Origin of the sequence: Alishewanella sp. BS5-314 (assembly GCF_025377695.1) — a bacterium.
Classification (GTDB): Bacteria; Pseudomonadota; Gammaproteobacteria; order Enterobacterales; family Alteromonadaceae; genus Alishewanella; species Alishewanella aestuarii.
Genome location: NZ_JACEHJ010000001.1, coordinates 876,330 through 959,090, shown reverse-complemented (window position 1 = coordinate 959,090; position 82,761 = coordinate 876,330). Strand labels below are relative to the sequence as shown.

Below are 82,761 nucleotides of genomic sequence, written 5' to 3'. Positions count from 1 at the left end.
TGGCACCGCCAGTGCCACTGAGCAATATTGGCCACAACTGCGCGAGCATAGCTATTTAATGGGCTACTGTGCTTCAGCCGACGATGTCTATGCTGCCAGTCGTGGCTTGCGCACCTTAGGGGTGCGGTTAAAGCAGCATGAACAAAATGCGTTGCAGGTGGCGCAGTGGTTAGCACAGCGACCCGAGGTGGCGACGGTACGGCATCCGGCCTTTGCCGATCACCCAGGTCATCAGCAGTTTAAACGTGATTTTAGCGGTAGCAATGGCTTGTTTTCGTTCGTGTTGAGCCAAGGCTCACTAAAACAAGTGGAAGCCTTTATCGAAGGAATGCAGCATTTTAAAATGGGTTTTTCCTGGGGCGGCTATGAAAGCCTGATCACAGTAACCCTCAATGTGCAGGCTCTACGTCAGGCCAGCCACTGGCCCTACAGCGGGCCCTTGATCCGGCTGCATATCGGCCTGGAAGATCCGGAGGATTTAATCGACGATTTGCAGGCGGCTTTTCAGCGCTTTCATGCGGCCATATAGCATTGCATAACTATGCGATTCTGTGGCTGGCGCTGGCTAGGATTGCCTGCATTAGTGCAGCCTAAATCTGCTCTAAAAGCCAGCAGTTTGGTTTTTTCTTATTCAGGAACTGCATAAATACTCACCGATCGGTATTTTTCAGGCAGTTTTTGCTGGCGATTTCACCACAATTCCCTACAATGCGCGCCCTCTGCAGCAGTGCCGGCACAGGTACTGCTGAGTTGTATCAGCCACTGGCTGTTTTATTCAGGAGCAAGCATGTCTGTATCGTTATCCAAAGTGAATTCTTTGCGTTTAAGTGTGGTGGCCGCTGCCGTTGCTGCAGCCAGTCCACAGTGGGTTGTGGCAGAAGAAAGCCCGCAGGCGGCAACCGAGCGCATTCAGGTTACCGGTTCGCGCATTCTGCGTGAAGGCGCTATAGCCCCGTCACCGGTAACGGTGATTTCCGGTCGTGATCTGGTGGAAACCGGCGCCATGAATATTGGTGAAGTGTTAAAAGAATTACCGTCACTGGCTGCCACTTATTCACTGGCTAACGCAGGCCGTTTTATCGGTACTGCCGGCTTAAGCTTACTGGATTTACGCGGTATGGGCGCTTCCCGTACGCTGGTGCTGGTTGATGGCCGTCGCCATGTTGCCAGCAGTGCCGGCAGTGCTGCGGTCGATACCAACAGCATTCCTACTGCCTGGTTAGACTCGGTGGAAATTATTACCGGTGGTGCCTCAGCCGTATATGGTGCCGACGCGGTAACCGGCGTAGTAAACTTTAAACTGAAAAAAGACATTCAGGGTTTCGATCTGGTGCTAAGCCGTGGTTTTGCTCAGGATAACCCGTACGATAACCATAAAGCCTTATTATCCTTTGGTACCGACTTCGCTGCGGGCCGTGGTAACTTTGCAGTAGCTGCTGAGTTTTCTGGTCAGGAAGGGATGAACGCCACTGACCGCCGGCAAACCCGCACCTCTTATATGGCTGTCGCTAACCCGGCTGACCGTGATGGTCGTGATAGCAACGGCGTCTTTATTCACGATGGTATTCCGGATCGGATCACCGTTGCTAATGCCGGTTGGTATGACAGCTCAACGGCCGGTAATTTTAAGTTAAATGGTGACTGGTACATCTTTAACCAGGACGGCAGCGTACGCCTGCAGGAGCTGGGTACCACCTATGGCAATATTGAGCACTGCAGCAACTGTGAATTTTTAGATCTGCGGCAGTATCAGGATCTGCAGCCAAGCTTTAACCGCCAGAACCTGAATATGAAAGCTAACTTTGACCTGACCGACAGCATCAACCTGTTCGCCGAAGGTAAGTATGTGCGCAGCAAAGGCAGTAACGAAGGTCAGCCATCATTCTTTGAATATGGCTCAGCGATCCGCATTATGCGTGACAACGCCTACCTGGATGACAGCATGGCAGCGCTGATGGACGCCAATAACCTGGATTCAATCCGTATTCACCGCTTCCAGAAAGATGCTGGCCGTCGCTTTGAACAAAATACCCGCACTACATCACGCTTTGTTGCCGGTGCGCAGGGTGAGCTGTCGGCAGACTGGGGCTTTGAAGCCTATGTTACCCACGGCGAAACCAAGCTGGAGCAGGTTAACTATAACAACCTGATCCGCACTAACTTCGCCCAGTCAGTTGATGCCGTAGTTGATGCCAATGGCCGTATTGTGTGTCGTGACGCCACTGCCCGCGCCAACGGCTGTGCACCAACCAGCCTGTTTGGTAACAACGCCATTAATGATGCGGCCCGTAACTGGTTTAATACCACCTCTTACAGCCACAGCACCATCCGCCAGCAAGTGGCGAATGCCAGCGTTAACAACAGCGGTCTGTTCGAATTGCCTGCCGGTATGGTCGGCTTCTCAGCCGGTGCTGAATACCGTAAAGAAGAAAGTGAATCTGTACCGGATCGCTTTGCCGCTACCGGCGCTACTTTCCTGAATTCACTGCAATATATGCGCGGTGAGTTCGATGTGAAAGAAGCCTTTACCGAAGTGTCAGTACCATTGCTCTCTGATCTGCCACTGATCCAGGATCTGGTATTTGATGCTGCGGTGCGTTACGCCAATTACAGCACCATCGGTGATGCCACCAGCTGGAAAACCGGTCTGGACTGGAGCCTGAATAGCGAGTTCCGGATCCGTGCCACTTACTCTGAAGCGCTGCGGGCACCGAATATCAGCGAACTGTTTGGCCCGCAAAACCAAACCTTCTTCCGGGTAACAGATCCGTGCGCTACCACCGAGCGCCAGAGCCAGACGCGGGTAAACAACTGTGCCGCCATTGGTATTGCCCCGGACTTCCAGCTGAACAACCCTGCAGCGACAGTTGAAGGTTTAAACGGCGGCAACCCGGATCTGCGTGCTGAAAAATCAGATAGTTACACTGTTGGTTTTGTTTACCAGCCAGATTTTATCCGCGGCTTTAGCATGACCGTTGACTACTGGTCGATTGAAATCAATGACGCTATCGCCTCTATTTCTGCACAAAATATTCTGAACCGCTGTGTCGATTCAGCCAGTGGCCCGAATATGCAGTTCTGTAATCTGGTACAGCGTAACCCGCAAACCCAGACGCTGCGCTTAATTACCTCAGTAGTGCAGAACGTGGCGGCACAAACGGCCAGCGGTATCGATTTTGAATTTGGTTATGACTTTGACGCCCTGGGTGGTCGCTTTAATACCAAATTAATTGGTACCTGGCTGGAATCGCGTAAAACCTATTCGTTCCAGAACTTCCCGAACGAATATATTGAAAACGCCGGTGTTGCCGGTGACGCGACCTGGCAAGCCAACCTGAGCGTGAACTACCGTTACGATGCCTGGACAGCTGGCTTTAAAACCCGCTATATCGATGCGGTATCGCTGTTCACCAGCCAGTCACTGGCGCTGAACCCGGATCCAAGCGATATTATGAGCTACGGCAGCTACTTTGTAACCGATATTCGCCTGGGTTACGACTTCGCCAGCGGCGTTAAACTGGCATTCGGTGTTGATAACCTGTTTAACCGCGATCTGCCGGGTGTGGCTTTAGGCACTACCGCAGAAACCGGTCTGTACAATAATATCGGCCGTTTCTTCTACACCAGCTTCTCTTACGCGTTCTAAGCGAAGCGCTTAACCTATCTAACCCGGCCTTAGTGCCGGGTTTTTTGTTGTCTAATTATTTAACGCTGTTTTTATATTCTAAGTACTCGGCATATCGCTCAGGGTAGTGCGTTTCGACATAGCTATCGATGGCCAACAGCGGTAGTTGTTTTGCGGCTATTGCAAAGTAGCGCAGAAACTTTGTGTCTTGAGCTAAGTCTTCGTTATTCCAATTAGCAATTACAATATGAAAGCGGGCCCGGGCCAGCGCTTCAAGCCCCAGCTCCTCGCCTTGTATCGCTGAGGCAAACACCAGGGCTGTCAGCGCATCCCTGACTTGTTGATCTTCAATTAATAAGGCTTGAGAGTAAGGATTCGCTGCGTTGAAACTAAAATCTGGCTGCTGGTAGCGTATAACCCGCTCTGCATCAGTCACGGCTTTAACAAAACTCAATACTCTGAGAGCTGGCGCATTTAATTCTGTTCCGGAGTGAGGCGCGATAATTTGCTGATTATGTTGATTAAACAGCCAGCTCGCAAAGTCTAAAGCATTGTAATTGGCGGCGAATCTGAGCTCCTCAACACCCGGGTAGCCTTGCTCACTGAGGATGGATGACTGCTGTAACTCAGCTGTGCTAAGTAACCCAAAAAGTAATTGATGCAGGTTATCCAGTAAATCACCTTCTACCGGACTCACTAGTGGTAGTTCATCGACACTATATTGTTCTGCGGACGCAACCGTTTGCATGCGGGACAAAGGCGCGTCACTACTGCTTGCTGCAACGAGCTGTTGCTCTGGCGGCAGCACACGCTGTGGCGCTGGCTTGGGTGTGAGCACGAGATATCCGGCAAAACCAAGTAGCACAAAGACAATCAAAAGCAGAGCCTTGCTATAAGTCATATGAAATTCCTTTTCTCAGTGCTAGCAATTTAGCAGCAAAATACCGTTTGTACTATCCGATAGCACCTCACTCAATACTCACGCCAATAGCGATTGATCTCTTAGCGCGTTCTTCTACAATAGCGCCCAACAAAGCCGGGAGGAATTATGACAGAGATGACGGGCACGGTGAGTTTGACTTTACAGCAACAGGTAGCAAGCTGGCTGGAAAAAAACTGGGTGCAGCGCACCTTATTAAGTTTAATTCTGCTTAACGCCGTTATTCTGGGGTTAGAGACAGTACCGACTGTGATGGCGCAGGCCGGCGGGCCTTTGATGCTGTTGGATAAATGGATCCTGGCGGTATTTGTGCTGGAAATTGCACTGCGTATCTTTGCCTATCGCGGCGCCTTTTTTAAAGATGCCTGGAGTCTGTTCGACTTTACCGTGGTTGCCATAGCGCTGGTACCGGCCAGCGGGCCTTTTGCGGTACTGCGTGCGCTACGGGTACTGCGGGTATTGCGGGTCCTGACCTTTGTACCTTCGATGAAAAAAATCGTTGGCGCACTGGTGCAGTCGTTAAACGGTATGCTGTCCATTGCCATGGTACTGGGCCTGGTGTATTACGTGGCCGCGGTAATGGCAACCAAGCTGTTTGGCGAAGCCTTCCCGGAGTGGTTTGGTAATATTGGCCGCACCCTGTATACGCTGTTCCAGATCATGACGCTGGAGAGCTGGTCGATGGGCATTTCACGGCCGGTAATGGAGCAATTCCCCTATGCCTGGGCGTTCTTTGTGCCCTTTATCCTAATCGCCACCTTTACCATGTTAAACCTGTTTATTGCGGTGATCGTGAATGCGGTGCAAAGCATGCATGACGAAGAGCATAAAGAAGAAATTGATGCCAAACAGCAGCTGCAGCATGACTTAGTCAGCCAGATGCAACAGCTGCAGGCTGAGCTGGCAGCGCTGCGGGCGCAGCTGCCGCCAAAGAACAAGGTTGATTAAGGCTGGTTTAAAAAGCTATCAAGCTCGCGGCCGGTTAGCTTGCTGATACTGCTGAAAATAAACCAGATAGCAAAAAACAGTACCAACATACTGGGCAGGACAATCACCGGGTAACTTAGCCAGGTCATTCTGCCCAGCTCTTCATTAAAGGCGGTGGTGCCCGGCGGACTGACCAGGATCACCTTGGCCAGAATATAATTCAGCGCCGATGACAGGAAAAACGAAGCGGCGACCAGATAGCCGGCCTGCACCAGTTTGCGCTCAAATAATACCGTGTTTTGCCGCTCTGCCAGTGCCTGATACAGCTTGTCGGTGTCGAGGATCTCGCCGTTCAGGATAAACTTTTGCACCAGCGGGTAGGGCGTATACTGGCTGATTAACACCGCCAGACCAATGGCGCCGGGAATGGCCGCCTCTTTAATCGCAATATAGCTGGCGTCCAGTTGCAACAGCGCGATACCGCCGGTCAGCAGCACACTGATCACCCCCAGCACCGAGAAAAAATTCACCTTGCCGGCCTGTTTCAGATCCCAGAGGCCATACAGCACCGGAAACGCCAACGCGACCACTAAACCCCATACCGGCCCCAGATGCTGCTCGCCGGAGAATTTACTTAAGATAATCGCCGGAATGGCCACGTTAATCAGCAGATTGGGTAGCAGGCCGCCGCCTTTTTTCGCGGGCTTGGCCGCAGAGGAATTTTGCATCACAACAACTCCGAAACTGGTTATTGCCGCCAGTATAACCTCAAAAGCTGCGCCGATGCAGCAAGGTCAGGGCCAGACGGCAAGGCCGCTAACTAAAGATCGCGGCCAGTTGCTCCCGGTAACGGCGAGACAGCGGCAGGATGCTGCCACACTTTAGTACCAGGCTGGCGTCGCCTTTTTCACCGGGTCTGAGTTCGGTTATTTCCTGCTTGCGCACCAGATAACGGCGGTGTACCCGGGCAAATAACGCCGGATCCAGTTTTTGTTGTAGCGAAGCCATACTCTCGCGCAGTAAATACATTTTAGGCTGGGAGTACACGGCAATTTCAACATAGTTACCGGCACTTTGGATCCAGCGAATATCTTTAACCTCAACCAAACGTAGCCGGCCCGGATCACGGATAGTCAGGCGCTCAGCATAGCGTGGCGTTGCCTCGTTGCCGTTTTGTGAAAGACTACCAATTATTCTATGGCAGGCTTTGAGCAGCGCCTGCTGGAAGCGCCCGGCGTTAAAGGGTTTTAGCAAAAAATCAACAGCGCTCAGCTCAAAGGCTTGTACTGCGTAATCGGCAGAGGCGCTACACAGGATCACCGCCGACTGATGCCGCAATTGCTGCAATACCGTCAGGCCGTCCAGCAGTGGCAGCTCCACATCCAGAATAATGATATCCGGCTGATGTAACTGTGCCAGTTTCAGGGCATCGGCACCATTATCCGCTTCGGCGCTAATCACAAATTGCGCTTGTTGCTCCAGTAAATGACGGATCCCGGCCCGGGCCAGAGGTTCATCATCCACGATTAAACAGCTTAGTTTCATACTCGGTTCGCTTTAGGGTCGGCATGGCCGGCAGCTTGCCGGTGCTGACCGTATTAACAATGCGCTAAGTGTAATAAAGATACATTCTTGAATGTATCAGTTTTGTCCCGAAAATATGTTAGCTGGTAGCATTGTTACTTTTTTGTATAAGCCCGCGCTGATGTAGGCGTGGCGCAGCTTGCGCGGGATCTTGTCCCGCTTTTAGTCCCGCTTATCCCGACGCTCTCCATCCCGGTGTCTTTTCGCTGGACCCTCAACACTGTGGCCATTAGCTTCGCGCGGGCTACAAGCGGTGTAACACCATTAAAAATGTCTAATAACAACCTGGTCAACTAATTGGCCGGGGTCCAGAGGGAGCGTTATGCAAAAATCCATATTAAATACAGCAGTGCGTCTGGCGATGCTGGCTGCGCCAGTGGCCATTTCCGGCTTTAGCACTGTCGCCGTGGCACAGGAAGAAACCGCTCGGGTAGAGCGGATTGAAGTCACAGGTTCAAGAATTAAACGTATTGGTGAGCTGGCGCCGACACCAATTACCGTTATTACCGGAGACTCACTGGTTTCGGCTGGCGTGGTGAACGTGGGGGATTTACTGCACAAGATGCCGAATACCCTGGTTGGTTTATCGCCGGAAACCTCAAACAATACTATCTTTGCCAGCGGTCTAAACAATACTGATCTGCGCGGCCTGGGCTCCAGCCGTACCCTGGTGCTGGTAAATGGTCGTCGTTTTGTCTCGGGTGCACCGGGCAGCTCAGCAGTAGATTTAAACAATATTCCTACGGCCGTGGTCGAGCGGGTTGAAATCACCACCGGTGGTGCTTCTGCGGTCTATGGTTCTGATGCGATTGCCGGGGTAGTGAACATCATTACCAAAAAATCCTATGACGGTATTACGCTGGACGTATCGACCACCCAGCCAACGCAAAGCGGGGGTGAGGAAGAATACGCCTCTATTACCTTTGGTTCAGAGTCGGGCCGGGCATCCTTTATTACCAACCTGAGCTGGGCACGGCAAAAGCAAATCAGCTATATGGATCGGGATTATCTGCGTGATGCACCAATCGTGATCCGCAACCCGCGGGTAGGGGCGGTCGATTTTGATGCCCGCAACGAACCCAATGCGGTGTTCGAAGGCTTGTTAGGCCGTCAGGTACTGGCCGCTTATGATAAAACCGGTACCTTTGTGGTGGGCGGTAAGCGTTATAACTTTACCGATAGCGGCGAGTTAAAAGAAATGGCACTGGGCCAGCCATTGCCACCTAACCCGAATGGCCGGGTCGACTACCTCGGCGGTGAAGGTTATGTATTTGCTGAAAACCAGTTTTTACGTACGCCGCTGGATCGGATCAACCTGTTCAGCAGCATGAAGTACGATATTAACGACAATCATGCCTTTACTGCGGAATTTACCTACTCAAAAACCGATGCCTACGGCGAAAGCTCACCGGCGTTCCTGAGCTTTGGCGTACTGGGTGATAATGCGCTGTTACCGCAGGCGGCTCGTGATCTGATCCGTAGCACGGCCAATAGCGACTTCCCGGATGGTCGGGTATCGATGGGCTATCTGGCCTCTGATTTCGGCAACCGTCGCTACAGCCAGGACAGAACGCTGGCGCGGATCGCGCTGGGACTGGAAGGCTTTGTTGGCGACTATTCCTATGATGTTTATGCCACTTCAGGCCATGTGCAGGCTGATACCGAGTGGTATGGTGAGATGTTTGAGCAGCGTTTCTACGATGCGGTAGATGCCATCGAACTGGACGGCCAGATTGTATGTCGCAGTGCAGCGGCCCGTGCTAATGGCTGTCTGCCTTTAGATATCTTTGGTCGCGGCATTTATAACCAGGATGCCTACAACTGGGTGAGCACCGACGCGCTGCGCCGCTCGTCTATTCAGCAGCATGTGGTTGGTGCCTCTGTGAGTGGTGAGCTGTTTGAAGTGCCTGCCGGTGGTGTGGCCGGTGCCTTAACGGCCGAATACCGTAAAGAAAAGGCCGATACCCTGCCGGATCCGGCAATGCGTGATGGCTTATTATTTAACAACCAGTCGGCGCCGTTAGCCGGTGATTTTGATGTGAAAGAAATGGCCGCCGAGCTGTCAGTACCGCTGCTGGCTGATCTGCCGTTTGCTGATATGCTGACGTTAGAAACTGCCTTCCGCTGGATGGACTACTCCACTTCCGGTACCGATAATGCCTGGAAAATCGGCCTCAACTGGGCGGTAAACGATGAACTGCGGGTGCGGGTGAACCGTTCTAAGTCAGTTCGGGCGCCTAATATCGGTGAACTGTATAACCCGCCGGGTCAAACCTTCCGCTCGATCACCGACTGGTGTGCATCCAGCCGCGCTAATGCGCTGCCAGAGAAGTACGCGGATAATATCCGGGCGAACTGTGCGGCCCAGGGCATTCCGACTAGCTTTGAACCTTCAGCAGAATGGTTTAGCTCTACCCGTCCGGGCTTTATCGTTGGTAACACTGAGCTGAAAAACGAAGTAGCAAAAGATATTACCGTGGGCTTTGTGTATACCCCGGCCTTTATCGACAATTTCAGCCTGACCGTTGATTACTGGAAGTTTGATATCAGCGATATGATCAACAGCTTTACCGGTACCTCGCTGGTGACACTGTGTTACCAGGCCGACTCGCTGGACAACCCGTATTGCCCGCTGATTGAGCGTGATCCGCAAACCTTTGAGATCGTTAACTACTTCGAGAAGCCAGTTAACTCTGCAGTTAGCCGGACTTCAGGTTTTGATATCGAGGCGAACTACCGTCTGGCTACCGCCGTCGGTGATTTTGGTTTCCGTTTAATCAGTACCTATCTGCAGGAGCGGATGTACAACTCTACCGGCCGGCCGGATGATCAGGTAATTAATACCGGTGAGGTATTAAGACCGAAATGGAAACATCGCTGGACCACCGACTATACCTATGCTGACTTCTCGGCTGCGCTGACCATGACGCACCGTTCAGCCACAGTGCTGTCGAATACCTGGTCGCCAAACGTCAACAACTATAACGATGTACCTTCGTACACCACCTTTGATTTAACGGCCCGTTACAATGTCAGCCCTAAGCTGCAGCTGCGTACCGGTATGTTGAATATGTTTGACCGCAACCCACCGCGTCAACCAGGTGTTTATGACGATGGTGCTGCCTTTGAAGTCATTGGCCGCCGTATTACTGCGGGTCTGAAGTACGACTTCTAAGCGTTAACATAGCCCTTTTTTGGCCAAAGCCGGCGCCTTCCTCCCTGGGGGCGCTGGTTTTTTTATGCCTGAAAAACGCGGGCTAAATGTTGCTGCGCCTGAAACACATCATAGTTGAGTACCAAAGCAGAACGCGCTAGGGTGTGGTGTATTATTAAGCAGTGGAGCACGGTTATGGATCAATATGCGGCTCTCAGAGCCAATGTCGGGTTACTGGGTACCGAGCTGGGTGAAACACTGCGTCAGCATCTGGGTGATGCGGTGTTACAACGGGTGGAGCAAATTCGTCAGTTGTCTAAGGCAGCGCGGCAGGGTGATAATCAGCAGGCGGAACAGCTACGGCAGGTGCTGACGGCACTGTCGGATGATGAGTTACTGCCGGTGGCCCGCGCCTTTGCACAGTTTCTGAATCTGGCCAATCTGGCCGAACAGCAATTTAGTATCAGCGCCGCCGGGCGTAGCAGTATTGAAAAGCCGGAACCGCTCACCGAACTGTTTCAACGCTTACAACAGCAGGCCATCGCTAAAGCCGATATCCGCCAGGCGCTGCATGATTTGTCGATTGAGCTGGTGTTAACCGCACACCCGACCGAGGTCGCGCGCCGCACGCTGATCCACAAGCTTACCGAAATTGCCGGCTGTCTGGCCGCGCTGGAACAGCCGCAAACGCCGTGGCAGCGCCAACAAACCGAGCTCAGACTCACCGAGTTGATTAGCCAGGCCTGGCATACCAATGAGATCCGCGAACAGCGGCCAACGCCGGTAGATGAAGCAAAATCCGGTTTTGCTGTGATTGAAAGCTCACTCTGGCAGGCGGTGCCGGATTTTCTGCGCGAACTGGATACTGATTTACAACGCGCACTGGGCGAGGGGTTACCGCTGGACGCTGCCCCGGTGCGTTTTTCGTCCTGGATGGGCGGCGACCGCGACGGTAATCCCTTCGTTACTGCCAAGGTAACCCGCCAGGTGCTGTTACTAAGCCGCTGGAAAGCAGCAGATTTGTTTATTCAGGATTTAGATCTGCTGTCGACCGAACTGTCGATGAATCAGGCCTCGGCAGAGCTGCAAGCCGCCAGTGAACAGGCATCTGAGCCATATCGCGCAGTAGTAAATAAGTTACGCCAGCAACTGATTTATACCCGCGACTGGTTAACCGAAGCACTAAAACATGACCGGCTGCAGCGCCCGGCCGATCTGATTTGGCATAACCAGCAGCTGCTAGAGCCGTTGCTGCTGTGCTATCAGTCACTGCAGCAAAGCGGCATGACCCGCATTGCTCAGGGCCGGCTCACTGACACGCTGCGTCGCGGCTATGCTTTTGGTTTAACGCTGCTAAAACTGGATATCCGCCAGGATGCCGGCCGCCATGCTCAGGTCTTCTCAGAGTTAACCCGTTATCTGGGGCTGGGCGATTACGCTGCCTGGAGCGAAGCCGACCGTCAGGCCTTTTTACTGCGCGAACTGCCGAATAAAAGACCGCTGTTCCCGAAGCAATGGCAGCCATCGGCTGAAGTACAGGAAGTACTGGATACCTGCGATATCGTAGCCCGCCATGGCAGTGAAGCCTTAAGTACCTATGTGATTTCGATGGCTGGTAAGCCGTCAGATGTGCTGGCGGTGCAACTATTGTTAAAAGAAGCCGGTATCAGCTTCCCGATGCCGGTAGCGCCGTTGTTTGAAACCCTGAGTGATTTGCAAAACGCACCGGACTGTATGCGGCAGCTGCTTAGCATCGACTGGTACCGTGGCTATATTAATGGCCGCCAGGAAGTGATGATTGGTTACTCTGACTCAGCCAAAGATGCCGGCGTGCTGGCCGCAGCCTGGGCACAATATAGCGCACAGGAAGCCCTGGTACAGCTGAGCCGTGATTATGGTGTGAAATTAACGTTGTTCCATGGCCGCGGCGGTACCATTGGTCGTGGCGGTGGCCCGGCGCATGCGGCGATCTTATCGCAGCCGCCGGGTTCGTTAGTCGGCGGTTTGCGGGTGACCGAGCAGGGCGAGATGATCCGTTTTAAATTCGGCTTGCCACAATTAGCGGTACGCAGCCTGGCGCTGTATGCCAGTGCGGTACTGGAAGGGTTGTTATTGCCGCCGCCGGTACCCAAAGCCAGCTGGCGTCAGCTAATGACTACACTGGCCAGCGATTCCTGCGATGCCTATCGTGCGGTAGTGCGGCATAATCCGGAATTTGTGCCTTATTTCCGTGCCGCCACGCCGGAGCAAGAGCTGGGTAAATTGCCACTGGGTAGCCGGCCGGCGAAGCGTAACCCGACCGGTGGCGTCGAGAGTTTAAGGGCTATCCCCTGGATCTTCGCCTGGTCGCAAAATCGTTTAATGCTACCCGCCTGGCTCGGTGCCGGCAGTGCACTGGCCAAAGCGGTTGAGGCTGGTAATAGCGCACTGTTGGATGAAATGCAGCAGCAGTGGCCGTTTTTTGCGACCCGGCTGTCGATGCTGGAAATGGTATTCTTAAAAGCCGATGCTAAGATCGCGGCCTACTATGACAAGGTGCTGGTACCGGCAGCCCTGCAACCGCTGGGCGAACAACTGCGGCAGCAACTGGCAGCCGATCGCCAGTTATTACTGCAGTTAATTCACAGCGATACGCTGATGGCAAAAGAAGGCTGGATCCGTGAGTCGATTATGCTACGCAATACCTATGTCGATCCGCTGCATATCCTGCAGGTCGAGCTGTTAAAGCGCGCCCGCCAGGCGCCGGATGATTTAACCGCACAAAGCAACCGCGCGCTGATGGTCACCATTGCCGGTATCGCCGCCGGCATGCGGAACTCGGGGTAGCGTGCTAAGTAGAGCCAGCAAATAACGCCTGCACACCAGGCCCTAGCGCGCAACTTGTAAACCGCAGCTCGTAATAAATCGTGAAAACCGGCATACTTTTACCGAGTAGGCCGGTTTTGTTTTTGAGGTAAGCTATGGGGTTTTATATGCTGCTGGCGCTGGTGTCGGCAGTAGCGATGGCCAGTAGCGGGGTGATTGCCAGACTAAGTGGCCTGGCCGCCGCTGAGCTGACATTTTATCGTTTGGCGGTGGGCGCACTCTGCCTATTGCTGTTATTACTGGCCAGCGGCCGGCTGGCACTGCTAAAGACCAAACCCGACTGGCGCATTGCGCTAAACGGCGTGCTATTGGCCAGCTTTATGCTGTGCTTTCTTAGTGCCATTCAGTATATCAGCCTGGCTAATGCGATAATGCTGGTGTATCTGGCGCCGCCGCTATCGGCGGTAGTGGCGCACTGGCTGCTGCAGGAAAAGCTGGATTTACCTGATACCGGCCTGATTGCTTTATCTTTTTTAGGTTTTGCCATGCTGCAGCAGTTCCAGTTTCAACTGGTGCTGGATGCCGCACAATTGCCCGGCTTACTGTTTGGCTTGTTATCGCTGTTGGCCTACAGTGGCTTTTTACTGTTAAACCGTCGGCCGCAGCCCGGCCACTCGCAGTTACAACGCACCTTTTATCAGCTGCTGATCGGCGCCTGCTGCGTATTGCCATTTTTAGGCGGTATGGCACCGCCAACCAGCGACAACCTGCTCTGGATTGCGTTGGCCGGTATTTTCCCCGGCTTTCTGGCGATCTACTGCGCCATTGTTGCCTTGCAGCATTTACCAACCCGGGTGTACGCCACCCTCGCTTATCTGGAGCCGGTAACCGTTATTCTGGCCGGCTGGCTGCTATTTGCCGAGCAGTTAAGTCTGTTGCAGGGCGCCGGCGTGCTGCTGATTATGCTAACCGGACTGATGCTGGCACTGCGCCATAAACCGGCCAAAGTGGTGGCGCAGGCACTAACAAAAGTCGAGCAGCAATTCGCGCCGCTGGCAGCAAATACTGAGCCCACTCAAGCCGCCAAGCATCCCAATCCTGAGCAAACCTAAAGCACCTACCAAACAGCCTGAGACACCGCCCAACTCCTGTGGCCCGACTCCGGTATGCTCGCCGTACCGGAGTCGCCATCTGCGATAGTGGGCAAAACACCTTTGGTCAGATATTCAATTAATACTTCAGCGAAATAAACGCCCTGTACCAGAATCTAAACCGCTCCCCCTAATAGCACCCAAACCGACTCCGGTATGCTCGTCGTACCGGAGTCGCAACCTGCGATAGTGGGTTAAAGACCATTGGTGTGATACTGAAGTAATGGCTTGGCGAAGAAAGAGGGCATTAGCCTGCAGGGGAAAGAGCCAAATTTCAGTTTGTTGGGCGAATTAATCTGCCTATAAAGCAAAGGTAGGCTGTACCTATAAGCTGTTGTATGTTTTAAAAAAGCAATGTAGTGTTTCTACATTAAGTTTACAAATACGGAGCAGTCCGTATTTAAATACGGATCTTTCAGTCGAATAAGCGTTGTGTCAGTAAGGAACCATAGTGCGTAAATATTCAACTTGCCCGGAGTGCGGACACTCCAATTTATACGCTAGCAAAGATATTTCGTCTGGTGGGGGCTATGCACCTAATTATCTTCCGGACTTGGGCTCCTTTTTTTCGAGTGCCAAGTTCACCGTAGTTGTGTGCAGAGACTGCGGACTAACGCGGTTCTTTGCTAGCCACAAGGCGCTTGATGCTCTCCCGGGCTCGAAGGAATGGAGTAAGCTATGATGATTAGCTATCAAGACGCTACAAGTTGAGCTTACAATTCGCCGCGGTTGGCGGTTGTGGCGTAGGACATTTACATTGTTCGAGCCGCTGTGCTCGGGCGATACACACCAAGAAGGATCTAACCAATGAAAAAATTTCTAATTTTGAACACGCTGGTACTTTTTTTACTATCTTTTTCAGTATCTAGTTATGCAAGTGACGAACGAGTTATTTATAACAAGCATCAAAGCTATACCGCGGTGATTGAGGACGTAATTGATATCACAGATAACGGTTTTAGAAGTCTAAATTACATCCTGACATGGAATGATAATAAAATTATCGTTCCAGCGAATAACTTACTAGTGCAAAAGAAAAAAGGTGAGATGCTTAAATTTCTAGTGATGTGGCACGAGCTAAAAACAGAAGAGGGTTCTGTAAAAAATCTTGGTTTTACAGCCCTTGAATAAGCCGTCATGCACAAAAATTTTATCGCCTGTAAAAGCGCTGGTCGCGACGGCAAAAGCCGCGCGGCTGTCACCTATGTGCTGTGAGTTAGCGAGCTGAGTATTTAACGGCGGCTTGATATATAAGGGAGTTAGAAATGATCAGGATGTTATTGTGTCTAATAGTATGCATAAATGTTTGTGCGATTTACTACTTTCGAAACTATTCGAGTTCAAGAGAGAAAGCTGCATTCTACAGTGGTATTACAGGGTTGGTTTGCTTACCTTTAGCTGGAATGGGGTTATTACTTAGTGCTACAAACATTCAGGGCGTCCATGGTAATTTAGGTGGATATTCTTTTGTTATTATTATTTTGTTTTTTGCAACCTGCACCTCAGTTTACTCACTAGGGGAGCTATTTTTCAAAAGGATAGCGATAAAGCACGATCAATGAAAATGTCGTTTCCCGGTCTGCAAGGCGTTATATTTCAAGGAGGATTAGTGAAGTATTTAGTTTTGATTTTCTCTTTTCTGGTTATTGGGTGTGCTAATTTAAAAATCATAGGGGAAAGTGACCAAAATACTGAAGTTTATGTTGGCATCAAGAACGGAAACATCATTTATCAAGGTGAAATAACCGAGACTTCAAATAACGTAATTTTCTCATTGTTTAACGATGCTGAATTAAAACCAAGTCGTCTTGTAATAACCAGCAATGGTGGTGAAATAGGCGCTGGGATGGATTTAGGGCGCTGGGTCAAAGATAACAAGTTGGATGTTGAAGTGAAAGGCGCTTGTGCATCGTCTTGTGCAAACTATGTATTCCCAGCTGCTAATACAAAGTACTTAAGAAAAGACTCGATTCTGATATGGCATGGTGGTGCCTGGCAATCAAATTGGAGGATTACAGAAGACAACCGAGAAAGTTTTAACACTTACATAACGTTAATGCGAAAAATGGAAACTCATTTTTATGCAGATATCGGCGTTGATAATCTTCTTACCACTTATGGCCAGTCTAAAGTTAGTTTTTGGGACTACATTCAGAACTTTTTCGGCATAGGAACAGTGGGATATGACTACTCGCTGGCTGATTTGCAGAAATTTGGCGTCGCCAATATTGAACTTTTAGATGAGGAATGGGATTGGAGAAAGTATCGACCTGATAGAGCAAATTTGGTTAAGCGCATTAAGGTTGATGATGATTATAAGTTTGGGCTTAATAGGTTTGAAATCAATTAAATTTTATCGCCAGCACAGTGCACCGTCGGCGCTCGATTCGCAAAAGTTGCTCGTTTTAGTTGCGGGCGCTAGCATTTTAAAGAGATAGCAAAATCCATTATGAACAAGCGATCTATACCAATCATCGTGCTGCTACTCTCCATACCATTCTGGCTCCTTGCCGCCTGGAACTATCCCGGTGGCACCAGCTGGGATGCCACTACCGATGGTTTTAGTTTTACTGCCAATTATGTCTCAGCATTATTTCAGCCGCTGGCTTTAAATGGCATGACTAACACCGCCCGCAGCTTCGCCTTTGTTGCCATGTTGCTGTACGCGACCAGCCTTAGCGTAATGTTCTGGCTTATTTCCGCTTCGTATTCAAAATCCATCGCCAGCAAGACGGTACAGATATTTGGGGTGGGTGCTATGGTCTATGCCTTTATTGCGGTGACAACACCGATGCATAATTTGCTAACTATTATCTCGGCCAGCTTTTTAGCGATCGCCATCGTAGGTATGTTGGTTTTGTTGCAGCGGGCAGCTGAGTATAAACAGGTGTTACTGGGCAGCTTTAACCTGCTGTTGCTGGCCATGCTCTCGGCGACAACTAAAGGTAATGTTTTCGTCGAACTGAGCCCGGCAATAGAGTGGCTGCTTTTTCTAAGCGGCGCTGTGTGGGTGGCGCTGGTCTATATTGGGGTAAGCTCTGTTAAGATAAGCATACCGGAGTAATCTTAACGAGACGCGTGATAATAAAAGCTAAGATATTTTTGGCGCTTGCATTATAAACCTCGCTATAGTCCTGCCTGAAAACCAAACTTGCGCACAATGCCATTGTGCTAAATACTTACCTGGACCCGCACAAGTATTGAGGTATCGGCTATGCGTCAGACAAAACGTCGCCCGGTTAATGTTGGAGAAATGTTAAAAATAGAATTTCTTGAACCAATGGGCATTACATCGAAAACGCTCGCTGAAGCAATGGGCGTGCACAGAAACACGGTAAGCAATTTGCTTAATGGCGGTGTATTAACCGCCCCGATAGCCATAAAGTTAGCTGCGGCATTAGGTAACACACCAGAGTTTTGGCTCAATATTCAACATGCAGTTGACCTTTGGGATACCAGAAATCGTTATCAGGAAGAAGCGAAGTTTGTAAAACCACTGTTCCCGAATGTTGAACATGGTGCACATCTCTAAGCTGATGCTGTCTCCTCGATAAAGTTAACTAACGATTCATTACCTACCATTGCAGATTGCGACTCCGGTACGGCAAGCATACCGGAGTCGTAGCTCGGTTTATGTTGTGGTGGTTGCTTTCGTTCCCAAGGCTGTATTTCTCTCAAGCAGGCTGAGCGTTAACGTTAACCAAAGTTGTTTATCCCACTATCGCAGATGACGACTCCGGTACGCCAAGCATACCGGAGTCGGGGTTTGGTTTAGCGTCCGGGGTAGTTGCTTTATCTCTATGCTGTTAAATGACTAGACTTGATATAACTCCAGCGGCAAACCGTCGGGGTCCTGAAAAAACGTAAAGCGCTTGCCGGTATATTCGTCTACCCGAACTGGCTCGGTGGAAACACCTTGCTGCTGCAGATAATCCAGCCAGGCATCCAAGTCAGTTACCGCAAAAGCCAGATGACGCAGCCCCTGTGCTTCCGGGCGGCTGGGGCGGGGTGGCGCGCCGACAAAGCTAAATAACTCCAGCTGACTGCCATCTGGCAGCTGTAAATCCAGCTTCCACGATTGGCGCGCTGCGCGGTAATGCTCGGCCAGGATTTCCAAGCCGAGTGTTTCGCTATAAAAGCGCTTACTGCGCTGATAATCGCTGCAAATCAGCGCCACATGATGAATGCCTTGCATGGCCGGTGGCCGCATTACAGCACCTTTTTAATTTCAGTTTTCAGGTTATCGTCCTTGGTGCTGGCTTGCAGTGGCCGCAGCAGCGCTTCGGCGTCCGGGCGTTGTTCGTTGGCCAGATAAAGCTGAGCTAAGCGAAACTGTGCCCAATCCTGATATTCCGGTAACAGCTCGCTACTCTCGGCGATAAACTGGCGTAGGGCGCCGATGCCTTGCTCCGTTGCTGTTTTACTAATCACCGCAGCGCGGCCCAGTTGATATAACGCCAGCAGTTTGCTGCGCAGTGCATCCTTATCGGCCGCTTCCTGTTCGCTGGCGCGCTGGAACTGACCTATCGCCGCCGGATAATCGCGTTTGGCTGCCTGAGTTACACCCAGTAAGAAATAGGGTTCGGGTCTTTGCTGTAACTCGGGATTAGCCGCAAGTAAGGCCTCGGCCTGCGCCGGATCCTCACGCAGTAACAGTTCCAGCTGTAATAGCTGACCTTTTAGCGGGTTTACCTCAGTAAGTTGTTTGGCCAGCGCCATGGCTTTCGCTTTATCGCCGCCGGCAACACCCGGTGCCTGAGCATAATACTGCGCCAGTGCCTGCAAATACTTTGGTTCAGTTGGCGCCAGTGTATGGGCTGTTTCATAGGCTTTGACACAGCGTTTGGCATGACCGAGAGCGCTTAACATATTCACCTTTTGGGCGGTATTACAGCTGGCGTTAGCATAGTAGAACTGGTACTCCGGATTAGTGCCGTCAAGCTTAATGGCTCTTTCCAGCCAGTCGGTGGCCGCTTCGGCTTCACCCAAGGCCAGCTCAGTGCGGCCCAGCGCCGCCAGTAAAAAGGCATCTTTGGTTTTCTTCGTCACCTTAGGCGTCAGCAGGTTTTTTGCCTCGGCATAGGCACCTTGCTGCCATAAGGTTTCCAGTTGTTGTTGCAGTGGCAGTTCGGCCTGCAGACTAAAGCAGCTCAGGCTAAGCAATAAGGTAGCAGTAAGGCGCATCGGTTGGGTTCTCTCTGGCAGTGGCGATGGCAGCAGTGTAGCGCAATCGCCACGCCAGAGTTGTAAATTTTTGTAAGGCTCAGGATGAATAGTGTAACACCCAGTTAATAAACATCTCGGTGCCGGTTTTTAGTGCCTTTTCATCGGCATAAAAGTAGGGTGAGTGATTAGCTGGCGCCTTGGCCGGATCCTGGCCCTCCGGGGTGATACCCAAAAATACAAACAGGCCAGGCGTTTCCAGCGCATAGTAGGAGAAATCTTCGGCGCCGGTGACCAGCTGACCTTCCAGCACCTTATCCTGGCCGGCGACTTGCTGCAAAATGGGCAGTGAGCGAGCGGTTAGCTCAGGATCATTGAGTGTTACCGGATAACCTTCTTCAATTTTAACTTCGGCCGTGGCGCCGGTTGCGGCAGCACTGGCTTCGGCAGCTTGCTTTAACAAGCCAAAAATTTGCTGCCGGATACCCATATCAAAGTTGCGGATAGTGCCTTCCAGATAGACTTCATCCGGAATAATATTATTGCGCACCCCGCCTTCAACGATACCAAAACTCAGCACCGCCGGGGCGCGGGTAATATTAATCTGCCGGCTGACAATGGTTTGCACATTATTGATAATCTGCGCTGCCGCGACGATAGGATCAACACCACCCCAGGGCGCTGAGCCATGGGTTTGTTTTCCCTTAACGCGGATTTCAAAGCGATCCGACGAGGCCATTAGCGGCCCTTTGCGATACTGCACCACACCGGTATTGGCCGCTGACCAGACATGAATACCAAAGATCGCCTCAGGTTTATGTTTGGCAAACAGGCCCTGCTTTAACATCAGTGCCGCGCCACCTTCTTCACCGGCTGGCGCGCCTTCTTCTGCCGGCTGGAAAATAAACATCACCTTACCAGTAAGCTGGGCTTTATGCTGTACCAGATATTCGGCGGCGCCCATCAGCATGGCGACATGTAAATCATGGCCGCAGGCATGCATCACGCCCACTTCTTTACCGCGATATTCGCCTTTTGCGGTCGAGCGAAACGGCAGCTCGGTCAGTTCCGTGACCGGCAATGCATCCATATCGGCGCGCAGTGCCAGCAACGGACCCGGTTTACCGCTATCCAAAATGGCCACGACACCGGTATGGGCGATGCCGGTTTGTACCTCTAACCCCAGCTTGCGCAAGTGATCCTCGACCACCCTGGCAGTACGAAACTCGCGGTTACTCAGCTCCGGATGCTGGTGCAGATCGCGTCGCCAACTGATCACCTGTTGCTCCAGCTGCGGACTGATCCGCAGTACTTCGGCGGCATGGCTGTTATTAAGGCTTAACAGGCTACCGGCAAATAAGGCAGCAGCAATAAAGGTCAGTTTCATGGTCAGGCTCCGCGGCAAGGCTAATCGGTCAAGCTAAGCAGAATAGCTAAGCAAAATAGTTAAACTTCACTATGCGCAAACCTGGCTAATAAATCCAGTATCTGCTCAATATCGCCGCGGCTGATATCCAAATGACACACCCAGCGCATCCGTTTGAACTGACTACTGGCGCTAGCGTAGTTACTGGCGGTTAGCTGAACCTGATACTGTGCCAAAAAGTGTTGTAGTTCATCGGCTAGTGTCAGCGGCAGTTCGGTAAACAGGATATTGGTTTGTACCGGCAATACCTTGAGCTGGCCGGCAAAGCGGCCTTGCTGGCTTAATGCCTGTAAGCCTTCCGCCAGCAAGCGGGCATTGGCATGATCCTCGGCCAGCCGCTCGATATTATGCTGCAGCGCATACAGGCCGGCTGCGGTAATCACACCGGTCTGTCGCATGCCGCCGCCCAGCATTTTGCGAATGCGCCGTGCACGCTGAATAAAATCGGCCGAGCCTAACAGCAAAGAGCCAACCGGTGCACCCAGGCCTTTGGATAAACAAATCGAGACCGAGTCATAGCCCTGACAAAGTGCCCGGGCCATCGCCTGCGGGCTAAGCTGATGATTGGGCGCCAGTGCGACTGCCGCATTAAATAGCCGGGCACCATCAATATGGCATTGTAAGTTATTCGCTTTGGCTAAGGCGGCGACCTGTTGCATATAACCGAGTGGCAGCACTTTGCCACCAACGGTATTCTCAATCACAATCAGCCGGGTACGGGCAAAATGTGGGTCGTCAGGTTTAATTGCATCCTGAATATCCTGTAGCGCCAGGGTGCCATCTTGCTGCAGTGCCAGCGGTTGCGGTTGAATCGAGCCCAGCACCGCCATACCGCCACCTTCCCATTTATAGGTGTGCCACTGTTGGCCGACAATGGCTTCATCGCCGCGCTGGCAGTGGCTCATCAGCGCAATCAGATTGGTCTGGGTGCCACTCGGTGCAAATAGCGCTGCGTCAAAACCCAGCATCTTAGCGGCATAGTCTTGCAGGGCTAGCGTTGTGGGGTCATCATTAAAAACATCATCGCCCAGCGCGGCGTGAAACATCGCCTCTTTCATGGCATGGCTGGGGCGGGTTACGGTATCACTGCGAAAATCAGGCATTGGCACGGCTCTCAATCGAACAACACTGGCACTTAAGCTAATTTACTGGCAGGCTAAACACAAGCAGGCTGCGGCCATCAGTAGTAGGCTAACGGCAAAGGTGGAGAAGGAGTAAGATAAGCGTGCATTTTTATCAACCGGCACAGGGTCATGGCCTGGCCCATGATCCGCTAAACAGCATTATTGCCCCGCGGCCGATTGGCTGGATTTCCAGTATCAGCGCCGCGGGGCAGGTTAATCTGGCGCCGTACAGCTTTTTTAATTTGTTTAATTACAGCCCACCGATTATTGGCTTTGCCAGCACCGGCTGGAAAGATTCGGTACAGAATATCCAGCAAAGCGGCGAGTTTTGCTGGAATCTGGTTAGCCGGCCGCTGGCGGCGGCGATGAATCAAACCAGTGCGACAGTACCGGCTGAAGTCAACGAATTTGAACTGGCTGGCCTGACAATGGCCGCGTCGCGTTTAGTCCGGCCGCCGCAGGTCGCAGAAAGCCTGGTGCGCTTTGAATGTAAACTCAGCCAGTTGTTGCCACTCAAGGCCGCCGATGGTCGCGAGTTGCCCACCTGGCTGGTGTTAGGCGAAGTAATAGGGGTGCATATCGCACCGCAACTGCTGGTCAATGGCGTCTTTGATACGCTGGCGGCCGATCCGCTGTTGCGCGGTGGCGGCCCGGGCGAGTACTTTACGCTCAGTGCCAGCCAGAAAATGACCTTGCTCAGACCACAAGTTTAAAGGACAGCAGAATGACATTACGCTATTTGCTTTGTGTACTTGGTTTTGCCGGCAGTGTTGGCGTTTGGGCCAATACCAACCCGCCAGCCGCGCTGCCAGATCTGGCGCAGCTGGTGCCGGCGGCGTTGCAGCAGTTTGATACACCCGGTATGGCCATCGCAGTGGTAAAGGATGGCCAGGTGTTGCATCTGGCGGGCTTTGGTGAGCGCGATCTGGCAACGGGCGCTCTGGTCGATAGCGAGACCTATTTTCGGCTGGCGTCGGTCAGTAAAGCCTTTACTGCCGCTTCAGTGGCGATTCTGGTCGATGAGGGCAAGCTGAGCTGGGATGACAAGGTGGTGCAGTATTTACCGCAGTTTCGGCTGCAGGATCCCTGGGTAACAGCTGAATTTACCATTCGTGATCTGTTAAGTCAGCGCAGCGGCCTGGCCGGGGCTGCCGGCGACAGCATGATTTGGCCTGAGCCCAGTGGTTTTAGCCGCGACGAGGTGGTGCATAATCTGCGTTATCTGACGCCGGTCAGCAGCTTCCGGACACAGTATGCGTACAGCAATGTGCTCTATATTACGGCTGCCGAGCTGGTGGCGAAAGTGGCTGGCGAACCCTGGCAGGATTTTGTCGCCAAACGCATTTTTGCGCCGTTAAATATGCAGTGTTTTGCCGGAGAACAGCCAGCTAACCTCTTAGAAAACGTCGCTCAGCCATATCGCTTTAGCGCCGAAGAAGGCTTTGTCACGATCCCGCGTAATGCCATTGACGGCAAGATGCTGATGTCGGCCGCCGCCGGCGGTATTGTTTGCCGTGCCAGCGATCTGGTGCCCTGGTTGCAGTTCTTGCTGGCGCAGTATCAGGGTAAGACCGCTGCGGGCGCGCCCTTTAGTCAGACGCAGTTGCTGCAAATGTGGGCGCCGCAAACTCTGATGGCGGTGGGCAGTAATGACCGCGAGCTGGATCAGGTTAATTTTGCCGCCTATGGTCTGGGCTGGCGCATGGCTGATATGCATGGCGTTAAAGTGGTGCATCATACCGGCACCTTGTCTGGGTTTCAGGCGCATCTGGTTTTAGTGCCGGAGCAGCAGCTGGGTTTTGTGGTGCTGAACAATGGTTCGAATAGTGGTGCCCGTCAGGCGGTGGTGCAAAGTCTGTTAAAGCATTATCTGGCGCCTGACCAGCAACAGGACTGGGTGGCGTTTTATGCCGCGCAGCAACAGCGGGCGGCGGGTCGGCCGGCCGCGGCACAACCTGTTGGTACCGGCGAGGTACTGCTGGCGCTGCAGGAGTATGCTGGCAACTATATCGACAACTGGTTTGGTGGCATGCTGATTGCTCAGGACGCGCAGGGGTTAAGCCTGCAATCGGCGCGGATGATAAATCTGCAAGGCCGGCTGGAGCCTTTTGCCGATCATAGCTTTATCGTGCGCTGGACTGATCCTAATGTCGCCGGGCCGGCGTTAATCCACTTTCAGTTGAATAACCGCCGTCAGGTCACCGGCTTTACGCTGGAGCCCTATGCGGTCGAGCCGGGTGAGCGGCATAGCTATCGTGATATGCGTTTTCGACGGCAGTAAAACAGGCAATAAAAAGGGCAGCCATCGCTGCCCTCTTATCATTAACGCAATGGCTTAGAAGAAGTTAATTCTAAAATCAACGCCAAATACCCGCGGCTCATTCACAAAGCCGGTCAGGTTACTAAAGTCGATTGCGCCTTTCAGGTTGTCCTGATCGGTGATGTTGCGACCAAATACACCGACTTCGTAGTTGTGCTGATCGTTAACATAGGCGATGCGTAAACCGGCTTCGTAGTTATTATTGCTACGGAACTCAGCCGACTCATACAGGAATAAATTAGTTTTACCCTGCAGCTGGTAATCGGCATACAGATAAATTTCACCACTGGCAACCGGATAGGCATAACGGCTATTCAGCGTCAGGATAGTTTTCGGCGCTTGCGGGAACGGATTGCCATTAATCAGCGCTAAGCCATCAGCCGTTCTTGGGTCCAGCACGGTACACAGACCAGAGCCGCAGGGCGCCACCGTCAGGCTGGCGTCTTTCAGCTCGGTATTGTTATAGCTAAAACCACCGCCAAAGCTCAGGTTTGGCAGCACCCGATAGTCGAAATCGACTTCAAAGCCATAGCCGGTACCCTTGTCGGCATTGATCAACTGGTTACCCTGCGTCTGGCCACCAATCGCGGATAACTGAATATCATCAATGGTATAGTAGAACAGCGCAGCATTTAAGCGCAGCGTATTGTCCAGCAGATCAGACTTGGTACCCACTTCAAACGAAGTGATGGTTTCGGCACCGGCGACTGACGGTGGCGCTTCAAAGGCTACATCACGGCCCTGAATGGTCTGGGCGCGGAAACCTTCGGCCACCCGGCCAAATACGCTGGTGCTGTTGGTTAAGCGGTAGTTAGCACTCAGCTCCCAGCTGATCTGATCATCGCGCACTTTGATCGGGTCATACTGTTGGATTTGCGCCACACCAATCACTAAGGCAAAGCCATCAACGTTTTGCTGGCCAACGGCGAAAGTTTTTTCGTCATCGGTATAGCGTAAACCACCGGTCAGGGTCAGCTTATCGTTAACCTGATAAGACGTCTGGCCGAACAGTGCCCAGCTGGTATTGCCGTGGAACACTTCAGTGGCACCGAAGAAACCATCAATAGTATTGACGCCAAACGAAGAGTCAAAATAGAAGGCGCCGACCTGCCAGCTCAGGGCCCGGCTGGTGTCACTGGCTAAACGAATTTCCTGGGTAACCTGTTTCAGGTCACGCAGCTGATCTTCGGTTACTGCGTTTGGCACGGCAGCAAAACCGGCCTGATCCGGGTTGCCGCCATCGATATCACCGATGCCGCCACCCTTGGCTTTCTCAATCGCTGAGATGCTGGTCAGCGTCATGCCGTCGAGGTGGAAGTCAAACTTCAGTGAGCTACCCCAGGCGTCATAGCTTTGCACATTGTTGCCCGGCGCATCATACGCCACCACATCGCGGTCATAGTTCTGATTCAGCTTATTGCTGCCAGGGCTTAAGATATTTTTGCGGAACATGGTCGAGGTACCATCATAGCTGCGGCTATGTACCCGCAGTAAGGCATCGAACTGTTCATTTTCATATAAAAACTGCAGGCGGCCGGCGCGCTCGTCATAACCACCCATTACATCTTTCTGGCCGGTAAAGCTGTTATCGATCCAGTTGCTGCGATGTTGCGACAGGAACGAGGCCCGTGCCGACAGCGAATCGGTCAGACCGCCGCCGACAGCACCTTCAAAATGTGCAGTACCCAGGGTACCGGCGGTGCTTTTCAGATAAGCATCGAAATCCTGGCGTGGCTTCACGCTATCAAATTTAATAATACCGGCAGTGGTGTTACGGCCGAACAGTGTGCCCTGTGGACCCCGGATCACTTCTACCTGCTGCACGTCAAACAGTGGAAAACTTTTTAGGATCACGTTTTCCATCACCACTTCGTCCATCACGATCGATACTGGTTGTGAGGCGGCCAAATCGAAATCGGTGTTACCTAAACCCCGGATATAAAAACGTGGTGCCGCGCGGCCATTTGAGCTCTCGGCATACAGGCCTGGTACCTTAATCGCCAGTGCTGTAATGTCATCGCCGGCGGCAAAGATGCTGTCAAACTTCTCGCCTGACAGGGTTGCTACCGAAATGGGGACTTCCTGAATGCTTTGACTGCGGCGCTGTGCCGTGATGGTAATGGTTTCCAGTTTCTTCTCGGTCGCGGCCGGGTCTTTGTCACTTTCCTGTGCCTGTAGCACCGGAGAAAAACCCAGGGTTGCACCTAACAGTGCCGCCTGCACCGCTGCAAACACAGCAGATTTGGTAAATGGGGTCATTAATGTTACACCTTAATTGTTGGAAGAGGATGCTGCCTGCATGCCGGACTGGAGTGACCACAGCGGCTGCGGGCGGCGCAAAATTATAGCAGTTTGTCGTGAATTTTGCTGCTTTTAGCCGAAATTTCCCGCACTTTGGCTGGTCCTTTGATCGGCTTTGTTGTATTAACGTAAGCAATTAGAAAAAGGGGTATCGGGTGTTGGGTAAATTTTTTAGCGCTTTGTTGGTCAGCTGTTGTCTGTTGCTAAGTGGCGGAGTGGCCGCCTACAGCACGGGCTGGCAACAAGCAAAGCATTTAAAAGCCGAACTGGTCAGTGAATATCAGCAGGTGATGCCGGGGCAACAGCTGTGGTTAGCGCTGCATTTTATTCCGGACGAACACTGGCATACCTACTGGCAGAATCCCGGTGACTCAGGTCTGGCGACCAGCATTAGCTGGCAACTGCCTGATGGCGTGACGGTGGGGGACATTCAGTGGCCAACGCCGCAGGCGTTTTCGATCCCGCCGCTGATGAATTATGGCTTTGAAGGCCCGACCGTGTTGTTAAGTCAACTGACGGTGCCCGCCGACTTCCGTGGCGATCAGCTCAGCATAAGGGCGCGCGCCGATTGGCTGGTCTGTGAGGAAATCTGTATCCCGGCCGATGCCGAGTTTGCGCTGACCCTGCCGGTCGGCCAGGCCGCGGTGCTCTCGGACAGCGCGACTGCTGTAATAGCCAGCGGTAACAGTAAGCTACCTATCCCGCTGACTGTCAGTGGCAGCTTTGATCTTGCCGGTGGCAGTTTTTCAGCGGCGATCCGCGGCCTGCCTGACGTGGATTTTCAGCAGTTCTTTGTCGCGGCGACGGAACTGGTTGATCATGCCGCTGCGCAGCAGTTGTTGTTCAGCGAGGGTGAGTGGCTGCTGCGTCAGAATTTAAATACCTATTTTACGTCAGCGCCAGAGCACTTTGAGCTTGTTATGGTGAGTAGTAATGGTCAGGGCTACAGCCTAAGCCTGACGCTGGCCGATGGCACGGCAGAGATGCCCGCAACTACCAGCCAGGGACTGTGGTTTGTGCTGTTAATGGCGGCCGCCGGCGGCTTGATCCTAAATCTGATGCCCTGCGTGTTTCCGGTGTTATCGCTCAAGGCACTCAGTATTGCCGCTAACAGCGGTCAGCGTGCTGAGCAGCGCCGCGATGCGCTCTGGTACACGCTAGGGGTGGTGCTCAGTTTTGTCAGTCTGGCGCTGTTGCTACTGGCACTGCGCGCTGCAGGTTCGGCAGTAGGCTGGGGTTTTCAGTTACAAAGCCCGTGGTTGGTGGCCCTGCTGGCGTATTTGTTGTTTGCCCTGGGCTTAAGTTTATCCGGCGTGGTGCAGTTTGGCCTAGGCCTGATGAGTGCCGGTAGCGGTTTAACCCAGAGCAAAGGCGCCAAAGGCAGCTTCTTTACCGGTGTGCTGGCCGTGGTAGTTGCCAGCCCCTGTACTGCGCCCTTTATGGGCGGGGCTTTAGGTTATGCCGTAACCCAGCCGCCGTTACTGGCACTGCTGGTATTTGTTGCTTTAGGGCTGGGGATGGCGCTGCCATTCTTACTGCTGGCCTATTTGCCGGCATTAGCGCAGGCACTGCCCAAACCCGGTGCCTGGATGGATACGCTTAAGCAGCTGCTGGCGTTTCCGTTGTATTTAAGTGCAGTATGGCTGGTTTGGGTATTTGGTCGCCAGGCGGGTATCGATGCGGTTGCTGTGCTGCTTTGCGGTATGGTGGCAATCGCCGCTGCCTGCTGGTTATACGGTAGTTGGCAATTTAGCCGCGCCGGTTGGAGCAGACCGCTGTTGGCGGCGCTGCTACTGTTATTGTCAGTTGCTGTGTTACGTCTGGTGCCAGACAGCACCGCGCCGGTAACGACTGCAACGGACGCACATTGGCAAGCCTGGCGCCCGGATAAACTGGCGCAGCTGAGACAAAGCGGCAAACCAGTATTGGTGAATATGACCGCCGATTGGTGCATTACCTGTCTGGTCAATGAGCGGGTGGCGCTGAACACCGACAGCAGTAAGGCTGCGCTGGCGCTGTATGATGTGACCTATTTAAAAGGCGACTGGACCCGTCGCGACGCTGAGATCACCGCTTATCTACATCAGTACCAGCGTGATGGCGTGCCCTTATATGTGCTGTATTGGCCAGGGCAAACGCCGGAAGTGTTACCGCAGATTTTAACGCCGGATACGCTCCGGCAAACCTTAGAGCGACTCAGTAGTCAGTAAGGTCGCCCGTTTTTAACGCAACAGGAGTCTAAGATGAAGAAAATGAAATTGTTAGCGCTGGCCGCGGCCGCGGTCTTTGCCGGTAGTCTGGCGGCAGCACCACAGGTAGGACAACCCGCTCCGGCTTTTACCGTAAAAGATTCCGCTGGTCAGGTACATAGCCTGCAGGATTTCGCCGGTAAGAATGTGGTGCTGGAGTGGACCAATCACGATTGCCCGTTTGTGGTAAAACACTATCAGGGCAATATGCAGCAACTGCAACAAGATCTGACATCGCAAGACGTGGTATGGCTGAGTGTGATCTCCTCGGCACCGGGTAAGCAGGGCCATGTAAATCAGGCAAAATCTGACGAGCTGACCAGCAGCCGTGGCGCTGCGCCAACCGCGGTCATTTTCGATGAAGATGGCGTAATGGGTAAAGCCTATGACGCCCGCACCACACCGCATATGTATGTGATTGATAAGAATGGTGTGCTGCAGTATATGGGCGGTATTGATAGCATTCCGTCGGCCAAGGTCGAAGATATCGCCAAAGCCACCCCGTATTTTGCCAATGCCGCTAAGGCCGTGTTAGCAGGCCAGGCGCCGGATCCGGCAGTAACCCGCCCTTATGGATGCAGCATTAAATACTAAGGCTGTGCGCTGGCTGCGACCTGATACAGGCGCAGCCACGCTGTTTTAGTCTGGTTTGGGCAGCAAGGTTAAGCCGTTGTCGGCAAAGGCCTGCTGCATCGCCGGTTGTTGCATAATCTGGCATACCCACTGGTACAGCGCGTCCATTTTTAACGGATGCGCTGGATCCAGCAGCAGTTGTAGTTGGTAACTTTGGTCGACCCGGTCGGAGACAAGCAGGGCTTTCTGATACTGTGGGTAAGACTTTAAATACTGTTTGATAAAGGAGCGGGTTACAATAGCGGTGTCGGTGCGCTGTTTTAACACTAATTCGACACTGGCCAGGTGGTCTGTTACCGGGATCATCAGATACTGGTTCGCCAGGATGTCAGGATCGGTTTCATAGTTAGCGATACGGTAGTGATAACCCAGAATACCGGCTTTGCTCTTTTGGCTCAGATCGGCAAACCATTGCTGCGATTGCGCCTGACTCTGCAGGGCAATAAAAACCTCGTCATCCTGGGCAAAGGCCGGAGATGCCTGCATCATCAGCCCTTTCTTTTGCCAGCCCCAGTTTTCGTCTTCAAAAAAAATTGCATCAAACAGACCCTGTTGAAAGTCCTGATGCCGGCGTACCGGTGTGGTGAGTACTAATTCAAAGTGATATTGCTGCTGTAGTTGATTCAGTTCTGCAATCAATTGCACCGTTAAACCGCTGGCCTGCTGCTGTTGCAGTTGCAAATAAGGTGGGAATTCATAGGCGCCAACCCGCACCGGAATGCTAGCCAGGGCCTGTGGTAAGGCCAGGATTAACATTGTCAGTAATAGCAGTAACTTCATAGGACTGTCCTGTTAACCCGGTACATAACACTGTTGTCAATACGCCCTAGTACTATGGTTAAAAACAGTACAGTCGTCAACTGTAACGGGCGCAGGCGCCGCTAAATTAGCGCTGCCGTTGCGCAGCGGGTACTTAAAAATGCCATTTAAGCAGCAGGTTAAGGTTATTTTCGTGGCTGCGTCGCTCCGGGCTGTCCGCAATACCAAACTTGTTACGCCACAGCACGTACTCGACACCCAGCCAAAGAGGGTTCTCCAAACCTAAAGACGGGCTGACCAGCAATTTAAGCTGAGGTGTCAGGTTCAGATTAGCACGCTGGTCGGCATTACCACTGGCCCAATCCAGAAAGCCATCCAATAAAAACTGCTGCTGACCCAGCTTAAAGGGATAAGCCCAGACCAGTGTCAGCTGCCAGTTGTCAGCACGTAACTGATTATTGCGACGATACAGGTTCGCTTGCAGCATTCGAAAGCCGGGCACGGCCAGATCGACCCCGGCGCCATAAAGATAGTTAGTTGCCTGACTGCTCATCTCCAGATGGCCAGCCAGCAACACATCTTTGATCAGGCCAAACTGAAAGGTCTGGTTGCTGTTTTTGGTTAAGCTAAAACGCGGTTGCCATTCGGCATAATTGTTGCGGCTGCCATCCTGTGAACGCAGATGGTCCAGAAAGAAGAAACTGTCTCCCCAGCTGGTTTGGGCGGCATACTCAAAGGTTAACACCTGGCGGCGTGGGTCGCCCAACCGGTAGTGTTCACCATAGAGGTAACTTAACCGGAAATCCTGCCAGATAATTTTTGCCTGAACTACCGAGGGTAGCAAGCACAGCAATAACAGCCAGATCCGCATGCAGCCATACTCAGAGACAACACTGCTGGAAGTTAAGCTGCTTTTTGGATAACACGCAAGTCCGGCCAAAAATAACGCCGCCAGTCGCAGATCTGGTATATGCTTTTTAATAAAGAAGTTCTGTCGCTGCGATCCTGTGGTAGAGGTAAAGAGATGATTTCAGGCCTGATTATCAGCATTATGCTGTTACTTAGCACGCCAGTGCCTGCTGAGCCACAGCGGATGCAGGTGCTGGTCGGCTTGCATAAGCCACCCTATGTTGACCTGAACGCGGGCGCGGGATACGAGCTGGATCTGCTACGGGAAATCTTTGTCGCCGCCGGCTGGCAGGCCGAATTTACTCATGTACCGAATGGCCGGCTACTACCGATGTTTAAAAGCGGCACCTTTGACGCTGTGACCCTACAGCCAATGAGCGCGACCGAACCGGACTATTTTTATAGTTGCCCCTATATTCAATACCAGAACGTCGTGGCGAGGCTGGCTAACGGCAGGGGTGAACTACAGAGCTTAGCTGAGTTGGCACAGCAACGGGTCATTGCGTTTCAAACCGCGCAGCAGGTATTAGGCGAGGAGTTTCGCCGGGTGATACCGCAAATGGCCAGCTATAGCGAAACCGTTGATCAGAGTAGTCAGGTCGATATGCTGTTACGTCAGCGTGCCGACGCCATAGTGCTGGACCTTAATATCCTGGGTCATCATCTGGATGCGCTGGCGGTGGAGCCGGCATTACAGATCATGACCTTCCAAAGCTCTTACTATCGGGTCGCCTTTCGTGATGCGGCGCAAGCCACCGCCTTTGACCGTGCCCAGCGCGAACTTTGGCGTCAGGCGACCTTTATTGCCTTGCAACAGCGTTACTTCCGGCAGGCCAACCAGCAACTGGCGGCCTTTTGTCCTTAACTAACACCTAGTCGGTTTGTAACGCAGTGATCGGATCCAGCTCAGAGGCCTTGATCGCCGGATAGACGCCAAAGGCGATACCAATCAGCGCACAAATGCTAAAGCTCAGCACTATCGCCGGTAGCGACCAGGACACCGCCCAGCCGGAATAGAAGGCAATTAACTCCGACAGCACTATGCCAAACAAAATACCGGCGATACCACCGACAATGGCAATAGTAAAGCTCTCGGCCACGAACTGCAGTTTAATATCCCGCTTGGTCGCGCCAATTGCCCGCAACAAACCAATTTCTTTGGTCCGCTCCAGCACCGTCGCCAGCATAATGTTCATAATACCGATGCCACCGACCAGCAGCGAAATACCGGCCACACAGGACATGACGATATTAAAAATTTTCTGGGTTTGTTCTTGCTGCGCCAGCAATGCCGCTGGCACCACGATCCGAAAATCATCAATATCATTATGGCGTTGCAACAGCAGATGATTCAGGGCCCGGGCAATCATCGCGGTACTGGCCCCCTCGGCCAGTTGCAGCCGGAAGGAACTGAGTTCCGCATCCAGCGGAATACTGCGAAAACGGTTACGCGCGGTTTGCAGCGGCATAAACAACTGGTTCTGTTCACCACCGAGCTTAATACCCTGAAACTCATTCTGGCCGGTATAGGGCTCGGCCAGCACACCAATGACCTGCAGCCAGACATGGTTAACTTTCACATTTTTGCCAAGCGCATCACCGTCCGGAAACAGACTGGCCGCCATCTGCGAACCCAGGATAGCAACCTGGGCCGCATACAGATCTTCCAGCTCGGTAAAGTTGCGTCCGGCCGCCAGCGGCAGGCTGCTTAGTTCCAGATAGCTGGGTAAGACGCCAATCGCTACCCCTTCGCTTTTGCCGCTATGGCTGATAATGGCATAGGTTTCCAACTGCCGCTCGGCACTATGGCCGGTAATGCCGGGCAGGGTACTGACCGCCGCTTGCAGATCACTCTGGCTCAGGCCAAGGGAATGTTTGCGGTGTTCCAGCAGGGTTTTCTCATCAAAGCTTTTACTCTCGACGATAATATTGCGCAGGCCCATGGTTTCGATGGTTTTTAAGGCTTCGCGCTCTGCGCCTTCGCCAATATTCAGCATCGCGATCACAGCACCAACACCAAAGATCATGCCCAGTAAGGTAAGAAAGGTTCGTAACTTATGCTGCGCCAGTTCGGCCAGCGTATCTTTAAGCATCGCACTGTGCTGCATATTAATTCTCCGGTGCCAGCAGGCTGATCCGATCGCCTGCACTGAGGCCGGCAGTAATTTCGGTATGGGTCAGGCTCTTCGCGCCCAGGCTGACATGCTGGCGAACCAGTTTGCCGGCTTGTTGTTTCCAAACGTACTGCCCTTGTTCGTCGCTAAATACCGCCTGTAGTGGCACGGTCAGGACCTCGGATAAACGATTGGCCAGGATCTCGGCTCTGACCTTGGCACCGGGCAGGAAAAAGCTTTGCTGGCTGTCGGGGGCGACGATCACTTCAATATAGCGCCTTGGGTCGCGTCGCTCGCGGGACTGCGCTACCTGGCCAACACTGACAATTTTACCGGACAGCAGCTGCTCCGGCCGGGCCGTCAGCCGAAAGCTGACGCTTTGCGCCACCGCCAGACCGACGGCTTCCTGCTCAATTATTTGCAGCTTCAGGTGTTGCAGGCTCAGATCGGGGATACTGCCCAGCTTTTCGCCAGGGAACACCATGCGACCGACTTCCGGCTTTTCACCGCGCCAGTTGCTGTCGTAAAGCAGAATACCCCTGTGTGGCGCCCGGATCTCCAGCGCTGACAAGCCGGTTTCGGCCTGTTCTAACAAGCTTTGCTGCTGGCCTTTTTGCAGTTGCAGCAAGTCCAGTTCACCCTGCGAGCGGGCGGCAAAGCTGTGCTGTTGCCAGTTAAGATAGGCTTGCTTTTCGCCAAGAAATTCTTTGTTTTGCAGCGAATCGAGAATTTCCAACCGCGAACGGATCTGGATATCTTCAATACTAAAGCGATCAGCAAAGGCAAACTCTTGCTGCACCAGCCGTTGGTCCAGACCGATATTCGCCAGCTCAGCCGCTTGTTGGGTACCTTTAAATTGTTGATCAGAAAGCACTGCCGCCAGAGAATTACTGGCATCACGGCGGCTGCGCTCCAGTTGGGTGGCGTCAAAGCGGATCACCAGATCGCCGGGTTGAATACTGCTGTACTCCGGCGCCAACTCAGCGATAAAACGCGGGCCCCGGGTATTTTGGGGCGCATTAATACTGATGGAATTTACCGCAAACAGCTCACCTTCGGCACTGATGCGATGTTCCAGCTCACCGCTACTGACTTTAAGCAAGGGCTGGGTTTGTGCCGGATCAGAGCAGCCCACAAGTAGTAGGGCACTCATCGCAACGCTAACAATAAAACCTGAGAGTAACCGCATTAGTTCGCTCCCTGCGACAGACGAATAACCAGGCGGGCACTCATACCCGGCCGCATAATACTTAAGTCCGGCTCATCCAGTTTAATACTGGCATCAACCACCCGGCTCAGGTTTTCGGCGGATCTATTCCGCACCGCCTTACCCAGATCAGTCAGCACCCCGCTAAAGTTCCGCTCGGGATAGGCGTCCAGTGTAATTTGTACTGTCAGACCAGGCTGCAGATATTTCAGGTCAACTTCATCAATTTCTGTTTTGATATAAAGGCTGTCGAGTTGACTGACCTCGGCAATAGGTTGTCCGAATTGTACGGTATCGCCCACTGAGGATTTCTCGCCATTATAGTCAGGCAAATACACCATAATGCCGGCATAGGGGGCTTTGATTTGTAACGAGGCAAACTCCGCCTGCAGTTGCTGTACTTCGGCAGTCAGGCGGGCAATTTTTGATGAGATAATCTGCTTTTCTGCTTCGCGTTGCTGCTGATGAAAATCCAGCCGGCGCTGCGCCAGCTGGTATTGGCTTTGCGCCAGGGTAAAGTCAATCTGTGCTTTACGGCGGTCGTTCTCAGAGCGGGAATGATCGACGATTTCGGCTTTGCGCTGTTCCCGGTCATGATCGTTTTTGCGTTCTGCTAGTTGCAGCTTCAGCTCTTCATAGCGCTGTTCATCCGTGGTCAGGCGGTTTGCCAGCTCCTGCTGGGCGCTTTTCAGTTCAATGCTTTTATTGCGCAGATCATCCTGAATACTCTGGCCGTCAAAGCCCACCACCGGCATCCCGGCTTCTAACATGGCGCCCTCGGGTGCCATTTCGCGGATATTGTATTGCCACATCCGCGCAACACTGGGTGGCGACACTGTAAAGTAGGTCGCTGCCGCCAGCTGACCGGTTGCACGCACCTGTTGACGCTGTTGCTGTTGCGTCACCTCATCGCCGGGCTTGCTGCAGGCGGTCAGGCCGCACAAGCTCAGACTGAATAAACTGATAGTAAAGATAGCGGGCAGCTTCATTAGCGGGCTTCCAGTAATAACCCCATGCCCAGCATAGGTTGATTGATCGGAAAGCGCTCAGCAGTAAATTTGGCGCGGTAATAGAGGGCATTGCCCCAGGCCTGGCGCTTTTCACCCTGGCCGGCCAGTTGCTGTAACGACAGGGTAAAGGGCTGCTCCGGTGCAATATCAAAGCGTGCTTCAATCTGTTTGGCTTGCTGTAGCCGCGCAACGTCGACTTCGTGCACCCAGGCCTCAACATAGAGCCCTTGTTTTTCCGTGACCTCGGCAATTTGCCAACCCGGCTGAGCGGTGACGCCGGCGAATAATTTAGTGCGGTACCAGGGATGCAGGCTGTAACTGATGGCGCCATCCCGTTCGGCATAAACGCTCATATTCTGTAAGTTTTTCTCGGCCTCAGCCAGGTCTGCTGTCGCTTTATCAATCACCAGCTGTTGCTTGTAGAGCGCGTTTTGCTGCTCCTTGCGCGCGGTAACCAGGGTTTCGCCGGCTTTTTTCAGTTCGGTGCGCGCCCGTTGCTGGGTAAGCTGGTTATTTTCATAATCGTACAAACTTAAATTGGCCTTAGGCACAGCGGCATCGATATCGGCCTTTTCCAGCAGTAACTGCCGCCGCTCCAGTTCATACTCGGCTTCCAGCACCTTTAAGGCGTGCTGGCTTTCCAATTGTTTATACTGTTCCTGCGCACTTATCAGGGATGTTTTCAGGCGTTCGATATTGGCTTGAATAGTACCGGCATCGAATACCGCGACCAGGTCGCCGGCCTGTACGGCTTCATTTTCCGGTTTTAGCCACTGCACCTGAATACGCCAGGTGTCGCTCATCGGCGCCACGATATTTTGCCGGTATTCCGACACCAGGCTGCCGGTTAACAGCAGTGGTAACGGCTGCTCGGCTTGCTGGCTGAGTGCCAGCGCAAAGACAAAACTCAGATTGAACATCCGCTATCCTCCAGGATCTGACCATCGCGCATTCGGATCACCCGTTGCGCATAGGCAGCGATATCATCCTCATGCGTCACCATCACCACGGTATTGCCCTGGCGATGTAACTCGGTTAACAGCTGCATAATTTCGACTGAGGTTTTACTGTCGAGGTTACCGGTCGGCTCGTCGGCAAAGATCACCTTGGGGTTATTGATTAGGGCGCGGGCGATAGCAACGCGCTGGCGCTGGCCGCCGGACATCTCAGCTGGTTTATGGTGCATACGGTGGCCCAGACCAACCTGCTGTAACAAGGTTTCGGCCCGTTGTAATGCCTGCTCAGCCGGCGTAGCGGTATAGCGCAGCGGTAGCGCCACGTTCTCGGCAGCGCTAAGGCGTGGTAACAGGTGAAAAGACTGGAAAATAAAACCGATATGCTGATTACGCATGGCGGAGAGGGCGGCGTCATCCAGTTGGCTGACATCGGCGCCGGCTAACTGATAGCTGCCACTGCTTGGCGTATCCAGGCAGCCAAGAATGTTCATTAGTGTCGATTTGCCGGAGCCGGAGCTGCCCATAATGGCAACAAATTCGTTTTCAGCAATTTGCAGACTGACATCCCGTAACGCCTGCACCTGGGTATCGCCACTGCCAAATACTTTGCTAAGTGCTGAGGCCTGGATCATCGCTTTCCCTGTTGTAATAGTTTATTAACAACAGTCTGCCATAGCCGGGCCTGCTGCGACCAGCCAGGCCGACACGAAAAATGTAAGCAGTTATTTCAGGAACAGACATCCTGTTTAGGGAGAAGCAGTGACCAGTGTGTCGGCAGAAGGCGGTTTTCAGACGGCGGCAATCAGAGTAGTATCACTTAATCATGATAACAGGTATTAGCTGATGCTCCGTAGTATTATCACCCTCTGGTTGTGTTGCCTGCTGCTGGTGCCTGCGGTAAAGGCGGTAGCGGCGGAAAGTCAGCTGGCACAATTACCGGTATTGCAGCTGTTAACCGAGCACAGCCCGCCGGGGGAGTATCTGGATGCGCAGGGCGAGCTAAGCGGCGTGACCTATCAGTTACTGCGTGATCTGGCGGATGAACTGCAGGAGCCGGTCCAGTTTCAGTTATTGCCCTGGGCCAGGGCCTTTAGCCTGGCGACCAGTCAGCCCTCCACCGGATTATTTGAAACTACCCGTACTGTGCAACGCGAGGCATTATTTCAGTGGGTTGGCCCATTAAAAATTCATCGTCTTTACTTGTTTGCCCGCAAAGATCGTTTTGATCCGGCACTGCCGCAGCAATTATGGCCGCAGCATTATACGGCTTGTGAATACAACAAATCCGCTTATCTGGAAAAGTTAGCGCAGTTAGGTTTTGTGCAGGAGCCACAGCTGTACCGGCCAATGAAGCAGGGTGATTGCTTTGAGATGTTAATGCGTCAGCGGGTCGATCTGATTTTACTAAGTGATACGTCTTATGCGATGCGCCAACCGGAGCTGGCAGCAAATCAGGTGGAGCTGGTCAAAGTGGCTGAGTTTGCCAGTACGACCCAATATCTGGCTTTTAGTCTGGATGTGCCGGCACGGCGGGTGGCCCGCTGGCAGCAGGCCCTGATGCAAAGCTATCGTGATGGCCGGATGCGTCAACGCTATCAGGGCATTTATCCGGAGGCAATGCTGGAAGCGCTGGAGCAGTTTGCGCAGCAGCAGCTGCCAGAAACTAATTAGTGCTCTTTTCAGTTAATTCCGTCTGAATCATTCATAATTAACTTTAAAGAGCACTAGCGGTCTGCTGCACTGTTGCCAGCAACTCTGGCATGCAGTGCAAATTCCGGCGCTGCATAATCAAGACCCGCCCCAACTCAATAGCCCGCAGCTCCGCCTCTGCCCGCTTACTGGCATCAGTAATTTTCTCCAGATCAGCGACATGCGCCAAGCCAACGGTACGGCGGATCAGCTCACAACCGGCGTAACCCAGACTATCGGCCAATACCTGTTGTAAAAAGTGTTGCTGGTAGCGGCTGTTTTGCAAGGCGCTGTCTTGCGTTTCGCTGGCCATTAACTGGCTAAACTGCGCAGCAAATTGCTGCCAGAGCTCACGGATTTGCGCTAATAAATAGGCTTGTTGCTGCTCTGCTTGTTCTGGCGCAAACAGACCGGGGCAGGCGACGTAGTTTAGCAATAAGTTACCGAGCAGGGACCCGACATCAAAGCCGATCGGGCCATAAAAGCCAAACTCGGCGTCGATGACTTTGCAGTTATCCGCATTAATAAAGATACTGCCGCTATGCACATCACCATGCAGCAAGGCCTGGGGTTTGGACAAAAAGTCGGCCTTTAACGCCGCCACTTCGGCCTGCAGTTCTTCGTCCTGCCACAGCTGGCGTGCCCGCGGCAGGATCAGGGCATGGATAGTATTGCGCTCATGATTACAGTAAGGGTCGGTAAAGAATAAATCCTCGGTGATCAGGCACAGCTCGGGGTTGATAAAGCGTGCCACGGCGGCTTTTTTAACCGGGCCGCTCAGCACAAAATCACTGCTATAAAACAAGGTTTGCGCCAGATAGGTTGCCATCTGGCTGGCCAGATGCGCAAAGGTTTTACCCTTGACCAGTTCGCTGCGCAAAATCTGATACTGCTTCAGATCTTCCATTAAAATAGCCGACAACGCCGGCTCAAAATGCAATACTTCCACCGTATGTTGCGGGCAAAAGCGGCCATGCTGCTGCAACACTTCGGCCTCGATCCGGGCGCGGTCGGTGCTAAGCGGCCAGCTTTCCCCCACGCAACGGGCATAGGGTAATGCCTGCTTGACGATCAGCGAGGTGCCTTTATCATTGCTGACCCGGAATACCAGATTCAGATTACCGTCGCCAAATTCGACGGCAGATAATTTACTGTGATCGCCAAAGAGTTCACTATGCCGGTCCGCAAAACGTAATGCATCGTCTGGGGTAAAGATATGATAAGCCGTCATCGGGTTGCCTCAATCACTTGCTCGGGGGTAAACAGGGCTGCATAATCGCAAAACATCCAGACGTCTGCAACGCCAAATGAGATAAAACAGATGAAAAACCTGACCGCCTTAAGCCTGAAACTAGTCGAGCATCAGCTCTATGTGCTGGACCAAACCTTACTGCCACAGCAACAGCAATGGTTGCATTGCACCACCGTGCCACAGATGGTGAGCCTGATCAAGAACTTACAGTTGCGTGGTGCGCCGGCTATTGGCATTGGCGCTGTGCTGTTACTGGCCTACCGCGCCTTACAGGGGGATAGCCGCGAGCAGCTGCTGCAAGACGCCGCTGTGCTGCGCGCGGCAAGGCCCACCGCAGTCAATTTAATGAATAACCTGGACAGCATGCTGGCGGCGCTGACGCAGCCGGATTTTGTCGCGGCGGCAGTGGCCTGTGCAGAAGCCTTGTTTGCCGAAGATGTGGCGTTATGTGAGCAACTTGCCATAAATGGTGCTGCGCTGGTGCAACCCGGCGAGCGGTTACTGACGCATTGCAATACCGGCGGCCTCGCCACTGCTGGAGTCGGCACTGCATTGGGGGTGATCCGGTTGGCGCAGCAACAGGGCAAAGCTATCCGGCTCTGGGTAGATGAAACCCGGCCGTTATTACAAGGCGGCCGGCTGACAGCCTGGGAGTGCGAACAGCTGGGCATTCCCTATCAGCTGATTTGCGACAATATGGCGGCGATGTTAATGGCTCGCGGTGAGGTGGATCGGATCTTTGTTGGCGCCGACCGTATTGCCGCCAATGGTGACTTTGCCAATAAAGTGGGTACCTATAGCCTGGCGGTGCTGGCGCATTATCATCAGGTGCCGTTTTATGTGGTGGCACCGCGTACGACTATCGATCTGGCCTGTCCGGATGGGGGTGCTATTCCGATCGAGCAGCGCGCTGCGGATGAAGTACGTGGGGTGTCGGGGGCCTTTGGCCAAACGCTGTGGGCGCCGGCGCAGGCCGCGGTATTTAACCCGGCCTTTGATGTGACACCGGCGAAGCTGGTCACCGGCTGGGTGCTGGATAGCGGGGTATATAACCAGCAGCAAATTGCTGATGGTGTGCTACAGCAACTAAACTATTAAGTCGGCGTTAATCACTCAAGTCGCACAGTATGCCGGTGTTGCAGTAGGGTACTGGCAATAAGGAGAATGAAGATGCAAAGCAAGGCAGCAACAATACTGGGTTTTAGCCTGATGCTCGGGCTGGCAGCACTGGGATTTCTGGTGCAGCAAATGGCGGTAAAATTTAAAGAGTATGAGCGGGTGGTGAATGTAAAAGGCCTGGCCGAGCAGGAAGTGGCAGCCGATACCGTAATTTGGCCGATCCAGTTTACGGTGGCCGATAATCAGCTGGGCAGCTTATTTGAAACCCTGGAGCAGCAAAGCGGCCTAATTACGGCGTTTTTGCAACAGGGCGGTGTCGAAGCCAGTGCCATCAGCCGTGCCGCGCCTAATGTGATTGATAAAAAGGCGCAGCAGTATGGTGAAGGCGATCGGGCGGAGTTTCGCTATATCGCCAGCCAGACGCTAACGGTTTACAGTAAGGATGTGGCAAAGATCCGCGGCCTGATCAGTGCTATCGGGCAACTGGGGCGCCAGGGTATTGTCTTTAATCAGGATCCCTACCAGAACCGGGTGGAATATAGCTTTACGGCACTGAATGAGCTAAAGCCACAGATGATTGAGGAAGCGACCAAGCAAGCGCGCGAAGTGGCGTTAAAATTTGCGCAGGATTCAGAGAGCCAGCTGGGTAAAATTAAAACTGCGTCGCAGGGGCAGTTTTCGATTAGCGACCGGGATGCTAATACACCCCATATTAAAAAGGTACGCGTAGTGACCACAGTTGAGTATTATCTGTCTGACTAGGGGTTGAATAAACTAAGGACGCTTGCGTGTTTAAAGCCGCTGCATTATTTGTTGTAAATAAGATTGTTGTCTATAAGGTTGCTATCAGTAAGGCTATCAGGAGTAAGCTGGCTTTCAGTCAGGCCATACTAAGCCTGCTGTTACTTTTTGCGATCAGCCCGCTGGCGGCGACCAGTGATCGCGGTGATCTTTATCAGGAGTTACAGCCGGGACAAACAGCCCAACTGACGGTGTTATATGTGCCTGCAGAAGGCTTTGCTTACCCCAATTTGCAAGGTGAGCTAACCGGGGTGAGTGTCGAAATTATCCGGGACTTTGCGAACTGGCTGCAGCAACAGCATAATCTGAGGCTGCAGCTTAATTTTGTTGCCGAAACGGATTGGCAGCGCTTTTACCGGCGTATTGTGCAGGCGCAAGGCGGCGTCTTTGGCCTAGGCAATGTCACCATTACTGAGCCACGCAAACAAGAGTTAGCCTTTTCACCGCCTTATCTGCACAATATCGCAGCCCTGATCAGCCATCAGGATATCCCTGCTTTGCCAGCATGGCCGGCTTTTCCTGAGCATTTTGCGGCTCTGCAACCGTTGGCATTTAGCGGCACCCTGCATGAACAACGAATAAACCGCTTGCGCGATCAATATCAGCCCAATGCGCTTGTGCATCAGGTTAGCAGTAACCCTGAGCTATTAACCAAGGTTGCCAGTGGTCAATATTATGCCTATGTGGATGCCTATAATTACTGGCGCGCCCGTGAAGCCGGTATGCCGCTGCGCGACCATCCGATAGCGGCAGAAACCGGGGAGACTTTCGGTTTTATTATGCCGCACAATAATGATTGGGCCAGCTTACTGGAGGCATTCTTTAGTGCAGACGGCGGTTACTTAAATAGTGCCCGCTACCGGCAGTTACTGACGGAGCAGCTGGGCCCGGAGTTAGCGCAGTTATTGCTTACAACACGGCAAAACTAAGCCAAAATCCGCATGCTGAGTTTAGCAGGAATGGAGGATTGCAATGGAATTGTTCACACTCTTTGCATTAATTGTCGTTATCAGTTTCAGCTTGGCCTGGCTGATCAAACGACGCCTTGGCGTGAAATTATTCGCCCCGCTGCCTGAATATGACAAGGGTTGGAAAAATATGTTAGCAGCGGCTTTACCAGCCATTTCAGCCGCGATTTCTGTGTCGCTAAGTTACTATATAAACTCGCTGATTTGGCCGTGAGCTTGAGTTTCTAGAGTTGCGGAGACTGTTTTGTATAGCGGTACAGGTTGTTGGCGCAAGCCAGAATAATGATTTCGGTATTAAACAGGCAAAAAAAGGCCCGATTTATTCAATCGGGCTAAGACAAGGTAGACAGGTAAGGGTAGGTTACACCCTTCAACAACTTTAACCGCTGTATTCGAATCTCGAACACGGGTTAACTATAAGCCGTACCAAACAGCTGTACAAACGATAAAAAAACACCTGACAGGTTAAAAAAATTCACCTATGGAGGCGGAACTTTGCTTCAGTTAAAAGTGGCGGAAAATGCCGTTAGCTGGCGGGTTGCAGCGCTACTTCCGGGGTATTAAAGCTTTGCAGTACCCAGTCTATTAATAGCTTAATTTCCGGCCGCTCCGGATCCTCATTATGCTGCACCAGATAGTAACGGTCGCGGCTTAGTAAATCCTGTTCAAACAGCTTGACCAGGGCGCCGCTGCTAAACCAGGCATGGCTGATCGGCATCGGGATCAGCGCCACGCCCAGACCTTGCTGCGCTGCCCGGGCCACACTAAACATACTGTCCAGTTGAATAATTTGTTTTGGTTGAAACTGATGATAACCCACCCGCTCTGCCCATTGGTGCCAGGCTGTGGGCCGCGCCTGATGCAGGATCAGCGGTGTTTTCTCCAGCACCCGGTAGCCTTTGCCATGCAGCTTTTGAAACAAGCTCGGGTTACAGGCCGGGATATAGCTAATGGGGAACAGATCGTAAGACAGCACATCCTGCGGCTTTTTGCCGGATAGCACCACCGACACATCGGTATATTTCGGGCTGTCGCGCCGCGATTTCACCGTTTCCAGTGTCAGGTTAATATTCGGATATTGTTCCGACCAGCCGCGTAAGCGCGGGACAAAGAGCTCACTGGCAAAGAACTCCGGCATCGAGATACTGACTTCTTTGGTACGCTCTACCTGGCTAAACTGGTTAATGGTTTGGCTAAGTTGCTCCAGCAGCGGCTTAATGGCGTGATAAAACTGTTTACCGCTTTCGGTTAATTCAATGGCGCGGGTTTTGCGCTCAAATAAACTCAGGTTCAGGTTATCTTCCAGCTGTTTGATCTGATGGCTTACCGCAGATGGCGTCAGGTACAGCTGTTTCGCCGTTTCTTTAAAGCTAAGGCATTCTGCAGCAACACAGAAACAACGCAAGCCTCGCAGCGGTGTTTGCAAAGACATATCAACTTACCCGGGTATCAGCATCAACGCGAAGTATAGGAAACTAGTATGACAAAATTACTGCAAGAGCTAAACCATAATTAAAAGTGATTTACTTTCAGTTGGTTAAGCTAACTTATCTAGCCCTTTTATCAGTGTTGCACCATTTTGCAGCATCTTACTGCGGCAAAATGGTGTCTGGTAGCGGCTTGTCGCCTAATCTAACAGCGGAAATTGTCGGGCCAGAGTGGTGCCGGTAAAGTGCGCCACCCAACCCGCCGGGTTATTAAACAACCGGATAGCGGTAAAATCCGGGGCGCTGCCCATATCAAACCAATGCGGGGTATTGGCCGGCACACTGATCAGATCATTCTGCTGGCACAACACCTGATAGACCTGCTCACCTAGATGCAGGCAGAACAAGCCCTGACCACGGACAAAAAACCGCACTTCATCTTCGCTATGGATATGCTCATCCAGGAACTTCTGCCGCAGCGCGTCCTTATCCGGATGCGCCGGGTGCAGCGAAATCACGTCCACGGTCTGATAGCCTTGCTCTGCTTTTAGTCGGCTGATATCGGCGGCATAGGCTGAGAGCACCTGTTCGCTACTGCTGCTGGCGCTGATTGGGGCTGCGGCTTGCCATTGTTCAAAGCGAATGCCCTGTTGCTGCAATTTCGCGGCGATCTCAGCGGCGTCGCTACTGCTAAATCGCGCTTGCTGGGGCTGGCTCAGGTCGAAGATTTGTAAACGGCTCATCTAACTTTCCACCTCTTATTGCACCTCAATCTGATAAAAATTTTCGGCCCGCTGGTGCTGGCTGGGCGCTTGCTGCTCCCGGATCAGTTGCACTGTGGCAATGCCAAGCTTAGCGGCGGCGTCGAGCTCGGCCGGGACATCGGATAAAAACAGCACCTGATTGGGCGGTAGCTGTAAATGCTGCAGGATAGCTGCATAGCTGGCGATCTCCTGCTTAGCGCCGATGCGGGTATCAAAGTAGCCGCTGAACAGCGGCCGCAGATCACCTGCCTCGCTGTACTGGAACAGCAGCTGTTGCGCCTGCACTGAGCCGGAGCTGTATACATAAAGTTGGATGCCCTGCTGTTGCCAGTGGCGCAGTTGCGCGGCGGCATCCGGATAAATATGGCCCTGAAAATGGCCTTGCTGATAACCATGCTGCCAAACCATGCCTTGCAGGGTTTTTAGCGGTGTCAGTTTTTTATCGGCAGCGATCCAGTCCAGCAAGGCGGCAATACAGTCGTCGGTGCTGGCGGCCGGCTGGCCCAGCAGGCGCCGGATGGCATCCAGTTCTGCTGCCACCGCCGGCTGCTGTTGCTCACGCTGAATAAAGGCCGGTAAATGCGCTTTGGCGTACGGAAACAAGATGTCGGTGACAAAGCTGATGCGGCTGGTGGTGCCTTCAATATCGGTAATAATGGCGCGGTAGTTCACGGTAAGCCTGTTAATTTAATACGTTCCAGTTCGCAGTGTATAAGAAATTCCCAACCCTCCAAATGCCTTTTTGCCTGCTCCAGGCTGTGGCCCCAGGCATAAAGACCATGGCCGCGTACCAGCAGTGCAAACGGCAAGGGTTTTTGCTGCCAGCGTTGGCGTAGCTGTTTCGCCAGGGCCGGGATATCCTGTGTATTATCAAATACCGCCAGTGGCAATAACTGCTGGTGACTTTTAATGCCGGTGATGGCTTTTTGCATCTCGTAGCCGCTAAACAGATAGCTGTCGGCCTGCACCAGACGCGAAAATACGGTGGCATGTACTGAGTGGGTATGCAGTACTGCTTTAATGGCCGGATCCAGCCGGTATAATTCGGCGTGTAAGGCCGTCTCTGCTGACGGCGTTCCGTGTGGACTGGACAGCTGTTCATCCTGCCAGCTTACCGGTAGCAGATCTTGTGGGCTGAGTTCGCCTTTATCTTTGCCGGAAGCGGTGACCAGGGCGCTGTTTTCGCTCTGACGAATGGAGAAATTACCGCCGGTGGCGGGCACCCAATGCCGGCTGGCGATCCAGCGGCCAAGGCTGCAGAGCGCAATGGCGTTAGGGTTAAGCTGATGCACATGGGCTGTATTATTCATGCTACTGACCTGGTTATTCGCTGCGATTCGTCGCTATTTATTGCCTGACGCGGTTAAATATTATAACCATTAAGGCGTTTATACGCTTGAGCGTTTAGATGTCTATACTTGAAACCTGCCAAATGATAGCATTGATGCCGGTTTTCGCAACTTTTTCAGCCCTTATGTCGATAGTTTCCAAGTTACCCGCGGTGGGCACCACCATCTTCAGTCAGATGTCGCAGTTAGCGGCAGAGCAGCAAGCCATTAATTTATCGCAGGGTTTTCCCGATTTTGCTGCCGATAGCCAGCTTTTGGCCGCGCTGGCCAGGCACAGTAGCGCTGGCTTAAACCAATATGCGCCGATGCCGGGTGTTCCCTTGTTACTGCAGCAAATTGCCGCCCTGACCGCACGCTGTTATGGCCGAGTTCTGGATGAGAGCCGTGAGATCACCGTCACCAGCGGCGCCACTGAGGCCTTATTTGTCGCGATCCAGATGCTGGTGCAGCCGGGTGACGAGGTACTCCTGTTTGACCCGGCATACGACAGCTATAGCCCGGCTATTCAGTTGGCCGGTGGTGTACCGGTGCATTTGCGTTTAGAGGCGCCGGATTATCGGGTTGACTGGCAGCAGGTGGCGACACGGCTCACGCCGCGTACCAAGTTGATTATCGTCAATAGCCCGCATAATCCAACCGGAATGGTATTTAGCCATGCAGACTGGCTGGCCTTGCAGCACTTGGTTACCCAGCATGGCCTGTATTGTCTTAGTGACGAAGTTTACGAGCATATGGTGTACGATGCGGCACCGCGGCTGAGCGCGAATTGTTTTGCGGAACTGGCGGCACGTTCGGTTATTGTGTCATCCTTTGGTAAAACCTTTCATGTTACCGGCTGGAAACTCGGTTATGCGGTGGCGCCAGCTGGGCTGATGACAGAGTTTCGGAAAATTCATCAGTATGTCACCTTCTCCAGTTTTACGCCGGCGCAATATGCGATCGCCGAGATGCTGCGCGAACAGCCGCAGCAGGTGACCGAGCTGGCGGCGTTTTACCAGCACAAGCGCGATCAGTTCCGCCAGGCGTTAAGCGGTAGTCGGTTCAGCTTGTTACCTTGTCAGGGTACTTATTTTCAGCTGCTGGACTATAGCGCCATTGCGCCAGAGCTGGATGACCTCAGTTTTTGCCGTTATCTGACCATCGAGCATAAAGTGGCGGCGATCCCGCTGTCGGTATTTTATCAGCATGGGTCCAATGCACGGATAATCCGGCTGTGTTTTGCCAAGCAGGATACGACACTGGCTCAGGCCGCGGAGGTGTTATGCCGGCTGTGATGGCACCCAAGCTAAGGGTAGCGATGCTGCAAACAGAACTGGTATGGCAGGATACTGCGGCTAACCTGCAGGCGCTGTCGCGGCAACTGGCCGCCGCCCCGGCCGCAGACTTGCTGGTATTGCCAGAAATGTTTGCCAGTGGTTTTAGTATGGACAGTGCCCGTATCGCCGAGCATGAGCCCGGGCCGGCACTAAGCTGGCTTAAACAGCAGGCGGCGCACTATCAAAGTGCCATTGCCGGTTCGCTGGCGGTTCGCGCAGCTGACGGGCACTATGTGAACCGGCTGTATTTTGTCACCCCGGATGGTGCGGTACAGTCCTATGATAAACGCCATTTATTCCGCATGGCCGGTGAGCATCAGGCTTATGCCGCCGGACAGCAGCGGGTTATTGTTAACTGGCAAGGCTGGCGCATCTTGCTGCAGGTCTGTTATGACCTGCGCTTTCCGGTTTTTAGCCGCAACCTGGGCGATTATGATGCCATAATTTATGTCGCAAACTGGCCGGCGCCGCGTAGCCGCGCCTGGTGGTTATTATTGCAGGCCAGAGCGATTGAAAATCAGGCCTATGTGTTTGGCTGCAACCGGGTGGGGCAGGATGCTAATGGTCTTAATTACCGCGGCGATAGCCTGATTGTCGATTATCTGGGCCAGCCACTGGCTGAGCTGGCGCCTGAGCAGAGCGGCATCCTTTATGCCGAGGTCGATCTGGCGGCGTTACAGCAGTTCCGGCAGCAGTTTCCGGCGCAGCTGGATGCCGATGCTTTCGAATTACGTTAGTGCCAAACCGCAGCTGCGGTAAGCTGGCGCAGGGAGTTTAGCGATGTCGCGTGCTGCACCGACTGCCGTGATCTTTAGCGGTTTCTTTATCCTCGGTAACCTGATTATTCTGTGGGGCTTGCTGCTGCCTGATTTGGCGGCAGAGCTGGCGCTATCGAAAAGCCTTAGCGGTCTGTTCTTTAGTCTGATGTCGGTTGGCACCATACTCGGTGCCGTGCTGGGCGGTAAGTATGCGCAGAAGTTTCAGTTTTTAAAGCTGTTCGCGGCACTGGCGCTGTTATCCGCCTGTTGGTTACTACTGATCTCGCTGGTTAACGACTGGCGCTATTTACTGCTGCTGATCACTCTGATCGGCATGACCTATTCCATTATGTTTACCATTGGCCATACGCTGATCGCCCGCTTATTTGCTAACCGCAGGGCGGCGATGATGGGACTGATGGACTTTATGTTTAGTCTTGGCACCCTTACCGCGCCCCTGTGGGTGGTACTGCTGTTCCGCTACCTGGATGACTGGCGCTGGCCGCTACGGATCCTTGCTTTTGGCCTGCTTGTTATTGCCTGTTACAGCTACTGGGCGGCTTCAAGGTTACCGGCTTTGGCGCAGCCGGCGCGTAGCGGCGCCAGAAGTTTGTCTTACACGGCATTATTACGCCAGCCACTGTTTTTACTGCTACTACTGGTGATGATTGGTTATGGCGCGGCGGAGTGGGGCCAGGGTAACTGGTTTGTCAGCTATGCGGTAACCGGCCTCGGTTTACAGGCAGAGCAAAGCCGGTTACTGCTGGCCTGGTTTACCGGCGGTATGGTGCTGAGCCGGCTGGGCTTTGCGCTCTTGCTGCGTTGGTTAACGGCAAGCCAGTTGTTACTGTTGTTAGGTATCCTGACCGTCAGTGGTGCTTTGTTGGTAAAGCTGGGAGCGACAGTTGCGCTGCTCGGGGTAGGAAATTTATTGCTGGGTCTGGGGATTGGCGCCATTTTCCCGTTGATGCTGGCTACGGTGATGGATCTGGATAGTGACAATGGCCCGGTACTGTCCGGTATTGCCAGCATTGGCAGTGCGGTTGGTTTCCAGTTTGCCGGACTACTAACCGGGCTTTGGGCCGAGCAAGCCGGCATCGTTAATGCGTTCTGGCTGGTGCCACTGGCCAGTTTCTGGTTATTGCTGACCCTGCTCGTGTTTTGTCGACTGCTGGCGGCACGCGTAAGCAGGGCTTGACCGGCGACGGATTCGCGGCAACACTATATGCCCATTGGTTAACCGGGTTTCAAATAGTGAAACAACTCGATTGGGCAGCCCTGCAACAGGCTGCCAAAGATGCCGCCGCGCAGGCTTATGCGCCCTATAGTCAGTTTCCGGTTGGTGTGGCAGTACTGGCTGAAAATGGTCAGATCTTCACCGGCTGTAATGTTGAGAACGCTTCCTACGGCGGTACGGTTTGCGCCGAGCGTAATGCCATCGCCGCCGCCGTGGTGGCCGGCCAACGTCGCTTTCAGGCGTTAATGGTATATACCCCGCAAACGAAACTTACACCGCCCTGCGGTATTTGCCGGCAGGTGATCGCCGAATTCTTTTTACCAGACAGTCCGATCGCCAGTTGTAATCATTTAGGCGAGCAACAGAGCTGGAGTTTGCAGCAATTATTGCCGGATGCGTTTACGCCAACCTATCTTGCAGCCAGCACAAAAATTGAAAAGGATGTATAAATGGCCATTCCACAGGAAATTATTAAACGTAAGCGCAATGGTGGCGTGTTAAACGAAGCCGAGATCCGGCAGTTTGTGCAGGGGCTGACCGACGACAGCTTTAGCGATAGCCAGGCTGCGGCGCTGGCGATGGCGATTTATTTAAATGGCATGACGGTACCGGAAACGGTAGCACTGACGCTGGCCATGCGCGACTCCGGTACTGTATTACAATGGCCGGGCCTGAATGGTCCGGTGGTGGATAAACACAGTACTGGCGGTGTCGGTGACAAGGTGACCCTGATGCTGGCGCCGATGGTTGCGGCCTGTGGCGCCTTTATGCCCAGTATTGCCGGGCGCGGCCTCGGGCACACCGGTGGTACCGTCGATAAACTGGAAGCTATACCGGGCTATAGCTGTACGCAACCCCTGACGAAAATTCGCCAGCTGTTACCTGAGCTGGGCTGTGTCATTGTCGGCCAGAGCAGTGAACTGGCGCCGGCCGATCGCCGGCTCTATGGGATTCGCGATGTGACGGCGACAGTGGAATCCATTCCGCTGATTACCGCTTCTATTCTATCGAAAAAGCTGTCCGAAGGGCTGGATGCCCTGGTGATGGATGTCAAAGTCGGTAACGGTGCCATTATGGCCACGGCAGAGGATGCCAGTGCCTTAGCCCACAGTATTGTTAACACCGCAACTGGCGCCGGTGTCGCCACCCGGGCCCTGATTACTGATATGAATCAGATCCTCGGCACCACCGCCGGTAATGCGCTGGAAGTGGTCGAAACGCTGGATTATCTGACCGGCAAATACCGCGAACCACGGTTACACCAGCTGACGCTGGAGTTGGGTGCCAATATGCTGCTGCTCGGTAAACGCTATCAGGATAAGGCCGCCGCCATCGCTGCGCTGGAACATAGTCTGAGCAGTGGTAAAGCCGCTGAAATCTTTGCCAAAATGGTCAGTGCCTTGGGAGGGCCGGCAGATTTACTGGAGCGGCCTGATAACTATCTGGCGCAGGCGCCGGTGGTTGTTCCGGTACTGGCTCCACAAACGGGCAAACTGGTCTATACTGACACCGTTGGCTTAGGGATGGCGGTGGTACGTTTGGGCGGCGGTCGCTCACACCCGGCACAACAAATTGATCCGGCAGTGGGTTTTAGCAACATTGTTGCCGCGGGCACTGAGGTTAGCGCCGGCGAGCCGATTGCGATGGTGCATGCAGCGACTAGCGAGGCTGCCGCTGTAGCACAAGCGGAATATCTGGCGGCCTGTCAGTTTGGTGCCGCTGTCAGTTACCCATTATTGCATCAGGTTATCGGCTAACCGAAAGGCTGCAGAATTTCTGCAGCATCCGCCCTGATAACACAAGAGGGAATTTTAGTGTTAAGTAGTGCGTTTTATCTGGTGGCGACCTCAATATTGCCCGCAGCTGCTGCGGCGGGCAATCCTACTGTGGTCTGGTTACAAACAGATTGGGCACCGCACCAGATCCTGGAAGGGCCACATCTGGGTAAGGGCACCTTTGATCTGTTACTTAAGCGCTTGGCGGCCTTACTGCCGCAGTATCAGCATCAAAGCCGCTTAATCAGTCTGGGGCGAATTGAGCCGCATTTTCAGCGCAGCGACGAAATTATCTGTATCGCGGGCTCGTTGTATACCGAGGAGCGGGCCAGTACCCGTTATTACTCTTTGCCGGTGGCGATCGGCCCGGGCTTCGCGGTAAATTATGTTAGTACTAGCATGGTCGCCGACTATGTTGAAGGCGATCTGACGTTGGATATTAATAAGCTGGTACAGCATCCGGAGCTGATTGGCGCCTATCAACCCAACAGGTATTATCCCGAGGTGATGCTACAGGCGATAGGCCAGCAAGGCAGCAATCTGCTGGCGACAGAGTTTACCAGTGAATTGAATGCGGCAGCGCTGCTGCATTCCCGACGTATCGATTATGTCATTGAATACCCTGAGCGGATGCAGTTTTATCAGCGTAACCTGGCTTATACCAGCGATATTGCCAGCGCCGCGCTGCTTGGTGCTTCGCCTTATTCGGTGTCCTATATCACTTGCAATAAGCATCCGTTGAGTCAGCAGCTGATCACGGAAATCAATCAGGTATTACCGGTATTGTGGCAGGCTGATGATTTTCAGGAGCTGCTGTTTTACTGGCTGGATCAGAACGCCAGACAAATTTTGCTGCCGAAATTTCTGCAGTTGAAGCAGCAAATGGCAGAAAAAAACCGGCCTTAAGCCGGTTTTTTCTAGCTGACAGAATTAAGATTTCTGCCGCTTCATCGCGTCGAAAAACTCATCGTTGGTTTTGGTCATCGAAAGCTTATCGATCAGGAACTCCATGCAATCTGTCTCATCCATTGGATTGAGGATCTTGCGTAAAATCCACATTTTTTGCAGCTCTTCCGGTGACGCCAATAACTCTTCGCGGCGGGTACCAGAGCGGTTAAAGTCGATAGCAGGGAATACCCGGCGCTCAGCAATTTTGCGCGACAGGTGTAATTCCATATTACCGGTACCTTTAAACTCTTCGTAGATAACCTCGTCCATTTTCGAGCCGGTATCAACCAACGCCGTCGCGATGATGGTCAGGCTGCCACCTTCTTCCACATTACGGGCGGCACCGAAGAAGCGTTTTGGTTTATGCAGCGCGTTGGCATCGACACCACCGGTTAATACTTTGCCGGAGCTTGGGATCACGGTGTTGTAAGCACGGGCTAAACGGGTAATTGAGTCGAGCAGGATAATCACATCTTTTTTGTGTTCGACCAAGCGCTTGGCTTTTTCAATCACCATCTCCGCAACCTGGACGTGACGGCTGGCTGGTTCATCGAAAGTCGAGGCCACCACTTCACCTTTTACCAGGCGTTGCATCTCGGTGACTTCTTCCGGACGCTCATCGATCAGTAATACCATCAGCACACACTCAGGGTGGTTGGCGGCAATCGACTGTGCAATATTCTGTAATAAGATGGTTTTACCGGCTTTCGGCGGGGCTACAATCAGACCACGTTGACCACGGCCAATCGGCGCTGCCAGATCTAATACCCGGGCAGTGATATCTTCACGGCTGCCATTACCCCGTTCCATCCGCAGGCGTGAATTGGCGTGCAGAGGCGTTAAGTTTTCAAACAGGATCTTATTGCGGGCCTGCTCTGGTTTACCGAAGTTGACTTCGCTGACTTTTAACAGCGCGAAATAACGCTCACCTTCTTTCGGTGGCCGGATCAAACCTGAAATACTGTCACCGGTACGCAGGTTAAAACGGCGGATCTGACTCGGCGAGACATAGATATCATCCGGGCCGGCCAGATAAGAGCTGTCAGAGGAGCGCAGAAAACCGAAGCCGTCCTGTAGAATTTCCAGTACGCCGTCACCGTAAATTTCTTCACCGTTCTTGGCATGGGCTTTCAGGATGGCGAAAATGATGTCTTGCTTGCGCAGACGGGCCATATTTTCCTGGCCCATAGACTCAGCCAGCTCAACCAGTTCGCTAATTGGCTTCAGTTTCAGTTCTGTTAAATGCATATTTGATGGGTTCTTGTTGGTAAAAACAGAGTAAAAGCTTATCGGTTCGATAAAAATAAGGGATTGAAGTTGGTTTTTTCGACAGACAAGCGTGGTTCAGGACTTTTGCTATTGCACACAATAGCAGCTGATGATGACTGCGTCCAGCAGACAATTTAAAAAGGCGTATAAAAATACGCCTTTTTCGTACCGTACTTAGATATTGCTATCCAGGAACTGCTTTAACTGGGTTTTTGACAGCGCACCAACCTTGGTTGCTGCAACCTGACCGTTTTTGAATAACAGTAAGGTTGGAATACCACGAATACCAAACTTAGGTGGTGTATTCGGGTTCTGGTCGATATTGACCTTAGCAACAGTGACCTTACCGGCGTATTCAGTGGCGACATCATCCAGGATTGGCGCGATCATTTTACAAGGCCCACACCACTCTGCCCAGAAGTCTACCAGTACCGGCGCTTCTGCTTTTAACACGTCAGTTTCGAAACTGTCGTCAGAAACCTGTAAAATATGTTCGCTCATCTATTTCTCCGTTCAGGCTGTGCAGTTACACTGCAAATATCTATTATCAATTTAATCGCGGCTGTTTCTTATTGCAAGCGTAACAGTTATGCTAGGCAGGTATGAATAAAACACACTTAACATCGCATAAATTCGCCGATTTCGCATTGGCGCCCCAGGTTCTTGACGCATTGAATGCGCAAGGTTTCGGTTATTGTACGCCAATTCAGGCCCAATGTTTACCCCTGGCGCTAGCTGGCAAAGATATCGCCGGTCAAGCGCAAACAGGTACGGGTAAAACACTGGCTTTCTTAACGGCGACCTTTCACCATCTGCTGACCCATGAGCCGAAAGGCTCAGGCCAACCGCGGGCTATTATTATGGCTCCTACGCGCGAACTGGCCGTTCAGATCCATAATGATGCCGTAATGCTGGCGCAAAAAGCCAACCTGCGGCTTGGTCTGATCTATGGGGGCGAGGGCTATGATTCTCAACGCCAGGCCCTGGAGCAGGGTGTAGATATTTTAATTGGTACCACCGGCCGGCTGATCGATTACCTGAAACAAGGTTTGTACGACCTGTCGCAAATTCAGGTCGTGGTGCTGGATGAAGCAGATCGGATGTTTGATCTTGGCTTTATCAAAGATATCCGCTTTATGTTTAACCGGATGCCGCCGGCGACTGAACGCTTAAGTCTATTATTCTCTGCCACCCTGTCATATAAAGTGCAGGAACTGGCGTTTGAGAAGATGAATCAGCCGGTACATATCCATATCGCGCCGGAAGAAATGACTGGTAGCCGGATCAGTGAAGAACTGTTCTATCCGGCCCATGAACATAAGATGCCGCTGTTGCTAACGCTGTTGGAAGAAGAGTGGCCGGATAAAGCCATAGTGTTTGCTAATACCAAGCATGCCTGTGAAGATGTCTATCATTGGTTAGACGCCGATGGTCACCGGGTTGGCTTATTAACCGGTGACGTGATCCAGAAAAAGCGGCTGAAAATCCTCGATGATTTTACTACCGGCAAACTGGATATCCTGGTGGCGACCGATGTTGCCGCCCGTGGTTTACATATCCCGAAAGTCAGCCATGTTTTTAACTACGATTTGCCGGATGACTGCGAAGACTACGTACATCGCATTGGCCGCACCGGTCGCGCTGGCGAGAGTGGTAAAGCGATCAGTTTTGCCTGCGAACGTTATGCGTTAAATCTGACGGCGATTGAAGACTATATCAAGCATCCGATCCCGGTTACCCAGTACGACGTGGATGCCTTGCTGACCGATCTTACCCCGCCAAAACCGCGGGTCAGACGCCGCCCGGGCCAGGCCCGCAGTGGTGGTCGCAGCCATAGTGGACGCAGTAGCCATGGCGCCAGAGCCCCGCGTAATCGCCCCTGATCTCACCGCAGCCAAAGTGGCTACGCCTTCACCGCATAGTGATATCTATGCGGTGATCGATCTTGGCTCCAACAGCTTTCATATGCTGATGGTCAAGGTGGTCGGAGGTTCGGTGCAGGTGATTGGCCGGGTCAAACGCAAGGTCAGGCTGGCGGCCGGTTTAAACGACAGCCTGGTGCTCAGTCATAAAGCAATGAAACGTGGCTGGGAGTGCCTGGCCCTTTTCGCCGAGCGCCTGCAGGACATCCCCAGTCAGAATATCCGTATCGTTGGCACCGCGACTTTGCGTCTGGCGCGCAATGTCAGCAGCTTTTTAACCGAGGCCGAAGCCATTTTAGGGCAAAAAGTCGAGGTGATTAGCGGCGAGGACGAAGCCCGCATCATTTATCTGGGCGTGGCCCATACCTCCAACAGTGATAGCAGTCGCCTGGTGATTGATATTGGTGGCGCCAGTACCGAGGTGGTGATTGGTCAGGGCTTTAGCCCGAAACAGCTGGCCAGTTTAAATATGGGTTGTGTCACCTACCTGGAACGCTATTTCAGCGATCAGCAACTGAGCGAAGAAAACTTTTTGGCGGCGATAGCTGCGGCTGAGCAACAAATTCAGCCTATTGTCAGCGAGTTCCGGCAGGCCGGCTGGCAGCTGGCGGTGGGCGCATCGGGCACAGTGCAGGCGGTACAGGAAATGCTGGTCGCTCAGGGTAAAGACGAAGTGATTACCCTGCAAAAACTGGATGATATCTTGCAGCAGGTGATGGCCTGTGGCCAGTTGCAGCAGCTAAATCTGGTTGGGCTGGCGCAGGAACGCAAGCAGGTATTTCCATCCGGCTTAGCCATTCTGATTGCCCTGTTCCGGCAGCTGGATATTCAGGGCATGACACTGTCCGGCGGTGCGCTGCGTGAAGGCGTATTGTACAGCATGCTGCCGCAACTGCAGGATGCCAATGTCCGGCACCGTACCGTAAACAGTCTGATGATCCGCTATTTTATTGATCAACAGCATGCGCAGCGGGTGGCTGAGATGGCACTGGAGCTGGCGGCGCAATTACAAAGTCGCTGGGATCTGCAGAAGTTTGAAGGCCTGAGCATGCTGCGGTGTAGTGCCTTGTTGCATGAACTTGGCCTGTTAATCGAATACAAAAATCACCATCATCATGGTGCCTATATTATCAGCCACTCCGATTTACCCGGCTTTACCCGCGCACAGCAGCAGTTGTTAATGGCTCTGGTACATAACCATCGCGCCGAAATCATGCCTGAAGTACTGGCCCGGCAGACGATGACGTCAGTGGTGTTGGCGGTGCGTCTGACCCGTATCCTGCGCCTGGCGGTGATATTGTCGATGCGACGCCGGCATGAGGCCCTGCCTCAGGTCACGATCAACGCTAAGGCAGAAAGCCTGGAGCTGGTTTTACCGAACGGTTGGCTGGAACAACACCCTTTGATGCGTGCCGAGCTGGAACAGGAAATCCAGTACCAGCAACAAGCTGGTTGGCAGCTGAGTATCAATTAAGCGGGCTTTGCCGGGCGCCTGCCGCGAAGCACAGGCGCCGCTGGTCTCAGGCGCCCTGTTTTAACCAGATCGCAACTTTCTTGGCGAAGTAGGTCAGGATGCCATCGGCGCCGGCGCGTTTAAATGCCAGTAACGACTCCATAATCACCGGTTGTTCAGCCAGCCAGCCATTCTGGATCGCCGCCATATGCATCGCATATTCACCACTGACCTGATAAGCAAAAGTAGGCACGCCAAACTCGTCTTTTACCCGCCGTACGATATCCAGATAAGGCATACCGGGCTTGACCATCACCATATCAGCGCCTTCTTCCAGATCCAACGCGACTTCATGCAAGGCTTCGTTGCTGTTAGCCGGATCCATCTGATAGGTTTTTTTATTACCACCTTTAAGGTTGCCAGCAGAGCCAACCGCATCACGGAAGGGGCCATAGTAACTGGAGGCGTATTTCGCCGAGTAAGCCAGAATACGGGTATTAACATAACCTGCGTCTTCCAGCGCCTCGCGGATAGCGCCAATCCGGCCATCCATCATATCCGAAGGCGCAACGATATCGGCACCGGCAGCAGCATGTGACAGTGCTTGCTTCACCAGCGCCTCAGTGGTGATATCATTTAGCACATAACCGTTATCATCAATGATGCCGTCCTGACCGTGGGTAGTAAAAGGATCCAAGGCCACATCAGTGATAATGCCCAGTTCCGGAACCTGCTGTTTCAGTAGTTTTACCGCCCGTTGCACCAGCGCATCCGGCTGCCAGGCCTCTTCAGCGTTTAATGACTTCTTCGCTGCCGGTACCACCGGGAACAGCGCGATGGCAGGAATACCGAGCGCCACCAGCTCTTTCGCTTCCTCAAGCAGCAGGTCGAGACTCAGTCGCTCAATACCTGGCATGGAGGCGATACTCTCCCGTTGTTGTTCACCTTCGACAATAAACAGCGGATAAATCAGATCATCGACTGTCAGCTTGTGTTCGGCCATCAGGCGGCGACTAAAGTCCTGTTCACGCATCCGGCGGGGCCGGCTGGCTGGGAAATAGCGATTTGTATTCACTTAGTGATCCTCAAGTTGAAATAGCCGGCAGCTATTAGCATAGGTTTGCGCTGCGATTACGGCCAGCTCACGGCCAGTCAGCCGCGCGACCTCCGCCGCTATCGCCGGCAGTAACGCCGGGGTATTACGTTTTGGTCTGGGTCTTACTGTTCTGGGGAGTAAGTAGGGGGCGTCGGTCTCCAGAATTAAGCGATCGGCCGGAATATAGTGGATGGCTTGCTGTAATGCCTGACCGCGACGTTCGTCGCAGAGCCAGCCGGTGATGCCAATATAGAGCCCCAGGTCCAGGTAAGCTTGGAGCTGACTGCGATCGCCGGTAAAGCAGTGCGCGATGCCATAGCTGATTTGTTGCTCGTTTAGCATCGCCAGTTGGGTAGCAAAGGCATCCCTTTCATGCAGGTACACCGCTTTATCAAGCTGTTTAGCCAGTTGCAGCTGCTCGGCGAAAACCTGTTGTTGTTGCTGACGCGGCGAAAAATCGCGGTTAAAGTCCAAGCCACATTCGCCAATCGCGACTACGCCAGGCTGAAGTGCCAGCTGTTGCAGGCTAGCCAGCCAGTCGCTACTAACCTGGGCTGCCTGATGCGGATGGACGCCTGCTGTGGTGTAGCAGTTCGCATATTGCTGGCGGAACCCCAGGTTGTGTTGGCTTTCTGCCAGCTCACTGCTAATTAACAGCAAACGCGCTATGCCAGCCGCCTGCGCTTCGTCCACAATAGCGGCTTCCTGACCGGCAAATTGCGGGCTAAATAAATTTACCCCGGCATCAAACCAGCGCATCTTAGTTGCTGCGTACCACTTTCAGGGTGCGGTTGCTGCCATCTTTACCCAGATAGAAAGCGCCCAGCATGCCACGCTTAATATAGATGCGCTCACCGCTTTGTAGGGGGAATTGGCCAGAGCCGCTCTGACGCCAGATTTGGCCATTATCCAGCTCAATAATCATTTCTTTACGTGGACTCAGGCTAAGCTTGGTGACAGTGGCATAGAGTTGGTCCACCGGATCTGCCGCGACCTGACGATGTTCTTTGCCGAAATTATCTGTGGCTGGCGTGGCAGTAGTGGCTTGCCGCGCGCGTTCAGCGGCCTGTGGTGCCGGGGTGGCTACGGTGCCTGCAGTGCGTAGATTAATTTCGTCATAGCAGACCAGCCGCTTTAACGCATTTTGCTCGGTACGGCACTGCTCTAATTGCGCTGCCAGCGAACTTTGCGCCTGTAGCATGGGGCTGGCTAACAGTAACAGGGCGAAAGTTGAAGTCGTAAACAGTAATTTCATGGTTCTTGTTCCTGCGAGGGTTCATCAGTCTTGGGCTGATAAAAACGGCTGAGCCAAAGGCCGGCTTCAAACAACAGCCACATCGGAATAGCCAGTAGGGTTTGTGATAAGACATCAGGCGGTGTTAATAACATGCCAAGTACAAAGGCGCCGACAATAATATAAGGGCGCTTTTCGGCCAGTGCCTGCCGGGTTACGCTGCCGCTCCAGATCAATAACAGAATCGCAATCGGGATCTCAAAAGATAAGCCAAAAGCAAAGAACAGCTTCAGCACGAAATCCAGATAGCTGCTGATATCGGTAGCAATGGTGACACCGGCCGGCGCGACACTGGTAAAAAAGGCGAAAATCAGTGGGAAGACGACAAAGTAGGCAAACGCTATGCCGGCATAAAACAGCAGGGTGCTGCTGAAAACCAGCGGTGCCATCAGCTTTTTCTCACGGCTGTATAGCGCCGGCGCAATAAATTGCCACACTTGCCATAGAATATACGGAATAGCCAGACAGATCGCGACAATAAAGGTCAGCTTAAAGGGTGCGAAAAAGGGTGCTGCAACGTCAGTGGCAATCATGCTGGTGCCTTCCGGCAACACCGCTAACAGTGGTTCTGCCAGCAGGGCGTAGATATCACGCGCAAAGTAAGCCAGCGCAGCAAAGACGATTAATACCGCAATAACGCAGCGGAGCAGACGGTTACGTAACTCGACGAGGTGACCTAACAGGCTGTCAGGATCCGGTTTTGTTTTCATTCTTTACAGCGGTCTCTTCGGCAGTTGGTGCTGGAGTTTCTGGGGTTGGCACTGGCAAAGGTGTCGCCTGAGCAGAACTGGCCGGGCGCACCGCATTTGCCGCTTCGGTGAGCTCCTTTAGCGCTGCGGTTTCCTCAGCAGTCAGATTAACCAGGCCTTTGGCCTCAGCGTCTTTTAGCTTTTGATGTAACTCATGTACACGCAGGTTGTCATTCAGCTCGGCCTGCATTTGCTGGCCAAACTGTTTGATACTGCGCACTGTCTTCACGGTACTGCGGATCGCCCCGGGCAGGCGTTCCGGTCCCAGCACCAGCAGGGCGACCACCGCGATAACCAGCAGTTCCCAAAAGCCCATAATCAGATTTTATCTTTTTCAGTGTTAACCGTGTTGCTGTTGGCAGCGGTGTTTTTCTGCTCTGGCAGCTGTTGTGGCTTTTGCTCGGCGGCTGGCTGTTCCGGCTGCTCTTCATCTTTAATTGAGCTGCGGAATCCTTTGATGGCTGAGCCTAAATCAGAGCCAATACCGCGCAGCTTCTTGGTGCCGAACAGCAAAACAATAATCGCCAATACAATCAACAGTTGCCAGATACTAATACCACCAAAACCCATGCTCTTATCCTCGGAATTGCCTGACTGCTGCTAGTGCAGCAGCGCCCTAACCGTTAGGGCGATGGCACCGGCCCCCAACAGGCTGGCCAGTACCGGTAAATTGATGCTAAGCGCTATACTAGCACTGATTAAGCTGGCTGCTGCAAGCACCGCACTAATAATTTGCGCTTTCCCATGTTGCTGTTGTTGTTGCAACGCTTGTAACTGCAACAGCAGCGCCTGTTGTTGCCGTGGGCCTTGCTCCAGATAGCGGTGCAGTAGCTCCGGCATCTGGGGCATTTTTTCTGCCCAGAACGGAAAATTCTCTTTCACCTGCCGCCAAATCGCTGGCAAGCCTACCTGTTGTTTGACCCAGTTTTCCAGAAAGGGTTTAGCTGTTTTCCATAAATCCAGTTGCGGATACAGTTGCCGCCCTAAACCCTCAATATAGAGCAGGGTTTTCTGCAACAGCACCAACTGCGGCTGGACCTGCATTTCAAAGCGGCGCGCTGTATTAAATAAATTCAGCAGCACATGCCCAAAGGAAATCTCAGCCAGCGGCTTTTGAAAAATTGGCTCGCAGACGGTGCGGATCGCACTTTCAAATTCTTCTACCTTGGTATGGGCGGGTACCCAGCCAGAGTCCAGATGCAGCTGTGCCACCTTGCGATAATCGCGATTAAAAAAGGCGACAAAATTTTCTGCCAGATAGCGCTTATCTTCGGCATTGAGGGTACCCACGATGCCACAATCAATACCGATATACTTTGGATTTTCCGGATGCTCACGCGCAACGAAGATATTCCCCGGATGCATGTCGGCATGAAAAAAGCTGTCACGGAATACCTGGGTAAAAAACACCTCGACCCCGCGTTTGGCCAGCAGCTCCATATTAGTGCCTTGCGCTTCCAGTGCCGCGATATCAGAAACCGGAATACCATAGATCCGTTCCATGACCATAATATTACTGCGGCTGTAATCGGCGTAAACAAAAGGAATATACAGCGAATCTGAGCCTTCAAAGTTGCGTCGTAGTTGAATAGCGTTCGCTGCTTCGCGTTGCAAATCCAGTTCATCGAGAATGGTTTTGCGATATTCCGATACCACTTCCCGTGGCCGCAGACGTTTGCCATCGGGTAACAGGCGGGCCGCGATTACGGCCAGGCTGTCCATCAGGGCGAGATCAGCCAGGATTTGCTTTTCGATCCCCGGGCGGATCACCTTAACCACGACAGCCGCCTGGGTGCCGTCAGCTAATTGCAAGCGGGCGCTGTGCACCTGGGCAATCGAGGCCGAAGCCAGAGGTGTAATGTCGAATTCGGCGAACAGCTGCTGGATATCATTTAGTCCCAGCGCCTGCTCGATTAATGCCTTGGCTTGCTCACCAGGAAAGGGGCTGACCTTATCCTGTAGGATCGCCAGCTCGTCTGCCAGCTCGGCCGGTAATAAATCGCGCCGGGTGGATAACATCTGGCCAAACTTAATCCAGACCGGTCCCAGACTTTGCAATGCCAGACGCAGTCTGGCGGCGACAGACTGTTCGGGATAGCGGTTTTTTAACCAGAACAGACAACGCCGCGCCGCCCGGGCATACCAGGGTTGCCACTGGGCAGGGATCAGCTCATCCAGCCCATATTGCAGCAAGGTTTTCTGGATCTGATAGAAACGGCTTAGGCGCACCTGGACTCCTGCAGTTGTTGGATTTTGCGTCGGACTTGCTCTACCTGCCCCTGCAGTTGGCTAAGCTGTTGGGTAAACAGCTCGTATTCTGCCCGCACCGGTACTAGTTGCAGTTCATCCTGTACCAGCTCGAGCTGTGTTTGCTGTAACAACTGCCATTTCTGACTACAGTAGCTGTTGAGTTGGCTTAACGTCTGCAACAATTTATGACTGGGGGCATCCCCCAGATAGCGGGCAAGCTCGGTTTGCCAGTCGGGGTCAAGCTGCTGGAAAAAACTGGCATATTGCTGCGCCAGCTGTAAGTCGCCGTCAATTTGCAGGGCATCGGCTTTGATCAGGCGGGTTAACTGGCTGGGGTCGCGCAGTTGGCGCAAACTGGCCAGATCGGTACTGATCCGGCAGTCGGCCGTTTCGTCCTGTTGATTAAATAGCAAACTATCGCTACCGGCGCTGACCACTATCGTCAGTTTCAGCTCGCGTAAGGCGAAAGCCAGCTGTTTGCCTTGTAGCTGACGCAGTTTGGGCAGGCAGGATGGATCCAGCGCTATCGCTTTGCGGCTGAGCCGCTCTGCCACCGCACACAGCAATTGTGGCAATAACGGCAACATCAGAATTTATAGCCCCGATGTAAGGCAACAATACCACCGGTCAGATTATGGTAACTGACTTCCTGGAAGCCGGCGTCCTGCATCATCTGCTTTAAGGTTTCCTGATCCGGGTGCATCCGGATTGACTCGGCCAGATACTGGTAGCTTTCTTTATCATTGGCGATCAACTGGCCCATAAAAGGCAGAATGCGGAACGAGTAGAGGTCGTAAGCTTTACTGAGTAATTCGCTTTCTGGCTTGGAGAACTCCAGTACCAGCAGGCGGCCACCGGGTTTAAGCACCCGGAACATTGAGCGCAGTGCCGCATCTTTATCGGTGACATTGCGTAAACCAAAGCCAATAGAGACAATATCGAAGCTGTTGTCGGCAAAGGGCAGGGCTTCAGCGTTGGCTTGCACAAACTCGATATTATTTACCAGCCCCAGGTCACGCAGTTTATCGCGGCCGACATTTAGCATTGACTCATTAATATCGGCCAGTACCACTTTGCCGCTTGGACCAACCCGTTTGGAGAATAAGGCAGTAATATCGCCGGTACCCCCGGCCAGATCCAGTACCTGTTGCCCGGCCCGCACGCCGCTGCAGTCGATAGTAAAACGTTTCCACAGCCGGTGAATGCCCATCGACATCACGTCATTCATAATGTCGTACTTGGCGGCGACCGAGTGAAAGACATCGGCGACCATCGCAACTTTCTGCTCTTTAGGTACAGATTTAAAGCCAAAATGCGTGGTGTTATTGGTAGGTTCGGACATAACAAAGCCTGCTTGGGAACATTAGGCCGCTAGTGTAAAAGATTACGCCGGCCGAGCCAACAACCAGAGGGGATCCCGTTAAAAAATATGCAACACGCCCGTCAGACAGCGGCCAGCATGGCCTCGTTGGCAACCTGATTGCGGCCACGTTGTTTTGCCAGCTGTAACACGTTATTGGTGCGCGATAAAAACTGATACCAGTTTTCCGATGCCTGATACAGTGCCACACCCAGTGAGATAGTGATTTTCGGTAAGCTTTTCTTATCCCGGGCGGAGACAAAACGCAGTTTCTCAACGCCTTTGCGGACTTGTTCGGCAATTTCGGCGGCGGTTCTCAGGTCTACATCGGGTAGCAGCAGTAAAAACTCTTCCCCGCCAGAGCGCACCGGCATACCACTTTCCTGTACATAGCTGCGCACTTTTTTCGCCACCTTGGACAAAATAATATCGCCAATGGTGGCGCCATAATCCTGATTAAAACGGGCAAAGTGATCCAAATCTACCGCAATAGCCGCGATGCGTCGGTCAGGTTGTTCGCTTAACCACAGCTCAACCTGATTTTGCATCGCCACCCTGTTATACAAGCCAGTCAGGGGATCTTGCAGTCGTTGCTGTTTTAGTTGTTCCAGCTCATCACGCAGCTGATGGCTTTGCTGGTTTGCCGCCACCAGTTGCTGATTCAATTGTTGCTGCTGTTTACGGTAGGCGAGGGTGACTTGTTTCAATTCGGCCAGCGCCGGAGGCATCGGCTGGGCATCTTGCTCCAGCTTAAAGGCGGTATGATCCAATTGGTCGATAAAGTTTTCGGTGGCTTCAGCGGCGAGGTCAGTGTAACCGGAAAGCCGGCTGACCATACCTGATACATCCTGCAACAGTTGCTCCTGTTGCTGATGTTCCGGCATTAAATAGCGGTTGTACAGCTCCGCCATAATAAAGTCGTCAAACTCGGCCTTAGCTGCCAGTTTCTGTTCTATCGCCTGACACAGTTCAGCGTTATTCCCACTGATGTATTCGTAGGCAACAGTGTAATTGGTCGGATGCGCGGCAAGCTGGTTATGGCGCAAAAAGGCACCTACCTGCGTTGCTTTGTCCAAAGCTTGCTGCATCGTGTCCTTGTACTTCATGGCAGGGATCAGGGCTCCATCAGCGCAATCTTATTATTCTTTCAAACCTATAGTACGTGATAAAAGATTACAGGCAATATCTTTTACAGATAATTTAGTGATTGTATTGAAATTCGCAGTGCGCCGGAGTTCAGATTGCCGAAAATAGCGATAAAGTGCCGGTTTAATCGGTTCCGTGCTCTGCTTTTTTGCGGTCAGACAGGTACAATCAAGGAAAGAAAATCAAAATAACAGGGAATCACTGATGCAAATACGAGCAAAACCCCTCAGTCTGATTGCTGCGATACTGCTGTTGGCAGGCTGTGCCAGTAAGACTCCGGACGCTGTGGCGCCGGGCTTTAGCCAACTGGCTGAGCAGATTTGGCAGGCTGAAACCGCCCTGCGTACGCCAGCACCGGGTACCTTAACCGATATGTCGCCGGCAGCACTGGCTGCACGGCAACAACAACGGCTGGCATTGCAGCAGCAGTTACAGGCGGTTGACCTGACGCGGCTGAGCGAACAGGATAAGATTAATCACGCCATTCTGAGTTATCGGCTGGCGGATGAGATCGATCAGTATCAATTTAATGCGCATTTGATGCCATTGACCTCTGAATCGGGCTTTCATACCTCGCTGGCGTTTAGTTTTCAGCGCTCTGCTTTACGGCAAGTCGATGATTACCAGCAATATTTACAACGGTTGGCCGCGATTCCCGGTTATATGGCGCAACAGATCGCGCTGATGCAGCAGGGCCTGGACCAAGGTATTACCCAGCCGGCGGTAGTGCTGGCGGGTTTTGAGCAAAGTATCAGTTCCTATATTGCCCTGCCTGAGCAAAGCGTGTTTTTTCAGCCGCTACAGCGCAAATCAGACCTGATCAGTGAGCAGGAATGGCAAAGCTTCCGGCAGCAGGCCCTCGGCATAATTGAGACGGCGGTGAATCCGGCGTTTCAGGGCTTCTACGATTTTATGGTGCAGCAATACTTACCGGGCGCACGCCAGGATATTGCTGCCAGCACCTTGCCAAATGGCGCGGCGTTCTACCAAAATCGCTTGGAGCACTACACCACGCTACAGATGACGCCGCAGCAGGTACACGACATTGGTCTGGCGGAAGTGGCGCGGATCCGTGCTGAGATGCAGCAGGTAATTGATAGTCTTGGCTTTACCGGCAGCTTTGCCGATTTTGTGCAGTTCTTGCGCGAAGATCCGCAATTCTACCCGCAATCAGCCGATGAGCTGCTGCGTTATGCCGCCTGGTTGTCGAAGCGGGCCGATGCCCAGTTACCGCGCTTCTTTAAACTATTACCACGCACGCCTTATGGCGTGGTAGAAGTGCCGGCAGAAATTGCTCCCAAATATACGACTGGCCGCTACTCCGGTGCTGCCCGTGACGATCAGGCGGGTTACTACTGGGTGAATACCTATGCCCTGAACCGGCGACCACTGTATGAAATGGAAGCTCTGACACTGCATGAGGCGGTACCCGGCCACCACTTACAGATCTCCCTGGCGCGGGAGCAAGGCGATTTACCGGACTATCGACGTACCTTCTACACCTCAGCCTTTGGCGAGGGCTGGGGTTTGTATGCCGAGTATCTGGGGCTGGAAATGGGCTTTTATCAGGACCCATACAGTAATTTTGGCCGTCTGACTTATGAGATGTGGCGTGCTGCGCGGCTGGTCGTAGATACCGGCATGCATAGTCTGGGTTGGAGCCGGCAGCAAGCGATCGACTTTTTGGCCGAAAATACCGCCTTATCAATGCACAATGTGCAAACGGAAATTGATCGCTATATCAGCTGGCCGGCACAGGCGCTGTCGTACAAGCTGGGTGAGTTGACCATTCGCCGGTTGCGGCAACAGGCGGAACAGCAACTGGGGGATAAATTTGATATCCGAGCTTTCCATCAGGTCGTGCTGGGTAATGGCAGTGTACCGCTGGCGGTGTTGGAACAGCAGGTACAAAATTATATCCAGCAGCAACTCAGCGGCTCCTAACAGGACATAAAAAGAGAACGCCGGCTAAGCCGGCGTTGTCATCTATCTCTATCTGGAAAACTGAATCAGTATCAGAAATTAATATCTAACCCCGAAGGACAATATCAGGGGCAGTATCAATCTGGCCTTCCTGGTCAATCGCCGCCAGCTTACCGTCAAAATCCAGTACCGCAAGCTTGCCATACGGTAAATGACGGACAAATTGTAGCTGGTAGCCATAACGCTGCAATTCAGCGACCGAGAATTTCTGCGCTAAACTTAACTGATCCCAAAAATAATTAAGGTCCTTTTCCGTCTGGCGCCTTTCCTGTACCTGTATAGCTAGCATAACGGGCTCCAAAACACAGGATTAAGTGAGGGACTATTGTAACGCTAATAGATCCCGCCATTGTTGTATCGTAACTGGCATCACTGACAATCTGCTGCCTTTTTGTGCAACAGGCAACTCAGCCATCTTAGCCGAGCTTTTAATTTTGTCCAGTGTTATTAGTCTGGGTAATTTGTTTACAAAACGCAAATCGACGGCGACCCAACGCGGTTGCTGCGGCGAGCTTTTCGCATCGTAATAAGGGCTACGGGGGTCAAATTGACTGGGATCAGCATAAGCTGCTCTGACCACTTCCGCAATTCCGGCCACACCAATGTCTTTGCAACTGGAATGGTAGATCAACACCTGATCGCCGACCACGACACCATCGCGCAGAAAGTTTCGCGCCTGATAATTGCGCACACCTTCCCAAACAATAGGGGTTGTCGGTGCGCGCGCAAAATCGTCAATACTGCATTCGCTGGGTTCAGTTTTAAATAACCAATAGTTCATTTTGCCAGGCTCCGGTAATTACGGCAGAATAACCCCTCTTGCTAGCGGAAAAGGTTACCGTATGAGTCAGGTACTTGCGAATTTATTATCACTGCTGAAACTTGAGACCATAGAGTTGGGCTTATACCGCGGCCAAAGTCAGGATCTGGGGTTTAAGGCGGTGTTCGGTGGTCAGGTGATGGGCCAGGCGCTATCGGCAGCCAAAGAAACGCTGCCCGAAGAGCGTAAATTACATTCGTTCCATTCGTATTTCTTACGCCCGGGTGATGCCAGCAAGCCGATTGTCTATGAAGTTGACAATATCCGTGATGGCAAAAGCTTTAGTACCCGCCGGGTCAGTGCCATTCAGTATGGTAAACCGATCTTCTATATGACGGCGTCATTCCAGGATGAGGAGCTGGGCTTTGAACATCAGCTCAACATGCCACAGGTACCGGGCCCGGATCAGCTGGTATCGGATCTCGATTTCTACCAACAGCATGCGGCGCAAATTCCGGAAAAGTTACGCAGTAAGTTTATCTGCGAAAAACCGATCGAAATGCGGCCGGTGGATTTTCAAAATCCGTTTTCGCCGGTGGTCAGTGCGCCAAAGCGTTATGTCTGGTTTAAAGCCAATGGCAGCATGCCAGATGATCTGCGGGTGCATAAATATCTGCTGGCCTATGCATCAGACTTTAACTTTCTGCCTACTGCTTTGCAGCCGCATGGTCGTTCTTTTATGGCGAAAAATATGCAGGTCGCCACTATCGACCATGCCATGTGGTTTCATCAGGATTTTCGTTTTGATGATTGGTTGCTCTACGCTGTGGATAGCCCGGCCGCATCCGGCGGCCGGGGTTTAGTGCAAGGCCAGTTTTTTACCCGCGATGGTAAACTGGTGGCGACCACTATCCAGCAAGGGGTGATCCGCGAGTATCAGGAGCCGGGTTGAGTGGTTGCGGCCTCCGGCATAATGCTGTGAATACTCTGTAACACTTCGCTACGCAACAGCAAGTTAACGGTAGCCGCCAGCCGCGACAAGGCTGGCGTTGCCTGTAACCGGTTGTCCTGATCTGACTGACAGTAACCCTCCAGTTTTAATGCCTGGCTTAAGCCGGCAAACAGATTCTTGTCGTAGTATTCCGGCGCATTGATGCCATGCAAGGTTAGTAAACGTTGCGCCAGCTGATGGCTTTGCTGCTCCAGCTCCGGGCGCGGCAGCGGGCCATGCGCCCGCAGCAGGTTAAAGACCATGGCATAGCGCTGCAGCGTATGTTCGGCATTGTGCGCCAGTAAATCTAACATCATATATTCGCGGCTGTGCTGCGGTGGTGCCAGATAATCTTCGCCGTCCTGTATTAATAACCCCTGCGCCTGCAGTTGTTGCACCAGTTGCCTGATATAGTGCTGCAGTGAGGGCACCTGCAAAAATAGCTCATGTTTTAACAGGCTATACAGTTGTTCGGCCAGGCTTTGCAATTCAGTCAAACTGAGTCGCTGTTGTCTGAGCACAGCTGAAGCCAGAATGGCCGGCAGGATAAACAGATGCAGAATATTATTCCGGTAATAACTCATCAGTACCGCTTGCTGCGGGCTTAGACTGACCAGTTCACCGAAACTGTCTGCCGTCAGCATGATTTTTTGCATCTTGGCCGCATGCTCCAGCATTTGCTCGGCACTTTGTTCTGGCAGGCTGACATTAGCATGATAGGGTGCTGCTTGCTGCAGCGTCAGATAGGCTTGCAGCTGTTGCACCAGCTCTTGCCGGGTCAGGCTATGCTTATCGCTGGCCAGCAAACAGAGGGCAATCAGGTTAATGCTGTTCAATGCCGCCGCCTGATTGATATGCCGCATAATCTGCTCGGACAACTTGCCGGTCACCGGATTTAACCACTGCGGTTTAGGTGCTTCCAGTGGGTTAATTTCACTTTTCCACGCTGGCACTTGCTGGCTCAGATACTGGTTCAGTGAAATCGGCTCGCCAAAGTTGACATAGCCATAGCCATAATCGCGCAGATTACGGATTGCCTTCAGTACGCCAAACACCGATTCTTTTTGCTTACCTGAGCCCTGCAGTTCGCTAAGGTAGGTATTGACCTCCATCACATGCTCGTAACCCAGATACACCGGTACCAGCGTGACCGGGCGATCGATACCGCGTAGCATCGACTGTACTGTCATCGCCAGCATGCCGGTTTTGGGCTGCAACAGCCGGCCGGTGCGGCTGCGACCGCCTTCAGTGTAATACTTGACGGCATAACCTTTGATAAACAACAAACTCAGGTATTCACGGAATACGGCTGAGTACAGCTTGTTGCCACTAAAGCTGCGTCGGATAAAGAAAGCGCCACCGCGGCGGAAAATGGTACCGGCTGGCCAGAAGTTCAGATTAATACCGGCCGCAATATGCGGCGGCACCAGGCCCTGATGATAGATGATGTAGCTAAGTAATAAGTAATCCATATGGCTGCGGTGACAGGGGACATAGACAATTTCGTGCCCTTTTTGTGCCAGCTCGCGCAGCTGATCGGCATTTTTTACCTTGATACCGTAGTAGAGTTTTTGCCATAACCAGCTAAGGATACGGTCGCCAAAGCGCAGTGTCGAGGTGCGGTAGTCTGCGGCAATTTCCTGCAATAACTTGCGGGCTTCCTGCTGGGCCGCCTGATAACTGATGCGTTTAGTCTCGGCCTCGTCGGCAATGGCCTTTTTCAGCGCCGGTGAAGCCAATAACGCATTAAATAACTGATTACGTTGCATCAGTTTGGGCCCGGTTGCCGCCAGCCGTTGCCGGTAAAAGTGGATCCGCGACATCCGTAACAGTTTACGCGCCGTTTCCGGTGCGGAACCAAACTGGGCCGCCATTTGTTGCAGATCCACGGGTTTACTCAGTCGCACCAGCGTATGGCGTCCGGAAATTAGCACAATAAGTAATTTTGCCAGCCAGTTTGGTGAGTGTGCTTCGCCAATCAGCCATTTAATGCTGTTCTCTTTACCCGGTGCCCGGCCCCATAAAATGGCAGCCGGCATTAACTGCGCTCTTAGCTCAGGCTGTGCCAGATGGGCGGCTAACAATTGCTGGCCTTGTTGCAGGGCCCGGGTTTTGCCACGCCCGCCGATCAGCCGGTGTGGTTGCTCCAGAAACAGGGTTCGTGGTAATAGCTGTGACCCTAATTGCACCTTCGATAGCGGATCAGGTAATTGTAACTGCTGACATACCCGGCGTAAGGTTGCCAAATCGCTGGCGGACTCAGTATGGCAGATATACAGCAAGGGCCGTCCGGGCTCGACTCCAAGCGCATGCAGAGGATTATCGGGCACAATTTTATATTTCACCAACAGCCGGATGGGCCATCGTAACAGTTTGGTAAACAGCTTAAAGCCTGACAACATAACCTTACTGACCTGAAAAAAATGGGCGCTAAGAATAGCATAGCTGATCATAGCAGCAAGTTTTGTTCGCGCTGAAAACTTGGCAAGGCCAGAAAGACTGTATATACTCACAGTAAATACTGTATGGGTAGCCAGCATGAACAGACCTCTTACTCCACGACAGGCAGAAATTCTGCAGCTGATTAAGGATTATCAACAGGAAACCGGTATGCCGCCGACGCGGGCAGAAATTGCCGTGCGGCTGGGCTTTAAGTCAGCTAACGCAGCGGAAGAACATTTAAAAGCTCTGGCCAAGAAAGGTGTGATCGCGATGTTACCCGGCACCTCTCGTGGGATCCGTTTACTGGAAGAGGACGCGCCCCCGGAGCAACTGGGTTTGCCATTAATTGGTAAAGTCGCCGCCGGTCAGCCGATCCTGGCAGCAGAGCATGTCCAGGATCATTACCAGATCGATGCCAACCTGTTTAAACCGCATGCTGATTTCTTATTGCGGGTGCAAGGTATGAGTATGCAGGATATCGGTATTCTGGATGGCGACTTACTGGCCGTGCACAAAACCCAGCAGGCGCAGCCAGGTCAGGTCATCGTCGCGCGGGTCGATGATGAAGTCACGGTAAAACGCTTTCAGCGCGATGGCCATCAGGTATTGCTGTTACCGGAAAATCCGGATTTTGAGGTGATAAAAGTTGACTTGCGACAGCAATTTTTCGCCATAGAAGGCTTGGCAGTTGGGGTGATCCGTAACGGTAGCTGGTTATAATTTATAAAATTTCTCAATAGCTTATTTTTAAAAGTGCTGGTATGACCTGTTGGTTTTATCGGCACTTTTGCATTTTAGGGGTTTACATAATCTTCATCCTGGATAATTCTTAGACGGTAGCCGGCGAAAAAATAACAACAGGTGTGCCGCTACTGATTTCAGCGCTAGCCTCGAAATCAACCCAAGAACAATAACAATAATAAATTGCGAAACTTATATCCCCGAATCTTTAAGGATGAAGGGTATAGCACATAGATTCGGTTGGGTGGGTAGTAAAAAAACCGTGTAGTTCTGTGTACTTGGTTTCTGCAATTTGCTTTGCAAATGACAGAGGAGAAGTACAGTGACAAACGCGCGTTGTCTGCTTTGGTCGCTGCCGACCCTGCTTTTTGCCGCATCGGCAAATGCATCAACATCCATGCCTTTAAATATGACCCGGGGCGTTACGGAAATTAGTCAGCAGGTTTATCAACTGCATATGACAATTTTCTGGATTTGTTGCGTTATCGGTGCAGTGGTGTTTGGGATCATGTTCTGGTCCATCATTCGCCACCGCAAAGCGCGGGGAGTGCAGCCGGCTCAGTTTCACGAAAGCACTAAGGTTGAAATTCTGTGGACCGCCATTCCGGTGGTGATTCTGATTGGTATGGCAATACCTGCCACCAAAACCTTAATCGCGATGGAAGATACCTCGGCTGCAGATGTCACCGTATTAGTGACGGGCTCGCAGTGGAAGTGGCATTACAAATATCTTGATCATGAGATCGAATATTTCTCCCTGTTGGCTACCCCACGTGAGCAAATTGCTAACAAGCTGGCCAAAGGCGAGAACTATCTGCTGGAAGTTGACCGGCCGCTGGTGATCCCCACCGGTAAAAAAGTTCGCTTTCTGATGACCTCTGACGACGTGATTCACTCCTGGTGGGTGCCCGCCTTCGCCGTTAAAAAAGATGCTAACCCCGGCTTTATTAATGAAGCCTGGACCCGGGTTGATGAGCCTGGCATTTATCGTGGTCAGTGTGCTGAGCTCTGCGGTAAAGATCATGGCTTTATGCCAGTAGTAGTGATTGCGAAAGAGCCTGCGGATTACCAGGCCTGGGTGGTACAGGAAGAAGCCCGTATTGCCGCAGCAAAGGCAGCAGAGCGTGAATTACTGGCGATGAATATGGACATGGCAGAACTGATGGCTACCGGTGAACGGGTGTATCAGGGCTGGTGTGTTGCCTGTCATCAGGCCAGCGGTAACGGTTTACCCGGCATCTTCCCGGCGATCCGCGGCAGTCAGCTGGTGCTGAATGACCGGCGCGCCCATATCGATATTATCGTCAATGGTAAACCTGGTACGGCGATGCAGGCCTTTGGCCGGCAGCTCAGCCTGAAAGAACTGGCCGCGGTCATTACCTATACCCGCAATGCCTTTGATAATAATACCGGTGATGCCGTGCAGGCTGCGGATGTTTACGCTGTGCAGCAGGGTAAGGGAGAGTAAGCGATGTCAGCTATTACACATGAACACGAGCATGACCATGATCATGACCATAAGCCAACCGGGATAAAACGCTGGCTGTTTACTACTAACCATAAAGATATCGGTACCATGTATCTGGTGTTTGCTTTAGTGATGTTCTTTATCGGTGGCAGCATGGCGATGGTGATCCGGTTGGAACTGTTCCAACCCGGCATGCAGTTTGTTGAGCCGCAATTTTTTAATCAGATGACCACAGTACATGGTCTGATTATGGTGTTTGGGGCGGTGATGCCAGCCTTTACCGGCTTGGCGAACTGGATGATCCCGATGATGATTGGCGCCCCGGATATGGCGTTGCCCCGAATGAATAACTGGAGCTTCTGGATCCTGCCGTTTGCGTTTCTGATCCTGTTGCTGAGTTTGTTTATGCCGGGTGGTGGTCCGGATTTCGGCTGGACCTTCTATGCCCCGCTATCCACTACCTACAGTAATGACAGCACGGCGCTCTTCGTGTTTTCGGTACACATTATGGGGATTTCCTCAATTATGGGTGCCATCAACGTGATCGTCACCATCTGGAATATGCGGGCGCCCGGGATGACCTGGATGAAGATGCCGCTGTTCGTCTGGACCTGGTTTATCACCGCTTTCCTGCTGATTATGGTGATGCCGGTACTGGCGGGCGCTGTTACTATGGTATTGACGGATAAGTATTTTGGCACCAGCTTCTTTGATGCGGCCGGTGGCGGCGATCCGGTATTGTTCCAGCATATTTTCTGGTTCTTCGGTCACCCGGAAGTTTACATTATGATCCTGCCGGCATTTGGTATTGTGTCGGCTATCATACCGACCTTTGCCCGCAAGCCGTTGTTTGGTTATGCCTCTATGGTTTATGCCACCGCCAGTATCGCAGTCTTATCGTTCCTGGTTTGGGCGCACCATATGTTTACCACCGGTATGCCGGTATTTGCCACGCTGTTCTTTATGTATTGCACCATGCTTATTGCCGTGCCGACCGGCGTGAAGGTGTTTAACTGGGTCGCAACCATGTGGCGTGGTGCCATGACCTTTGAAGTCCCGATGATGTTTGCACTGGCCTTTATCGTACTCTTCACCATCGGTGGTTTTTCCGGTTTGATGCTGGCTATTACGCCGGCGGACTTCCAGTATCACGATACCTACTTTGTAGTGGCGCATTTCCACTATGTACTGGTATCCGGCGCGGTGTTCTCCATTATTGCCGCTGCCTACTACTGGCTACCGAAATGGACCGGCTATATGTACGACGAAAGATTAGGTCAGCTGCATTTCTGGTGTTCGCTGATCTCGGTCAATCTGTTGTTTTTCCCAATGCACTTCGTTGGCCTGGCGGGTATGCCACGGCGGATCCCTGACTATGCGCTGCAATTTGCCGACTTCAATGCCTTTATCAGCGTGGGTGGCTTCCTGTTTGGCTTATCGCAGCTGATTTTTGTCTGGGTAATCGTCAAATGCGCCCGCGGCGGCGAAAAAGCGACCGCACAGGTATGGGAAGGCGCTGAAGGTCTGGAATGGCAGGTGCCGTCGCCGGCTCCTTACCATACCTTTGATACACCGCCGGAAGTGAAATAGGAGGCCCTATGCAGCTGCATCGGACTTTGGTAAGCAAACTGCTACTGGTAACGGTACTAATGTTTGGTTTTGGCTTTGCGCTGGTGCCACTTTACGACGTGTTCTGTGAAGTCACTGGCATCAATGGCAAAACCTCAAATGTACCGGCTACGGTACTGGCAGATGGTATTGATACCAGCCGTGAAGTGACCATTGAGTTTCTGGCCAGACCGAATAAAGACATGCCATGGATTTTTCAGCCGGAGATCCGCCGTTTGACGGTACATCCGGGTGAGGTGCATGTGATGAATTATCTGGCCGAAAATCCAACCGGCCGGATGATTGTCGGTCAGGCGGTGCCCTCAGTTTCGCCCGGACAGGCCGCTTTGTATCTGCATAAAATCGAATGTTTCTGCTTTACCCAACAACAACTGGCAGCTGGCAATAAGATGCTGATGCCAGTTCAGTTTTACGTTGATCCGGCTCTGCCTGCGCAGTTCAGCACTATTACGCTGAATTACACCCTGTACGATGTGACAGCTAACTGGCAGGGCAGTGCCGCTACTGAAAATCTTGGGGAATAAGATGAGTAAAACGTACGAAAAATATTATGTCCCGGCGCAAAGCCCCTGGCCGATCGTCGGTGCCGTGGCGTTATTTTGTATCGCCTTTGGCGCCGGTCACTATGTTATTGATATGAGTAAACAACAAACTGGCTTTGGTGGTTGGTTATTGTTACTGGGCTTAGCCATTCTGGTCTTTATGCTGGTTGGCTGGTTCCGCAATGTGATTGATGAGTCCATGTCTGGCTTGTATAGCAGCCAGATGGATCGTTCGTTCCGGCAGGGCATGAGCTGGTTTATTGTGTCGGAAGTGATGTTCTTTATGGCCTTTTTCGGTGCCTTGTTTTATGGCCGGGTCATTGCGATGGAATGGCTGGGAGGAGCAAGCAATAATGCCATGACCTTTGCCATCCTGTGGCCGGATTTTCAGCCGGTATGGCCACTGGTAAAAACACCGAGTGGTATAGAAACTCAGGCCATGCCAGCCTGGGGTTTGCCGGCGATTAATACGGCTATCCTGCTGATTTCCTCGGTCACACTGCACTTTGCCCATACCGGTCTGGAGCAGAATAAACGGGGTCAACTAAAGGGCATGCTGTTTGTTACCCTGTTGCTGGGGGTGATCTTCTTATGCCTGCAGGGCTACGAATATGTGCACGCCTATCGCGATCTGGGCTTGCGGCTTGATTCCGGCTTCTATGGCAATACCTTTTACCTGTTAACCGGTTTCCACGGCCTACATGTGACGCTGGGCGCCCTGATCCTGTTCTTTGTGTTTCTGCGGGTGCTGAAAGGACACTTTACGCCAGAAAAACACTTCGCGTTTCAGGCCGGAGCCTGGTACTGGCACTTTGTTGATGTGGTTTGGGTGTGCCTGTTCTTCTTTGTTTATGTGTTGTAACGCGGCCTAGTAAGGCCGCGGGTTGGGTGTGATCAGGCCGGTGGCAATCGCCAGCAGGATCAGGCCCAGGGCGATGGCAGAATACAGGACCCTGCGGCCGAGAAAGTGCGACATTGGCAGGGTACTCTCCTGTTGTCGCACCATTGCCACCCCGGCTCTGGCCAGATTAAACACGATAAAGATTAACAGTGCGCCGATAATGATTTTAATAAGCATAGCTACTCCGGAGTCTGACTGATGCAGTTTAAGTTGTTCGGTCAATTATTTACGGTTAACCGGGTCTGGTTATTAATTACTCTGACCGCTTTTGCCATTTTGATCAAGTTATCACATTGGCAATGGCAACGGGCAGCCGAAAAAACCGTGCAGTTACAGCAGATCGCCGCAGTGCAGCAGCAGGGACCAGTGAGCGGCCGGCAGCTGCTGGCGGGTTCTGCAACTGAACTGGATGGTGCTTTGCTTAGCGACACCGGCTATTGGGTTCCACCCTACATCTGGTTGCTGGATAATCAAATTCTGCACGGCAAGGTTGGCTACGATGTGATTATTCCGGTGCAATTTGCGGATAGCAGTACGCTGGTGCTGGTGAATCTGGGCTGGCTCGCTGCCGGCCACAACCGGCAATTGCTGCCCGAGCCGCAGATCCCGGCAGAAATCGCGATAGCGGCCCTGGTACGCAGCCGGCCGTCTAATGCACTATTGCTGGGGCAGAATCTGGAAGGCGACAGCTATCCGATGCGCATGCAGCAAATCGACTATGCCCTGCTGCAACAACAATTACCCTGGTCACTGTATCCGGCGGTGTTGTATCAGCAGCAGGAATCTGACTTTATCCCCCATTATCAGCCGGTGGTGATGCCGCCGGAAAAACACCGTGGTTATGCCTTGCAATGGTTTGGTCTGGCGATCGCGGTGCTGGCCGTCGGACTGGCGACCAGTTGGCAACGAGAGAAAAACTATGAACAAGAATAAATTTCTGCTGTTGTTTATCCTGTGCTGTGCCCTGCCACTGTTGCTGGCGAAGCTGGTGCTGGAATTAGGTTGGTTCAACCCGGGCAGCTCCAGTCGTGGTGACTGGTTAAGCCAGGAAGTTTACCTGTTGCCTGACGCCGGTAAGGTGCCCAAGCACTGGCGTATCGTGGTCGTCGCTGAGCAATGTGCTACTCCCTGCCAGCAGGCGCTGCATACCGTTAAGCAGTTATATATTGGTTTGGGCCGCAAGCAAAACCAGGTGCAGCCGGTGCTGCTGGGGCAGGCCAGTCTGACCGATTATCCGATGTTTACCCAGGCCGAGACCCCGGCCGCCCTGAGTGCCGACTTACAGCAACATATTGTGTTGGTTGATCAACGTGGTCTGGCGCTTCTGAAGTATCCGCTACCGGCCCAGGCCGAACAGATGGCCGCTACGGCGAAAGCGATTCGTGCCGATTTAATGAAGTTAATGAACTACGACAGGACCAGCGTATGAGCCTACAAAAAAAATTAATCACGCTGACGTTAGTCTGGACCATGCTGGTGATTATTCTGGGTGCCTACACCCGCTTAACCGATGCCGGCCTCGGTTGTCCGGACTGGCCCGGTTGTTATGGCTTTTTAAAGGTGCCGCACAAACCAGAAAAAATGCAACTGGCGGCAGAACGCTTTCCGGAGCGGCCGTTGGAACATGCCAAAGCCTGGAATGAAATGATCCACCGCTATCTGGCCGGTACGCTTGGCCTGTTGATCGCAGCACTGGCAGTAATGCACTGGCGGCGGCAACAAACGGAGCGCAGTTTACCGGCCGCCCTGCTGCTGATTGTGATCTTTCAGGCTACGCTCGGCGCCTGGACGGTGACGATGGGCCTGTTGCCGATAGTGGTGCTGGCGCATCTGATGTTTGGTTTTACGCTCTTTAGTTTGTTGGCCGTTTACTGGTTAAAGCAGCAGCCGGCCTGGCGTAGTCGGGATACCGGGCTCAGGCCATTATTACCGCTGGCGCTGTTAAGTTTAGTGGTGGTCTGTTTGCAGATCGCGCTGGGTGGCTGGACCGCAGCGAACTACGCCGCCTTGGCCTGCATCGAATTGCCGTTCTGTGAAGCCGGTTGGAGTAGCCGGCTGGCCTTTGCGGAAGCCTTCGATTTGCACCTGGGCCATGATGACTACGAATACGGCGTGATGTCGCAGGATGCGCGTGCCACTATTCATGTTTTACATCGCTTGGGTGCTGTAGTCACCACCCTTATTGTCGCGACCTTTGCCTGGCGCCTGTATCGTCAGGCCAGTGAAGTATTGATGCGCAGGTTTGCGCTGGCCCTGGCTGCGGTATTGGCCGTGCAGTTGACGCTGGGCTTACTGAATATTGTCTTGCACTTACCACTGCTAAATGCCGTGGCGCATAATTTTGTCGGAGCGAATTTACTGATGTTGTCAGTGCTGATTTGCTACCAGATCGCATACCCCAAACCGCAGGAGGCTTAAGATGGCAACGGCAATTATCAGTGGCTCAAGTAGCCGGCGCTGGCGCGACTATCTGGAGTTGACTAAACCCAAGGTGGTAGCGCTGCTGGTGTTGACCGCCTGGGTCGGAATGGTGCTGGCCAGCAATAGCCTGGCGCCCTGGTGGCTGTTGTTAAGTGCGACCCTGGGCATAGGTTTGTTATCGGCGGCGGCGGCGGCACTGAATCATGTTGTGGATCAACGTATTGACGCCAAAATGGCGCGCACTCACAGCCGGCCGGTTGCCCGCGGACGGATCAGCAGCAAGCAGGCGATCGTCTTTGCCTGTAGCCTGGCGGCCGCAGGTTTTGCCCTGCTTTATCTGGCGGTGAACCCGCTCACTGCCTGGCTGACGCTGTTAAGTTTGTTTGGTTATGCGGTGGTGTACACCATGTTTCTCAAGCGGGCAACACCGCAGAATATCGTGATCGGTGGCTTAGCCGGCGCTATGCCGCCGTTACTGGGCTGGACGGCGGTAACCGGTGAGGTGCATGGCTATGCGCTGCTATTGGTGATGATTATCTTTACCTGGACGCCGCCGCATTTTTGGGCCCTGGCGATTCACCGCCGCGATGACTATGCCCGGGTGAATATGCCGATGTTGCCGGTAACCCACGGTATCGACTTTACCAAGAGCGCTATCCTGCTTTATACCCTGTTGTTATGTCTGGTGTGCTTGCTGCCTTATATTGTCGGGATGACCGGTGCTATTTATCTGGTTGGCAGCACCTTGCTGAATCTGCGCTTTTTACAATATGCGTGGAAGTTGAAGTTTGCTGCCGGCTCTGACACCGCGATGGCGACTTTTAAGTTCTCGATCGTGCATTTAATGGTACTCTTCCTGTTATTGTTAGTAGACCATTACTTTAAGGTGTTAGCGCTTTATGTTTCGTAATCTGACTTACTTACTGCTGGCGATTGCTGCCGTGGTGGCCGGTGGCCTCAGTTATAAGCTATGGCAGCAGCCGGCTGAGCCAAAATCTGCGCTGGTATATCCGCAGGCGCGCAATCTGCAGGAGTTTCAGTTAGTCGATCAGCATGGTCAGCCTACCGGTCGTGAGCAGCTGTATCAGCAATGGACGCTGGCTTTTGTCGGCTATACCTATTGCCCGGATATCTGTCCTTTGACGTTGGCCAAGCTGGCCGGGGTGCAACCGGAATTGGCTGCTATGGTGAAGGAGCCGCTGAAAGTCTGGTTTATTTCGGTTGATCCGCAGCGCGACAGCGTGGAGCAGCTCAATAATTATGTAAACTACTTTCAGCAACCGGCAGTGCTGGGGCTGACCGCCGGCCATGATCAGCTGTTTCCCTTTGTGCGGCAGCTGGGCCTGATGTATGCACTGAACAGCAATGCAGAGGGAAATTATCTGGTCGACCACAGCGCTTCAGTGGTGCTGATTAATCCGCAGGGGCAGCTGGTAGCGATGTTTAAACCTGAAATGGCAATTGGCCAGGTGCCGGTCATTGATACCGAACAGCTACTGGCCGATTTTCCGTTGGTGCTGGCAAAGTTGGGTTATTAATTTAGCCACGGCTGCGAGTACCAGTAAAAATAGCCTTTTTTACTCAGCGACGGCGCGGTGCAGTTGTAGCGGCTGCGCCCGCGATTTACTGGCTTACTGGCCCTGACTTCAAAGGTATTGTCATCTAACCAGGTTGGCTCCAGGACCTCAGAGCCGGCAAAGCAGCGCAGCTGCTGTTTACGGAAATCTTCAATCTTCAGTTGCAGGCGTAAGGTTGGCGGATTGCTACTAATCACCTGGTCGGCAGACAGATAGCCGGTGATTGGAAAGGCCAAAGTTCGTAACTTTTGCCCCAGATCTTTCAAATCCGCATACTGACCGGCCGCAGGATAACGGGGGATGCGGGTGAGTTTGGTCAGCGGCCCGATGGCACCGGATTGTTGACCAATGCCGATAAAGCCCAGTTCCGTTACCAGTTGTTCCAGCGGGGCGCTAAATTCACCATAGGGGTAGGCCAGCCACTGATGACTCTGACCGGTTTCTTCCTTGATCCGCCGCTCGGCATCCAGAATAGTCTGGCGCATCCGTTTTAACCAGTCGGCTTCAGATTCGCCCTTTTCCGGTCTGGCCATATGCTCATGCCACATGGCGTGGTTGGCAACCAGAACGCCATCGTCTGACATTTGTTTAATTTGTTGCCAGCTCATTACCGGACCGGTGCGTTTATCAATATCTCCCGGGCTGATAAAGATGGTGTAGGGATAGCCGAATTCCTGCAGGATCGGGTGCGCAGTGGTGTAATTATTTTCATAGCTATCATCAAAGGTGATCACTACCGCGTTATCGGCAATGGGCTTGCCGCTTTTTAGCTGGTCTATCAGTACGTCGAGGCCGATGACCTGAAAATTATTATCACGCAGATACTGCAGATGGCCGCGAAATTCAGCGGGGGTGACAGAGCTGACTCTGGGGGTATCCTCGGCAACATGGTGATAGATCAGCATCACAGCCGCAGAGGCGGGCAAACTCAGGCTTAATAAACAGCAAAACAGCAAAGCGCGCATAACAGCACTCCAAACACCACTCCAAAAAAACCGAAGACGGCCAGAAAGGCGGCTGTCGGCTGCGCCCAAAGGCCGCCGACCAGTCCGAGAGCATGTTATAGCATAAAAAGCGCTGGCTTTTTAGTAGTAAGAGTGCTCGCCACGTTGATGCTCAGTGATATCTTTCACACCGGCCAACTCACCACTAAAGCGATTTAACAGCTCTTTTTCAATCCCTTCTTTTAGGGTCAGGTCAACCTGGGAGCAACCATTACAACCGCCGCCAAACTGCAGTACTGCAACACCTGACTCGGTAATTTCCATCACGCTGACCCGGCCACCATGGTTAGCCAGTTGCGGGTTGATCTCGCTGTCAATCACATATTGCACCCGCTCCATCAACGGGGCATTGTCACTCACCTTGCGTACTTTGGCATTCGGCGCTTTTAGGGTCAGCTGTGAACCCATCTGATCGGTGACAAAATCGATTTCAGCGTCCACTAAAAACGGCTTACTTTCTTCATCAACGATGGCATCAAAGCCGTTAAAAGGTAAGCGGATATCGGTGTCTTCTACCGCATCAGCCGGGCAGTAAGATACGCCACATTCCGCCTGGGCCGTGCCCGGATTGACCACGAACACCCGGATATGAGTGCCGGCCGCTTGCTTCTCCAGCAATTTGGCAAAGTGTGCCTGAGCCTGTTCTGAAATCGTAATCATCGTAGTACCTGACTAAATTACTAGGTTATGTAGCTATCATACTCTTCCTACCTGTCTGATGCCAGCCCTGCTTGAGTTTTGTGGCAGTTTCTGGCTAACTTAGCCGCGAGTCTGGGGAGACAATAATGAAAAAAATGTTAGGCATCATCCTGCTCTGCAGTATCTGGCAGGTGCAGGCAAGTTATTTTGACGAGCCGGTGGCGACTGAGGTACCGGCACCCGAGCAGGTGCTCGGATTTCCGGTGGGCGAATGGCATGCCAGGCATGACCAGATCCAGCGTTATTTCGAGGTGCTCGCTGCCCAGTCACCGCGGGCCGAGCTGGAAGTGATTGGCAGCAGTCATGAGCAAAGGCCATTACTGCAGCTGGTGGTGTCGGCGCCGGAAAATCTGGCGCGGTTAGAACAAATCCGCAGCCAGCATCTGGCACAGGTGCGGGGCAGCCGGGCGGTAAGTGATGACAGCCCGGTGATTATCTGGTTGGGTTACGGCGTGCACGGTAATGAACCCAGTGCCGCTAATGCAGCGCTGGTACTGGCACACTATCTGGCCGCCAGTAACAGCCCGGAAGTACAGCAGTGGCTGCGTCAGGCGGTGATCCTGATCCAGCCGAGTATGAATCCGGACGGACACGATCGCTTTGCGTTGTGGGCCAATATGCACCGCGGCAAAACACCGGTGGCCGATCCGCAACATCGTGAACATATTGAGCCCTGGCCGAATGGTCGGCCCAATCATTACTGGTTTGATTTAAACCGTGACTGGTTGCTGCTGCAACATCCGGAAAGTCAGGCGCGGATCGCGCAGTTTCATAAATGGCAGCCGAATGTGGTCGGCGACTTCCATGAAATGGGCACTAACTCCAGCTATTTCTTTCAGCCAGGGATCCCCAGCCGTAACTATCCGCTGACCCCGGAGCGCAATTTTGAATTGACCCGGATCCTGGCCGGCTTTCATGCTCAGGCCTTTGACCAGCGCGGCCAGCTATATTACACCGAAGAAAGTTTTGATGATTTCTATGTCGGCAAAGGCTCTACCTATCCGGATGTTACCGGCAGTGTTGGTATCTTGTTCGAGCAGGCCAGCAGCCGCGGTCATGCCCAGGAGTCGATCAATGGCCTGCTAACCTTTGCCGCAACGATCAAAAACCAGTTTGATGCGTCGCTGTCTACTATCCGTGGTAGTGTCGCTAACCGGCAGGCGTTACTCAGTTATCAACAAGAATTCTTTCAATCTGCGGCGCAACAGGCGCGCGCCGAGCGGACTAAGGGCTATATTCTGACTGAGAGCCAGGATCGCAGCCGGTTGGAGGCGCTGTTACAACTGCTGAGTCAGCATCAGATT

At 52.7% G+C, this 82,761-nt stretch carries 79 protein-coding genes (1 of these 79 cut by a window edge); 41 read left to right on the top strand and 38 right to left on the bottom strand.

Annotation, left to right across the window (positions count from 1 at the left end):
• Both H1D31_RS04480 and H1D31_RS04475 read left to right on the top strand, forming a co-directional pair.
• Window positions 1–529 (top strand): PLP-dependent transferase (locus H1D31_RS04480; RefSeq protein ID WP_261256412.1); only part of this gene is annotated, 529 nt, incomplete at its 5' end.
• Between the two features lie 258 nt (window positions 530–787).
• The gene (locus H1D31_RS04475; protein WP_261256410.1) at window positions 788–3,646 is read left to right on the top strand and encodes a TonB-dependent receptor; all 2,859 of its coding nucleotides are present in this window, start codon (window positions 788–790) and stop codon (window positions 3,644–3,646) included.
• Between the two features lie 55 nt (window positions 3,647–3,701).
• Here the strand turns inward: H1D31_RS04475 and H1D31_RS04470 are convergent, their stop codons facing one another.
• Entirely contained in the window at window positions 3,702–4,526 is an 825-nt protein-coding gene (locus tag H1D31_RS04470; protein WP_261256408.1) for a hypothetical protein, read from the bottom strand.
• 147 nt (window positions 4,527–4,673) lie between these two features.
• Between H1D31_RS04470 and H1D31_RS04465 the strand changes: the two genes are divergently transcribed.
• Window positions 4,674–5,513: an ion transporter gene (locus H1D31_RS04465; RefSeq protein ID WP_261256406.1), complete on the top strand. Its 840-nt coding sequence runs from the start codon at window positions 4,674–4,676 to the stop codon at window positions 5,511–5,513.
• On the opposite strand, the gene H1D31_RS04460 is transcribed toward H1D31_RS04465, so the two are convergent.
• Together H1D31_RS04460 and H1D31_RS04455 are read right to left on the bottom strand one after the other, a co-directional pair.
• Entirely contained in the window at window positions 5,510–6,220 is a 711-nt protein-coding gene (locus H1D31_RS04460) for a VC0807 family protein (RefSeq protein ID WP_261256405.1), read from the bottom strand. The two genes, H1D31_RS04465 and H1D31_RS04460, sit on opposite strands and share 4 nt — an antisense overlap.
• Before the next feature lie 88 nt (window positions 6,221–6,308).
• On the bottom strand, window positions 6,309–7,037 hold the full coding sequence (locus H1D31_RS04455; protein WP_261256402.1) for a LytR/AlgR family response regulator transcription factor: 729 nt from the start codon (window positions 7,035–7,037) through the stop codon (window positions 6,309–6,311).
• Window positions 7,038–7,398: 361 nt separating this feature from the next.
• On the opposite strand from H1D31_RS04455, the gene H1D31_RS04450 reads away from it, so the two are divergent.
• The 8 genes from H1D31_RS04450 to H1D31_RS04420 all read left to right on the top strand — a co-directional run bounded on the left by H1D31_RS04450 (window position 7,399) and on the right by H1D31_RS04420 (window position 17,718).
• Window positions 7,399–10,251 (top strand): TonB-dependent receptor plug domain-containing protein, encoded by a 2,853-nt coding sequence (locus tag H1D31_RS04450; RefSeq protein WP_261256400.1) that lies wholly within the window; start codon window positions 7,399–7,401, stop codon window positions 10,249–10,251.
• 174 nt (window positions 10,252–10,425) lie between these two features.
• Window positions 10,426–13,056: a phosphoenolpyruvate carboxylase gene (gene ppc, locus H1D31_RS04445; RefSeq protein WP_261256396.1), complete on the top strand. Its 2,631-nt coding sequence runs from the start codon at window positions 10,426–10,428 to the stop codon at window positions 13,054–13,056.
• Between the two features lie 134 nt (window positions 13,057–13,190).
• Complete coding sequence (locus H1D31_RS04440; RefSeq protein WP_261256394.1) at window positions 13,191–14,147, top strand: DMT family transporter; 957 nt, start codon at window positions 13,191–13,193, stop codon at window positions 14,145–14,147.
• Between the two features lie 490 nt (window positions 14,148–14,637).
• The gene (locus H1D31_RS17345) at window positions 14,638–14,868 is read left to right on the top strand and encodes a zinc ribbon domain-containing protein (protein WP_409976772.1); all 231 of its coding nucleotides are present in this window, start codon (window positions 14,638–14,640) and stop codon (window positions 14,866–14,868) included.
• A gap of 125 nt (window positions 14,869–14,993) precedes the next feature.
• On the top strand, window positions 14,994–15,317 hold the full coding sequence (locus H1D31_RS04435) for a hypothetical protein (protein ID WP_008609758.1): 324 nt from the start codon (window positions 14,994–14,996) through the stop codon (window positions 15,315–15,317).
• A 427-nt stretch (window positions 15,318–15,744) separates the two neighbouring features.
• Entirely contained in the window at window positions 15,745–16,536 is a 792-nt protein-coding gene (locus tag H1D31_RS04430) for a hypothetical protein (protein ID WP_261256389.1), read from the top strand.
• Between the two features lie 99 nt (window positions 16,537–16,635).
• Window positions 16,636–17,250, top strand: coding sequence for a hypothetical protein (locus H1D31_RS04425; RefSeq protein ID WP_261256387.1), 615 nt, complete (start codon window positions 16,636–16,638; stop codon window positions 17,248–17,250).
• Between the two features lie 150 nt (window positions 17,251–17,400).
• Window positions 17,401–17,718 (top strand): HigA family addiction module antitoxin, encoded by a 318-nt coding sequence (locus H1D31_RS04420; protein ID WP_261256385.1) that lies wholly within the window; start codon window positions 17,401–17,403, stop codon window positions 17,716–17,718.
• 282 nt (window positions 17,719–18,000) lie between these two features.
• Here H1D31_RS04420 and H1D31_RS04415 read toward each other — a convergent pair whose 3' ends face one another.
• From H1D31_RS04415 to ltaE, 4 genes are all read right to left on the bottom strand, one after another.
• Window positions 18,001–18,396, bottom strand: a complete 396-nt coding sequence (locus H1D31_RS04415) for a VOC family protein (RefSeq protein ID WP_261256383.1) — start codon at window positions 18,394–18,396, stop codon at window positions 18,001–18,003.
• Window positions 18,396–19,370 (bottom strand): tetratricopeptide repeat protein, encoded by a 975-nt coding sequence (locus H1D31_RS04410; protein ID WP_261256381.1) that lies wholly within the window; start codon window positions 19,368–19,370, stop codon window positions 18,396–18,398. The genes H1D31_RS04415 and H1D31_RS04410 overlap by 1 nt, the downstream gene beginning before the upstream one ends.
• A gap of 79 nt (window positions 19,371–19,449) precedes the next feature.
• A complete protein-coding gene (locus H1D31_RS04405) occupies window positions 19,450–20,736 on the bottom strand; it encodes an amidohydrolase (RefSeq protein WP_261256379.1) in 1,287 nt (428 codons plus the stop codon).
• Between the two features lie 59 nt (window positions 20,737–20,795).
• Window positions 20,796–21,878 (bottom strand): low-specificity L-threonine aldolase, encoded by a 1,083-nt coding sequence (ltaE, locus tag H1D31_RS04400; protein ID WP_261256376.1) that lies wholly within the window; start codon window positions 21,876–21,878, stop codon window positions 20,796–20,798.
• A gap of 122 nt (window positions 21,879–22,000) precedes the next feature.
• Here ltaE and H1D31_RS04395 point away from each other — a divergent pair, with 122 nt between their 5' ends.
• Both H1D31_RS04395 and H1D31_RS04390 read left to right on the top strand, forming a co-directional pair.
• Window positions 22,001–22,612 carry a flavin reductase family protein gene (locus H1D31_RS04395; protein ID WP_008950680.1) on the top strand — a complete coding sequence of 204 codons (612 nt, stop codon included), beginning with the start codon at window positions 22,001–22,003 and terminating at the stop codon, window positions 22,610–22,612.
• Between the two features lie 11 nt (window positions 22,613–22,623).
• Complete coding sequence (locus H1D31_RS04390) at window positions 22,624–24,180, top strand: serine hydrolase (RefSeq protein WP_261256373.1); 1,557 nt, start codon at window positions 22,624–22,626, stop codon at window positions 24,178–24,180.
• A gap of 54 nt (window positions 24,181–24,234) precedes the next feature.
• On the opposite strand, the gene H1D31_RS04385 is transcribed toward H1D31_RS04390, so the two are convergent.
• Window positions 24,235–26,478 (bottom strand): TonB-dependent receptor, encoded by a 2,244-nt coding sequence (locus tag H1D31_RS04385; RefSeq protein WP_261256371.1) that lies wholly within the window; start codon window positions 26,476–26,478, stop codon window positions 24,235–24,237.
• 197 nt (window positions 26,479–26,675) lie between these two features.
• Here H1D31_RS04385 and H1D31_RS04380 point away from each other — a divergent pair, with 197 nt between their 5' ends.
• On the top strand, window positions 26,676–28,730 hold the full coding sequence (locus tag H1D31_RS04380) for a protein-disulfide reductase DsbD family protein (protein ID WP_261256369.1): 2,055 nt from the start codon (window positions 26,676–26,678) through the stop codon (window positions 28,728–28,730).
• A 33-nt stretch (window positions 28,731–28,763) separates the two neighbouring features.
• Window positions 28,764–29,363 carry a redoxin domain-containing protein gene (locus tag H1D31_RS04375; RefSeq protein ID WP_065954897.1) on the top strand — a complete coding sequence of 200 codons (600 nt, stop codon included), beginning with the start codon at window positions 28,764–28,766 and terminating at the stop codon, window positions 29,361–29,363.
• Window positions 29,364–29,408: 45 nt separating this feature from the next.
• Here the strand turns inward: H1D31_RS04375 and H1D31_RS04370 are convergent, their stop codons facing one another.
• Window positions 29,409–30,182 carry an amino acid ABC transporter substrate-binding protein gene (locus H1D31_RS04370; protein WP_261256366.1) on the bottom strand — a complete coding sequence of 258 codons (774 nt, stop codon included), beginning with the start codon at window positions 30,180–30,182 and terminating at the stop codon, window positions 29,409–29,411.
• Between the two features lie 133 nt (window positions 30,183–30,315).
• Entirely contained in the window at window positions 30,316–31,032 is a 717-nt protein-coding gene (locus H1D31_RS04365) for an outer membrane protein OmpK (protein ID WP_261256364.1), read from the bottom strand.
• Window positions 31,033–31,185: 153 nt separating this feature from the next.
• On the opposite strand from H1D31_RS04365, the gene H1D31_RS04360 reads away from it, so the two are divergent.
• Window positions 31,186–31,935 (top strand): substrate-binding periplasmic protein, encoded by a 750-nt coding sequence (locus H1D31_RS04360; protein ID WP_261256362.1) that lies wholly within the window; start codon window positions 31,186–31,188, stop codon window positions 31,933–31,935.
• Window positions 31,936–31,942: 7 nt separating this feature from the next.
• On the opposite strand, the gene H1D31_RS04355 is transcribed toward H1D31_RS04360, so the two are convergent.
• Genes H1D31_RS04355 through H1D31_RS04335 form a run of 5 tightly spaced genes read right to left on the bottom strand, consistent with a single transcriptional unit; the run spans window position 31,943 to window position 36,989 of the window.
• The gene (locus H1D31_RS04355) at window positions 31,943–33,178 is read right to left on the bottom strand and encodes an ABC transporter permease (RefSeq protein ID WP_261256359.1); all 1,236 of its coding nucleotides are present in this window, start codon (window positions 33,176–33,178) and stop codon (window positions 31,943–31,945) included.
• Between the two features lies 1 nt (window position 33,179).
• Window positions 33,180–34,373 carry an efflux RND transporter periplasmic adaptor subunit gene (locus H1D31_RS04350; RefSeq protein WP_261256356.1) on the bottom strand — a complete coding sequence of 398 codons (1,194 nt, stop codon included), beginning with the start codon at window positions 34,371–34,373 and terminating at the stop codon, window positions 33,180–33,182.
• Entirely contained in the window at window positions 34,373–35,380 is a 1,008-nt protein-coding gene (locus H1D31_RS04345; RefSeq protein WP_261256355.1) for an HlyD family secretion protein, read from the bottom strand. Before H1D31_RS04345 ends, H1D31_RS04350 begins: the two co-directional genes overlap by 1 nt.
• Window positions 35,380–36,321 (bottom strand): multidrug transporter, encoded by a 942-nt coding sequence (locus H1D31_RS04340; protein WP_261256353.1) that lies wholly within the window; start codon window positions 36,319–36,321, stop codon window positions 35,380–35,382. The genes H1D31_RS04345 and H1D31_RS04340 overlap by 1 nt, the downstream gene beginning before the upstream one ends.
• A complete protein-coding gene (locus H1D31_RS04335; protein WP_261256351.1) occupies window positions 36,309–36,989 on the bottom strand; it encodes an ABC transporter ATP-binding protein in 681 nt (226 codons plus the stop codon). Before H1D31_RS04335 ends, H1D31_RS04340 begins: the two co-directional genes overlap by 13 nt.
• A 211-nt stretch (window positions 36,990–37,200) precedes the next feature.
• On the opposite strand from H1D31_RS04335, the gene H1D31_RS04330 reads away from it, so the two are divergent.
• Window positions 37,201–38,028, top strand: coding sequence for a substrate-binding periplasmic protein (locus tag H1D31_RS04330; protein ID WP_261256349.1), 828 nt, complete (start codon window positions 37,201–37,203; stop codon window positions 38,026–38,028).
• 43 nt (window positions 38,029–38,071) lie between these two features.
• Here the strand turns inward: H1D31_RS04330 and mtnK are convergent, their stop codons facing one another.
• On the bottom strand, window positions 38,072–39,277 hold the full coding sequence (gene mtnK / locus H1D31_RS04325; RefSeq protein ID WP_261256348.1) for an S-methyl-5-thioribose kinase: 1,206 nt from the start codon (window positions 39,275–39,277) through the stop codon (window positions 38,072–38,074).
• 90 nt (window positions 39,278–39,367) lie between these two features.
• Between mtnK and mtnA the strand changes: the two genes are divergently transcribed.
• From mtnA to H1D31_RS04310, 3 genes are all read left to right on the top strand, one after another.
• A complete protein-coding gene (gene mtnA / locus H1D31_RS04320) occupies window positions 39,368–40,396 on the top strand; it encodes an S-methyl-5-thioribose-1-phosphate isomerase (protein WP_261256346.1) in 1,029 nt (342 codons plus the stop codon).
• A 72-nt stretch (window positions 40,397–40,468) separates the two neighbouring features.
• On the top strand, window positions 40,469–41,179 hold the full coding sequence (locus H1D31_RS04315; protein ID WP_261256344.1) for an SIMPL domain-containing protein: 711 nt from the start codon (window positions 40,469–40,471) through the stop codon (window positions 41,177–41,179).
• A 26-nt stretch (window positions 41,180–41,205) separates the two neighbouring features.
• Window positions 41,206–42,147 carry a substrate-binding periplasmic protein gene (locus H1D31_RS04310; protein WP_261256342.1) on the top strand — a complete coding sequence of 314 codons (942 nt, stop codon included), beginning with the start codon at window positions 41,206–41,208 and terminating at the stop codon, window positions 42,145–42,147.
• Window positions 42,148–42,712: 565 nt separating this feature from the next.
• Here H1D31_RS04310 and H1D31_RS04305 read toward each other — a convergent pair.
• The 4 genes from H1D31_RS04305 to H1D31_RS04290 all read right to left on the bottom strand — a co-directional run bounded on the left by H1D31_RS04305 (window position 42,713) and on the right by H1D31_RS04290 (window position 45,687).
• On the bottom strand, window positions 42,713–43,618 hold the full coding sequence (locus H1D31_RS04305) for a LysR substrate-binding domain-containing protein (RefSeq protein ID WP_008609725.1): 906 nt from the start codon (window positions 43,616–43,618) through the stop codon (window positions 42,713–42,715).
• Window positions 43,619–43,813: 195 nt separating this feature from the next.
• Window positions 43,814–44,356: a 1,2-dihydroxy-3-keto-5-methylthiopentene dioxygenase gene (locus tag H1D31_RS04300; RefSeq protein ID WP_261256340.1), complete on the bottom strand. Its 543-nt coding sequence runs from the start codon at window positions 44,354–44,356 to the stop codon at window positions 43,814–43,816.
• A 15-nt stretch (window positions 44,357–44,371) separates the two neighbouring features.
• Window positions 44,372–45,049, bottom strand: a complete 678-nt coding sequence (gene mtnC / locus H1D31_RS04295; protein WP_261256338.1) for an acireductone synthase — start codon at window positions 45,047–45,049, stop codon at window positions 44,372–44,374.
• Window positions 45,046–45,687, bottom strand: coding sequence for a methylthioribulose 1-phosphate dehydratase (locus tag H1D31_RS04290; protein WP_261256336.1), 642 nt, complete (start codon window positions 45,685–45,687; stop codon window positions 45,046–45,048). Before H1D31_RS04290 ends, mtnC begins: the two co-directional genes overlap by 4 nt.
• Window positions 45,688–45,821: 134 nt before the next feature.
• Here H1D31_RS04290 and H1D31_RS04285 point away from each other — a divergent pair, with 134 nt between their 5' ends.
• From H1D31_RS04285 to H1D31_RS04260, 6 genes are read left to right on the top strand one after another with little or no spacing between them, the layout of a single operon-like run.
• Window positions 45,822–47,000, top strand: a complete 1,179-nt coding sequence (locus H1D31_RS04285) for a methionine aminotransferase (protein ID WP_261256442.1) — start codon at window positions 45,822–45,824, stop codon at window positions 46,998–47,000.
• Window positions 46,988–47,779 carry an amidohydrolase gene (locus tag H1D31_RS04280; protein WP_261256334.1) on the top strand — a complete coding sequence of 264 codons (792 nt, stop codon included), beginning with the start codon at window positions 46,988–46,990 and terminating at the stop codon, window positions 47,777–47,779. The genes H1D31_RS04285 and H1D31_RS04280 overlap by 13 nt, the downstream gene beginning before the upstream one ends.
• A 43-nt stretch (window positions 47,780–47,822) precedes the next feature.
• Entirely contained in the window at window positions 47,823–48,998 is a 1,176-nt protein-coding gene (locus tag H1D31_RS04275) for an MFS transporter (protein ID WP_008609719.1), read from the top strand.
• Between the two features lie 56 nt (window positions 48,999–49,054).
• Window positions 49,055–49,486, top strand: coding sequence for a cytidine deaminase (locus H1D31_RS04270; protein ID WP_008609718.1), 432 nt, complete (start codon window positions 49,055–49,057; stop codon window positions 49,484–49,486).
• Entirely contained in the window at window positions 49,487–50,794 is a 1,308-nt protein-coding gene (gene deoA / locus H1D31_RS04265) for a thymidine phosphorylase (protein WP_065954876.1), read from the top strand.
• Window positions 50,795–50,851: 57 nt separating this feature from the next.
• Window positions 50,852–51,718: a hypothetical protein gene (locus H1D31_RS04260; RefSeq protein WP_008609716.1), complete on the top strand. Its 867-nt coding sequence runs from the start codon at window positions 50,852–50,854 to the stop codon at window positions 51,716–51,718.
• Window positions 51,719–51,742: 24 nt separating this feature from the next.
• Here H1D31_RS04260 and rho read toward each other — a convergent pair whose 3' ends face one another.
• Window positions 51,743–53,008 (bottom strand): transcription termination factor Rho, encoded by a 1,266-nt coding sequence (gene rho / locus H1D31_RS04255; protein ID WP_008609715.1) that lies wholly within the window; start codon window positions 53,006–53,008, stop codon window positions 51,743–51,745.
• Window positions 53,009–53,203: 195 nt separating this feature from the next.
• Window positions 53,204–53,530: a thioredoxin TrxA gene (gene trxA, locus H1D31_RS04250; RefSeq protein ID WP_008609714.1), complete on the bottom strand. Its 327-nt coding sequence runs from the start codon at window positions 53,528–53,530 to the stop codon at window positions 53,204–53,206.
• A gap of 101 nt (window positions 53,531–53,631) precedes the next feature.
• On the opposite strand from trxA, the gene rhlB reads away from it, so the two are divergent.
• Together rhlB and gppA are read left to right on the top strand one after the other, a co-directional pair.
• Complete coding sequence (gene rhlB, locus H1D31_RS04245; RefSeq protein WP_039925533.1) at window positions 53,632–54,912, top strand: ATP-dependent RNA helicase RhlB; 1,281 nt, start codon at window positions 53,632–53,634, stop codon at window positions 54,910–54,912.
• Window positions 54,881–56,425, top strand: coding sequence for a guanosine-5'-triphosphate,3'-diphosphate diphosphatase (gppA, locus tag H1D31_RS04240; RefSeq protein WP_261256323.1), 1,545 nt, complete (start codon window positions 54,881–54,883; stop codon window positions 56,423–56,425). The genes rhlB and gppA overlap by 32 nt, the downstream gene beginning before the upstream one ends.
• Window positions 56,426–56,471: 46 nt before the next feature.
• On the opposite strand, the gene hemB is transcribed toward gppA, so the two are convergent.
• The 10 genes from hemB to H1D31_RS04190 form a co-directional block, all read right to left on the bottom strand.
• Window positions 56,472–57,479 (bottom strand): porphobilinogen synthase, encoded by a 1,008-nt coding sequence (gene hemB, locus H1D31_RS04235; RefSeq protein WP_008609711.1) that lies wholly within the window; start codon window positions 57,477–57,479, stop codon window positions 56,472–56,474.
• A complete protein-coding gene (locus H1D31_RS04230; RefSeq protein ID WP_261256319.1) occupies window positions 57,480–58,259 on the bottom strand; it encodes a TatD family hydrolase in 780 nt (259 codons plus the stop codon).
• A gap of 1 nt (window position 58,260) precedes the next feature.
• Window positions 58,261–58,755 carry a hypothetical protein gene (locus H1D31_RS04225; RefSeq protein ID WP_261256317.1) on the bottom strand — a complete coding sequence of 165 codons (495 nt, stop codon included), beginning with the start codon at window positions 58,753–58,755 and terminating at the stop codon, window positions 58,261–58,263.
• Window positions 58,752–59,504, bottom strand: a complete 753-nt coding sequence (gene tatC, locus H1D31_RS04220) for a twin-arginine translocase subunit TatC (protein ID WP_008609708.1) — start codon at window positions 59,502–59,504, stop codon at window positions 58,752–58,754. The genes H1D31_RS04225 and tatC overlap by 4 nt, the downstream gene beginning before the upstream one ends.
• The gene (gene tatB / locus H1D31_RS04215) at window positions 59,482–59,859 is read right to left on the bottom strand and encodes a Sec-independent protein translocase protein TatB (protein ID WP_261256314.1); all 378 of its coding nucleotides are present in this window, start codon (window positions 59,857–59,859) and stop codon (window positions 59,482–59,484) included. The genes tatC and tatB overlap by 23 nt, the downstream gene beginning before the upstream one ends.
• 2 nt (window positions 59,860–59,861) lie before the next feature.
• Window positions 59,862–60,113, bottom strand: coding sequence for a Sec-independent protein translocase subunit TatA (gene tatA / locus H1D31_RS04210; protein WP_261256313.1), 252 nt, complete (start codon window positions 60,111–60,113; stop codon window positions 59,862–59,864).
• Window positions 60,114–60,143: 30 nt separating this feature from the next.
• Entirely contained in the window at window positions 60,144–61,772 is a 1,629-nt protein-coding gene (gene ubiB / locus H1D31_RS04205; RefSeq protein ID WP_008609705.1) for a ubiquinone biosynthesis regulatory protein kinase UbiB, read from the bottom strand.
• Window positions 61,763–62,380: an SCP2 domain-containing protein gene (locus H1D31_RS04200; RefSeq protein ID WP_261256311.1), complete on the bottom strand. Its 618-nt coding sequence runs from the start codon at window positions 62,378–62,380 to the stop codon at window positions 61,763–61,765. Before H1D31_RS04200 ends, ubiB begins: the two co-directional genes overlap by 10 nt.
• Window positions 62,380–63,135 carry a bifunctional demethylmenaquinone methyltransferase/2-methoxy-6-polyprenyl-1,4-benzoquinol methylase UbiE gene (ubiE, locus tag H1D31_RS04195; protein WP_008609703.1) on the bottom strand — a complete coding sequence of 252 codons (756 nt, stop codon included), beginning with the start codon at window positions 63,133–63,135 and terminating at the stop codon, window positions 62,380–62,382. The genes H1D31_RS04200 and ubiE overlap by 1 nt, the downstream gene beginning before the upstream one ends.
• Window positions 63,136–63,236: 101 nt before the next feature.
• Window positions 63,237–64,241, bottom strand: coding sequence for a GGDEF domain-containing protein (locus tag H1D31_RS04190; RefSeq protein ID WP_008609702.1), 1,005 nt, complete (start codon window positions 64,239–64,241; stop codon window positions 63,237–63,239).
• Between the two features lie 262 nt (window positions 64,242–64,503).
• On the opposite strand from H1D31_RS04190, the gene H1D31_RS04185 reads away from it, so the two are divergent.
• The gene (locus H1D31_RS04185; RefSeq protein WP_008609701.1) at window positions 64,504–66,243 is read left to right on the top strand and encodes a DUF885 domain-containing protein; all 1,740 of its coding nucleotides are present in this window, start codon (window positions 64,504–64,506) and stop codon (window positions 66,241–66,243) included.
• Window positions 66,244–66,328: 85 nt separating this feature from the next.
• On the opposite strand, the gene H1D31_RS04180 is transcribed toward H1D31_RS04185, so the two are convergent.
• Together H1D31_RS04180 and H1D31_RS04175 are read right to left on the bottom strand one after the other, a co-directional pair.
• Entirely contained in the window at window positions 66,329–66,571 is a 243-nt protein-coding gene (locus H1D31_RS04180; RefSeq protein WP_008609700.1) for a hypothetical protein, read from the bottom strand.
• Between the two features lie 33 nt (window positions 66,572–66,604).
• Window positions 66,605–67,063, bottom strand: a complete 459-nt coding sequence (locus tag H1D31_RS04175) for an EVE domain-containing protein (RefSeq protein WP_008609699.1) — start codon at window positions 67,061–67,063, stop codon at window positions 66,605–66,607.
• A 61-nt stretch (window positions 67,064–67,124) separates the two neighbouring features.
• Between H1D31_RS04175 and tesB the strand changes: the two genes are divergently transcribed.
• A complete protein-coding gene (gene tesB / locus H1D31_RS04170) occupies window positions 67,125–67,994 on the top strand; it encodes an acyl-CoA thioesterase II (RefSeq protein ID WP_008609698.1) in 870 nt (289 codons plus the stop codon).
• On the opposite strand, the gene plsB is transcribed toward tesB, so the two are convergent.
• A complete protein-coding gene (gene plsB / locus H1D31_RS04165; protein ID WP_261256440.1) occupies window positions 67,979–70,435 on the bottom strand; it encodes a glycerol-3-phosphate 1-O-acyltransferase PlsB in 2,457 nt (818 codons plus the stop codon). The two genes, tesB and plsB, sit on opposite strands and share 16 nt — an antisense overlap.
• Window positions 70,436–70,571: 136 nt before the next feature.
• Between plsB and lexA the strand changes: the two genes are divergently transcribed.
• The 5 genes from lexA to H1D31_RS04140 all read left to right on the top strand — a co-directional run bounded on the left by lexA (window position 70,572) and on the right by H1D31_RS04140 (window position 75,717).
• Window positions 70,572–71,195 (top strand): transcriptional repressor LexA, encoded by a 624-nt coding sequence (gene lexA / locus H1D31_RS04160; RefSeq protein WP_261256303.1) that lies wholly within the window; start codon window positions 70,572–70,574, stop codon window positions 71,193–71,195.
• 418 nt (window positions 71,196–71,613) lie between these two features.
• A complete protein-coding gene (gene coxB / locus H1D31_RS04155) occupies window positions 71,614–72,684 on the top strand; it encodes a cytochrome c oxidase subunit II (protein ID WP_008950725.1) in 1,071 nt (356 codons plus the stop codon).
• Between the two features lie 3 nt (window positions 72,685–72,687).
• Window positions 72,688–74,274 carry a cytochrome c oxidase subunit I gene (gene ctaD / locus H1D31_RS04150; RefSeq protein WP_065954872.1) on the top strand — a complete coding sequence of 529 codons (1,587 nt, stop codon included), beginning with the start codon at window positions 72,688–72,690 and terminating at the stop codon, window positions 74,272–74,274.
• A gap of 8 nt (window positions 74,275–74,282) precedes the next feature.
• A complete protein-coding gene (locus H1D31_RS04145; RefSeq protein WP_008950727.1) occupies window positions 74,283–74,837 on the top strand; it encodes a cytochrome c oxidase assembly protein in 555 nt (184 codons plus the stop codon).
• A 1-nt stretch (window position 74,838) separates the two neighbouring features.
• Window positions 74,839–75,717, top strand: coding sequence for a cytochrome c oxidase subunit 3 (locus H1D31_RS04140; RefSeq protein ID WP_261256294.1), 879 nt, complete (start codon window positions 74,839–74,841; stop codon window positions 75,715–75,717).
• A 6-nt stretch (window positions 75,718–75,723) separates the two neighbouring features.
• Here the strand turns inward: H1D31_RS04140 and H1D31_RS04135 are convergent, their stop codons facing one another.
• Window positions 75,724–75,933, bottom strand: coding sequence for a DUF2909 domain-containing protein (locus H1D31_RS04135; RefSeq protein WP_008950729.1), 210 nt, complete (start codon window positions 75,931–75,933; stop codon window positions 75,724–75,726).
• A 21-nt stretch (window positions 75,934–75,954) separates the two neighbouring features.
• On the opposite strand from H1D31_RS04135, the gene H1D31_RS04130 reads away from it, so the two are divergent.
• Genes H1D31_RS04130 through H1D31_RS04110 form a run of 5 tightly spaced genes read left to right on the top strand, consistent with a single transcriptional unit; the run spans window position 75,955 to window position 79,715 of the window.
• A complete protein-coding gene (locus H1D31_RS04130; protein ID WP_261256291.1) occupies window positions 75,955–76,689 on the top strand; it encodes an SURF1 family protein in 735 nt (244 codons plus the stop codon).
• On the top strand, window positions 76,676–77,185 hold the full coding sequence (locus H1D31_RS04125) for a hypothetical protein (RefSeq protein ID WP_065954871.1): 510 nt from the start codon (window positions 76,676–76,678) through the stop codon (window positions 77,183–77,185). Before H1D31_RS04130 ends, H1D31_RS04125 begins: the two co-directional genes overlap by 14 nt.
• On the top strand, window positions 77,182–78,174 hold the full coding sequence (locus H1D31_RS04120) for a COX15/CtaA family protein (RefSeq protein WP_008609688.1): 993 nt from the start codon (window positions 77,182–77,184) through the stop codon (window positions 78,172–78,174). The genes H1D31_RS04125 and H1D31_RS04120 overlap by 4 nt, the downstream gene beginning before the upstream one ends.
• 1 nt (window position 78,175) lies before the next feature.
• Window positions 78,176–79,087 (top strand): heme o synthase, encoded by a 912-nt coding sequence (cyoE, locus tag H1D31_RS04115; RefSeq protein ID WP_008609687.1) that lies wholly within the window; start codon window positions 78,176–78,178, stop codon window positions 79,085–79,087.
• Window positions 79,077–79,715, top strand: a complete 639-nt coding sequence (locus H1D31_RS04110; RefSeq protein ID WP_008950733.1) for an SCO family protein — start codon at window positions 79,077–79,079, stop codon at window positions 79,713–79,715. The genes cyoE and H1D31_RS04110 overlap by 11 nt, the downstream gene beginning before the upstream one ends.
• On the opposite strand, the gene H1D31_RS04105 is transcribed toward H1D31_RS04110, so the two are convergent.
• Together H1D31_RS04105 and nfuA are read right to left on the bottom strand one after the other, a co-directional pair.
• A complete protein-coding gene (locus tag H1D31_RS04105; protein WP_008609685.1) occupies window positions 79,712–80,719 on the bottom strand; it encodes a polysaccharide deacetylase family protein in 1,008 nt (335 codons plus the stop codon). The two genes, H1D31_RS04110 and H1D31_RS04105, sit on opposite strands and share 4 nt — an antisense overlap.
• Window positions 80,720–80,839: 120 nt before the next feature.
• Entirely contained in the window at window positions 80,840–81,418 is a 579-nt protein-coding gene (gene nfuA / locus H1D31_RS04100) for a Fe-S biogenesis protein NfuA (RefSeq protein ID WP_008609684.1), read from the bottom strand.
• A 125-nt stretch (window positions 81,419–81,543) separates the two neighbouring features.
• On the opposite strand from nfuA, the gene H1D31_RS04095 reads away from it, so the two are divergent.
• Window positions 81,544–82,761, top strand: the beginning of a protein-coding gene (locus H1D31_RS04095) for a M14 family zinc carboxypeptidase (RefSeq protein ID WP_261256281.1). Its footprint extends 1,329 nt past the window's final position; the window shows 1,218 of its 2,547 coding nt (coding positions 1–1,218); the start codon lies at window positions 81,544–81,546; its stop codon lies off the right edge, out of view.

Excerpts from the sequence above, each read along its gene's own strand:
- H1D31_RS04475 (WP_261256410.1), top strand. The coding sequence starts at position 788 with ATGTCTGTATCGTTATCCAAAGTGAATTCTTTGCGTTTAAGTGTGGTG.
- H1D31_RS04470 (WP_261256408.1), bottom strand. The coding sequence starts at position 4,526 with ATGACTTATAGCAAGGCTCTGCTTTTGATTGTCTTTGTGCTACTTGGT.
- H1D31_RS04465 (WP_261256406.1), top strand. The coding sequence starts at position 4,674 with ATGACAGAGATGACGGGCACGGTGAGTTTGACTTTACAGCAACAGGTA.
- H1D31_RS04460 (WP_261256405.1), bottom strand. The coding sequence starts at position 6,220 with ATGCAAAATTCCTCTGCGGCCAAGCCCGCGAAAAAAGGCGGCGGCCTG.
- H1D31_RS04455 (WP_261256402.1), bottom strand. The coding sequence starts at position 7,037 with ATGAAACTAAGCTGTTTAATCGTGGATGATGAACCTCTGGCCCGGGCC.
- H1D31_RS04450 (WP_261256400.1), top strand. The coding sequence starts at position 7,399 with ATGCAAAAATCCATATTAAATACAGCAGTGCGTCTGGCGATGCTGGCT.
- ppc (WP_261256396.1), top strand. The coding sequence starts at position 10,426 with ATGGATCAATATGCGGCTCTCAGAGCCAATGTCGGGTTACTGGGTACC.
- H1D31_RS04440 (WP_261256394.1), top strand. The coding sequence starts at position 13,191 with ATGGGGTTTTATATGCTGCTGGCGCTGGTGTCGGCAGTAGCGATGGCC.
- H1D31_RS04435 (WP_008609758.1), top strand. The coding sequence starts at position 14,994 with ATGAAAAAATTTCTAATTTTGAACACGCTGGTACTTTTTTTACTATCT.
- H1D31_RS04430 (WP_261256389.1), top strand. The coding sequence starts at position 15,745 with ATGAAAATGTCGTTTCCCGGTCTGCAAGGCGTTATATTTCAAGGAGGA.
- H1D31_RS04425 (WP_261256387.1), top strand. The coding sequence starts at position 16,636 with ATGAACAAGCGATCTATACCAATCATCGTGCTGCTACTCTCCATACCA.
- H1D31_RS04420 (WP_261256385.1), top strand. The coding sequence starts at position 17,401 with ATGCGTCAGACAAAACGTCGCCCGGTTAATGTTGGAGAAATGTTAAAA.
- H1D31_RS04415 (WP_261256383.1), bottom strand. The coding sequence starts at position 18,396 with ATGCGGCCACCGGCCATGCAAGGCATTCATCATGTGGCGCTGATTTGC.
- H1D31_RS04410 (WP_261256381.1), bottom strand. The coding sequence starts at position 19,370 with ATGCGCCTTACTGCTACCTTATTGCTTAGCCTGAGCTGCTTTAGTCTG.
- H1D31_RS04405 (WP_261256379.1), bottom strand. The coding sequence starts at position 20,736 with ATGAAACTGACCTTTATTGCTGCTGCCTTATTTGCCGGTAGCCTGTTA.
- ltaE (WP_261256376.1), bottom strand. The coding sequence starts at position 21,878 with ATGCCTGATTTTCGCAGTGATACCGTAACCCGCCCCAGCCATGCCATG.
- H1D31_RS04390 (WP_261256373.1), top strand. The coding sequence starts at position 22,624 with ATGACATTACGCTATTTGCTTTGTGTACTTGGTTTTGCCGGCAGTGTT.
- H1D31_RS04385 (WP_261256371.1), bottom strand. The coding sequence starts at position 26,478 with ATGACCCCATTTACCAAATCTGCTGTGTTTGCAGCGGTGCAGGCGGCA.
- H1D31_RS04375 (WP_065954897.1), top strand. The coding sequence starts at position 28,764 with ATGAAGAAAATGAAATTGTTAGCGCTGGCCGCGGCCGCGGTCTTTGCC.
- H1D31_RS04370 (WP_261256366.1), bottom strand. The coding sequence starts at position 30,182 with ATGAAGTTACTGCTATTACTGACAATGTTAATCCTGGCCTTACCACAG.
- H1D31_RS04365 (WP_261256364.1), bottom strand. The coding sequence starts at position 31,032 with ATGCGGATCTGGCTGTTATTGCTGTGCTTGCTACCCTCGGTAGTTCAG.
- H1D31_RS04360 (WP_261256362.1), top strand. The coding sequence starts at position 31,186 with ATGATTTCAGGCCTGATTATCAGCATTATGCTGTTACTTAGCACGCCA.
- H1D31_RS04355 (WP_261256359.1), bottom strand. The coding sequence starts at position 33,178 with ATGCAGCACAGTGCGATGCTTAAAGATACGCTGGCCGAACTGGCGCAG.
- H1D31_RS04350 (WP_261256356.1), bottom strand. The coding sequence starts at position 34,373 with ATGCGGTTACTCTCAGGTTTTATTGTTAGCGTTGCGATGAGTGCCCTA.
- H1D31_RS04345 (WP_261256355.1), bottom strand. The coding sequence starts at position 35,380 with ATGAAGCTGCCCGCTATCTTTACTATCAGTTTATTCAGTCTGAGCTTG.
- H1D31_RS04340 (WP_261256353.1), bottom strand. The coding sequence starts at position 36,321 with ATGTTCAATCTGAGTTTTGTCTTTGCGCTGGCACTCAGCCAGCAAGCC.
- H1D31_RS04335 (WP_261256351.1), bottom strand. The coding sequence starts at position 36,989 with ATGATCCAGGCCTCAGCACTTAGCAAAGTATTTGGCAGTGGCGATACC.
- H1D31_RS04330 (WP_261256349.1), top strand. The coding sequence starts at position 37,201 with ATGCTCCGTAGTATTATCACCCTCTGGTTGTGTTGCCTGCTGCTGGTG.
- mtnK (WP_261256348.1), bottom strand. The coding sequence starts at position 39,277 with ATGACGGCTTATCATATCTTTACCCCAGACGATGCATTACGTTTTGCG.
- mtnA (WP_261256346.1), top strand. The coding sequence starts at position 39,368 with ATGAAAAACCTGACCGCCTTAAGCCTGAAACTAGTCGAGCATCAGCTC.
- H1D31_RS04315 (WP_261256344.1), top strand. The coding sequence starts at position 40,469 with ATGCAAAGCAAGGCAGCAACAATACTGGGTTTTAGCCTGATGCTCGGG.
- H1D31_RS04305 (WP_008609725.1), bottom strand. The coding sequence starts at position 43,618 with ATGTCTTTGCAAACACCGCTGCGAGGCTTGCGTTGTTTCTGTGTTGCT.
- H1D31_RS04300 (WP_261256340.1), bottom strand. The coding sequence starts at position 44,356 with ATGAGCCGTTTACAAATCTTCGACCTGAGCCAGCCCCAGCAAGCGCGA.
- H1D31_RS04290 (WP_261256336.1), bottom strand. The coding sequence starts at position 45,687 with ATGAATAATACAGCCCATGTGCATCAGCTTAACCCTAACGCCATTGCG.
- H1D31_RS04285 (WP_261256442.1), top strand. The coding sequence starts at position 45,822 with ATGCCGGTTTTCGCAACTTTTTCAGCCCTTATGTCGATAGTTTCCAAG.
- H1D31_RS04280 (WP_261256334.1), top strand. The coding sequence starts at position 46,988 with ATGCCGGCTGTGATGGCACCCAAGCTAAGGGTAGCGATGCTGCAAACA.
- H1D31_RS04275 (WP_008609719.1), top strand. The coding sequence starts at position 47,823 with ATGTCGCGTGCTGCACCGACTGCCGTGATCTTTAGCGGTTTCTTTATC.
- deoA (WP_065954876.1), top strand. The coding sequence starts at position 49,487 with ATGGCCATTCCACAGGAAATTATTAAACGTAAGCGCAATGGTGGCGTG.
- rho (WP_008609715.1), bottom strand. The coding sequence starts at position 53,008 with ATGCATTTAACAGAACTGAAACTGAAGCCAATTAGCGAACTGGTTGAG.
- trxA (WP_008609714.1), bottom strand. The coding sequence starts at position 53,530 with ATGAGCGAACATATTTTACAGGTTTCTGACGACAGTTTCGAAACTGAC.
- rhlB (WP_039925533.1), top strand. The coding sequence starts at position 53,632 with ATGAATAAAACACACTTAACATCGCATAAATTCGCCGATTTCGCATTG.
- gppA (WP_261256323.1), top strand. The coding sequence starts at position 54,881 with ATGGCGCCAGAGCCCCGCGTAATCGCCCCTGATCTCACCGCAGCCAAA.
- H1D31_RS04230 (WP_261256319.1), bottom strand. The coding sequence starts at position 58,259 with ATGCGCTGGTTTGATGCCGGGGTAAATTTATTTAGCCCGCAATTTGCC.
- H1D31_RS04225 (WP_261256317.1), bottom strand. The coding sequence starts at position 58,755 with ATGAAATTACTGTTTACGACTTCAACTTTCGCCCTGTTACTGTTAGCC.
- tatC (WP_008609708.1), bottom strand. The coding sequence starts at position 59,504 with ATGAAAACAAAACCGGATCCTGACAGCCTGTTAGGTCACCTCGTCGAG.
- tatB (WP_261256314.1), bottom strand. The coding sequence starts at position 59,859 with ATGGGCTTTTGGGAACTGCTGGTTATCGCGGTGGTCGCCCTGCTGGTG.
- tatA (WP_261256313.1), bottom strand. The coding sequence starts at position 60,113 with ATGGGTTTTGGTGGTATTAGTATCTGGCAACTGTTGATTGTATTGGCG.
- H1D31_RS04200 (WP_261256311.1), bottom strand. The coding sequence starts at position 62,380 with ATGTTGCCGTTATTGCCACAATTGCTGTGTGCGGTGGCAGAGCGGCTC.
- ubiE (WP_008609703.1), bottom strand. The coding sequence starts at position 63,135 with ATGTCCGAACCTACCAATAACACCACGCATTTTGGCTTTAAATCTGTA.
- H1D31_RS04190 (WP_008609702.1), bottom strand. The coding sequence starts at position 64,241 with ATGCAGCAAGCTTTGGACAAAGCAACGCAGGTAGGTGCCTTTTTGCGC.
- H1D31_RS04185 (WP_008609701.1), top strand. The coding sequence starts at position 64,504 with ATGCAAATACGAGCAAAACCCCTCAGTCTGATTGCTGCGATACTGCTG.
- H1D31_RS04180 (WP_008609700.1), bottom strand. The coding sequence starts at position 66,571 with ATGCTAGCTATACAGGTACAGGAAAGGCGCCAGACGGAAAAGGACCTT.
- H1D31_RS04175 (WP_008609699.1), bottom strand. The coding sequence starts at position 67,063 with ATGAACTATTGGTTATTTAAAACTGAACCCAGCGAATGCAGTATTGAC.
- tesB (WP_008609698.1), top strand. The coding sequence starts at position 67,125 with ATGAGTCAGGTACTTGCGAATTTATTATCACTGCTGAAACTTGAGACC.
- plsB (WP_261256440.1), bottom strand. The coding sequence starts at position 70,435 with ATGTTGTCAGGCTTTAAGCTGTTTACCAAACTGTTACGATGGCCCATC.
- lexA (WP_261256303.1), top strand. The coding sequence starts at position 70,572 with ATGAACAGACCTCTTACTCCACGACAGGCAGAAATTCTGCAGCTGATT.
- coxB (WP_008950725.1), top strand. The coding sequence starts at position 71,614 with ATGCCTTTAAATATGACCCGGGGCGTTACGGAAATTAGTCAGCAGGTT.
- ctaD (WP_065954872.1), top strand. The coding sequence starts at position 72,688 with ATGTCAGCTATTACACATGAACACGAGCATGACCATGATCATGACCAT.
- H1D31_RS04145 (WP_008950727.1), top strand. The coding sequence starts at position 74,283 with ATGCAGCTGCATCGGACTTTGGTAAGCAAACTGCTACTGGTAACGGTA.
- H1D31_RS04140 (WP_261256294.1), top strand. The coding sequence starts at position 74,839 with ATGAGTAAAACGTACGAAAAATATTATGTCCCGGCGCAAAGCCCCTGG.
- H1D31_RS04135 (WP_008950729.1), bottom strand. The coding sequence starts at position 75,933 with ATGCTTATTAAAATCATTATCGGCGCACTGTTAATCTTTATCGTGTTT.
- H1D31_RS04130 (WP_261256291.1), top strand. The coding sequence starts at position 75,955 with ATGCAGTTTAAGTTGTTCGGTCAATTATTTACGGTTAACCGGGTCTGG.
- H1D31_RS04125 (WP_065954871.1), top strand. The coding sequence starts at position 76,676 with ATGAACAAGAATAAATTTCTGCTGTTGTTTATCCTGTGCTGTGCCCTG.
- H1D31_RS04120 (WP_008609688.1), top strand. The coding sequence starts at position 77,182 with ATGAGCCTACAAAAAAAATTAATCACGCTGACGTTAGTCTGGACCATG.
- cyoE (WP_008609687.1), top strand. The coding sequence starts at position 78,176 with ATGGCAACGGCAATTATCAGTGGCTCAAGTAGCCGGCGCTGGCGCGAC.
- H1D31_RS04110 (WP_008950733.1), top strand. The coding sequence starts at position 79,077 with ATGTTTCGTAATCTGACTTACTTACTGCTGGCGATTGCTGCCGTGGTG.
- H1D31_RS04105 (WP_008609685.1), bottom strand. The coding sequence starts at position 80,719 with ATGCGCGCTTTGCTGTTTTGCTGTTTATTAAGCCTGAGTTTGCCCGCC.
- nfuA (WP_008609684.1), bottom strand. The coding sequence starts at position 81,418 with ATGATTACGATTTCAGAACAGGCTCAGGCACACTTTGCCAAATTGCTG.